Consider the following 97,294-nt stretch of genomic DNA (forward strand, 5'->3'; position numbering starts at 1 on the left):
AGGAAACAAGCTTGATTTGATCATTAAATGACCGCAGGCTGTAGACATGAGCTTTCAGCAAATTGGGCCAGCAATGCGCCCCCACGACACGCAAGTGGCCTTTGATAAGCGTGAACTGCAGACCATCCTGTCGCTTTATGGCCGGATGGTGGCCGCCGGAGAATGGCGGGACTATGGCATATCCAACCTACGGGAACTGGCGGTTTTTTCGGTGTTTGAACGGACCGCAGAAAACCCGCTGTACCGGATCGAAAAACGTCCCAAGCTGCGCAATCGGCAGGGGCAGTATTCGGTGGTGGGCATGGATGGGCAGATCCTGAAACGCGGTCAGGATCTGCGCGCCGTATTGCAGGTTCTGGAGCGCAAGTTGATCCGGGCCGTCAAGTAATCGCGCACCCGCCCCCAAGTTGGCGAGATGCCTATGGCGCGGGGCGACGGTGTGCGGTGACTGGGCCATCGCCCTGTTCGGCGATGCGGGCAATGGCTGCATCAATCTCTTCAAAGGCGACCGCCATGTGATGCACATTGGCGTGGATCAATCGGTCCGCGTCGACGACCAGTGCCACGTGCCCTTTCCAGAACAGCAGATCTCCGCGGCGATAGCCATCATTTGGCAGATAAGCCTGCCGGACCTCGGCCTCCTGCTGGTCGCTGTCACCGGGGCAGGGTCGCCCGCAGGCGAGATAAGCGGCCTGAACCAGCCCGGAACAATCAATCCCCCAGCGAGAGTTTCCGCCCCACAGGTAAGGCGTGCCCAGAAACTGCTGCGCCACATCCACGGGATCCGAAGCCAGGTCATCCAGGCGGCGTAGATGTTGCATGGGGATAAAGCCGAGGTTGGTCTTGGCAAAGCGACCTGCAATCTCCTGCACCGTTACCCGACTGCCAAAGCTCAACGCGAGGCAATCGGGGGATTTGAAATTGGCCTCCTGATAGGCATGGCTGGCAGGTGCGTTGACCCAATGGGTTGCGGTGTCCGGCACTTGGGCGATCTGCGTCGCGGACAGGTAGCCGACATAGCCATCCTTGTCTGCTTGAACAAAGCACCAGCCCGCCCTGGTTTCATAAAGCGTGACGGTATCGCCCAGCAGCAATTGACGGTCCCTTGGCCCATTGGGGCGGCGCAGTAGATCCGCAACCGGAACGCTGACCTGTGCAGGGGTCCCCGTCACCAGCGGGCGATCCTGTGCGTGATCCGCCAGATGCTCGGCGGCAACGCGGCCATTCATCGGTGTGCGTCGGGCGTCAAAAGTGGTCATGATTCCAACGACAACATATCGGGAAGGCTTGCAAATAGGGCGCGAACACCCTGGCTTACCCCACCTTTGGACAGGCCTGCTTTGGCGCTGGGCGACCAGCCGTAGATGTCAAAATGCATGTACCGCGTGTCGCCTGCAAACCTGCGCAGGAACAAGGCCGCGGTGATGGAACCCGCAAAACCGCCCGCAGGGGCATTGTCCAAATCAGCAATCTGCGGCTCGATCATCGTCTCATACGGGGTGTGAAAGGGCATCCGCCAAACCGGGTCTGCCTGGCTGGGGGCCGCTGCCGCAAGGGCCTGCGCATCGGCGTCATGATCCGTGTAAAAGGGGGCCAGATCCGGACCCACCGCCACCCGCGCCGCGCCGGTCAGTGTCGCCATTGAGATCAGCAGATCGGGAGCGTCTTCCTGCGCCCAGGCCAAGGCATCGGCCAGAACCAGACGCCCTTCGGCATCGGTATTGTTGATTTCGACGGTTTTGCCATCGCGCGCGGTCAGAACGTCGCCAGGACGGAAGGCCCCGCCCGAAACCGCATTTTCCACGGCTGGGATCAAAACCCGCAGCTGAATCGGAAGATCCGCGTCCAAGATCAGTTGGGTCAGCCCCAGCACGTTGGCAGAGCCGCCCATGTCCTTTTTCATCAACCCCATGCTGGCGCCGGGTTTGAGGTTCAGACCGCCGGTGTCAAAACAGACCCCTTTGCCAACCAGTGTCAGTTTGGGGCCAGTGGTGCCTTTGCGCAGTTCAATCAGGCGCGGGGCGCTGGCGGCGGCGCGCCCGACCGCGTGGATCATCGGGAAGTTCTGCGTCAGAAGGTCGTCGCCGGTGATGACAGAGACCGCGCCGCCGTGGCGGGCCGCCAAATCACGGGTGGCATCCTCCAGCTCTTGGGGTCCCATGTCGGCGGCGGGCGTGTTGATCAGATCGCGGGTCAGCTGCTCTGCCTGCGCCAGTGCCTGGACCGCGCTTGCGTCCACATTGGCAGGTGCCACCAGGCGGGCTGTGTTGCCCGAGGTGGCTTTGTACGTGTCAAAGGCATAGCCCGTTAATAGCCAGCCAAGCGCCTCACGTGCGGCGCTGTCATCGGGCAGGCCTTCGACAATACGGTAGTCGCCTTTGGGCAGTTTGGCTGCAGCTTCGGCCAATGGGAAGCGTTTGCGCGCGCGTTTTGCGACGCTGCCATAGCCTAGCAGCGCCCGTTCCGGCGTACCATCGGCAGCGGGCACCAACAGAGCCTGGCCCAATGCGCCGGAAAACCCATTGGACCGCGCCCAGTTTTGAACCGGGGCGGCTTGCTGTTCGAGCCAGCTGTCACAAATGTCCTGATCAACCACAAAAAGAGGAACGGCTGAAGGCGAGTCCTCGACAAAGGCGAGTGTCATATATTGGCTCCGGTCTGGGCGAAATTTATCAGGTCAGAGTAACCTGACTGTTTCGCACCGCAAGTGCCCCCTGTGACAAATTGCGGTTTCCGGTTGCCTGCATGCCTTGTGTTTGCGGCGTGATCCTAGATGCTTAGATCATGTTGGTCCCAGATCGCAGTGAGTGAACGTTCGCCTACGCGGATCAGACGGAACAGCGTTGCCGCAACCGCTGGCTGGTCTTCGGCATCAATCGCCAAAGTCACGTCGCGTGCGATATTGGACATCGCAGTCATGCCAATCTGATCTGAGATCGCAATCAAGGACCGCGCGCTTTTTCGTAAATTTGTCACATCCTTATGACGCCAAAGACGCTCGCAATGCGTCAGACGCACCGCCAGTTCTTCGATTGCTCGGCAAACGACGTCTTCTGCGCCACGCTCCCCGAGTTCTGTGTAAAGGTCCGACAACTTGTCGGGATCTAGGCGCACCGTTTCTGTGTGCACAACAGTGAGAATATTAGCCACCACTTTTACCCCAAAAATATGTGCCCCCACGGCACACAGGACAATTTGGGCCTTAACGGTTTTCAAAAGGTTTCTTTAGCGGATCGAAATATCTCGAATTTGCTAACAAATCAGGCTATCACGCTCGGCAGTCATCATCACAGGGACCGCGCACATGCAATTTGCCAAACCTCTCCCGAGCTATCTGGTCACGCGTTATCATGGTTGGAAAGCAACAACATATGATGCAAACCAAGGTTGGTATCGTCGGCTGGCCACCGAAGGTCAGCGTCCGCGCGCCATGGTAATATCCTGCTGTGACAGTCGCGTGCATGTGACGTCCATTTTCGGCGCCGATCAGGGCGAATTCTTCATACATCGCAATATTGCCAATCTGGTGCCGCCTTTTGCGCCGGATGGGGATCACCATGGTACCTCGGCTGCAGTGGAATATGCGGTGACCGCGCTGAAGGTGTCGCATCTGATTGTATTGGGTCATTCCCAATGCGGCGGGGTGCAGGGCTGTATCGACATGTGCAAGGGCAACGCCCCGCATCTGGAAGAGAAGACCAGCTTTGTCGGGCGTTGGATGGATATCCTGAAGCCAAAGTTTGAAGGTGTCGCCGATATCGAGGACGCCGATGAACAGGCCCGCCAGTTCGAGCGTCAGGCCGTTGTCGCCTCGCTCGAGAACCTGATGACCTTTCCGTTTGTGCAGAGCGCGGTCAATGCGGGTGAGCTGAGCCTGCACGGTTTGTGGACCGATATCGGGGCAGGCGGGTTGGAAAGCTACGATCCGAACGCGAACGGCTTTGGCCCAGTTTGATCCCGAATTTCGTCATAGGGCGCGCGCGTCTGGTGCGGGCTGCGTTACGACAGGGTTCGCGCCGCCTCGGTATATCCGCCAGCAGCGCCATCGACAAAATGGATGTGATCATCGCTAAAGGCTGATGGCACGATACAGGTCAGCACGGCCTCTTCCTGTTCATGCCAGCCAAACCGGATCAACCCATCTGTGCGGGCCGCTTTGAGCCGTTCCAACAGACGATCACGAATGTCTGGACTGCAATCGAGCGTCATTTTCAGCCCGTCGTCGAATTTCCGATAATCCGCGTTGCGCGACAGGATGCGTCTGTAGTGTTCGGGATCAAACCCGCGCACCTTGAGCCGGAAGTTAAAGATCACCCAGGCCATCACCGTGCGCAGCGCCAGGGCACACGAGGCAACCAGCGTCGGGGTCTCGCGTCTCAGCAGGCGGGCTTCGGCGCGAAATCCTGCGGTTGGGAAACCCAGATCCGGCCCTGTTTCGGGCACCGGATGCCCATTGCGCGCCAGCTCACCCGACATCGCAAGCACTTCATCGGCGATCATGGCGAAATCCTGATGGCGGGTGTGATCGCGGGGCAGGATCAACAACGACAAGATCACGCCGTTTCTGGATTTCATATTGTTCCAGCGACACGACAGCCCCGTTAGATCCGGCGGCTCGGCTTCCACGGCGGCGGGTACTTCAAATCCGCCCTGTTTCATCTGCTGTTCCGCCCAGGCCAGGCCGCCGCCGTTGAACATAGCGTAATCCGCATCGGGGCCCACCGCATAACGGGCGACCGAGACGTCAAACCCTTCGTCGCGGATCCATTTGACCGGCAGCATTGCGGCCCTGAGGGTGATGGAAAACTCTCGGTCGACCCAGGCGCGCAGCCGGGCCAGCGTCGCGCGGGCCTCCTGTTCAAAGGCGCGCGGCACCGCAAATGACGCGCCATCACCGGCAAACACATAGGGAAAGGCCTGTTGCGACAGCGTGTTGATCATGGCCGTGATCACCGCCGCGCTGACCATGTTCACCGTACGATATTGTCCTTCCGCGATCAGACCGCTGCTGTCGACAATATCGGTACATCCCACCACCCAGTCCTCGGGCAAAGACACAAAACATTCGGGCCGCGCAAGCAAATCAAAGTCATTCACACGGGGCAGCTCTTCATAAAAACGACTGTCGGGTTGCGCCATGATTTGGGGGACCCTTTTTCAATTACATACCTACAGACTTAGCCCTGCTGGAGGACAAGGCCAATGGTTGCTTTTGTCACGCACGGAAGATGGCTTGTTATTGCAGGAATCGCACTATTTGCGCGGATGGAAATCCAGCGGCACCTTTCGCCATATTGTTTGGTACGATTTGCGAAATTCGGTACAATATTGTGTCATCTTTGACCTAGCGAACAGGTTGCTGCTCTTTAATTGTTCCGGTTTTCCCTTTAAGACAGCGGCGCCGGCCATGGGGCCGCATATATCTGGAGAAACAAAATGGGTTATCGCGTCGTTATCGTTGGCGCCACAGGCAATGTGGGCCGCGAAATGTTGAACATTCTGGCAGAGCGCCAGTTCCCGGTGGATGAGATTGCAGTTCTGGCGAGCCGTAAGTCTTTGGGCACCGAAGTCACATTTGGCGAGACGACCCTGAAGACCCAGGATCTGGCGATCTTTGATTTCGCGGGCTGGGACATGGCGCTGTTTGCTGTGGGCTCTGCCGCAACCAAAGATTTCGCGCCCAAAGCGGCTGCGGCCGGTTGCGTTGTTATCGATAACTCGTCGCTGTACCGCTACGATCCCGCGATCCCGCTGATCGTGCCGGAAGTGAACCCCGAGGCGATCCACGACTATAAGAACAAGAACATCATCGCCAACCCGAACTGCTCAACCGCGCAGATGGTTGTGGCGCTGAAGCCGATCCATGACCGCGCCAAGATCAAACGCGTTGTTGTCTCCACCTACCAATCCGTATCCGGTGGCGGCAAAGACGCGATGGAAGAGCTGTGGGAGCAGACCAAAGCGGTCTACAACCCGACCAAAGACGTGCCGCCGACCAAATTCACCAAAGAGATCGCGTTCAACGTGATCCCGCATATCGATGTGTTCCTGGACGATGGCTCCACCAAGGAAGAGTGGAAAATGGTCGCCGAGACCAAGAAGATCATCGACAAATCGATCAAAGTCACCGCGACCTGCGTGCGCGTGCCGGTGTTTGTTGGCCACTCTGAATCAGTGAACATCGAGACCGAGGATTTCCTGGACGAAGACGAAGCCCGCGACATCCTGCGCGAAGCGCCCGGTCTGATGGTGATCGATAAGCGCGAAGACGGTGGCTATGTCACACCCAAGGAATGTGTGGGCGATTTTGCGACCTTTATCAGCCGCCTGCGTCAGGACCCAACGGTTGAAAACGGCCTGAACCTGTGGTGCGTCAGCGACAACTTGCGCAAAGGTGCGGCGCTGAATGCGGTACAAATCGCTGAACTGCTGGGACGCGAAGTTCTGAAAAAAGGCTGATCGCCCTAATAGGGCCAGCACATCCGACCAAAAGAATAGGGGGTGCTTCGAAAGAGGCGCCCTTTTGTCTTTTGCGAGACTGTGCGCGGGCGACGGTTTCTTCCACTTTGGATCACAAGTTTACAGTGGTTCAATTTAAAGGAAGAAATTCATGCTCAGCGCTCATGCAGATGTCACAGATGTTCTCGCGATACCGGAACCAATGATGCAAAGCGCGTGGGCCAGTGCCCGGACGAGCAAGCGCCTTGATACTGAGTTGGCGATGCAGTTGCGGATCATCCTGGGCGGAGAATTCCGCCGCGCAAAGAACTGGAACGCCCTGCGTCGCGCCCTCAGAGGCAAGGGTTTCAGTCTTAAGGTAGAGCAGGGTCAGCTGCGGTTGATTGACAGCATAAGTCGCGTTGATATCTGCTCTACCGGTTTTCTGGGCTTCCCGCTGAGCCAGCTGGAACAGGATTTTGGCGCGCCCGTGGACAGTGTGAAATGGCACAATTGGTTGATCGGTTAGGGGATCAGCAAGCGTCGGGTCAATTGGTTTAGTGGGGCACGGTTTTTCCGCGCCGCAATCGGCCCACCACCCCTTTGGGGAAGAAATAGACGCTGATCACAAACAGCAGACCCAACCACAACAGCCAGCGATCGGCCGTCAGGAAATTGGGCATTACCGGGATACCTTCGACAAGGCTTGCCGCGCTTTCCATAAAGGTCTGCAGATAGTTTTGCGCCAGCACAAAGACCGCAGCGCCAATGATCGCGCCGTAAAGCGTTCCCATGCCGCCAATGACCACCATCAACAGTACGTTCAGCATGATTTCCATCGATAGGGTTGTGTCGGGCCCGACATAGCGCAGCCAGACAGCATAAAGCGCCCCGGCGAACGCGGCTGCAATCGCCGACATGCAAGAGGCCGCAACCCGGTAATAGATGACCGGAAATCCAATGGCTTCGGCGCGGAACTCGTTTTCCCGAATGGCGTTCAGCACTCTGCCAAAGGGGGAGTTTACAAAGCGCAGCAGGGCGAGAAACAGGAGCACGCAACAGAAGAAGACCAGGTAATAGGCCAGCAGTTTTCCGTTCAACCGGACGCCAAACAGCCGCCCATCCAACGTCTCGGTCCCGAACTTGAACGCAGGTCCAAGCGAGCGGGGCAGTTTGAACGTCAGCCCGTCTTCCCCCCCTGTGATCGAAGAGAGTTGGCTGAACAATACGGCTACGGCAGAGGCCACCGCCAAGGTGATCATGGCAAAGAATATCGCCCGCACCCGCAGGGAAAACAGACCCACAAGCAGCGCGACAACCGCCGCAGCCAACGCACCGCCCAATGTCCCCAAACCCATCGCAAGATAGCTGCGATCGATATGGATCAGCCCAAAGGCAAGCCCATATGCGCCAAGCCCAAAGAACATCGTATGGGCAAAGCTGACAATCCCGGTGTAGCCGATCAACAGATCATAGCTCGCCACCAGAACCACAAAGATGCAGATGCGTGCGGCCGTATCCACCGTGCGCACGCCCGGAAACAGAAACGGCGCCAGGGCCAGGCACAGAACGATCCCAATCAACAGCACTGTCAAAGCGCGGGATCGGGGCAGGTCATCAGATAGGAGGGTGCGGATCATTTGGCTTTTACCACCGGGATCATGCCCATCGGGCGCCACATCAGAATCGCGACCATCAGCCCGATATTGGACAACAGCGCGAATTTAGGGGCCAAAAAGGCGACGTAGTTCTGCATCAAACCCACAAGAAGCGCGCCGATAAAGCAGCCTTCGACCGAGCCGAGCCCGCCGATGATCACCACGATAAAGATCAAGATCAGGGCCTGGTTGCCCATATGGGCGGTGATCACCTCTTGGTACATGCCCCAGACCGCGCCGCCAAATCCAGCAAGTGCGCTGCCTGCGACGAAAACGCCAACAAAAACAAGGCGTAGACGATAGCCAAGCGCCATCACCATTTCGCGGTCTTCAACCCCTGCGCGCACGATCAACCCGATCTTGGTCCGGCGCAAAACCCAACGCATCAGCGCAAATACCGCAAGTCCCAATGAGACGACAAGCACGCGGAATTTTTCAACCGTCGCCCCCAGAATCTCGGTCGATCCTTTTAGCATTTCAGGGCGCGAAAAATAGATCTCCTCAGGGCCCCAAAAGACGATGATCAGCTGTTCCGCAACGATCAGCCCGCCCATGGTCACCAGGATTTGGTTCAGGTGGCTGCCATAGACCGGACGCACGATGAGCCGTTCAAACCCCCATCCCACCGCAGCACAGACCGCCATCGCCGCACATATGGACAACAGCACGGCGGCAATGTTTTGCCACAACACCGGGCTTTCGGAAAAGGCACCCAGTTGCAGCAGCACCGTCACCCCGACAAAGGCACCCAGCGACACAAAGGCACCATGCCCAAAGTTGATCACGTCCATCAGGCCAAAGACCAGTGTCAGCCCCGTGGACATGATAAAATACATCATCCCCATGGCGAGGCCCGACAGGGTCAGCGTCATCCAGCTGGAGGGGATACCAATCGCCAGATAACCGGCGCAAATCAAAAAGATCACCATGCAGAGCGGGGTGAAGGGGACAATCAGCTCTGACACCGTGCGGCGCACCATCGTTGGGGTATGTTCGGGGGCAGCGGTCATCGGCGCGCGCTTTCTGGTGTCAGGCGGGGCAGTTCAATTTCCAGCAAGACTCAATCCCATCAGTTTTTGTTGCAGCTCATCGCTTTCGGACAGGCGCGACATGGCGCCGGACCAAATGACGTGGCCGTCGTCCATCACATCGGCAAAATCACCCAGCGCCTTGGCCACGGCAAAGTTCTGTTCCACCAGAAAAATAGCCGCGCCTTGACGTTTCAGGTCAGCCAAAGCCCGCGCCATGGTGGAGACGATGGCGGGCGCCAGCCCTTTGGTGGGTTCATCGATCAGGTAAAGCTTGCGCTCTTCGATCATCGCGCGCGCAATCGACAACATCTGTTTCTGGCCTCCGGAGAGGTTTCCGGCCGGGGCGAACCAAAAGGTCTTGAGCGCGGGAAAGACCGAAAAAATCCAATCCAGCCGCGCACTGTTGATGGGGCCGGACACTGCCGCAAGGCGCATGTTTTCTTCGACGGTGAGGTCCGCAAAAACCCCCATCTGTTCCGGAACATAGCCAATTCCGGCGCGGGCAATCTCGGCCGTGGGCATCCGGGTGATGTCCATCCCGTCGTAGCGGATGAACCCTTCCCGCGCGCGCCAATGTCCTATGATGGACCGCAAGGTTGTCGTTTTTCCCACGCCGTTGCGCCCCAACAACATGGTCACGGTGCTGCGTGGCACGTGCAGGTCAACGCCGCGTAGAATGTGATATTGGCCGATGTCGGTATAGACACCATCCAGTTCCAGAATCGGTTCAGACTGCATCCAACACCCCTTCCAATCCGCGCCCGATATAGGCTTCTTGGACGATGTCAGAGTTCATCACGTCCTCTGGTGCGCCATCCGCAGCCAACGCCCCGTTGTGCAAAACGATGATCCGATCCGCCAGGGCGCGGATCACCTCCATCTTGTGTTCGACCAGTAATATCGTGCGGTCCGTGCGCTGTTTAAGCTGGGCGATCAGCTCAAGCACAACCGGCGCTTCGTCCATGCTCATCCCCGCTGTGGGTTCGTCGAACATGTAGACCAGCGGGTCCAACGTCATCAGCATCGCAACTTCAAGCTTGCGCTGATCCCCATGCGACAATTCCGAGACGGTCTGCTTGCGCTGGTCGGCCAGTTGAACCTGCTCCAACGCGCGTTCAGCGATGGCAATCAACCCTTTGTGGCGGCTGGCCATGGACCAGATGCAGGCTGGGCGCGCAGATTTGGACTGCGCAACAAGGCGCAGATTTTCCATGACCGTCAGATCGGGAAACAGGTTCGTCAGCTGAAACGCACGCCCAATGCCCGCGCGGGTGCGGGAGGCCACCGACATACGGCTGATATCGTGACCGTCCAGATAAACCCGTCCGGTGCTTGCGTTGACCTGACCTGAAATCAGGTCGAAATAGGTGGTCTTGCCCGCGCCGTTTGGCCCAATAATTGCCGTCAGGGACCCGGCTTGAAACGCGCAGCTAACAGCGTTGACTGCCACATGACCGCCAAAGCGGGCCGTCAGATCCTGTGTTTTGAGCAAAGCTGATGACATGAGGTCCATATCTCCTGAGCATAGTTCACGGAATGTGAAGACGTGAAAAATCGTCCGCAAAAAGAGACGGGTCCAGGACTTCAAGAGCGTCCTGGACCCGCTAAAATATGCGCCACGTGGGTTAGTCGTTGCGCACGGGGACAGGAAGTTCGTCGATGGGGAGTTCGCGGACCAGTGTGGGAATGGCCCATTCGACGCCGTCTTGGACGTCGAGTTTAAAGTGGTACATCGACTGCATGGCTTGGTGGTCTTGGGCGCGGAATTTCATGGTGCCCTTTGGGCTTTGCCATTCCATACCTTCCATTGTCGTGATCAGGTCTTCGCTGTCGGTGGAGCCAGCTTTTCTGATCGCTTCAACGGCGGCAATGCCCGCTGCCATGCCTCCTGCCGTAAAGAAATCCGGTGGGCCGTCAAACCGTTCAAAATGCGTTTTGACCAGCCAGTCGTTCACCGGATTATCGGGGAGTTCGTAGTAATAATATGTGCCGCCTTCCATGCCTTTGAAGTCTTTGAACCCTTTGAGGGCGGCCAGAATATTGCCAACGCCGGCGAATTCTATGCCAAAACGTTGGGGGTTCATTGCGTTGATCTTGGCCCAGGGGTTACCGCTGCCGGCCCACAGGATGAACAGGCGTTTTTCACCCTCTAACCCTTTCATGGCGTTAAAAATCCGCTCAGCCGCCGCGGTGAAATCGGCCGTGTCGGTGGGGACAAACTCTTCGTGGGTGATCTGGTGGCCTTGTGTTTCCAGCGCTTCGCGGAAGGCTTCAATCCCGTCACGTCCAAAGGCATAGTCTTGCGCCAGGGTGGCAATTTGGACGTTGTCTCCGGCCAGCGCGACAGCGCTTGCAACCGCGTCTTGTGATGAGTTGCGGGAGGTGCGGAACACATATCGGTTCCAGTTTTCGCCAGTGATTGAATCCGCCACAGCGGGCTCTACAATCAGAACCTTCTCATATTCCTCTGCAACCGGCAGCATGGCCAGCGCCACGCCCGAGCTGACAGGGCCAATGGCAATGTCCACTTCGTCGTCGCCATAGGCTTCTTCCAACAAAGCACGGCCGTTTTCGGGTTTTAATTGGGTGTCTTTCTCCAGCACAATGATGGGTTCGCCCAAGACCTGCATGGTGCCGCCGGTTGCGTATTCTATGCCCAGCATCAACCCGTCATGGGACTGTTTGGCGTAGGCTTCGAACGGCCCCGTCTTGCCATAGATATGTGCGATCTTGATCTCCGCAGCTGCACTAGTAGTGAGCGAAATCAGCGCTAAGCTACTGGCAAATATACGATATTTCATTACTTCCTCCCTGAGGGGTTTGAAATCATAGGTTGAACCCCTCTGCCCGTATACAATTTAGGCTAAATGCCGCGGGAATTGAGGGTCAATTCCGCGTAAATACGTAAAGCTGACGAATTGGGACTGCGTTCAAACGGATTTGAACTCGTGCAGATCGCTGCTGAGGGACAGATTTTAATTTGATTTTTACGGAAAAAAAGAAATCAAAAATCGAGATAAAGCGCCGCAAGCCGTTGCAAAGGCTCGTCAGAAATCAAGAATTTCGAATTTGGTTTGCCTTTAGCGAATAACACGGTGATAATCCCACATGCCGCGTCGTTTACCTCGTACATCCCGAACCTTGCCCATTGCGCTGTTGCGTGCCCGTGAATCTGTTATGGGGCCCGTCAGAACACTTCTCAGCGAAACTGGTGTAACTGAGCAACAGTGGCGTGTCCTGCGCGTCGTCGAAGAGAACGGGGCCATCGATCCAACCCAGATCGCCGAACAGACCTGTCTGCTGCTGCCGAGCCTCACGCGGATTTTGCAAAAGCTCGAAGAGAAGTCCTATATCGCCCGCGAGCGCGATACCGAGGACCGGCGCCGTCAGTTGATTTCTGTCACCGATAAAGGACGGGCATTGATTGCCGCGAATATTGAATCAGCTCTGGCCTTGGCAGAGCAAATTCGCAGCAAGCTGGGGTCCGAGCGTTATGATCTTTTGCTGGATCTGCTGAACGAGTTACACGAAGGCGAGCCACCGCAGCACGGCGCCTGATCCTACGAGCAGTGCGCCGTATCAGTCGGGCAGGCGCAAAAAGATCTGCAAATCCGCAACATTTGTCCCGGTGCCGCCGGTGATCACCAGAGATTTTGCAACCGACAGCGCGGTGTAGCTGTCGTTATTGTCCAACAGCGCCTGCGGGTCATAGCCAACCTTGGAAATCGCCTCCCAGGTCTGGGCATTGACGATCCCGCCGGCGGCATCTGTTGGTCCATCGCGCCCATCGGTGCCTGCGGAGAGGAACAACCACTCCCCGGTCAGCATATCGGTGCCCATTTGGGCCACCCGCAGGGCGAGCTCTTGGTTGCGTCCGCCACGCCCGTCACCGTGGATTTGCACCGTGGTCTCTCCACCCCACAAAAGCGCAATGGGGCGTCGTGAGGGCGCGGATTGTGCCGCATCAATGATCTGACGCGCGGCGTCGCGCACATCGCCGACCAACGCGTTGGATATGATCTGGGTGTCCCATTCCTTGGCCGCGAGGGTGGCAACCGCGTCCAGGCTAAAGCGATTGGACCCGATCAGCGTGTTGCGCGCGCTGGGACGTCGGGCGCTGCCACCGGGTTGGGACAGGTGATCCCGTACGGAGGGAGGCACATCATCCCAAAGACCGGCATTGTCCAACACATCGCGGGCCGCCCCCCGATCCGAGATGGCTGCGACGGTTGGCCCCGACGCAATGGCGCGCAGGTCATCGCCGATCACATCTGACAGGATATAGGCAAACACAGGTGCCGGCGCGGCCTGACGTAACAAGCCGCCTCCTTTGAGGTTCGACAGCTGTTGGCGCACCAGGTTCATCTGGTTGATATCGAGCCCAGCACCCAGAAGGAGTTGGTTCACGCGGGCCTTGTCGTCCAGGCTGATGCCCTCACTGGGGGCTACCGCCAGGGCGGACCCGCCGCCAGAAATCAGCGCAATGACGCGATCCTTGGCACGGGCCTTTTCCACAAAATCCAAAATCGCCTTGCCAGCCGCAGCGCTGCCTTGATCCGGTACCGGGTGGCTGCCGATCATGACGGTTGCGCCCTCGACCTCAGCGGCGTTTTCGCCATTGGTGACCATCAGCGCGGCACAGGTGTCGGTCACATGTGCCAAGGCTTCGCGCATCATCGGGATCGCGGCTTTGCCAATGGAGACAATATAGTACTGACCGCCCTCGGGCAGGTCCGGCAGGGGTTCCAGCATCAACTGCTGGCGCAGCGCGCGCGCCGGGTCGGCCCGGTCAACACCAGCTTGGAACAGGTGCAAGGCGATTTCTTGCAGGTCTTTCATAAGCGCCCCTTGTTGGCTTGTGCGCGGCTAGTCATGTGCACCGGTTGCGTGGCGTTGCGATCTGCGCGGGCCGTCTTTGGTGATCATGTCAAAGGACAATGTATGGTCCTGATATGTCATCTTATGCCGCAGCATCTGCTGTGTCAGTCGGAAAAGGTCGCTTTGGTAATCGAGATCGCCTGCCACGTTCACCATTTCACCCGCGGCTGCCTGATCAAACAGCAATGGCGGCAGATCGGCGGCAAATTGCACCAAGGTAAACCGCGCGTCCCGCAGGATCGCGAGGCAGGAATTCGCCGTAGTGGTGCCCAGGGCCTGTTGTATTGCTGTTGGAGTGATCGGGTCGCCGAAATCCAGTTCTGAAAAGGAATATTGCCGCCAATCGCTGGGCTGTTCGCCGCGCAGCAAGGGCATCAACGACCGTCCATCCACCGAATTCGGGATCTCCTGTCCAACCCAGTCGAGAATGGTTGGCATCAGATCGATCGATTCCGTGAGGGCGGACACATGCGCCCCGGCTTGCGCTGCGTTGTTGGGCATCCGGATCATCAAGGGCGTGTGATAGGCAGAGTCATAGACGGATTGTTTGCCCCAGGCATGGCGGTCGCCCAGCATCTCTCCGTGATCGGCGCTGAGCACGATTAGCGTGTCATCATATTGGCCGCTGTCGCGCAGATACGCCATAATCCGCCCGATGTGATGGTCCACCTCGCTGGCCAGTCCCAGATAGATCGCGCGCAGGGTCTGGATGTTTTCCTCGCTCGGCTCCAGGTCCGGGAAGCCTTCGACAAAGCTTGCGATATCGGCATTGGGGGCTGCACAAAACGGATGCACTGCAGCCTCATCCGCGGGTGTTGGAAGGGCCTGTGGCGGCAGCAACGTGGCCGGATCATACATCCGGTTATAGGGCGTCGGCGCAACCAATGGGGGGTGCGGGCGAATATAGGTCAGATGGGCGAACCAGCTTTGCCCCTCGTAGCCGCGCATACGCTCGAGAAATTGGTCGGTCAGAAACGCGGTGTCGCTGTCCTCAGCCGCATAAATGGCCGGGTCATTCGGTTTGGGCGCGCCACCACCCGGCGCAACGGGACGGTAGAGATCCCAGTAGTTGTCAAAGTGATAGCCCCGTTTGCGCAGATGCGCCCGCCAGGGAAACGACTCCTCAAGCCGCATTTCCAGCACTTCGTGGAAATCGGGCAGGTGGTACTCATAGCTTTGCACTCGCGGATCATTGGGGTGTGAGATGCGCGGATCGTTGGAGGTGTCGGTGTAGCCAAACAGCATCGGCAAATAGCCGGCTTTGCGCATTTCACCCGCGATATTGGGAATGTCGTGACGCAGGGGCGTGCCGTTGCGCACAGCGCGATGGTTCATCGCGTATTGCCCGGTCAGGATCGACGCACGCGAGGGCCCGCAGGGGTTCACCACCGTGAAATTGCGGGTGAAGCTGACCGCATCGCGTTGAAACGCGCGTAGATTTGGCAACTTCACATGATCCGCCAAGGCGCCAAAAACCGCGTCTGCACGCAGTTGGTCGATCAGGACAAACAGAATGTTGCGAGGGCGTGGCATATGGGCTCCTGCAGGTGGCTCGGCCTCAGCTATGCATGTTTTTGGAAATAGGTGAACCCGTTGATTTCAAAGGGCCCACTGAATTTTCACATGCGGCATTCCGGGCTTAAACGAGCCTCACCGGGCAGCCGTCCCATGTGGCCTGATCTGGCAGACGATTGGTGATGAAGTGGTCCGCTGTGTGAAAGTCATAGACCCGGTGGCGGGCCCGGTTTTGCCATTTGCTGTCATCGGCCAACAACAGATGCTGGCGCGCGGCACGACGGATGGTGTTGCTGACATCCGCGTCGAATTGTTTGTAGTCCAAAACGCCGTGATCCGGGTCCAGCGCACCGCAGCTGACGATGCCAAAATCGGCCACAAAACGTCGGTAGCCGTCCAATGTGCCGGGGCCCACCAGATCGCGGTCTTCGGCGCGTAGTTGCCCGCCGACCAGATGCACCTCGTTGTGATCCACGCCGCACATCAGGCTGGCCACTTCAAGGTTGTTGGTCACCAGCGTGATGTCCGGCGTCTGCATCAACGCCTCGGCTGTGTATTGCACGGTTGTGCCGATCCCCAACAGAACGGTCGAACCCGGCGGGACCATCGCGGCGGCGGCAGCGGAAATGGCGCGTTTTGGGGCCTCGTTCAGGATGGAACGGGCACGAAAGTTCAGATTGACCGGATTGGCAGGCGGGGCGACACCGCCATGAACACGACGGGCCAGACCCTGATCACACAGCGCGTTGGTATCGCGGCGAATGGTCTGGGTGGCCACACCGTATAGGTCGGCCAGTTCATTGATCGATTGCTGGCCGGTCTCGCGCAGCCGTTCAACGATTTCGCGTTGCCTGACGTTTAATTCGCTCATGGCTAGCCTTGTATGGCAATGGCGCAGATGAGGCTAGATGGTCGGGACAATCCAGTCCGGAATGATGCCGCTTTGTGTGATAAAGGGGCCAACATCCAGCCCGGCAAACAGCCCGTGATCGGTGACCAGAACACTGCCCCAGCCCCGCGATTGCGCGCCCAAAATATCCGTGTGCAGCGTGTCTCCCACCATGGCGACACGGGCCGGTGCGATGCCGCTCAGGCGGCGCTCGACCTCGTCATAGACAGACGGGAAGGGTTTGCCGTGAAACTCTGCCGCACAGCCCAGCTTGTCCTGCAGATCCTGGGCATAAAATCCCGGCTCCAGTGACAGACCATCTTCGCGCGGGGCCACCAGATCGGGATTGGCCACCACAATCGGGCGCGGGTTCTGTTTGAGGCTGCTGCACAACAGATCGTGGCGCTTTGCGGTCCATCCGGCGGTGGACAACAGCAAGAAACCAGCCGCGTTGCGATAGGCGTCTGGCTGATCCTCTAACACCAAGGATTTGACCGACAGCTCATCCGTTTGAAACCCATCCGGCGCCATGACGCCCCAGGTGCCTTTGGTTGTCATCTGCTGCTCGCAGACCTCACGGCTTGAGACGATCTCAGCCGGGGAGAAATCAAAACCGAGGCGTTTGAACTTGGCGTCCGTCTGCAGACGGGTGAAACTGGCGGCATTGGTCAGAACGATGACCTGTTTGCCCGCGTCCCGTAGGGCATCGATGCGCTGTCGTGCACCTGGAACAGGCTGGTCGCCGACGTTCAAAACCCCGTAAGCATCAAAAACAAACGCATCAAAAAGTGCGCTGACTTCGGCGAGGGAGGCGACCTTTTGCGCGGCCCCCGGCGCGCCAGCATTCGGCAGGCGCGGGCGAATGGCCTCGTATCGCGCAAAGGCCTGTGCCGGGGTCATCTGCGCGAACATTATTTAAACCTTGTCTGCTTTAAGGGAGACGGCGGCCCTGGGGTTGTCAGTGATGACCCCATCGACGCCACGGTCCAATTCAGTGCGCAGCGCGTCGGTGCCGTTCACGGTCCAGGTCATGACCTGGAGACCCAAAGACTGTGCAAGCATCAGGTGTTCGGGCGTGAGGTCCTTGTAAAACGGGCTCCAGACTTGTGCACCCCGGTCGACCAGTTGCGGCAACATCTGTTCGGGATCATGCGAGACACCATCCAGCCAGGGGGATCCCGCATACAGAGAGCCATCGCCGTGGTGGTTGCGACCACAGCTGAGGTGCGAGCGGCGCCAGTTCGGGCACACCCGCGCTGCCGCGCTCAGGATCTGCCAGTTGAAGGAATGGATATAGCTTTGGTCAAACACGCCATGGCGCGCCACCACGGCTGCAACCGCGTCGACAAAGGCATCCGGGCTGGGGCCATGTTCCGCATCGGGTTCATGTTTCAGCTCGACCAGAACCTGCACCGGGCGTTCATAGGCGGCGACCTGCGCCAGAACCGCGTCCAAGCTCGGAACCGGGGTAAAGCCAAGCGGCGTCTGGTCCGGGTGTTTGGCCGCATGCCGCCCGTCCGGATGGCAGGCCCCGATGTCAAAACCCTGCAGCTCCGCCAGTGACAGCGCCGCAACCTCGGGCCCGTCACCCGCCAGCCAGGTCCCGTCGGCCCCTTTGGTGGTATCGGGTGCCAATCGCGGATTATGGGTCACCACGGGTACGCCGTCACGGGTCAGCAGCACGTCCAGTTCAATACCGTCCGCGCCCGCATCCATTGTGTGCTGAAACCCGGCCAGCGTGTTTTCAGGCAGCACCGCAGGCGCGCCGCGGTGGCCAAAGATCAAAGGTGTAGACATCAGACCATCAATTTAAACGTTCGCCGCTCACACTGTCAAAAAGATGCAGGTGATCGGCATTTGCCCCCAGCGACAGGATCTCTCCGGCTTCTGGAGCGTGAATGCCTGTCAAGCGCAGGGCGAGCGGGTTTTCAACCCCTTTTTGGTAGCCATGGACAACTGTATCCGCGCCAAGCTGTTCGACAAAATCAACCGTCAGCTGGAATTGCGCGGTTTCTGATGAATAGGCTTCCAGATGTTCGGGGCGCACGCCGACGTCGACTTTGGTGCCCACAGCGGCGTTTACAGCCAAGGGCAGACGCAAGGCAGAGCCATCCGCCAGCGTGACCGAGGCCTGATCTTCACCCAAAGTGCCATGGACGATGTTCATCGCGGGGCTGCCAATGAAATCCGCCACAAACCGGGAGGCGGGGCGCAGATACAGATCCATCGGCGTGCCGATCTGTTCGATCTGTCCGGCGCTCATGATGATGATCCGATCCGCCAGGCTCATGGCTTCGACCTGATCGTGGGTCACATAAACAAAGGTGGCTTCCAGACGTTTGTGCAAGGCCTTCAACTCGGCGCGCAACTGGGTGCGCAGCTTAGCGTCCAGATTGGAGAGGGGTTCGTCAAACAGGAACACTTTGGGGTGGCGCACAATGGCGCGACCCATGGCAACGCGCTGGCGCTGACCGCCGGACAATTGACCGGGCTTGCGCTCCAGAAACTCTTCCAGACGCAGGGTGCGCGCGGCTTCTTCGATGCGGGTCGCGATCTCACTTTTGGCCATGCGCTGGTTCTTCAACCCATAGGCCATGTTTTGACGCACGCTCATATGCGGATAAAGCGCGTAGTTCTGGAACACCATCGCGATATCGCGGCGCGCCGGGTCCACATCGTTTACCACCGCATCGTCGATCAGAATGTTGCCGTCGGTGACGTCTTCAAGACCTGCGATCATCCGCAAAAGGGTCGATTTTCCGCAGCCCGATGGGCCCACCAGCACGATAAACTCGCCATCGTGGATCTGGAAATCGGCGCCCTGCACGGCCTTGTAGCCATTGGGGTAGGTCTTGCGAACGGTGTCCAGGGTGACATTTGCCATAACCTTGGTTCCTTATTTATCAGATTCCGTCAGGCCCTTGACGAACCAGCTTTGGAAGAAAATCACGATTGCAACTGGCGGCGTCATGGCGATGATCGCCAAAGCCATGGCCAGGCCATAGTCGGGGATATTGGCGCCGATCCAGACCTGCATGATCTGTTTGATGCCGCGCACCAGGGTGAACATCGACTCGTCCGTCGTCATCAGCGTCGGCCACAGATATTGGTTCCAGCCAAAGACAAACATGATGATGAACATCGCCGCGATCATCGTCTGGCTCAGTGGCACCAGAATATCGATGAAGAATTTGAACGGACCCGCGCCATCAATCCGCGCCGCTTCCAACAGCTCTTCGGGGACCGAGCGGAAGAATTGCCGGAAATAGAAGGTCCCCGTGGCCGAAGCGATCAGCGGGATGATCAGACCGGGGTAGCTGTTGAGCATGCCCAAGGATTGCACCACCTCATAGGACGGCAGGATGCGCACCTCGAGTGGCAGCAGAAGCGTGGTGAAAATTACCCAGAACGCAACGGTACCAAAACGGAAGCGGAAGTAGACAATCGCATAGGCCGCCATCATCGAGATGACGATCTTGCCCACCGCAAAACCAAAGCCGAGGATCAGCGAATTCATCAACATCCGCGCGCCATCGACGGTTTTGGTAAACCCGCCCTTTTCAAACAGCGCTTGTTGGTAGTTTTCTACCAGCTGGTCGCCAAACAGGAACTGGATGCCCTCTTTGTGGATGGTCACATTGTCATAGCTTGAGGTGGTCAACACCATCAGAACCGGCAACAGCATCAACAGCGAGCCGGTAATCAGGATCGCATGATCGCCAATCAGCCGCCATTTGATTTGCCGCCTGGGCCGGGTGGTTTGCGGCACCATCGTGGTCTGTACATCAGTCATTGGGCCACACCTCAGCTGTAATGAACGCGGCGTTCCATGAAACGGAACTGAAACACGGTTAGGATTAGAACAAGCACCATCAAGATCACTGATTGGGCCGACGATCCGCCCAGATCATTGCCACGGAACCCGTCCAGGAACACTTTGTAAACCAGGGTGATCGGGTTGTTGCCGGGCTCGCCCTTCAACACGATGTCGATGACGCCAAAGGTGTCAAATAGCGCATAAGTGATATTGATGATCAGCAGGAAAAACGCGGTGGGTGCCAGCAGCGGGAAGGTGATGGAAAAGAACCGGCTGACCGACGAGGGGTCATCAATGATCGCCGCTTCGCGCACGCTGCGGGGGATGGATTGCAGACCAGCCAGGAAGAAGATGAAATTGATCGGAACCTGTTTCCAGACCGAGATCACAATCATCGCGGTGGCCGTGTCCCAATAGTTCACACCCAAGCGCAGGTCCCAGCCAAAGAACTCAGCCAAATGCGTCAGCGGGCCAAGGCTTTGATCAAAAAGCAAGATCCCCATCAAGCCGGCAACAGGTGGCGCGACCGCATAGACCCACATCAAAAAGATCCGATAGGATTTGGCACCGCGGATAACCGCATCCGCTTTGGCCGCCAACAGCAGGGCCAGCGACAGCGAAAAGAAGGCAACCAAGCCTGTGAACACCAACGTGAAACGGGCGATATTGCCGTATTCCGACCCGGTGACCGCATTGTGGTAATTTTCAAAACCAACATAGGTGGAGCTAAATCCAAACGGATCTTCGAGGTAGAATGACGACCGGATCGCCTCGGCCGCAGGCCAGTAAAAGAAGATCAGGATAATCGACAGCTGTGGCACCAACAACAGGTACGGAAACAGCGGCCTTGAGAATTGCACGCGCTTCATTGGGGGAGGCTCCGGATGCGGCGGCTTTGCGGGATGAGGCAAAGGGTCGTGAAAAGAAAAGACGACGCGCCATTTCTGGCGCGCCGCGTGGGGGTGGGGCTTAAATTAGCCCTGGGTCTTAGCGAAACGAGCCAGCAGTTTGTTGGATTCGTCCTCGATAGTCTGGAACGCGTCTTCTACAGAAGCTTCACCAGACAGGATCTTGCCGTATTCACGGTTCATCACGTCACGCACCTGAACATAGAAGCCCATGCGATACCCTTTGGTGTTCTCACCGGCAGGCAGGGTCAGCTGCTGGATGCCAACTTCGGCAGCAGGCGTGCGGTCATAGTGACCGTCTTCTTTTGCCAGGTCGTATGCAGCGTTGGTGATTGGCACATAACCGGTTTCTTTGTGCCATGTGTACTGAACCTCAGCAGAGGTCAGGAAGCGGAAGAATTCAGCAGACGCTTTGTTTTCTTCGGCAGATTTGCCAGCCATTGCAAACAGCGCCGCGCCACCGATGAAGGTGTTGGTGGGCTCGGTTGTTACACCTTCCCAATAAGGCAGGTAGGTCGCAGAGAAGGGGAACTCAGCAGTTTCTGACAGGCCGCCAAAAGAACCGGAAGACCCCAGCCACATTGCAACTTCGCCTTGCTCGAACGGGGTTTGGTTGTCGCCCCAACCGGTGCCGTAGTAGCCAAACAGACCATCATCGATCCAGCCCTTCAGCGCGGTGAAGTGACCTTTGATTGCGTCGTTGTTCACCAGGATCTTGGTTTCCGCATCGCCATAGCCGTTTTCGTTTGTCGCAAACGGCAGGTTATGGCGAGACATGAAGTTCTCGGTAAAGATCCATGGCAGGTGCGATTGCGCCATTGGAGTGTAACCGGCTTCTTTCAACGCAGGCGCAGTCACAGACTGGAACTCTTCCCAGGTCTTTGGTGCGGAAACGCCAGCTTTTTTCAGGGCGTCTTCGTTGTAGTACAGGATCGGAGTGGACGAGTTGAACGGCATGCCGACCATTTTGCCCGCAGCATCCGCATAGAAGTAGCGCACACCAGAGATATAGTCGTTTGCGTCAAACGCGATACCGTTGTCGGTCAGCAGGTCCTGAGCCGGAATAACAGCGCCTTTTGCACCGATGATGGTTGCGGCGCCGGCGTCAAATACTTGGATGATGTCGGGCTGCTCGCCTGCGCGGAACGCAGCGATACCTGCGGTCAGGGTCTCTTCGTAGTTACCCTTGTAAACTGGAACCAGGGTGTAGTCGTCTTGGGACGCGTTAAAGTCGGTCGCGATTTCGTTCACGACCTCGCCCAGACGGCCGCCCATGGCGTGCCAGAATTCGATTTCGGTCTTGTCAGCAAAAGCTGCGGTACCGGCGAAAGCAAAGACGGAGGCCGTCAATACGGACTTCAGATTCATTTCTATCTCCTTGACCTGTCTGGGCATCGCGCCGCAGTGGTCCCCTGTGACAGTGGTTCGGGTGATCAAGTCACCGCTAGTCTGGGCCATATTTGACGTCTGTAACGTTCATATGAAGCTTTTATGCATTCACTTCGACATTTATGAATCAAAAAACACATGCGGGTAGACTTTGGTCTGTTGTTTCGGAGGGTTAACGACCGCGTGAACGTGACACGCAAACGTTGTGGCCTCAGATAGAGTGTGACAAGAGACCGACTTTGCGTAGGTTGGGTGAACAAAGAGTCTTGTTCAGGGAGGAAAGAGGGTTGGTCATGAAAGCAGTACAAGGACAAGAGGCAGGGCCACAATGTCAGGTGCAATCTCTCGTAACTTGGCTGGTTGATCAGGGCCTCAAAGGCGCCAGCCAAGAAGACGTCCTGCAGGGCTATTGCGACCGTTTGGTCCAGATCGGCGTGCCGCTGTGGCGGTTCTTCCTGGGTCAGCGCGCCTTTCATCCGAAGTTCGGCAATATCGGCTTCAACTGGATGGCCGACGAAGGTGTGACGTCGCAGGTCTTTGAATACAGCGAAACCCCGTCCGAGGATTGGCTGCAAAGCCCGCTTTATGCCATGCTCGAACGCGGGTTGAGCGAGCTGCGGTTTGATCTGGTCAGCGACACCGCCTACCAAGATTTCCCACTGCTGGTCAGCCTCAAGGAGCGCGGTGTCACAGATTACATCGGCGCGGGCCTGCTGTTCACTGGGGATGCGTTCTCGATCGAAAGCAACGCCAGCAACGAAGGGGTTCTGCTCAGCTGGTCGACCAACAGCCCGGCCGGGTTTTCCGATCCCGATCTGGAAGCCATTCGGGCCAGCCTGCCGCATTTGGGCCTCGCGCTCAAATCCTCGGCCAACCGGCGCATGGCTAGTGATCTGCTCAAAGTCTATTTGGGCCGTGATGCCGGACGTCGGGTTCTGTCCGGTGAAATCCGGCGCGGCTCTTCGCGCGAAATCAACGCAGTGATCTGCCTGTTTGACCTGCGCGGATTTACCAGCCTTGCCGAACAAATCCCCGGTGCGGATTTGATCGAAATGCTGAACGACTACTTTGGTCTGGCAGTTGGCGCGATCCAGTCCAAAGGCGGCAATATCTTGAAATTCATGGGCGACGGCATTCTGGCGATCTTTGATCTGGGGAACCTGGAGGAAGACGCGCTTGCAGCGTTGGATGCCGCCCAAGAGCTTGGGATCGCAATTGGAGCGCGCAATCTGGAACGCGCAGCAAGCGGCTTGCCGACCACGGAATTCACCCTCGCGCTTCACGCAGGTCCGCTGCTGTATGGCAATATCGGTGCCGAAAACCGGTTGGATTTCACGGTGATCGGCCCCGCCGTCAACCTGGCCGCGCGGATCTCGGACATACATGTCTTGGTCGAACGCAATATTATCGTCTCAGAAGATGTGCAGCGCGCGGCGGCCGGGTCGCCGCATGATCTGGTCTCTCTGGGCCGCTACATGCTGCGCGGCGTGTCGGAACCGGTGGAGCTGTTCACCATCTACTCACAGGAATAGGGCCGCATCACCGGCGGTCTTGGCCTATTTCTTGGAGGTATGGGCCTTCCACAGGTCTGGACGACGTTCCTGGGTGATCTTTTCGCTCATCTCGCGGCGCCATTTTTCCACGTTGCCGTGGTGGCCGGACATCAGCACCTCGGGGATCGCGCGGCCCATCCATTCAGCGGGGCGGGTGTATTGTGGGTGTTCCAGAAGGCCAGAAGAAAAGCTCTCCTCCTCGGTTGAAGCCTGATTGCCTAACACGCCGGGGATCAGGCGCACGGTGGCGTCGATCAGCGCTTGCGCCGCGAGTTCGCCACCGGTCATGACAAAATCACCCAGCGAGACTTCCATGATGCCGTAGTGTTCCAGCACCCGTTCATCGACGCCCTCAAATCGGCCACACAGAAGGGTGACACCATCACAGCGTGCCAGATTCTGCATCATCTGCTGGTCCATGCGCCGCCCCCGTGGCGACAGATAGATCAGCGGCCAGTTGCGGCTGGTGCCGGCCATTGTGTGTTCAATTGCGTTGCCCAACACATCGGGGCGCAACACCATGCCCGCGCCGCCACCGGCCGGCGTGTCGTCCACGTTGCGGTGTTTGCCAACGCCAAATTCCCGCAGGTCGGTGGTTTCCAGCTGCCATAAACCTTGTTGCAAAGCTTTGCCCGTCAGGCTTTCGCCCAGCACACCGGGAAAGGCGGTTGGGAACAGGGTCATCACCTTGGCCTTCCATACGCCCACAAGGTCCGGCGTGGATGTTATCAGCTCACGCGGTTTCAAGGTCGGGCGAATGGCCTTGCGGCCGTGGGATTTATTTGGTGCTGTCATGCAGTGGTGTTTAATTCAAACAGCCGCGCGCGCAACAGAAAGCTTGAGATTTGGCAGCAAGGCACGTCACTGAAGATGCGGAACATAGGACCAGACAGCCATATGCAACGCGATGAAACACAGGCGCGGACCGAAGACCTGTGGGGAGAAATTGCACCAGATCTCGGAATGTCTGGTTTAGAGCCCCGTTTCCGCAGAATGAAGGTGAACTGCAGATATGTAGATCGGCGATGTGTTCTGGCGGTTTCTTTGTCCGACGGGACCGAATTGGTGTTACGTGCGGATTTTGGTGAAGACCGAATTGATCGGTTCCAGAGAATTGTGAACCGGCATCGTGCGGCTGCGCAGGGGGTCGAAGCTGTTGCCGGAGTCAATGTGCCCAAAATCATCTGGCAGCACCCAACCCGCCACTTCACCGTGATGGAGTTTGCCCCAGGTGAAACCGCGTTTCGTGAGCTGGATCTGTCTGATTTTGGTTTGGCAAACCGCGCGCAAACCTTGCAACGGATTGGTCAAGCGGTTGCAGAACTACACGCATGTTCAAAGACGGAACAACGAGAATTCTGGCCGAAACACAACTTGAACCGGGTTGCAGACCGGGCGCGGGACGTTCGCTCCGGAGTCTTGGGTATGCGAAAAAAAGCGAAGTTTCTGGGCCTATGCGCTTATCTGCATCGCGCAGGACGACGCGCGCGTGGTGTTTCTTTTGCGGGGGCGATCGAACATGGCGACTTGCATTTGCGGAACATATTGATGACAGAGGATACGGTCTCTTTCATTGATTTTGCCAATGATAGAAACGCGGTGCCTCAAAATGATATCGCGAACCTTTGGTTGGCAAATTGCCCTGATCACCTTGCACAAGCGGGGCAGAAAGTCGGATATGGGCAGGTTGCTGAGGCAGACTGGGCTGCGTTCTTTAGCGGATATGGGCAGGATTTTCGGCTGGACCCGGTTTTTCAATTCTGTTTTGCGATGCGCCTGTTCAGTGTCTGGCGGAGGCTTCCAGCGCCGATGGATCCGGTCGATCCACGCGCACAGGCAATGATCAATGGCGTCGTCTCAGTTTTCAACTGGCTGATAGAGAACGAGCCGGACTGATTACAGCACGCCTTCCGGGGGATCTGCAACAATGCGGCCTTTCTCCAGATCAACGGTCGGGACCGCAGCCAGGGTGAAGGGCAGCAGGACGGTGCCTTTTAGATTGGGGCCATGAAGCTCCAACAGGTCGCTGGCGCCGTGGTTTTGCACGGATTTAACCGTGCCCAACAGGGTGCCGCCGGTGTCATAGACCTCAAGCCCCATCAGATCGGCGTGGTAGTATTCGTCGTCCGGCAGTTTGGGCATACGGTCGCGGGGGATGAACAGGCGCAGACCCTTGATGGCATCGGCTTGTTCCTTGGTCTCAACCCCGCTCAGATGACCGGAAAACCCATTTTTGATCGGGCGCGACAACGTCAGCGTATAGGACTGGCTGCCGTCTTCATTGGTCAGAGGCGAATACTCCGCGATCTCTTCCGGCACCGCGCAAAAGCTTTTGAGGCGGATTTCACCGCGTACGCCATAAGATCCGGCAACGGCTCCTACACAGATCAGATCGCTCATGTTGTCATTTCCCGACGCAATATCCCGCAGCGCCCCATTGGCCGCCGTTCTGGGCACATAATTCACGCTGGTGATAACGTTCAAACAGGATCCCTGCAAGAAAGGTTACCCCCAACAGGATGGCCAGTCGGATCAGACGAAAAATGATCATCGCGTCTCAACTGGAACTGTGCCGCGCCGGTCTTCCCAGCCGACCTGCTGCAATTCCGGCGTGTCAGAGTATCGCTCGGGATAGCCGACGCAGAAATACCCGATGAGTTTCCATTGTGGTGGCACATCCAGATCGCGGTTCATTTGCGCGGGATCCAGGATCGACACCCAGCCCAGGCCCAACCCTTCGGCGCGCAGACCCAGCCAAAACAGCATGATAGCTGCAACCACGGAATAGCGCCGCATCTCGGGCATGGTGGCGGCACCCAGGCCGCTGCCCTGTTCGGTGCCATCGTCGCAATAGATCGCGATCTGCTCCGGCGCGTCCCGCATCCCCGACAGTTTGAGCGAGGCATAGGTTTCGGATTTATCACCGCTGTAGCCAGCAAGCGCATCTGCGTTTGCGGCCTCGAAATTCTTGAGCGCAGCAGCGCGCGCGCTGTCGCTTTTGACGCGAATGACGCGCCAGGGCTCGCTGAGCCCGACAGAAGGGGCCAGCTGAATCAGATCGAGGCAGCGCATAAACGCTGCCTCGTCAATTGCATCTCGCTTAAAGCGCCGCACATCGCGCCGAAGCTGCATCAGCAGCTCCAGCTGTCTGCGGAAGTCGTCCGTGAATCCAGTCCCCTCCCGCAGATCCATGCGCTTACTCCGCGGTTGCTTCTTCGGGGGCTTCAGCTGCTTCTGCGGCCTTGGCTGCTTTTTCTTCTGCGCGCTCTTGAGCTTTCTTGCCAGGAACGGCTTTCTCGGGGTTGTTGCGCTCTTTCTTGGCGACAACACCGGCAGCTTCCAGGAAGCGGGCAACACGGTCGGACGGCTGTGCGCCTTGGTCCATCCAGTATTTTACGCGGTCCAGGTCCAGCTTTACGCGCTCTTCGCTGTCTTTCGGCAGCAGGGGGTTGTAGGTGCCCAGCTTCTCGATGAAGCGGCCGTCACGTGGCATGCGGCTGTCCGCAGCAACAACACGGTAGAAGGGGCGTTTTTTCGAGCCACCACGGGCCAGACGGATCTTCATTGCCATTGTTCAATTCTCCTTTGATGGCGTGTCAGGGATGTGATCCCTGTTATTCCTGGTGTTTTTGGTGATGCTGAATGACTTCAGCGATAATGAAGTTGAGAAACTTCTTGGCGAATTCGGGGTCCAGGTTGGCCCGTTTTGCCAGATCTTCGAGCCGCGCAATCTGGCGTTCCTCGCGAGAGGGGTCAGAGGGCGGCAGGCCGTGTTTAGCTTTCAGCTTGCCCACGGCCTGTGTGTGTTTGAACCGCTCACCCAGCGTGTAGACCAAAATGGCGTCCAGGCGGTCGATGCTTTCACGGTGGTCTTTGAGGATATCCGCTGCGCGGGTCACATCATTAGTCAAGGGCCCATCCTTTTGGCTTGAACAGCGGGTCAGCGTAATGGCTGATCTCCATTTCGATCCCATGTGCCAGCTGGCTGTCGGCCAGATCGGCGGGGCTGGGGTGACGGTAGACGGCATCATTGCAATCAACTGTTGCGGCTGCGTGATCTTTGGCGGCACCCAGATGTTCCACAAGGCGGATCGAATCCAGGTTCTTGGGGTCAATGTAGCTGACCGTCGTTGCCCAACCTAGGGTTTTGTAAAAGTAATCCCGTGTCGCATTGGTTGCTACAGGATCCGGAGCGGCTTCGGTGGTTGAGCCGCGCAAGGTCAGGCGCTGGGTTTCGAGGGTTGAGATCGCGGTTGTCATGCGGCGCCTCCCTCAGGCGTGTTTTCCAACGGGTGACGCCAGATCTGGCAGGGTTTGCCAAAAAACACGCGGTCGCATTCATGGGTTGCGCCAAGGCGTTCGGCCAAGGCAGCAGAGCGGGCGTTGTGGGGACGGATGTAGGAAATCACCCCGTCCAATTTATACTCCTGCGCTCCAAAGGCTCGTGCGGCGCGGGCCGCCTCAAAAGCATATCCTTTGCCCTCGGCTGTGGCATAGACATGCCAGCCCAGTTCTGGCTCGTCCCAGCCCTCGTGATAGATGAAACCCACACGTCCCAGTGGGGCGTCGGTTTTCTTTTCCGCAACCAGCCACATGCCATAACCGCGCATCATCCAATGGCCCAGGCTGCTGCAAAAGCCGCGCCAGGCCTCACTCCGGTTCTGTGGCCCGCCAACAAATGCGGCCCGGTCCGATGCCATGAACTCCGCATGTGCCTCGAAATCCTTTTCGCGCGGGGCGCGCAGGACCAGACGTTGGGTTTCCAGTTCCGGGATCGGCAGGGTGAAAAACGCGCTCATGCGGCACCTCCTGCGATCAAACTGTCCCGGCTCGGATGGCGATAGATCAAGGCGGGTTTGCCCGAAGGTGTGGACCAGTCGTCCTGCTCAAGCGTCGCGCCAAGGCGTTCGGCCAACCGGATAGACCGTGTGTTTTGCGGTGCGATCACACTGATAAGCGGGTCCCAGCCAAGGGTGTTATAGGCATAGTCGCGTGCGGCGCTTGCGGCGTTGAATGCAATGCCCTTGCCCTCAAACCCTGCAAAGGCACGCCAGCCAAGCTCGACCTGCAGCCAGCCTTCGGGGTTCCAGAACCCAGTTTGCCCTGCGATGCGTCGGCTTGCCTTGTCGACCACAGTAAACATGCCATAGCCGCGCAGCACCCAATGCCCGGTCTCGCAGGCAAAGCTGCGCCAAGCGGCTGGGTGATCCAGCGGGCCCCCGGTCATATGGCTGCGGTCACTGTTCATAAAATCGGCGTAAGCGTCGAAATCGTTGGCCTCGGGCGCGCGCAGCAGCAGCGTGTCGGTTTCGATCACCGGATATGAAAGCTGGGAGAGGCTCATGCGTAGGCCTCCACCGAACCGTCGGTCTGGGGAATATGGCGATAGACCAGATCTTCGGGGTCTTCGCCGTGTTCCTTGGTGTCCAAAACTCCACCAAGGCGTTTGGCCAGGGCGATAGAACGCGCATTTTGGGGATCGATGTAGGAGACCAGCGTTTGCAGGCCACGGGTTTCAAAGCCCCAGTCGCGTGCGGCGGATGCGGCCTCATAGGCGTAGCCTTGGCCTTCGTAGGCGGGGAATACAATCCAGCCCAGTTCAACCTCGGGAAAGCGCGGTGGTTTGTTGATGCCGACCTGACCGATCAGCGTGTCGGTTTCGCGCAGCTCAACCGCCCAGGAGCCATAGCCCAGCCATTCCCAGCTGATGGTCTCTGCCGCGATCCAGCGCCACAGTTCATCATGGGAAATCGGCCCACCCATATAGCGTGCCCAATCGCTGGCAAACAGATCCACCATCGGCGTGATATCCTCACACCGGTGATGGCGCAGTCGCAGGCGCTGGGTTTCTATGGTGGGCGCTTGGGTCACTTATTTTTTCTTCCCAAATCCGGACAGACCGCCGGGCAGGCCCATACCGCCGCCAAGACCGGGCAGACCGCCGGGCAGGCCGCCTTTGCCACCGATCGCTTTGGCAGCTGCTTCCAGCGCTTTGGGGTCCATTTGCGAGGGGTCCATGCCAGCCATATCGGGCATGCCACCTTTGCCGCCCAGCATGCCTTTCATGGCCTGCTTCAGCATCTTGCCTTTGCCCATTTTGGACATTTTCTTCATCACGTCGGACATCTGGCGATGCATCTTCAACAGCTTGTTCAGCTCTGAGACTTCCATGCCGGCACCGGCCGCGATGCGTTTCTTGCGGCTGGCTTGCAGCAACGCGGGATTGGCGCGCTCTTTCTTGGTCATAGATTGCACAAGGGCGATCTGGCGTTTGATGACTTTGTCGTCCATGCCGGATTCTTCGACCTGTTTGGCCATTTTACCCATGCCTGGCATCATCTGCATCATGCCCTGCATGCCGCCCATCTGCTGCATCTGTTCAAGCTGCATGCGCAGGTCGTTCATATTGAACTGACCCTTCATCATGCGCTTCATCATCTTTTCGGCTTTTTCAGCCTCGATGGTTTCCTGGGCCTTTTCAACCAAGGCAACAATGTCGCCCATGCCGAGGATCCGGCCGGCGATCCGGTCAGGCTCGAAGGTTTCAATGGCGTCCATCTTCTCGCCCAGACCGACAAAGCGGATCGGCTTGCCGGTGACCGCGCGCATCGACAGCGCCGCACCACCGCGCCCGTCGCCGTCCATCCGGGTGAGGACCACGCCCGAGATGCCAACCTTGGCGTCGAACTCTTCGGCGACCTCAACCGCGACCTGACCGGTCAGCCCATCGACCACCAGCAGGGTCTCGCGGGGTTCAACCGCGTTGCGGACCTGTTCGACCTCATCCATCAGGACTTCGTCGATGTGCAAACGGCCGGCCGTGTCGAGCATATAGACGTCGTAACCGCCCAGCATCGCCTGTTGTTTGGCGCGTTTGGCGATGTCGACGGGTTTTTGTCCCTGAACGATTGGCAGCGTATCAACGCCGACTTGTTTGCCGAGAACCGCCAGCTGGTCCATCGCTGCCGGGCGATAGATGTCGAGGGAGGCCATCAAGACCTTTTTGCCCTCTTTCTCTTTCAGACGTTTGGCCAGCTTACCGGTGGTGGTCGTCTTACCAGAACCTTGCAGACCAACCATCAGGATCGGCGCAGGCGGGTTGTCGATTTTCAGAACGCCGGGATCAACGTCACCATGCAGGGTGTCGACCAGCGCGTCGTGCACGATCTTGACGACCTGTTGGCCGGGGGTGACGGATTTGGTCACAGCCTGGCCAGTGGCCTGGTCCTGCACCTTTTTGATAAATTCGCGCGCAACCGGCAGCGAGACGTCGGCTTCCAAGAGCGCCACGCGCACTTCGCGCAATGCGGTTTTGACGTCTTCCTCGGACAGGGCGCCTTGCTTGGTCAGCCGGTCGAAGACGCCGGATAGGCGTTCGGATAGATTTTCAAACATGCCCGCGGACTCCTTTGCCGGTTATCGGTTGTGCCCCTAGATGTAAGGAGCGGATGATCCATACGCAATCGCTCAGACGTGTGTCGCCACAACGTAAGGGCGATCCATGCACAAGCGCCCCCACGGGCGTAACACGCTGGTGGAGGGCGATCCCTGGCAAAGGCCGGGGACCGGAAGACTCAGAGACTTCCGGATGGTTGACCGGGCGATACGCGCTTTGCCCTAGAGAGTCAACATATCCGAGCCGATTGCCTGCCTGCGCTTGGCTTGCTGAGGCTTGAGAGTAGGTTTAAACATGCGACCGGTTCTATCGCAAATACATTTTAGGTTCTGCCTGTACGCAGTTGTATCAGTGATTGCATCGCTGGGGGTGTCTACACTTTTGGACGCTCTTACTGCCCTTTAGCGTGATACTTTTTTGAATTGAAAGTTAAACCGATGAATAAATTTTGGACCTCAGTCAAATTGCTTTTGCTGAGTTTGGGTGCGCCTTTGGTCTTGGCGGGAGGGATGATCCTTCTGTCACTCTTGCTGCAATATCTAGGTATGGAGACTGTTGGGGTCCCGTTCCTGCTCGGTTTTCCGATTGTGGCAACGGCGCTTATCCTGAGATTTCGCCCCAAAGGTCGTGGTCGTGGGGTTCTGCGGGCTATTGCCTTTTTGTGTGGCGTATGGGCGTTGGCGCTTGTCGGTGCGTTTGTGTTTGGTCTGGAAGGATTGATCTGTATTGCAATGGCGGTCGGACCTATTCTGTTGGGGACCACTTTTGGCGGGCTCATTTACATCGTGTACTTGCGGCTTCAGGAGGCCAAGAAAAACGGGGCAAAGCTTGTCGTTGTCATGCCTCTATTGGCTTTGGTGGTGTTGGATGGCGGCCTGAAGAACACGGAGGCTAGGGTTCACTCAATCTCAAATGAGATCGTTATTGAGGCCCCGCCAGAGGTTGTATTCGCGATGGTGAAAACTATTCCCGACATCCGGCCCGAGGAAGTGCCCACACGGTTTTCGCACCTGTTAGGCGTGCCCAAGCCGACCGAGGCTCGCTGGGTCGGTGGTCCAGACGGCGTGGTGCGGCATTCCCATTGGGGGCCGGAGGTACATTTTCAGGAACGCATTGTTGACGTGGTCGAAAACCACGAAATTGCCTGGGAGTTTGAGTTTCCGGAAGGCTGGGTGTCTGAACGGATCGAAGACCCGCATGTGCGTGTTGGGGGGGAGTATTTTGATGTGCTGTCAGGTGGCTATGTTCTGCAAGACCTGGGCCAGCAGACCCGTCTGACACTGACCACCCGCACCTGGGATGGGTCGAGACTGGGGTTTTACGCCAAATTCTGGCATCATTTCTTCATCGAAGATTTCCACGAGGTGGTGCTGGAACTGGTCAAGGCACGGGTCGAGGCGCTGTAGCTGTTGCCAAGGCGACCGGTGGCGCTGCGCCACGGTCAGGCTTGACGAGGTTGGGGGGTGTTGGCGTAACATAATACAGCGCCATGGGTGACGGAGAGATCCGTCGTGGCATCCTGTGGCCGGGGCAGAAGACCCTGCAGGCATATCGTAGACGCATCCGCGCTTTTCCCTATCGGGCTGGGAATGAGCAAAGGAGCCAAGCATTATGCGCGTATTAACTGTATTGGGCCCGTCACAGGCGGGCAAATCGACCTTGGTCAGGGCAATGGCCGGGCTGGACGCAGGGGCCGGTCAAAAACATGAGGCTGCGGGTGTTGTCACCTTGCAGCCTTTTTCATTTATGGACGAGGATTGGGGCGCACTCGAGGTCACGGGCGGTGCCGAAAACCTGGCGCAAGCGGGACCGGCCCTTGCGGCCAGCGATGCGGCGGTTGTCTGTGTGCCCGCCGATGCCGAGGCGGCCGTTCTGAGCGCGCCCTATTTGCGCAAAGTCGAAGAAGCCGGGTTGCCGGTGTTTCTGTTTATCAATCGGATAGATCAGGCACGGGGCCGTGTTGCTGAGATTCTGGCCGCTTTGCAGACCTATTGCGCCCATCATCTGGTGCTGCGGCAGATCCCTTTGCGCCAAGAGGGGCACGTTGTAGGGGCTGTTGATCTGATTTCGGAACGAGCCTGGGCCTATCGGACGGGGAAACCTTCGTCATTGGTAGAACTGCCAGAGGCGATGAGATCGCGCGAGAGTGAGGCGCGCGCCGAATTGTTGGAGGCGCTGGCAGATTTTGATGACGCCCTGTTGGAGGAGCTGATCGAGGATCAAGAGATCCTGCCCAAGGAAATTTACGATGTCGCCACTCGCACGCTGCAACATTCCGATCTGATCCCGGCCTTTTTGGGGGCCGCGCAACATTGCAACGGCGTGATGCGCCTGATGAAATCACTGCGCCACGAAGCGCCTCCGGTGGAACAGGCGCTTGCCCGGATTTCACCCGGTGGTCGGGTTGTGGCGGTGGGCTGCACAGGCGAGCTGGTCAAACATCTGGGCAAATCCGTGCTGTTGCGGGCGATGAACGCCGATTGCTGCAGCGGTAATGAGGTGGCAGGCGCGGCCTTGGGCGGGCTTACGATGGTGTCTAAATCGGGCAACGGCAGCCTTCAGATGGGCGACCTGGGGCGGGTGGTGAAATCCGATCACCTACGGCTGGGGCAAGTTTATCTCAAAGACGGAGCGCGGGCCTTGCCCGACTGGGCGCAGCCTCGACCCGCAACCTATCGCCGCCTGATCACCCCGACGCATCAACGTGACGAAACCCGCCTGTCCACCGCCTTGGACCGGATGGTTGAGGTGGATCCCGCCATGAAGGTCACCCAGGATGAGTCTACGGGCCACGCACTGTTGAACCTGCAAGGGCCCCAGCATCTGCGCCGTGTGATGGAGACGCTAAAGGGCGAATTCGGTGTCGAGGTTGAGGCCGCGCAGGTGCCGCCGGCCCTGCGGGAGACCATCACCAAACCGGTTCAAATCCACCACAGGCATCGCAAACAATCCGGCGGCGCTGGGCAGTTTGCTGATGTGGTGCTGGAGATTGCGCCGCAATCGCGCAGTGGCGGCGTGTCCTTTGCGGAATGTGTCAAAGGCGGTGCTGTGCCCAAGAACTATATCCCTTCGGTCGAACAGGGCGCGCGCGAAGCCCTGCAACAGGGTCTGAACGGGTATCCAATTGTCGATGTGGCGATCACGCTTAAGGATGGGAAGCACCATTCGGTCGACAGTTCGGACTATGCGTTCCGCACGGCCGGGAAAAACGCGGTGCGTGAGGCGTTGAAAGAGGCGGGCTTGGTCCTGTTGCAGCCCATCGTCAAAGTGGCGATCCATGTGCCATCGGTGTTCTCGGGCAATCTGGTGCCGATGGTCAGCGGTATGAAAGGGCAGATCCTGGGGTTTGAGGCCGAACAGAACGCCGCCGGATGGGATCTGTTTGAAACGCTGCTGCCGATGGCCGCAGAGGATGAGCTGTGTCACGCATTGGCCAGCGCCACCCGGGGCACCGCCTGGTTTCAAAGCGGCTTTGACCATTACGAGGAGGCGCGGCGCGCGGATTTCATCACCTGATGGCGCAGGGGCTTGTCAAAAAGAGAGGGCGGGCGTAGTGGCAAAAGTCTGAACAAGACGAAAGCCCGCTGATCATGGATGCCTCATCGCTTTATCAGGACAGCCTGCCCATCACATCCGATGCGTTTCTGGCGCAGCTGGACGCATGGGATATTCCCTATGCTCTGCACACCCATGTGCCGCTGCGCACTGTGGAGGATGCAAAATCGATCGAAGCCGCATTGACGGTTGCGGGGGAAAAGGCGTTTCGAATCAAAAACCTGTATCTGCGGGACCGCAAGAAACGCAATCATCTGGTGACGTTGGAACAGGACCGAGACATCGACCTAAAGGCGCTGGCGGTTCAGCTGGGATTGAGCAACCTGTCCTTTGGCTCGCCTGAGCGTTTGATGCAGCATTTGGGTATTCGCCCCGGTGCCGTCAGCCCGCTGGCCATGGTCAACGGTGTCCAGCACGAGGTCACATTTTATATGGATCGCGCTGCCCAAGAGGTGGACGTCATCTATATGCATCCGCTGGTCAATGATCGCACGGTTGCCATGGCGCGCGCTGATCTGATGCGGTGGTTTGACCAAATCGGCTGTTTAGTGATCTGGATCTAAAACACAAGGCGCGGGCCGATGCGCATGCGCGACCGTTGCGGCACGGGAATAACTGCCTATATTCTCAACGGTAAAATGTAATTTGATGAGCGTGTTGCGGAGAGTATCATGGAAAATTGGGATGAGGTTCGCACCGCCTATCAGGTTGCGCGCATGGGCACGGTGAGCGGTGCCGCAGAGGTTCTGGGCGTGCATCATGCCACGGTCATCCGTCATATCGATGCGATTGAGGCCCGGCTTGGCGTGAAGCTGTTTCAGCGCCATGCTCGCGGATATACGCCAACCGAATCCGGACAGGATCTGTTGCGGGTGGCCCAGACTACGGATGACCAGTTCAACCAGCTTGTCGGACGTCTCAAGGGGCAGGGCGATGATGTTTCGGGCGAATTGGTTGTCACCTCAGTCGAGAGCATGTCGGGCCAATTGGTGCCCATCCTTAACCGGTTTCAAGAGCAGCATCAGGGGTTGATCATTCGCTTTCTGACCGGCTCGCGCTTGTTTCGTTTGGAATACGGTGAAGCCCATGTGGCCATTCGGGCGGGCTCTGTACCGGATCAACCTGACAATGTGGTGCAGCCGTTTCGGACCCAGCAGTTCGCGCTTTATGCGCATCGCGACTATCTGGCGGCCAACGGGCCGTTCAACGGGTTCGAGGACATGGTCAACCATCGCTTTGTGGTGGATGATGACGATGTGCCAAAGGCCCCGTTCTCCAGATGGATGCGCAATCACGCGCCGGACGGGACAGCGCTGTTTCGGGTGAGTCATATGAATTCCATGGTGCACGCGGTGCTGGCCGGAGCCGGGATCGGGTTTGTGGCATGTTGGGAGGCGCAGATGCATCCGGACTTGGTGCAGGTTGTCGCACCTATGGATGAATGGCAGGCGCCTTTGTGGATCGTGACCCATGTGGATCTGCATCGCACCTCCAAAGTTCAAAGTTTCCTGACCTTCCTAAAAGCCGAGGCCAAAGCGTGGGTCTGACCCGCAGCGAGTGGCAGGGCCATGGTGCAATGCTGTTGTTCTCGGCGCTGGTGGGAGGCTCGTTCTCGCTAGGTGCGCAGGTTGCAGGTGAAATCGCACCGGCTGCGTTGAATGCGCTGCGCTTTGCGATTGCGGCGGCGGTTGTTGGCAGCGTTGTGGCCGCGACAACCGGTCTGAAGCGTGCAAACTTTTGCGCGCCCTGGCGATTTGTGATGATGGGCACTATCTTTGGCGGATACTTCCTGCTGATGTTTCATGGGCTGCGATATGCGACCTCGGTCAGTACTGCGGCTGTTTACACGCTGACCCCGATCATGGCGGCTGGGTTCGGCTGGCTGTTGTTGCGCCAGATCACCACCAAACGCATGGCACTGGCACTGGCCATCGGGGCGTTGGGCGCAATGATCGTAATCTTTCGTGCCGATTGGCAGGCCTTTATGCGGCTGGAGATCGGCAAGGGTGAGGTGATCTATTTCTTTGGCTGCGTCGCGCATGCGGTCTACACCCCGTTGGTCCGACGGCTCAATCGCGGCGAGCCGGCCGGCAGTTTCACCTTTGGCATGTTGATTGCCGGAACGGTGGTGCTGACGCTCTTTGGCTGGCGCGATATCGTGGCAACCGATTGGGGCGCTTTGCGGCCGTTGGTGTGGATCACGATTGCCTATCTGGCGGTGTTTGCCAGCGCGGCGACCTTTGTCCTGTTGCAATTTGCCACCCTGCGTCTGCCCTCGGCCAAGGTCATGGCCTATAACTATCTTGTGCCAAGCTGGGTGATCCTGTGGGATCTGGGTGTCGGGTTTTCGCTGCCCAATGGTCTGGTGTTTTTGGGGCCGGTTCTGTCGATCTTGGCGCTGACGTTACTGTTGCGCGGCGATGGGCATAATGCGTTTGACACAAAGGCCGATGTATAAGGGCTCCAAACAGACATCGGATCCTGTGATGATTGAACTGACCTACCGCTTTGCGATCTCCAAAGATGCGCGTTTTGTGACGCCTATGGGCATGACAACGCCGCATGTCTCTGTGCTTGGCTTTGATATCGAGGGCGCGCGCGTCAGCGGTGTTGCAGCGCCCAACTGCGCCCAGATGCTGGCGTTTGGCGTGCCCGAAGCTAGTGAGATCGCCCTTCGTGTGCAATTCGCCCCCGAAGGTCCCGGTTATCCCGAGCAGATGTTCCACCCCACCGACAGCCGCTACACACGCAGCGCGGCGGCTCTGGCTGGCGAAACCCGCAGCATTGCCGAGGCCGCAGGCGGTGGCGCCGCAGGGTTGCAGGCGATTGTGAACCATGTGGCGGGATTGTTCGAATATGGCCATCCCGAAGAGCGGTTCTATGATGGACAAGACGAGCTGCCCCAATTGTGTAGCCTGGCCCAAGGGTCTTGCGTCGATATCAATGCCTATCTGATCGCGGCCCTGCGTGCGGCGGGATATGAGGCGGGTTATATCTACGGTGTTTTTGTCCCCGAAGAAAAACAAACCTGGGCCGAAGATGGCCATTGTTGGGTTGTGACTCGCCACTATGGTGTCTGTCAGGAATGGGATATCGCGCATTTCCTGAAAATGGGCATGCGTGATATTCGCCCCGGTCTGAACCCAAAACCGGGCGTGCGTCTGCCGATGGCGCATTCCATGGGGTGGACCGTGCCTGCGTTGGGGATCCGTGATTTTAAACTGATGGGTTTGCCACTGCTTTTGACCGAAGACGGCGTGCTGGATTTTCCGGATATGACATTGTCGTTGACCGGATATCAGGACTTGGCGGCCCAGACCTGAAGCGCAAATCTAACCCGGTGTTGCGTCCTCGGACGGGGCGTCGCTGAGTTCGCGTTCGAGAAAGCGTTCAAAATCGTCAAGGTTCACGGGTTCGAACTGGCCAAACCCTTGCATCCAGACAGACGCCGCGCGCAGGGCATCGGGTTGCAGTTTGCACCATTTGACCCGCCCGCGTTTTTCCTGCGCGATCAGACCGGCGCGTGTTAAAATGGTCAGATGCTTGGAAATGGCGGCAAGCGACATCTCAAACGGGTCGGCCACATCAGTGACCGCCATATCATCTTCGAGCAGCATATTCAGGATCTCACGGCGTGTGGGATCGGCGAGGGCCGCAAAGACTGTGTCGAGGGTGTTGCTCATGACGATCATACCTAAACCGCAAGCTTCGGATCGACAATCCCGGTTAAAGGGCGAATAAGCGACAGGCACGACAGAAGGAGCCAGTCGGTATGGCATTGCAGCATTGGTTGATCATTATCCTGTTGGGCATCGGATGGGGCATGTCCTTTATGTTCAATGCCATCCTATTGCAGGAAGTCGGCCCATTTGTGGTGGCCGCAGGGCGGGTCGCCTTTGGCGCGTTGGGATGCTGGGCCTATCTGCTGCTGCGCGGGGTCAAAGGACAGCTGCCGTATCGCACCGCATTGGCGTTGATGGCCTTTGGCGGTCTGGCCTATTCGGCGCCATTTACCTTTTATGCCCTGGGGCAGCAGCATATCGCCAGTGGCGTTGCGGGCATTATCAACGCGACCACGCCTGCGCTGGCCGTGGTGGTGGCGCATTTCTGGCCCGGCGGCGAACGCGCGACCTGGCTAAAATCTGTCGGCGTTTTGTGCGGCCTGTCGGGGATTGCAGTTCTGTCACTGCCGCTGTTGCGCTCGGGCGAAGGATCGGCGGTCTGGGCGGTGATGATCACCCTATGTGCGCCGGTGTGTTATGCCTTTTCTGTCAATGTCGCACGCCAGTTTCGCGCCATTGAACCGGTTGTCTTGGTCTCATGGGCGCTAACCGGCGCGACCCTGTGCCAGATCCCGGTGACCCTACTGTTTGACGAGGTGCCGACGGGGTTGAGCCTGCAGGCCCTGGCGGCGTTTGCGGCGATTGGCTTTGTGCTGACCTCTGCGGCCTTTATCATCTTTTACTGGGTGTTGCCCAAAGTGGGGCCCACCAATATCACCCTGCCAACCATGATTGCGCCGGCCTCTGCCTTGTTCTTTGGCGCTTGGGCCTTGGGCGAACAGCTGACGCGGGCACATGGCGTCGGCCTTGCGGTGATCTTGGTTGGCCTGTTGCTGATCGACGGGCGTCTGTTCAAGTCACTGGCCGCACGAGCCTGAACAGGGGTCTGAAAACTAAGATCAACCATTTGGTTGAATATAGCATTTGAACGCTGTCATAGGGTCTGACCGCCCAAGGGCGGCGTTTTCGATTTTTAGATTTCCTTTAAGTGTCTGAAAGTAAATGACATAATGTGCGACCTTTTGCTGTGTCTGGGTCGTTGACTCTTGAACCTTCACCCCTTAGCAACCATTGCAGAATTCGCGTGAGGATGGTGCCCGTGATTGACGACGACCAAAAGCAGCGCTTGGCGCAGCTTGAGGCGCGGTTGAGCGAGGTGCGTAAGGCCCAGGAGCCCAAGCCGCGCACGGAGGAACATTATACGATGGCCAATCAGGCTTGGCGTATGGTGACGGAATTAGTGGCCGGTTTGGTGATCGGCCTTGGCATCGGGTATGGGCTGGATAGCCTGTTCGGGACGATCCCGATCTTTCTGGTGACATTTACATTGCTGGGCCTTGTCGCGGGCATACGGGTCATGATCCGCAGCGCGAACGAGATCCAGGAGACGAAACTGGCCGAAGAGGCCGACGAAAAAGAGACGCAAGACCGGGATTGATCCCTCGGCGACAGGAGACACGGGACGATGGGCAAGATTTTCTTTTATGTGGCGCTCGCTGCAGTCGTACTTTCGGGGCTTCTCTTTGCTCCCGAAGAGGCCGGCCTGGCAATTCACCCGGTTGACCAGTTTGAGGTCAAATCCCTGTTCGGTGGTGGCCACGTTGGTATGATGACCCCGACAAACGTCACCCTGTGGATGGTTGTTGCGATCGTCGCGATCTTTGCTCTGCTGGTTCTTGGCTCTTCGGGCCGTGCGATTGTCCCGTCGCGCGCTCAGTCGGTTGCTGAACTGGCTTATGGCTTTATCTACAAGATGGTCGAAGATGTGGCTGGCAAAGACGCCGTCAAGTTCTTCCCTTATATCATGACCCTGTTCATGTTCATCGTGACTGCCAACTTCCTTGGCTTGATCCCGATGTCCTTTACCACCACCTCGCATTTTGCCGTCACCGGCGTTCTGGCGATCCTGGTGTTCGTGACCGTGACCCTGATCGGGTTTGTTATGCACGGTGCCAAGTTCCTGGCACTGTTCTGGGTCTCCTCTGCGCCTCTGCCGCTGCGTCCGGTTCTGGCCTTGATCGAGGTGATCTCCTACTTCGTGCGCCCCGTCAGCCTCTGCATTCGTCTGGCTGGTAACATCATGGCGGGCCACGCTGTTCTGAAAGTTTTTGCGGGGTTTGCCGCAGGTCTGGGACTGTTCTCCTTCCTGCCGATCTTCGCCATCAGCGCCTTCTATGCGCTCGAAGTTCTCGTGGCCTTCATTCAGGCTTACGTATTCACCATTCTGACCTGCGTGTATCTGAAAGACGCGCTGCATCCGTCGCACTAAGGCACGGCTGCACAGGTCTGAACTCTAAATCCGCAACTTCCAATCGTAAGGAGAATTCACAATGGAAGGCGAACTCGCACACATCGGCGCTGGTCTGGCTGGCATGGGTACTGGTATTGCTGCACTGGGTGTTGGCAACGTTGCTGCTAACTTCTTGGCAGGCGCACTGCGCAACCCCTCTGCGGCTGCTTCGCAAACCGCAACTCTGTTCATCGGTATCGCATTTGCAGAAGCTCTGGGCATCTTCTCGTTCCTGGTTGCTCTGCTGCTGATGTTCGCCGTCTAAGAACCTTCGGAACCTTTTTCCTTACGGCCGGGCGGGGTGGTTTGCCCATACCGCCCGGTGTAACGGCAAGTTCCTTAGGAGGACGACATGGCATCAAACTCGCATGACGCAGGTCACGGTGCTGCAGACGCAGCCCACCACGCAGCAGATGCTGCGCATGGTTCGGGCGGTATGCCGCAACTGGACTTCTCGACCTATGGAAACCAGATCTTCTGGCTCCTGGTCACTCTTGTCGTGATCTACTTCATCCTGTCGCGCATTGCGCTGCCCCGTATCGCTGCGGTGCTGGCGGAGCGTCAGGGAACCATTACGAATGACTTGGCTGCGGCCGAGGATCTGAAAGCCAAGGCTGTTGCGGCGGAAGACGCCTACAATAAAGCACTGGCCGAAGCGCGTGGCGAAGCGCAGCGTATTGCTGCTGACGCACGTGCCGCCATTCAGGCGGACCTGGACGAAGCCATCGCAAAGGCAGACGCCGATATCGCAGCAAAAGCTGCGGAAGCAGAAAAAGCCCTCGCCGAGATCAAAGCAGGCGCTTTGGAAGCTGTACAAGTTGTTGCAGCCGACACCGCAGCCGAGCTGGTTTCTGCCCTTGGTGGCAAGGCGGACGCAAAAGTAATCGCAGCTTCGGTTGCTGACCGGATGAAAGGATAGGGACATGCGCACAGTTATCGCTCTTGCCCTGACCCTGGGTGCTGCTAGCCCGGCTTTGGCCGCATCTGGTGGCAAATTTCTGGCAATGGACAACACAGACTTTGTTGTTCTGCTGGCGTTCCTGCTGTTTGTTGGCATTCTGCTTTATGTCAAAGTGCCTGGCCTTTTGGGCAAGCAACTTGACGATCGTGCCGAAGGTATCCGCAAGGAGCTGGACGAAGCACGTGCTCTGCGTGAAGAAGCACAGACCATTCTGGCCTCTTACGAGCGCAAGCAAAAGGAAGTCAGCGAACAAGCTGATCGGATCGTTGCAAGCGCCCGCGAAGAAGCCACTGCGGCGGCTGAACAAGCCAAAGCGGATCTGAAAGTCTCGATCGAACGTCGCCTTGCTGCGGCCCAAGATCAGATTGCTTCTGCAGAAGCGTCCGCGATCAAGGAAGTGCGCGACCAGGCAATCGACGTTGCCGTAAACGTTGCGGATGACGTGATCTCTAAACAGCTGTCTGCCGCTGAGGCAAACAAGCTGATTGATGCGGCCATCGCTGACGTCGATAGCAAGCTGCACTAAACCAGCTTCACATAAGTAATTGATGAAACCCGGCCTTTGCGCCGGGTTTTTCTTTTTTGCTGTTTTGTGAATTTTTTGTGAAACCTGTGGTTGTTAACCGGAGGATAGCGGCTGATCTGTTAAGAAGTGGATCGACATCAACCAAGCGGTTTGGCCGAAATGCTGGATTCACTCTCCATTCGCGATCACATGAAAACCGAGACCACGCAGGCGGGTCCGGTTATTTCGGTGCGCGGGTTGGGGCTGACGTTTGGCCGCACGGATGTTTTGCAAGATGTCAGCTTCGACCTCGTTCAGGGAGAGGTGACGTGCCTGTTGGGTGCATTTGGCAGCGGTAAATCGATGTTGTTGCGTTGCCTGAACCGCACGGCCGAAGAGCTGCCAAGGGCCAAGCAGACTGGGACTGTGTTCCTGCGGGATCGCGACGTGATGGATCCGACGTGGGATCTGCCGCTGATCCGACGCACGGTTGCGTTGATCCCTGAGGTCCATAATCCGTTTCCCATGTCCACCTGGGACAACCTCGCCTATGTGCTGCGCCTACATCGATTGGCCAAGGCTAAAGCCGATCAGGAACCCCTGATCGAAGCCGCGCTGCGGCGTGTAGGGATCTGGGACGACGTGAAGGACCGATTGCACCACGCCCCAGTCCACCGGATGGAGCCGATGATGCAGCGGTTGATCTGCATTGCCCGCGCGCTGATGTTGGAGCCACAGATCTTGCTGCTGGATGAACCGTCTTCAGGCACCGATTGTATCGATCTGCATCGCCTTGATGCGCTATTGGCGGATCTTAAACGGGATATGTCTGTGGTCCTCAGCACGCCATCGTTGAAGGTCGCCGCGAATGTCTCGGACCGTGCGGCGCATTTGGATGGTGGAAGGGTGTTGGAGCTGGATGCGACCGAGTTGGTTTTGACCAATGCGCAAAACCCGACCACCAAAGCATTTGTCGAGGCACATTGCTGAGCTTCAACGCTGTTCGGTCTCTTTCTCGAGCTTCTGGCGCGCAATTTCCGCATTGCGTTGCGCACGCTGGTGTTCGCGCAGGCAGATCTCGACAAAGTCCAGATGGGCCTCGACGGCATAGCGTGCTCCGTCTCCATCGCGAGCCTGAATGGCGACGTTTATCGCTTTGTGTTGATCCAGCAAGGCCTCGCGCGTGGTATTGCCCTGGAACATGATACGGCGGTTGTAGAACACGCCTTGGTGCAGCAATTCGAGCATCGACCGCATCACATGCAGCATCACCACGTTGTGGCTGGCGTCCATGATGGCCGAATGAAACTGCGCGTCCAGCTTTGCCGCTTCTTCCGACGACGCAGGATCGCCGGCGGCTTCCATCCGGTCATAGATGGTTTGAATGATGCGCAGGTCTTCGTCCGATCCCAATCGCGCTGCGCGTTCGGCTGCGTGCCCTTCGATATCACGGCGAAACGACAGGTAATCAAACACCGCCTCGTCATGGCGGGCAAACAGATCCACCAAAGCGGGGGAAAACGCAGACCCCAGCACATCGGCGACATAGACGCCGGACCCTGCCTTGGCGCTCAACAATCCGCGGTCCTGCAATTCCGACAAAGCATCCCGCAGCGAGGGGCGGGACACGCCCAACCGGTCCGCAAGGTCACGCTCTGACGGCAACCGGTCACCGGGCACCAACACGCCGCGCAGGATCAAGAGCTCGATTTGGCGAACAACAGCAACAGAAAGCTTGGCAGCAGTGACTTTTTGGAAGGGCATGGACGTCCCGTGATTTGTTCTATGTGGTCAAATCATTTGACCACATAGGGTGCGCAGCCTCAAGCAGATGGATTGAATATGGTAGGTCAGTAATGTTGACTTAATGGCGCGAATCCCATAGGCATGCCGTAGCAAAGCGAAAGGTTTCACATGGATTTCCGACATAATTTTTCTTCTCGCAGTGAAAAAATGAAAGCTTCGGAAATTCGCGAGCTTTTGAAACTGCTCAATCGCCCCGGAGTCATTTCTTTTGCGGGTGGTATTCCCGACCCTGCCTTGTTTCCCAACGACGCCTTGGCCACCGCGGGCGAGGGCGCATTGTCCGGGCCTGCCGCCGCGATGGCTCTGCAGTATTCCGTCAGCGAAGGCTATCTGCCGCTGCGCGAGTGGATTGTGGGGCATATGGCGCGCTTGGGCGTGACCTGCGACGTGGAGAACGTGCTGATCACCTCTGGATCGCAGCAGGCGTTGGATTACATCGGCAAACTGTTCCTGTCGCCGGGCGACACTGCGTTGGTGCAATGGCCGACATACCTCGGTGCACTGGGGGCGTTTAATGCCTATGAGCCGCGTTTTGATCGGCTGCACCCACAGGACAATCGCAGCGTAAAAGACATCATAGCCGCGGCCCAAGCCGAGGGAAGTCAGGTGAAGTTTGCCTATGTCACGCCCGAGTTTGCCAATCCAACCGGTGTGACCCTGACGCGTGAAGAGCGGTTGAACATTCTGCATCGCGCGGCAGATCTGGGTGCAATGGTCATTGAAGACGCCGCCTATCAGGGTTTGCGGTATGATGGTGACAGCATTCCACCAATCTTGGCGCTGGAACAAGAACAACAGGAGGATATGGACAAATGTCGGACCCTCTATTGCGGCACGTTCTCCAAAACCCTGTCGCCGGGTCTGCGGGTTGGCTGGGTGGTTGGCGCGCGGTCGGTGGTTGACCAGATGGTGCTGATCAAACAAGCCTCGGACCTGCATTCTTCCACGTTAAACCAGATGATGGTCACTGAGGTGGTCACCCAGGATTTTGACGCCCACATTGAACGGTTGGTGGCCAGCTATGGTGCGCGCCGGGATGAGATGTTGAAGGCGCTGGATCAGGAGATGCCCGAGGGTGTGGAGTGGAGCCATCCCGAAGGCGGCATGTTCATCTGGCTCACCCTGCCCGAACAGTTGGACGGTGCCGAGGTGTTGAAATGGGCTCTTGATCACTTGAACGTGGCCTTTGTGCCGGGGCAGGCGTTCTTTGCCGATGGCAGCGGGTCCAACACGATCCGGCTCAGTTTTTCCTGTGCATCTGCCGAGCAGACGCAGGTGGGGATCAAACGTCTGGGCCAGGCAATCCGCCATTTCCTGTAGGGTTCCGTTCAACCGGCGGTTTTCTGACCTTGGCGTGCGACTGTCATTGCAGCGCTGATCAATCCGCGCTAGATGGCAGCGCTCAGCCTTTGGAAATGAGGTTGAGATCAAAATGCACGCGTAATCGCGTGAGTTATCCACAAGATATAGGGTCGCGAACCCGATTTCAGCCTTTATATGGGGTGCTGCCACGTTGACAGCCCAGCCTCAATTCGCTGAAATCACCAGTGAGTGTTGGCGAGAGAGGTCACTTTGCGCTTTTCCAAGCTTCGGTTGAACGGTTTCAAAAGCTTTGTTGATCCAACGGATCTGATCATTTCGGATGGTCTCACGGGGGTTGTCGGGCCAAATGGCTGCGGCAAGTCCAATCTGTTGGAAGCCCTGCGGTGGGTGATGGGGGAAACCCGGCCCAAGGCGATGCGCGGTGCGGGCATGGAAGATGTGATCTTTGCCGGGGCCAGCGCACGACCCGCCCGGAATTTTGCCGAAGTCAGCCTGTTGATCGACAACAGCGAACGCTTGGCGCCGTCCGGGTTCAACGATGCCGATCAATTGGACATCGTGCGCCGGATCACCCGCGATGTTGGCAGCGCGTTTAAATCCAATGGCAAAGACACCCGCGCGCGCGATGTGCAGATGTTGTTTGCCGATGCCTCTACCGGTGCACATTCGCCGTCTTTGGTGCGTCAGGGGCAGATTTCTGAGCTGATCAACGCCAAACCCAAGGCGCGCCGACGTATTCTGGAAGAGGCTGCCGGTATCTCAGGCCTCTATCAGCGCCGCCACGAAGCTGAGTTGAAGCTGAAGAGCACCGAACAGAACCTGTTGCGGGTGGATGATGTGATTGAACAGCTGGCCGGTCAGCTGGGGCAATTGGCCCGCCAGGCCCGCCAGGCGCAACGTTATCGCAGTATTGGTGAGACGCTGCGCCACGCCGAAGGAGCCTTGTTGTATCGTCGTTGGCGCGAGGCTGATGAGGCCCGCCTGACGTCCGAGGAAACGCTGCGTATTCGTGTGACCCAAGCCGCAAAAGGCGAGGCATTGGCGCGCGCTGCGGCGGAAAAACGCGTTCAGGCCGACGGCAAACTGCCGCCCTTGCGCGAAGAAGAAGCCATCGCAACCGCGATTTTGCAGCGGTTTGTGGTGCAGCGCGATGCTCTGTCCGACCAGGACGCCCAGGCCCGCCAGACGATTGAGACGCTGAACAACCGTATTCGCCAGTTGGGCGCGGATATCGATCGCGAAAGCGGGTTGAACCGTGACGCGGGTGAGACGATCGAGCGTTTGGAATGGGAGCAGCGCGAGCTGGAGAAGGCCGGTGATGGTCAGGATGACCGCCTGTCCGAGGCCGCCGAGCTGACCCGCAATGCAACCACCGTCTTGCAGCGCCGCGAAGACCATCTGGCGCAAGTCACCGAAGATGTTGCGCGTCTGGCAGCGCGTCACCAATCAGCGCGCCGTCTGGTCGAAGATTGCAAACGCGCCGCCGAACGCGCCACCAGCGAAGGTGCGACCGCACGTGGTGCCATGGATGCTGCGCGTGCGCATTTGCAGCAGGCACACGACCTGCGTGACGCTGCCATTGACGCGGAAGAAGAAGCGCGCGCTGCAGCGGAAGATGCCGAAGAGGCCTTGGCCGCCGCTGACGAGCTGCGCACCGAGACACAAGCCCGCGAATCTGAGGCCCGGTCCCAGAAATCTGAGGCGGATGGCGAATTGGGGGCCTTGCGCTCGGAAGCGGTGGCGCTGGCCAAATTGGTGGAACGCGACACCGCAGAGGGCGGGCAGGTTCTGGATGATCTGCGTGTGGCTCCGGGATATGAAAAAGCGCTGGGGGCGGCCTTGGCGGATGATCTGCGCGCGCCCTTGGCGGATGTGGATGGCCCTTCTGGTTGGCTGGCCTTGCCTGGCTATGACCGCGAGGCGGATTTGCCCGAGGGGGTGAAACCCTTGGCATTGTTTGTGTCCGGGCCCGATGCGCTGTCCCGCCGGATGACCCAGATTGGGGTTGTTGATGCGGATTTGGCCGCGCAATTGCAGGCGCGTTTGCGTCCCGGACAACGTCTGGTCACCGTCGAAGGTGATCTGTGGCGTTGGGATGGCTATCGCGCCTGGGCCGAAGATGCGCCAAGTGCGGCTGCGCTGCGCCTGGAGCAGATGAACCGGTTGGAAGCGTTGAAGCAAGACGTGGAACATGCCGAGGCGCGCGCTGCGGGTCTATCAGCCGCGCATGAGACATTGATGCGCAAATTGACCGAGGTGACCGCAGCGGATCAGGCGGCCCGACAAGCCCGTCGTGTGTCGGATCAGCGTGTCGCAGATGCCGCCCGCGCGCTGAGCAAGGCCGAGGCCGAGTGCAACCTGTCAGATGCCAAGCTGGAGACGCTGACCGTTGCGCTGGCCCGTCATACCGAAGATGCGGAAGCCGCCACCGAACGGCTGGCCGAGGCGCAGGACGCGGTTGAAGACCTTGGCGATCTGGAAGCCGCGCGTGTCGCGGTTGAAGATATCAAACACAGCGTCGAGGCCGCGCGGATCACGATGATCAGCCACCGCTCTGCCCATGATGAGCTGCGCCGCGATGGCGAAGCGCGGGTGCGGCGCAAGCAGGAAGTTATCAAAGAGCTGTCGGGCTGGAAACACCGTCTGGAAACCGCCGAACGCCGGATTTCGGAACTGGTGCAACGCCGCGACGCCAGCCAGGACGAGCTGGAAGAGGCGATGGCGAAACCCGCCGAAATCGAAGAGACCCGCGATGAGCTGAATGCCTCGATCGAGGATGCCGAGGCGCGTAAATCAGCCGCCACCGAGACTTTGATCACCGCCGAAGCGTCCCTGCGCGAAGCCTCGCAGCATGAGAAAGAGGCCGAACGCCTTGCCTCGGACGCGCGGGAAGAACGGGCCCGTGCCGAAGCGTTGACAGACAGCGCGCGCGAGGCGGTTCAAGCCGCAGCAGGACGTATCATCGAAGAGCAGCAGGTGACACCCCAGGCGTTGTTGGAGCGTCTGGGCGTCAGTCTGGAAGAGATCGAAGACGTTGATGTGCTGGAAACCCAAGTTGGCCAGTTGAAACGACAGCGGGACTCGCTCGGAGCGGTGAACCTGCGCGCCGAGGAAGACGCCCGCGAGATCCAGGAAGAACACGACCATCTGGTGTCGGAAAAACGCGATCTGGAAGAGGCGGTGAAAACCCTGCGTGCGGGGATTTCCAGCCTCAACCGGGAAGGGCGTGAACGTTTGTTGACGGCCTTTGAACAGGTCAACAGCAGCTTTACATCGCTGTTTCAGCATCTGTTTGGCGGTGGTGAGGCCAATCTGGTGATGGTCGAAAGCGATGATCCGCTGGACGCCGGTTTGGAAATCATGTGCCAGCCACCGGGCAAAAAACTGTCGACCCTGTCGTTGCTGTCGGGCGGTGAGCAAACGCTAACCGCGCTGGCGCTGATCTTTGCGGTGTTCTTGTCGAATCCAGCGCCGATCTGTGTCCTGGATGAGGTCGATGCGCCGCTGGATGACGCCAATGTCACCCGATTTTGCGATCTGTTGGATGAGATGTGCCGCCAGACCGACACGCGGTTCTTGATCATCACTCACCATGCAGTGACCATGGCGCGGATGGACCGCCTGTTCGGGGTCACCATGCAGGAAAAAGGTGTCAGCCAGCTGGTGTCAGTGGATCTGAAAAAAGCCGAGGCGATGGTCGCCTAAATATTGTCACTTTAGGCTCCTAAGGCGTTAAGCTGTATTTGGGGCTAAATGGGAGGCTATTTCATGAATTTCATTGCTAAAACTTTGGGGGCGATCTGCCTGAGCACCGGACTGATTGCCGGAGCCGTCAGCGCACAAGAGAGCAATATCACAGCGTTGACGCCGGGCAGCCTGTCGACGTTTCTGGACGGCGAAGAGATCGCATATGAACAGTCAGTGGACGACGTTGGCGATCCCAAATTTGACGTCGACTATTACGGTATTGAATTTTCGGTGTTTTATTATGGATGCCGGGACAACGTTGACTGCGACTCAATCCAGTTCTTTTCAGGCTATGATGTGAACGGTGGCATTCGCTTGTCCAAAATCAACAGCTGGAACAAAGACAACCGCAACGCGCGGGCCTATATCTCTGACAATGGATCGGTATGGGTGGAACAAGACGTGTTCTTGGGGCAGCACGGCCTGCACCCGGATGACTTTGCCAAGGCAATTGGCGTTTGGACCGGCGTTCAGAAAGAGTTCGAAACCTACATCGGATGGTGAGCCGGCGCGTCACATCAACGTGACGCCTGTTTCAAAGCTTTGTGCTTAAGGTGGCCTTATGAAACATCTTTTGCTCCTGCTTTGTGTTGCGCTTCCGGTTTCCGCGTCTGCCGCCGATTGGTCGCTGCGCGCCACGGATCGCCCGTTTTCAGCCGAGGAATTGGCGGATCTCCCCGGGCGGTCCTTGGTCTTTTTTGATGATGGGGAGACGATCTATGGGGCGGATGGTGCCTATTCCTATACCTATTCCACTGCGAACGGCGGTGGGACGGCGTGGGGAACCTATCAGATCGCAGAGGACGGCAGCATCTGTGTGGAGTTTGCCAGCGGCGCGATGCGCTGTGACGTTCTGGTCCACAGCGGTGAACGGGTGATTTTGATCACCGAAAAAGGCGAGCGGTTCCCGATCCGCTGACCTTTGCCTAAAGGCGGTTCAATAATGCGGGCGTTGGCCATGCATCGGCCGGCAGACCAAGACGGCGTTGTTCAGCCTGCACGGCGGACCGGGTTTTGGCGCCCAGAATGCCGTCGACCTTACCCACGTCATAGCCCCGTGCCTGCAGGCGATTTTGCAGGTCTTTCATCTGCGCTCCGGAAAGCCCGGTGTCAGGACTGCGCGGATCATAAACCGGTGCGCCGTTCAGGCGGGTGGCAAAATAAGCGGCCGTCAGAACATAGGTAAAGCTTTGGTTCCATTCGAAATAGACGTCGAAATTGGGGTAGGCGAGGAACGCTGGCCCCTTGTGCCCCTGCGGCAGAATGAGGGCCGCGTTCATGTCGTCAAACGGCAGATCTCCGGACCGTGCCATTACGCCCAATTCGCGCCATTGCGTGAGCGTGCGTTTTTTTGCAATGCCCGTCTGTGACAGGTCCAGATCGCTGGGAATGGTCACTTCCTGAAGCCAGGGTTGATCAGGCTGCCAGCCCAGTTCTGACAGCATTTTACCTGCAGACATCAGCGCATCGGGGGCCGAGTTCTTCAGATCCACGTGCCCGTCACCATCCGCATCCACACCGTTTTCGATGATGTCACGCGGTAGCATTTGCACCATGCCAATTTCCCCGGCCCAGGCACCGGTTGTTCTGTTGGGGTCAAAATCCCCATGGGCAAACAGTTCAAGCGCGGCAAAAACCTGCGGGCGGAACAGCTCTGGCCGACGGCAATCATGTGCCAGCGTCACCAGCGCGTTGCGGGTGTTGAAATCGCCTTGGAACGCGCCGTAGTCGGTCTCAAAAGCCCAAAACGCCAGCAGGACATTGCGATCAATGCCATATGTGGTCTCAACCCGGCGGAAGATACTGTCGAATTTCTCGGACATGGCTTTGCCACGGTCCAGCCGGTTTTGCGAAATCAGGCGGCGCGAAAACTCGATAAAGGGTTTTTGGAATACCCCTTGCGCGCGGTCGGCGTTGAGGACTTTTGGATCCTGGCGCACCCCGTGAAAGAACGCGTTTACGTCCTTCTGTTCGAACCCGGCGCTGATCGCCTCGTTCTTGAGGCTGAGAACAAAGTTGGAGAATCCACCGCCACATTGGGCCGCCACAGTCAGCGGGGCCAGGGTGAGAGCGAGGGTCAGTGGCAATACGCGCATAACAGCAGTCCAAGTTAGGTCTTGGCCCACTTTCTGCTAGAAGAGCTGGGCCAAAGCAACTGTAACCAGCAGGAATATCCCCCAAACTTGCCACAAGACGGTTATTGTTCGTGAGATATCGGGCGCGTTGAGGTCTTTGCGTCCTTTGGGGTGAACCCATGCAAATTCCTGCAGCTTTCCGTCGTAGGAGCGTGGCCCTGCCAAGGCGCAGCCCACCACACGCGCCATCGCTGCCTCGGGCCAGCCCGCATTGGGGGAGCGGTGACGACCGGCGTCCTGCGCGATTTCGGGGAGGGTGTTCAGGCACCAACCGGTCAGAGCAATGAGGGCAGCGGTCAAACGGGCAGGGATCAGGTTCAACAGATCGTCCAGCCGGGCCGCCGCCCAGCCAAATTCCAGATACCGGTCATTGCGATAGCCGATCATACTGTCGGCCGTATTGACCATCTTGTAGATCAAAATGCCCGGAACGCCGGCGACCAGAAACCAGAAGGCAGGGGCGATCACCCCGTCCGAGAAGTTCTCGGCGCCGCTTTCGATGGCAGAGCGCGCGACTTGGCTTTCGGTCATCTGCTTGGTGTCGCGGCTGACAATCATCGCCACGGCGTCGCGCCCGGATTGCAGATCGGTTTGCAGCCCCGTAGCCACGGCCCGCACGTGATCGACCAGCGAGCGTTGCGCCAACAAGATTGCGGCCACCAGAACCGAAGGGACAGGCCCGAGCAGGCTGATGCCAATACCAAGGGCCGCACCAACCGCAACAAGGGTGAGAGTGGCCGCTGCGCCTTTGCCCCGTTTGTGGGAACCCTGGTTCAACCGATTGTCGAGCAAACCCACCAATCGTCCCATCAGAACCGCAGGATGGGGCAGGCGGGACCACAGCCATTTGGGCTCACCCAGAGCCGCATCCAGCAGCAATGCCGGGATCAGCAGCAAGGCGGTGATCACAGCGCGGCCTCAAGCCGGTCCCATCCATCGCTGGGTGGTAATCCCAGACGCAGATAGGTGTCCGAATAGGGGAAAATACGGCTCCAGATGTGGTGTTCCGCCAGCCGGTTCTGCCATGCGGCCGCATTGTCGACCTCATACAGGCGGAATAGGTCGGTGCCACCAACCAGTATTGCGTCCTTTGCCTGGACCATCGCATCCATCCGGGTGCTGTCTGTTTTGAGCCGGTCGCGGGTTTGGTCGGCCCATGCGGGATCCGACAGTGCCCGCGCGCCGATGCGCAGAGCGGGGCCTGACACGGCCCAAGGGCCTTGGACATCTGACAGGCGGCGGATCAAGGCGGGGTCACCAATCGCAAAGCCAAGACGCAGGCCGGCAAGGCCCCAGAACTTGCCAAAGCTTTTGAGGATAATGGTACCCGAGCGCGCGGCTTCGGCCATCAATGACTGATCCGGGCAGACATCGCAGAAGCTTTCATCAATGACCGTCAGCGGTGCGGTGATCTCTTCCCGGTGCCACATCCGGCCATCCGGATTGTTGGGGTGCACCATGACTTGGGCGTCGGCGCCGGCAGTGTCAGACACCTGCCAGCCGTGATTGCGAAACCCGGCGGCGTGTTCGTTGTAGGTCGGTGTGGTGATCTGAACCCGCCCTGCCGATGCCAACGACGGAATGGCCGCGATCAACGCCGATGCGCCGGGGGCTGGAAGCACCATTGCCCCGTCCGGGACGTTCCAGAACTGCCGCGCCGCGGCAACCAAGGTGTCGAGCTCAGCCAGATCGGGAAGTGCGGCCCAATCCGTCGGTGACAACTCCCCCACCGGGTAGGGCTGCGGGTTGATCCCGGTGGACAGGTCAATCCAATCCGCCCGCTGGCCGCCAAAACGGGCCACCGCCGCAGAGAGGTTTCCGCCATGATCACGTGGTGCGTCTTGATCCTTGCCAGCCATGTCGACCCTTGTGCTTTGCCACCGTGTTTAGCGTTGGCGGTATGCCGGAGCTGATAGGCTTACACAAGAAACTTCGCGCGGGTGTGGCATTTCACGCCATCTCATCGCGCCCGTGCGGCAGGTCCCAGTCGAGCACCGGGTTGATCGGCAAAATGCGATTCGGGTTAATGGTGTCGTGGCTGTAGTGGTAATGGCGCACGATATGGTCGAAATTCACGGTCTGCGCGACGCCGGGCCATTGGAACAGCTCCCGCGTATAGGCCCAGAGGTTGGGATAGTCGATCAACCGCTTTTTGTTGCATTTGAAATGCAGGTGATAGACCGGATCAAAGCGCACCAATGTGGTGAAGAGACGCCAATCGGCCTCGGTGATGCGATTGCCCATCAGGTAGCGGTGGTTTGACAGCAGATCTTCCAACCAATCGAGCGTCTCAAACAGTGGCGTGACCGCGGCGTCATAGGCAGCTTGGGTGGTGGCAAAACCGCTTTTGTAGACACCGTTGTTGACCGTGTCGTAGATCCGCGCGTTCACCGCCTCGATCGGTTCGCGCATGTCTTCGGGCCAGAAGTCCAGCGTATTGCCGGTGATGTCATCAAAAGCTGCGTTGAACATGCGAATGATTTCAGAGCTTTCGTTGGACACGATGGTGTTCTGCGCCTTGTCCCACAGGATCGGCACGGTCACACGCCCGCTGTAGTTCGGGTCCGCTGCAGTATATATTTGATGCGCAAAATCCTTGCCCAGCAAAGTGTCGCCGGTGGCACCATGGTCGTCCTGTGCAAATGTCCACCCTGTGTCGAGCATATCGGGATGCACTGCAGAAACCGTAATATGTGGCGCAAGATCTTTCAGCTCGCGACAGACCAACGTGCGGTGGGCCCAAGGGCAGGCGTATGAGACATAAAGATGGTAGCGACCGCTTTCTGCTTTGAACCCGGCTTTGCCCGACGGGCCTGCTCTGCCATCTGCTGTGATCCAGTTGCGAAACTGGGCCGCAGAGCGTTTGAATGCCCCGCCGGTGGATTTGGTATCATACCAAGTGTCGTGCCAGACGCCGTCTACCAAAAGTCCCATGTGCCGTTCCTGTGCCGCTGTGCAATTGTCGGACTTACATCTAGGTGACACAAAGTTGCGCGAAAATGCTATTATGCGCGCAGCCCCTCTGTATTCCTGCACAGGAAAAGGCTTCGGTGGGGACGTGCCGCAAGATTCGGTTTATTCATCAAATTTTATCGAATAACCAAGAAGCTGAACGACACCGTTACGAAAACCAGAAGGTTTACTGGAATGACCACCTATGTTCCCAAATCCGTTCAAGAGGCCATGGACGCCGCCCGTCTTGATGGGTTTCGCAAGAAAAGCCGTCTGCGGGTTCAGGTCAAAGATCAGTATTACCCCGTGCTCCGCCTATGGGATGACGGGTTTTCTGTTGAAACAGAGACTGTTCCGCAGCTGCGCGGGTTGGTGGATCTGTTTGATGGGGCGCGCCAGTTGTCGCAGTGCCTGATTGTCGCCTCCGAAGAGGAAGCAGGCGAGGTTCGTTATGAGTTCAAGCGGTCCACCGCTGCGGCTGACCGGGCACCGTTGGATTTTTACCAGGCGCCGGATGCGCCGGTTGGGTTGATCGAATCACAAAGCGATTGATGACACGATCGGCCCCACCACTGGGCGGGGCCGACATTCGATCACTGAAGATCGCCAAAGGCGGCTTTTAGTCGGGCGCAGGCTTCTTCGACGCGACTGCGTGGGGTTGCTAGGTTGAACCTCAAGAAATTTTCTCCGCCGGTGCCGAAGCTGGTGCCGTAATTGGCAGCGATCTTGGCCCCTTGTTCGACACGTTCGGTGAACTCTGCGCGCTCCATCCCGGTGTCGGTGAAATCGACCCAGGCGAGATAGGTGGACTGCAAATTCATCGAGGACAGGCCAGGGATTTCGGCCATTGCTGCGTCAAACACCTGCCGGTTGCCATCCAGATAGGCGAGCTGCGCATCGGCCCAGGCCGCGCCTTCGGGAGAATAGGCGGTGGTGGTGGCGTATTGGCCCAAAGAATTCGATGCCAGCGATAGGGCCAGCATACGTGCTTTGAACCGTGCCCGCAGATCGGGATCGGGGATGATGACCTGACCGGTGTGCAGACCGGCGATATTGAACGTCTTGGACGGGGCCGACAGCACCATCAAGCGGTCGATCACGTCCGGTGTCGCAACTGGCATTGGAATGTGCCTGTGACCGTCAAACACCAGATCCTGATGGATCTCATCCGATAGCAGCATCAGATTGTGCCGTTTGGCAAAATCCGCCACACCGCGCAGCTCTTCCTGGGTCCAGACCCGACCGCCGGGATTGTGGGGCGAACACAGGATGAGCATTGATTCTTTGCCGGTCATTTGCGCGTCATAGGCGTCAAAATCCAGCGTGTAGAGACCATCGGAATTGACCATCTCGCATTCCACCACCTCGCGGCCCGCATTGCGGATCACCTTGGCAAAGGCGTGGTAGACCGGGGCAAATACAACCACACCGTCGCCGGGCTGGGTAAATGTATCCAGACACATGCCGACGCCGTTGACCAAACCTGTGGTGGTAAAGATGCTGTCGGTGTCCAGATCCCATCCGTGGCGGGTTTTCATCCACCATTGGATCGCGTCGCGGTAAGGGGCTTCGGCGTCAATATAGCCGAGAATCCCCTCGTTCACCGCCTCATGCAGACGATCTGCAATGACGTCGGCAATTTTGAAATCACTATCGGCAACCCACATGGACAGGCCATCTTCTTTGGGTACGCCGTAAATCGTCTCCATCTCGTCCCATTTGACGCTAAATGTGCCGTGACGGTCTACCAGCTCATCAAAATTCATGTGCTGCTCCTAAAAAATTATGTTTTGCGACGCTATCGCCTTTGATCACAGGTGCAAGGGGCGTTGCGAGCCTTGGTACAATCGCATAAATGGCTTGGGTATGAAGCGCCCAATTTTGATCCATCCTGATCCCCGCCTGAAAAAGGTCTGCGCCCCGGTTGCCGATATCTCGGACGAGCTGCGCAAGCTGGCCGATGATATGTTAGAAACCATGTATGACGCGCCGGGCGTTGGTCTGGCCGCGCCCCAGATCGGCGTGCTGGATCGGCTGATCGTTCTGGACTGCGTCAAAGAAGAGGGCGAGGCTCCGCGCCCGCTGCAGATGTTCAACCCGCGTGTGATCGCGGCGTCGGACGAAGAGAACGTCTATGAGGAAGGGTGCTTGTCCATTCCTGACCAATACGCCGATGTGACCCGCCCCAAAGTGGTGGATGTCGAATGGCTGGACCGCGACGGTAATCTGCAGACGGATACGTTTGATGGGCTATGGGCAACCTGTGTCCAGCATGAGATCGACCATCTCGAAGGCAAGCTGTTCATAGATTATCTGAAACCGATAAAAAGGCAGATGATCACCCGCAAAATGCAGAAATTCAAAAAAGAGCGTGCGCGCCAGAAGGACGGTTGATCATGGCTGTGAAACCCTGCCTGCCCTGGCCTGACAAACGCCTGCGCACACCTGCCGTTGACGTAAGCGAGATCACCGATGAGGTGCGCACCGTCTGGAACGACCTGATCGACACGATGGAAGCCATGCCCGGTGTTGGCATGGGCGCGAACCAGATCGGTGTGCTGCTGCGCCTCGCCGTGGTGGATGGTTCCACCGAACGGGGCAAGGCGGTTCGGCTGGCCAATCCCGAGATCCTGCATAAATCGGTCGAGCTGCGCGAACACGATGAGGCCAGCCCGAACCTGCCTGGCGTCTCGGCCAAGATCAAACGCCCCCGCGCCGTCACCGTGAAATTCATGGATGAAACGGGTGCCTGGGTCGAAAAGGACTTTGTTGGCATCGAAGCCACCAGCGTGCAGCACCAGATCGATCATCTGAACGGCAAGATGTATTTTGACCACCTGTCCAAAATGAAACGCGACATGCTGATCAAGAAAGCCAAGAAACACAGCACTGGTGGGGTGAACTGATGCGGGTCGTCTTTATGGGCACGCCGGAGTTTTCGGTTCCGGTTCTGGATGCGCTGGTGGCGGCTGGTCACGATATTGCCGCCGTCTATTGCCAGCCCCCTCGGCCTGCTGGCCGCGGCAAGAAAGACCGCCCGACACCCGTTCACGCCCGCGCCGCGGCTTTGGGGCTGGAGGTGCGCCACCCGGTGTCCCTGAAAGGTGAGGCCGAGCAGACAGAATTCGCAGCGCTCAAGGCAGATGTTGCAGTGGTCGTGGCCTATGGGCTGATCCTGCCGCAGGCGGTTTTGGACGCGCCCACACAGGGCTGCCTCAATATTCACGCAAGCCTGTTGCCGCGCTGGCGGGGGGCCGCGCCCATTCACCGCGCCATCATGGCAGGCGACGCCGAGACCGGCATTTGCATCATGCAGATGGAAGCCGGGCTGGACACCGGGCCGGTTTTGCTGCGCCAAAGCACTGTGATTGGCGACGATGAAACCACCGCAGGCTTGCATGATCGCCTGTCTGACATGGGCGCTGGGCTGATTGTTACGGCACTGGATGGGCTATCCGATCTCACGCCTGAGCCGCAGCCGCAGGACGGCGTCACCTACGCGCATAAGATCGACAAATCCGAGGCGCAGATCGACTGGACATCGCCCGCCGCAGAGGTGGATCGCAAAATTCGTGGCCTGTCACCTTTTCCTGGTGCCTGGTGCGAGGTTGAGGGGCAGCGGGTGAAGCTGTTGGCCTCAAAGCTTGCCACAAACACGGGTCCTTCGGGACAAGTCTTGGATGACGCGCTGACTGTTGCGTGTGGCGAAGGGGCGGTTGAACTTATCCGCTTGCAACGCGCAGGCAAAGGCGCGCAGGATCGTGACGTGTTCTTGCGTGGCTTTCCGATCGCCAAGGGCACGCAGCTTTAATCCGCGAGAGGGGTCCACATGTTTCTGGCTTTGTTTGGCACCGTCGTGATTGCGGGGATCATTGGTTATGCGTCGGAACGCACCGGCTGGACCAGCAACGGTGTGATCCCGTCGATCATCATCTGCGTTGGTGGAGCCTTTCTGTTTTACTTTGTGCGGATCATGTTTGGCATCGGGTTTTCCGCGCCGGGCTGGAATGCAATTGCGTCCGCCATTGGGGCCTTGATCATTGTGCCAACCCATTGGCGCAGCAGGTAGGAGAGTGTGATGTCCATCGTATTCCTGATCATCATTGGTGCCGCTGCCGGGTTTCTGGCCACGCGCTTCATGAAGATTGAGGCCGATTTGATCACTACCGTTGTTGTCGGCATGGCCGGCGCGCTGGTGGGCGGCTTCCTGTTGCGCGGTATCCTAAGCGTGCTGGGCCTTTTGTCCGGGCTGGTGGGCGCGGTTCTGGGCGCTATGGCGCTGATCTGGCTGTGGCAGACCTACGGCCCCAAAAAGTGATCTAACTGCGCGGCGGGCGGCTTTTGTAGACGGGTAGGTGCCAGCCAAAGGCGATGGAACCGGCCCGCAGCACCCATGTTACGCCCGCGCAGATCAGCAATCCGCGGGTCAGATCGCTGCCCATGTTCAATGCAACCAATGTCGACATCGCACCGGCCATGGCGCAGGACATGTACAACTCACCCTGTCGCAGGACCAAGGGCACCTCGTTACAGACAACATCGCGCATCAACCCGCCAAGCGATCCCGTGGCCATCCCCATCAAGACCACAATGACCGCGTGTTGGCCGGTTTCAACGGCGGCGGCAACCCCGGCGGGAACCGCAACGGCCAGCGCAAAACTGTCGAGCCATACCAGCCATTTCATCCGACTTTCCACAAGATGCGCGGTAAAGAAAATCACAACGGCCGCGCCGACGGCCCAAAGTATAAAGCCGGGATTTTCGATCCAGAACACCGGGTGGCGGTCCAACAGCAGGTCGCGAACCGTGCCACCGCCGACGGCGGTCAGACAGGCGACAAAGGCAAAACCCACAATGTCCAACTGCGCCCGACTGGCCACCAGCGCACCGGTGAGGGCAAAAACCACAACCGATGCAGGGTCCAGAATGGTGAGCGGGGTCATTGCGATCCTTTGAACTATTTCTTGAACGGCGCCATGCCTGCACGGGCCAATTCATCGGCGCGTTCGTTTTCGGGATGGCCGGCGTGGCCTTTGACCCATTCCCAGGTGACTGTATGGCGCGCTTGGGCAGCGTCAAGGCGTTGCCACAGTTCGACGTTTTTCACCGGCTTCTTGGCAGATGTTTTCCAGCCGTTCTTCTTCCAGCCAAAAATCCAGCCAGTGACGCCGTTTTTTACATAAGCGCTGTCGGTGACCACGGTGATTGTCGACGGGCGCGCTAGACTTTCCAGCGCGCTGATGGCGGCCATCAGCTCCATCTGGTTGTTGGTGGTGAGCGCTTCGCCGCCTTGCAGCTCGCGTTCCTTGATAACGGTCTCCCCGTCCATGGCGCGCAACAACGCACCCCATCCACCTGGCCCGGGATTTCCCGAGCATGCTCCGTCGGTATATGCGTATAGATCTGCCATAAAGGCGGAGTGCCAGTGAGGGCGATCCAGGTCAAGCCCGTTCCAAGGCAAGCCGTCCCGCAAGCAGGGCAAAGATCCCGGCGATGCTGCGGTTGAGCCAGCGCATCGCGCGGTCGTTGGCCAGAAACAGGTCGCGGGCCTGGGCGGCAAAGATCCCGTAGAGCACAAAAATCACAAATGTTAAGACCATGAAGGTGGCGCCCAGCATGAGCATCTCAACCGTGGCGGTGCCTGGGCTGCCGGACAGGAACGGCGGCAGAAGTGCGAGGAAGAAGAGGGAGAGTTTTGGGTTCAACACATTGATCAGCGCGGCGCGCCGTCCGATTTCCCACCCGCTGCTGGCGTTGCGTTCGGCGCGCGGTGCCAGTGGTCCGCCCTCTTTCACCGCCAGAACCGCGAGGTAGAGAAGATAGGCAACGCCGAGCCATTTTATCACGGAAAACAACAGCGCCGAACTGTGCAGAACAGCGGCCAGACCAAAAATTGCAACAAAGAGATGGGGGAGGATGCCGATTGTGCAGCCAAACGCCGCCCAGATCGCGGCACGCGCCCCTTGTCCGAGGCCAATGGCCAGCGTGTAAATCACCCCGGTGCCAGGGGCGAGTACCACGACCAATGCGGTCAAAAGAAACTGTGTTGAAACCATGATCCAAACCCTTAAGCCCGCGCGTGATATCCACCCCATAACATGGGCGCTGCAGGTCTGTTTGTCATCAGGCTAAGGCTAGGTCAGGGCGGGCGAGATCTGGCCAGGCTAGGGCAGGGGCTTAGGCGGTTTGGCGCAGCACTCGGGGGACTTTGAATTCGACCCGCTCAATGGCGGTTTCAACCTGTTCCACGGTCACGTCATATCGGGCGCGGAAGGCGTCGATAACCTCGTTCACCAATAATTCCGGAGCTGATGCGCCCGCGGTGATAGCGACAGAACGGATCCCGTCCAATGCGCGCCAGTCGATATTGTCGGCCCGTTGCACCAATTGCGCGTAGTTGCAGCCGTTCTTGGCGCCTACTTCGACCAACCGGCGTGAGTTTGATGAGTTTGGCGCGCCAACGACCAGCAGCGCGTCTGCCTTGGGCGCGACCGCCTTGACGGCTTCCTGGCGGTTGGTGGTGGCGTAGCAAATGTCTTCTTTGTGGGGGCCGATGATCGCCGGGAAGCGGCGTTGTAAGGCCGCTACGATGTCTTTGGTGTCATCGACCGAAAGGGTGGTCTGGGTCACAAAGGCGAGGCTGTCCGGGTTGCGCACATCAACGGTTGCAACGTCATCCACGGTTTCCACCAACAAGACCTCACCATCGGGCAATTGTCCCATTGTGCCCACCGTTTCAGGATGGCCTTTGTGGCCGATCATAATGATTTGCAGACCGTTTTCCGCGTGGCGCTCGGCCTCGATGTGCACTTTTGACACCAAGGGGCAGGTCGCATCCACATAGACCATCTTGCGTGTTTCAGCTGCTGCGGGGACGGATTTGGGCACGCCGTGGGCGGAAAAGATCACCGGGCGGTCATTGGGGCATTCGTCCAGCTCTTCGACAAAAACCGCGCCTTTGTCGCGCAAGCCATCGACCACAAATTTGTTGTGCACGATCTCATGGCGCACATAGACCGGAGCGCCCCATTTCTCGAGCGCCATTTCAACGATCTTGATCGCGCGGTCCACACCGGCGCAAAAACCGCGTGGTGCTGCAAGATAAAGGGTCAGGGCTGGCTTGGTCATGGACGTCTCCTTACTGGGCCAGAGGTAAGGGTTTCCCCATGCGGCGTCCAGTCCAGGCGGATGACAAAAGAAAAGGGGGCACATGCCCCCTGCTTCCATTAGCTTTCGAAGTCTTCGACGACTTACTGACCGGTTGCGACCGACAGCGGCGCTTCTTCGCCCGGCATTTCACGTGGTGGGCGGCCAATGACGTCCTTCAGCTCCTCAAGCTCGATGAAATTATCGGCCTGACGACGCAATTCGTCGGAAATCATCGGAGGCTGGCTGCGAATGGTTGATACAACCGAGACGCGGACCCCTTGACGTTGGAGGCTGGCAATAAGCGGGCGAAAATCCCCATCGCCCGAAAACAGCACAATATGATCAACGCGCGGAGCCAATTCCATTGCGTCAACCGTTAGCTCGATGTCCATATTGCCTTTGACTTTCCGACGCCCCATGCTGTCGGTGTATTCTTTGGCAGGTTTGGTCACCATGGTGAAACCGTTGTAATGCAACCAGTCTACAAGAGGACGAATAGGCGAATATTCATCGTTCTCCAGCAGGGCAGTATAATAAAACGCCCGCAAGAGTTTTCCGCGGCGCATAAATTCTTGCCGAAGAAGCTTGTAGTCGATATCGAAACCCAGCGCTTTTGCGGCGGCGTACAAATTCGAACCGTCTATGAACAGCGCAAGCCGTTCGTCCTTGTAAAACATTAACTTGTCCTTCCGGTATAGCCCGCACGCCGTTTGTTATATGAGTGAGTGGAAATCGACTTTGCGGGACGGGTACGTATAAATTAGATTTTTTACGCGCTGCCGCAAGTGTATCATCTTTGTGAAGTAGGGTCAAAAATGACAAAAGTAGCACCCAAAGCACTCATCGCGCTTGGTGGTAATCTACCCTTTGGAGAATTGGCTCCGGAAGAGACACTTTTCCGTGCAATTGATGCCTTGGATCGCGCGGGTTTAAAACCACTATCGACGTCGCGATTCTTCACAACTCCGTGTTTTCCAAAAGGGGCGGGCCCGGATTACGTAAATGCAGCGCTGGTCACGGAAACCGAGCTTTCACCGCAAGATGTTTTGGCGATCCTGCATGAGGTCGAAGCCGCGTTTTCTCGTACCCGAGATCAGCGGTGGGGCATGCGTACCTTGGATTTGGATCTATTGGCGTTGGATGATCAGATCCTGCCAGACATGACCGTATATACGCGTTGGCTAAATTTACCGCAAAAAGAGCAAGTCGCCACCGCGCCTGAACAATTGATCCTACCGCATCCGCGCATTCAGGACCGTGGCTTTGTCTTGATTCCTTTATGTGATGTCGCGCCCGACTGGATGCATCCGGCGCTGAACTTAACGGTTCGACAGATGGCAGATCGCCTCTCTCCTGAAGAAATCCGCGAGATTGTCCCGATTTAACAGGCGATCGCACGCTTCGGCGCTTGTCAAGGGACTTCATAGGGATTACATGGTTCAACTCTGGATCCATTTGCATTGGAGAGTCGCCTATGGCCCGCGTGACGGTTGAAGACTGCGTCGATAAAGTTCCCAACCGCTTTGAGCTGGTGATGCTTGCTGCCCATCGGGCGCGCGAGATTTCCGCCGGTGCCGCACTGACTGTGGACCGTGATAACGACAAGAACCCGGTCGTTTCGCTGCGGGAAATTGCAGAAGAAACGCAAAGCACCGATTCTCTGCGTGAACGGATGATCGAAAGCAACCAGACTCAGATCGAAGTCGATGAGCCGGAAGAAGATTCCATGGCGCTGCTGATGGGGTCGGACACCGACAAGCCCGAAGCGGATGACATGTCCGAAGAAAAACTGCTGCGCGCATTGATGGAGGCCCAGGGTCAGGGCTGATCCGGGCGCCACGCCAAACGAAGATTGCGGACCACCTATGATTTCTGCCGAACGTCTGATCGAGCTGGTCCGCACCTACAACCCCAAGACAAACGCCGACAAGATCGCTGCGGCGTTTGAATTTGGCAAGCAGATGCATGACGGGCAATTCCGTCACTCTGGCGAGCCCTATTTTACCCACCCCGTTGCCGTTGCCGCCATCCTGACCGAACAGCGTCTGGATGATGCCACGATCATTACGGCCATCCTTCACGACACAATCGAAGATACCAAAGCCTCTTATGAGGAAGTGTCCGATTTGTTCGGCGAAGAGGTGGCCAAGCTGGTGGATGGCGTCACCAAGCTGACGAACCTTCAGCTGTCCAGCCGCGAGACCAAACAGGCCGAAAACTTCCGCAAGCTGTTCATGGCGATGTCCAAGGATCTGCGGGTAATCCTGGTGAAACTGGCCGACCGTTTGCACAATATGCGCACGATCAAGGCGATGCGCCCTGAGAAACAGGCACAGAAAGCCCGCGAAACCATGGACATCTATGCGCCGTTAGCCGGCCGTATGGGCATGCAGTGGATGCGCGAAGAGCTCGAGGATCTGGCGTTCCGGGTTCTGAACCCCGAAGGGCGCCAGTCGATCATCCGCCGCTTTATCACCCTGCAGCGGGAAACTGGCGATGTGATCCACCGGATCACTGGCGATATGCGCACCGAGCTGGACAAGGCCGAAATCGAGGCCGAAGTCTTTGGTCGCGCCAAGAAACCCTATTCCATCTGGCGCAAGATGCAGGCCAAGGACCAAGGGTTCTCGCGCCTCTCTGACATCTATGGCTTCCGGGTCATCACGAAATCCGAAGAAGACGCCTATCGCGCACTTGGGGCCATCCATCAACGGTGGCGTGCGGTGCCGGGACGGTTCAAGGACTACATCAGCCAGCCGAAATCGAACGGCTATCGCTCGATCCATACCACCGTGTCGGGCCGGGATGGCAAACGCGTTGAGGTGCAGATCCGAACCCGCCAGATGCATGATGTGGCCGAGTCTGGTGTGGCCGCGCATTGGTCCTATCGCGATGGGGTCCGGGCCGAGAACCCGTTTGCGGTCGATCCCGCGAAATGGATTGCATCGCTCACCGAACAGTTTGACGCCGAGGAGGACCACGACGAGTTCCTCGAAGCCGTAAAGCTGGAGATGTATTCCGACCAGGTGTTCTGTTTCACCCCCAAAGGTGACGTTATCAAATTGCCCAAAGGGGCGACGCCGATCGATTTCGCCTATGCGATCCACACGCGGATTGGTCACGCCTGTGTAGGGGCCAAGGTCGACGCGATCAGGGTGCCTTTGTGGACGCGGCTGCGCAACGGTCAGTCGGTTGAGGTGATCACCGCCGAAGGCCAGACCCCGCAGGTCAGCTGGTTGGAGATTGCGACAACCGGCAAGGCACGGACCGCTATTCGCCGGTCGCTGCGCGAAGCTGATCGCGAACGGTTTGTGAAGCTTGGCCATGAATTGGCGCGCTCTGCTTTTGAACACGTGCAAAAGAAAGCCACCGACAAGGCGCTGGAAACCGCCGCGCGCGCCCTGCGGGTCAGTGGCCCGGATGAGCTGTTGGCGCAGCTTGGATCGGCGGAAATCACCACACATGATGTTGTGCAGGCCGTCTATCCGGAGCTGTCCACCAACGACGGTGATGAGATCTCGCCGCGCCGTGCCGTCATTGGTCTGGAACCGGGCCAAAGCTTTGAACGTGCGCCGTGCTGTCAGCCGCTGCCGGGTGAGCGTATTATCGGCATCACCTACCGCGGGCGCGGCGTTGTGGTCCATTCCGCCGATTGTGATACATTGAGTGAGTTTGAGGACCAGCCCGAACGCTGGGTCGATGTGAACTGGCACAGCGGCACGCACCCGGCGGCTTATGCGACCACTTTGGAACTCACTATTGGTAACGATGCAGGCGTTTTGGGTCGGATCTGCACATTGATAGGTGAAAAGAAGGCCAATATTTCCGATCTCGAATTCATTGATCGGAAACCTGACTTTTACAAGCTTATGGTCAATGTAGAATTCCGGGATGTAGAACAGCTGCATTCCGTCATGTTGACTTTGGAAGCTGAAAGCGACGTCGCTGCCGTCGCCCGGTATCGGGCGACACCCGAGAAACCGGGTTGGAAGGGATAACGCTCTACGCGGGAACTGGGAAGGAATGCGCGTTGGTATTCAAGCGCCGAGATAGGCGGCCGCTGCTTCGGATCATCGCCGACTTTCTCTGGCCGCGTGGCGGGTGGGGACGCGCTTTTCTATACGTAAAACACAGGATCCGGCGTCTGCCAGATTCCCCAGAGCGTATTGCGCGCGGGGTTGGCGTAGGTGTGTTCACAACCTTTACCCCCTTTTACGGCATGCATTTTGTTGTGGCCGCTATGATGGCGCGTCTGTTGAACGGCAATCTCCTTGCTGCCCTTAGCGGTACGTTTTTTGGCAACCCGTTGACCTATGTGCCAATTGGTGTGATCTCTTTGCAGCTGGGTCATTGGATCCTGGGAGAAGATTTCGTCGAAAACGTCGATGATTCCCTGGTGTCAAAATTCTTTGGTGCCGGGAAAGATCTCAAAAACAACCTGATCGCTTTGTTCACTGACAATAACGCCGATTGGACCGGTCTGATCCGGTTTTTTGATGAGGTGTTTTACCCCTATCTACTGGGTGGGCTATTGCCGGGGATCATCGCGGGCACCGTCTGTTACATGCTCAGCCTGCCGGTTGTGCGCGCCTATCAGCATCGTCGCCGTGCCAAAATCAAAGCCAAATTTGATGCGATCAAACGCGCCGCGGACATCAGCGAGGCAGAGCTTGCAGCGTTGGAGGTCAAACATCCCCAGCCGCCGTTTGATGAAGACGATGCGCCCGAGCCTCTACGCAAAGCAAACTGATCTTTCAGTTTAAACTTGGCGCGTCCTGTCAGATTGTATCGTTTTGCCGGTCGCTACTTGCCCTTATCGGCGTGAACGCTAATCTCCGCGCAAATGCTTCATCAAAGGACTGATGTGATGGCGGAAAACCAATTGCGTCTGGGTGTAAATATCGACCACGTGGCCACTGTACGCAACGCGCGCGGGGGGGCAGTGCCGGACCCGGTCCGCGCGGCCCTTTTGGCGCAAGAGGCGGGCGCGGATGGAATCACTGCGCATCTGCGCGAAGATCGCCGCCACATCATGGACGCCGACATCGAGGCCCTGATGGACCAGCTGAAGGTTCCGCTGAACTTTGAGATGGCCGCGACCGACGAAATGCAGGCCATCGCGCTGCGCCATAAACCACATGCCGTCTGCATCGTTCCGGAAAAGCGCGAAGAGCGCACCACCGAAGGCGGTCTGGAAGTGGCGCGTGAGGAAAACAAGCTGGCCCATTTCATCGCACCGTTGCGCGATGCGGGCTGCCGGGTGTCGATCTTTATTGCCGCTGACCAAAAACAGATCGAAGCCGCCCATCGCATCGGTGCTGAGGTGATCGAGCTGCACACAGGCGCCTATTGCGACGCCCATGCCGAAGGGGATTTCGAAACCCGCGACCGTGAACTGGTGGCGCTGCGCGAAATGTCGACCTTTGCCCATTCCTTGGGGTTGGAGGTGCATGCGGGCCATGGTCTGACCTATGAAACCGTAAAACCCGTGGCGGCATTCCCCGAAGTGCGGGAGCTGAACATCGGACACTTCCTGATTGGCGAGGCGATTTTTGCAGGGCTCACACCCGCCATCGAACAGATGCGCCGCCTGATGAATGAAGCCCGCGCAGGAGAGCTTTGATGGATCTGAAACGGTACGCGCTGAATTTCATTCTGACCGCCCTTGCGCTGATGGTTGTGAACTACGCTCTTTTGACGTTTGCAGATGTGGACATCGGCAATGCAGGCATGGGTCTGATCCCGATCTTCCTTGCTGCGATGCTGGAAGGGCAAAGATATGCGCGTGAACACGGCGATGTGCCCGAAAGCCGCGCGATGTGGCAGTTTTCTAAACAAGCCGCGATGGTGGTTGTCGCCATTAATATGGTGCTTGTTGCCGCGCTCAGCTTTGTGTTGCCGGATCTGCGATACCTGATGACCCAATCCTGGGGACCGGGTGTTTTGCTGTGCGTTATCCTTGTTGTTGGGGTGATCAGCTTCCTGCTGACCCGCCAGTTCCTAGGCATGGGCGCGCGCACAACGCTCAAGGCCGAAGCCAAAAAGCGCAAGAAACAGTGATGGCGGGGCGCCCCCCATGATCCTTGGCATCGGCACAGATCTCGCCAATATCGAACGGATCCAAGGCACGCTGGATCGCTTTGGGGATCGGTTTAAAAACCGGGTCTTCACCGAAGTTGAACAGGGTAAAGCCGAGCGTCGCCATGACGTTGCGGGAACCTACGCAAAACGCTGGGCAGCCAAGGAAGCCTGCTCCAAAGCGCTTGGTACTGGCCTGCGGATGGGGATCGCCTGGAAAGACATGGCGGTCTCTAACTTGGACACCGGTCAGCCGGTTATGGCCGTCACCGGCTGGGCTAGGGAACGGCTGGATCAGATGACGCCACCGGGCCATTGTGCGATTATTCATGTGACACTGACGGATGATCACCCTTGGGCGCAGGCCTTTGTGGTGATCGAGGCGCGACCATTAAACCCAGATCATTTGTCGCACAGCGCTTGACTCGCGCCACGGGTCTGCGCATGTAGCCACGGACTTTCTATTTAGAACTTGGAGAGCCTTATGGCCGCCAAAGCAAAGACCCAAAATCCTATTGTTGAGACGATTAAGACCGTTGTGTACGCTTTGCTGATCGCGGGTGTGTTTCGCACCTTGTTCTTTCAGCCGTTCTGGATTCCTTCGGGGTCTATGAAGCAAACGCTTCTGATTGGCGATTTCCTTTTCGTGAACAAAATGGCCTATGGCTATTCCTATGCGTCCTGTCCATCGGTGCGCCTGGCGCGTTTTGGTGTGAATATCGATGCCAAGGATATCTGTGGCTTCATCGACGGTGACAACACCCGGATCATGGGCGGTGAGCCTGAGCGCGGCGATGTTGTGGTTTTCCGCCATCCTGTGCACGGCGCAGATTTCATCAAACGTCTGGTTGGTCTGCCCGGTGACACGATCCAAGTCAAAGATGGCGTGCTGCATATCAATGGCGATGCGGTCAAACTGGAAGACGACGGGCTGTTTTCCGAAATCTATGATGCGCAAGGTCCACAACGGTCCGCGCCACGCTGTGAGAACGCACCAGTTGGCCGCGGTGGCACGTGCACCAAATCCCGCCAGCTGGAAACCTTCCCCGGTGGAACGCCGCATGCGATCTTGAACATTGGCAACCAGCCGATGGACCACACCGGCATCTATCAAGTCCCCGAAGGGCATTTCTTCTTCATGGGTGACAACCGCGACAACTCCACCGATAGCCGCCTGCCGCAATCTGCGGGTGGTGCTGGATTTGTGCCCTATGAAAATCTCATCGGTCGTGCTGATCGCATCATGTTCTCTTCTGCGGGACGTTCGATGTTGTTCTTCTGGACCTGGCGCAGCGACCGTTTCTTGAAGGCGGTCGAGTGAGATTATCGAGGGAACTCCGCGCGTTTGAACAGCGCATCGGGTACAAGTTTGAAAACCCGGAACTGCTGATGCGGGCGGTGACGCATGCCTCGATGTCTTCGCCCACGCGCGAAGACAATCAACGGCTCGAGTTCCTGGGCGACCGGGTGCTGGGGCTGGTGATGTCCACCGCGCTGCTTGATGCGGATAAAGAGGCCACCGAAGGTCAGCTTGCGCCGCGTTTCAATGCATTGGTGCGTAAAGAAGCTTGCGCAGAGGTTGCGCGCGAAATCGATCTTGGCAGTGTCCTGAAACTGGGCCGCTCTGAGATGATGTCTGGTGGCCGCCGCAAACAGGCGCTGCTGGGCGATGGGATGGAAGCGGTGATTGCCGCCGTCTATAAAGACACCGGTTTCGAAGCCGCACAGACGTTAATCCTGCGGCTTTGGGGCACACGGATCTTCACGGTCGAAGAAGACGCGCGCGACCCCAAGACGGCGTTGCAGGAATGGGCCCAGGCGCGCGGTCAAAAACCACCTAGCTATACCGAGGTGTCGCGCACCGGCCCCGACCATGCGCCAGTGTTCTCCATCGCAGTGCATCTGGACGATGGCCGCACGGCCAAGGCACAGGCAGGGTCCAAACGTCTTGCCGAACAGGCCGCAGCCAAGGTTCTGCTGGCTGAGGTCGAAGGATCTGACGACAGCTAAGCCTTTGACCTTAGGTCACGCGCAGACGCAAAACCTAGCTTCTGTGCCCCACTCTAACGTCTCCATGACCTGTGTCCCTCCTCCACAGGCCCCCCCGGTCAGCGACGATGCACCCCAACCCGCGACACTGGCACCACCAGCCAAAAGAAAACCACGCCGTTTCATCCAGCGTCCCCGCAATTGCCAAATCAAACCTGCGCCGTGATCATTGTATGCCCACTTGTCACCGCCTGCTCAGTCGGTGACTATGGCACACGGGGTCGCAGGCCCATTTGGGACAGTAAATTGTCCTCTGGTCCCGCACAGCGATCTCTAGTATGGCTGCAGCGTTTCACACAGGATCGACACCATCATGACCAAACGCGCGGGCTTTGTTGCCCTGATTGGCGAACCAAATGCCGGGAAATCTACGCTCACCAACCTGATGGTGGGGGCAAAGGTCTCGATTGTGACGCATAAGGTGCAGACCACCCGCGCCCGTATTCGCGGCGTCGCGCTGGAAGGTGAGGCGCAGCTGGTCTTTGTCGACACCCCCGGCCTGTTCAAACCCCGCCGCCGCCTGGACCGCGCCATGGTTGCCGCCGCCTGGGGTGGAGCTGCCGATGCGGATGTCGTGGTCTTGATGATCGAGGCCCACCGCGGCATATCCGAAGGTGTGGAGCGGATCTTGGAAGGTCTGCAAGAGGTCGGCCAGGGCCGCACCGTTGCGCTTGCCATCAACAAGATCGACAAAGTCGAAGCCCCCGTTTTGTTGTCGCTGACCAAGGATCTGAACGAGCGCTACGACTTTGCGGAAACCTTTATGATCTCGGCCGAACGCGGCCACGGCGTTGACGCGCTGCGCACATGGCTGGCCGGGCAATTGCCCGAAGGCCCCTGGCTCTACCCCGAAGACCAGATCGCCGATCTGCCAATGCGGATGATCGCTGCAGAAATGACCCGCGAAAAACTGACACTGCGCCTGCATCAGGAATTGCCCTACCAGCTGACGGTTGAAACTGAAAATTGGGAAGAGCGCAAGGATGGCTCGGCCAAGGTCGACCAAGTGATCTATGTGGTCCGCGATGGGCACAAGGGTATTGTCCTCGGCAAACGCGGTGAGACGATCAAGGCGATCAGCCAGGCAGCCCGCGCCGAATTGGAAGAATTCATGGGCCGCAAGATCCATCTGTTCCTGCAAATCAAAGTGCGCCCGAACTGGCTGGAAGATTCCGAGCGTTACTCCGAAATGGGGCTCGATTTCAAAGACGGCAATTGACGAAAGCGCCACCGGCCTTTCATCTTTTTCAAAATACTTCCGCCGGAGGCTCCCGCACTTTCCCCCAAAAACGGCGTTTGTGATACCAGACCAAAGGATGCCACATGGCCCGTCTTACCGCTGAATTCTGGGTGCAGGCCTATCTGGCGCGCCTGCGGTTTCAGGACATCCCGGCCTTTGTCACCGCACATGGGGACAACACGGCCGGTGCGGTTCTGGTCAAACTCAATACATTGGACGGGCAGGCGCAGGCCTTTCACCGGACTTACGATTTGATGAGCGGCAATCGCACATGGGATCAACTGGCAAAAGGTGATGAGCCGGACGTGGACGCCTCCATTCGCCGCCAACAAGCGTTTGATCCCGACCTCTGGGTGATTGAGGTCGAGGACCGCCAGGGCCGTCATCTGCTGGACGAACCGGGGTTGGAGTAATCTATGGAGTGGCGTGATCAGGGCATTTTGCTGAACCTGCGCCGTCACGGGGAAACATCCGTCATCATTGATGTCTTCACCCGCACACACGGGCGTCACGCGGGCATTGTCCGCGGAGGCGCCGGGCGCAGGCTGGGGCCTATTTTGCAACCCGGTGCCCAATTGGATCTGACCTGGCGGGCACGGCTGCCGGATCAACTGGGCGGCTATACGGTCGAACCTTTGCGGTCCCGCACATATACCGCGATTTCCGACCGGGTTGCTTTGGCTGGGCTCAATACGGTCTGCGCGTTGTTGACCTTTTGCCTGCCAGAACGCGAAGCCCATGCAGGTCTCTATGAAAACACCGAATTTCTGCTGGATCTGCTCGAACACCCCGAGGTCTGGCCGTTGGCCTATGTCAAATGGGAGATGCAGATGCTCGAGGAAATGGGCTTTGCCCTCGACCTCAGCGCATGTGCGGTCACCGGCGCAACCCAAGAGCTGATCTATGTTTCCCCCAAGACCGGGCGCGCGGTGTCACGCGCGGGGGCGGGGGAATGGGCGGACCGGCTGCTGCCCTTGCCGCCCGTGTTGCGCGGGGTGGGGGATGGCAATCCAGAAGAGATCAAACAGGCACTGCATACCACCGGACATTTCCTGCAAAACCATCTTGCTCCAAGCCTCGGCAACCGCCCGATGCCCGAAGCGCGCAGCCGTTTTTTGAACGCGCTTAACCGTCGGACCTGAACAACATCTCACGCCCCGCGCCCGTGCGCAGGATCATGACGTTTCCGGAAATTTCCGATTGCGTCATCGCTTGCAACAGCGTCAGAAACATCTGCTCCTGGGCAAGTTCACTGCAGGCACGTTTGGTCGCGGCAATCGGCGATAGGGTGAACCAGGGATAGGGGGCCGTATTCTGCGCACTGAACCGATTGCAGGGTGCTGATCCGGACACTTGCCCGTCTTCGCCAAAGTGCAGGGTCAGGGATGCGCCGGGATCTGTCCCATCAACCTCAGCCAACACCCAGGTCCCCTGTCCCGCGCTATAGGCTGCAACCGTCTCATCTCCCCGACACGCTCCGAGGGTGAGGGCGGCGATCAGCAAGGGCAGTAACACTCTCATGGCTTGGTCCTGTTGCCCTGAATGACAGCGGCAAGCCGCTTGCCAATGGCGCGACTGCCTTTGATGGATGGGTGAATACGGTCCAGCGCGTGAAAGCTCAGATCATCTTCTGGCACAAGATCGGCCATCGAGACAAAGTAGATGCCCGCGGTCTCGTCGGCCAGTTTGGCAACCCGTGCCTCCAACGTGTTGCCCTCATCGGCGCAGGCCTCAATAGGGGAGCTGCGCCCCGGACTGCGCAAATAGCCGGAGAACGCCACCTGCGCGCCGCTTTCACGCAGGTTCAGCAGCAGGTCGGGGATCGCGCCGGTCGTGCCGTCCGCGCTGATCAGCTTGTCCAGCTTTCGGTCGCACTGATGGCAGCCACAGCCCAGCCACAGATCATTGCCGCCTCCATTCACAACGACCCAATCCCAGGCACCGGCGCGGTATTGTTTGGCGATGTTCAGACCCGCGGCGCCTGAGATGGGCAGCTTGTAGATCATGCGGGCCGCTGTTGTGGCGCGGTTGATCACCGGCTCGCCCAATTCATCCTCGATCACATCCGGCACAGCACGGCCAGAGACCCCGTGCCAGGCCATCATAGAATCCCCAATCACCAAAATACGCGCATCAGGCTGGTGCGCGACGGTCTCCGCACAGGCGGCAAGACCGGTGATAGAAATCAGAAAGATGCCAATAAGACGAGCCATGGCTCTGATTTACCACTTTTGCCGACAAAGGTGCGATCACAACTGCGGGCTGGGCAAAAAAATGCCCGGATCTGCAATGCAGACCGGGCACCAGTTGGGGAGTAATTCTGTGGTTAGGCCAGCAGGCGACGTGCAATCACCTGGGCCTGAATTTCTGCTGCCCCTTCAAAGATATTGAGGATACGGGCATCGCATAGAACACGTGAGATTTTGTATTCCAGCGCAAAACCGTTGCCGCCATGGATCTGCAACCCGTTGTCCGCCGCAGCCCAGGCCACCCGTGCACCCAACAGCTTGGCCATGCCAGCTTCAAGGTCGCAGCGACGGCCGTGGTCTTTTTCCCAAGCCGAGAAATAAGTGAGCTGGCGCGCCACCATGATCTCTACCGCCATCATCGCGATTTTGGACGAGACACGGGGGAAATTGATCAGGCTTTTGCCAAATTGTTTGCGATCCTCTGCATATTGGAGCGAGATATCCAGCGCAGACTGCGCCACACCAATCGCCCGCGCCGCCGTTTGGATACGGGCGCTTTCAAAGGTCTCCATCAGCTGTTTAAAACCTTTGCCTTCTTCGCCGCCCAGCAGGTTTTCACCTTTGACGTGGAAACCGTCAAACCCAAGCTCGTATTCTTTCATACCGCGATAACCCAGCACCTCGATCTCACCACCGGTCATGCCGGGCGTGGGGAAGGGATCTTCGTCGGTGCCGGGCGTTTTTTCCGCCAGGAACATCGACAGACCTTTGTGATTGTCGGTGTCCGGATTGGTGCGCGCCAAAAGGGTCATCACATGGGTGCGGGCCGCATGGGTTATCCAGGTCTTGTTGCCGGTCACCTCATAATCACCATCGGCGTTTTTCACCGCACGTGTGCGCAGGCTCCCCAGGTCAGACCCGGTGTTCGGCTCGGTAAAGACTGCCGTGGGCAGGATCTCGGCACTGGCCAGACGCGGCAGCCAGTTTTCCTTCTGTGCGTCGGTGCCACCGGCCAGGATCAGCTCGGCCGCGATTTCAGACCGGGTGCCCAGTGAGCCGACGCCGATATAGCCACGTGACAGCTCTTCTGAAACCACGCACATGGAAGCTTTGGACAGGCCCAGGCCGCCAAATTCTTCGGGGATCGTCAGCCCAAAGACACCCATCTCACCCAGCTCTTCGATGACCTCAATCGGGATCAGTTCATCCTTCAGGTGCCAGTCATGGGCAAAGGGTTCGACCTTTTCCTGCGCATAGCGACGGAATTGCTCGCGGATCATCTCCAGCTCGTCTTCCAGACCGGAGGCGCCGAACATGATCGCGGCTTGGCCCTGTTCCTGGATCAGTTCAACCAATAGGCTGCGCGCCGCTGTGGAATTGCCGGATTGGATCAAGGTCTGAACCTCAGCCGTTTGCAACGCGGCCATTGCCGATACGTCCAGGCCCAGATCCTGCAGGCGGATAGTCTCACCCTGGTTCATCTGGATGCCGCCGGTGATCTGCGCCAGATATTCGCCAAAGGCGACCTGGTGCAGCAGCTGTTCCATCTCACCCAGCTTGCCGTCGTCTTTTAGCGTTTCTGCCCACCGCTGCATCTGACGCAGCGCAAAGACATAGGTTGCAAGCCACGACAAGCCATGCGCGGCATACTGGTTCTCTTCAACCAACTTCCCCGACACGCGGCCATCTGCGGTCACCTGCGATTTCACAGTTTCGGTTGCAGCGTCCAACAAGGTGTCCAACGGCGCAATGGCGGCTCCGGTCAGGCGAAGCAAGTCCGGCAGAATAGTCGGGGTCATGACAATGTCCTGTCCATCGTGGGGCATGAATCAGTTCCTTTCTCGGCTGGCCTTCTACGTAAGTCATTTTGCAGGTGCAGCGCAACAAAAATACACAAAAACCATCCGTTTGGTTTTAAAATTACCCTAACGTTTTGCCCGTGCAGCAGGATTTGAATGTGGTAGAGAAGGCTTTATGGACATGTTTTTCTCTTTCATTTCACCGGCCCACCTGGCGATTGCCTTTGCGGTGGCGCTGGTTGCAGGCACCGTAAAAGGCATGGTGGGCTTTGCGCTGCCGATGATCCTGATTTCGGGTCTCAGCTCCTTCATTTCGCCGGATCTCGCGCTGGCGGGACTGATTTTCCCGACATTGATCACCAATGGGATGCAAGCGATGCGCCAGGGTCGTGCGGCCGCGCTCGATTCGATCAAGCGATTCCGGGTGTTCCTGTTGGTGGGGCTGTGCTTCCTTCTGATCAGCGCGCAGATGGTGCGTGTTCTGCCGCATCATATCTTGCTGTTGATCATCGGCGTGCCGGTTATGACCTTTGCGCTGATGCAGATCGCGGGGCGTAACATCGTGCTCAGTTCCGCCAATCGCAGGGTCGAAGCCTCGGTCGCGGCCTTTGCCGGTCTTATCGGGGGCGTTTCGGGGGTCTGGGGGCCGCCGACCGTGGCCTATCTGACAGCATTAGGCACCGAAAAGACCGAACAGATGCGGGTGCAGGGGGTAATCTATGGTCTTGGTGCGATTGCATTATTATTCGCCCATATCGGATCGGGCGTTGTGCGCGCCGAGACGGCGCCGTTCTCGGTTGCCATGATCCTTCCGGCGGTGATTGGCATGTGGTTTGGTGGCAAAATACAGGACCGCATCGATCAGGCGGTTTTCAAAAAAGCGACGCTGTGGGTCTTGTTGATTGCATCGGCAAACCTGATCCGGCGCGCGGTCATGGGGTTCTAAGGAGATTGAGATGGTGATGGAGTGGGATCGTCTGTTGAACGCGGGCTGCTTGTGTCGACCTGAGTATGAACACAAGGCTGAGCGGCCGTTTTACCAACAGGATTACGATCGGATCCTGTTCTCGGAACCCTTCCGCCGTCTGGCGCAAAAGACCCAAGTGCATCCGCTCTATGACAATGACCACGTGCACCACCGCATGATCCACTCGATGGAGACATCCAGCGTTGGACGGTCCCTCGGCATGGAAGTGGGTCAACGACTGGTGGATCTGGGACGTCTGCGCGAGGGCCAGCAGTACCAGATGGCCGGCGTTGTTCAGGCGGCTTGTCTGGTGCATGACATCGGCAATCCACCTTTTGGCCACTCTGGTGAGGAAAGCATTGGAGAATGGTTTTCCAAGCAATTCCAATCGGGTACCGGTTTGGCAGGCGGCATTCCAACCGAGCATCGCGCGGAGTTTGCAGCCTTTGAGGGCAACGCCCAGGGGTTTCGGATCGTGTCCCGTCTGGAACATGCGCAGCGCGCGGGCGGCATGCGGTTGAGCTACGCGACGATTGGTGCCTTTGCCAAATACCCCTGCACAGCCGAGGCCAAGGCGGCCAGCACCGAGAGCTATGTCGGGCTCAAGAAATTTGGGGTGTTTCACGGGGAACAGGCGCTTTTTGCTGAGGCGGTTGAGGCTTTGGGCCTGCCACAAGAAGGCACCGGGGACACCCGCTGGTGGCGACGTCACCCGCTGGCGTTCCTGGTCGAGGCCTCGGACGACATCTGCTACCGCATCCTAGATATCGAGGACGCGGCAACCGTCGGCGATCTGGACCGCGATACCGTCACGGATCTGCTGGAACAGATCACTGGCAAACCAAACGACCCAGGCGCGTCTGAGATGAGCGTCAAGGACCGGGTGGGCATGTTGCGGGCCATTGCGATCGGCTCCTCGATTCAGGCCGCGGTTGAGGCGTTCATGGAGAACTACGACGCCATCATGCTGGGTGAGTTTAACGACGGTCTTATGGAGGTGTCGGCCAAAGCGGATGCCTTCAAACAGCTCAAAGATCTGTCAAACGCCCGTATCTTTGTCGCGCGTCGCAAGACCGAGCTGGAAGTGCTGGGGCGTCAGGTGCTGCACAATGTCTTGGATCATTTCCATGACCTGTTCGTGGACTTGCGGGCCTGCAACTGGGATCAGGCGCGCTTCCTGCAAGAACATGGCTATTGGGCCAAGCTGATCCGGGCGGTGGATCTGGATCTGCGGGGTGTGGTGGATGACTATTCGGCGGCCCATGCGTTGGGGGATTTTGCGTCCGGCATGACCGACCGTTATGCCGTACACGTGCGGGATATGATTACGGGCGCCCATAGGGGTTGAACGCCTTTCCGCTTTCCCTAAAACGCAAAAACCCCGGCACAACGACCGGGGTTTTTCCTCTGTTGACGCGCGACCTTAGCCGATCGCAGAGGCTTTTACGTCTTCGTCGATGTAGGGCAGGTACTGTTCAAAGTTGTCCGAGAACATCTGAACCAGCTTTGCGGCCTGCGTATCATAGGCGTCTTTGTCCCCCCATGTGCGGCGCGGATCCAGTAGAACCTCGGCAACACCTGGCACGGTCACAGGAACCTCAAACCCGAAATTCGGATCCTTGCGGAATTCTGCCTCAGCCAGTGAACCATCAAGCGCGGCGGTCAGCAGACCACGGGTCGCTTTGATAGGCATCCGCGACCCGGTGCCATAGGCACCGCCGGTCCAGCCGGTGTTCACCAACCAGCAGGTTGCGCCATGCTCGGCGATCTTCTCGCGCAGCAGGTTGCCATAGGCTTCTGGGCGACGCGGCATAAACGGCGCGCCAAAACAGGTTGAGAATGTGGGCTCGGGCTCGGTCACACCACGTTCGGTTCCGGCCACTTTGGAGGTGAAGCCAGACAGGAAGTGGTACATCGCCTGCGCAGGGGTCAGACGTGCGATCGGAGGCAGAACACCAAAGGCATCACATGTCAGCATGATGATGTTCTTGGGGTGGCCGCCACGCGCGGTTGCCGACGCGTTGGAGATATAGTGCAGCGGGTAGGCGCAGCGCATATTGGCGGTCAGGCTGTCGTCGTTAAAGTCCAGCTCTTTGGTGTCCTCGTCAAAGACCATGTTTTCAATCACGGTGCCAAATTTCGAGGTGGTCGCAAAGATTTCAGGCTCTGCTTCGGCGTTCAGGTTGATGGTCTTGGCGTAGCAGCCGCCCTCAAAGTTGAACGTGCCATTGTCGGCCCAGCCATGTTCGTCATCACCGATTAGAACGCGATCCGGGTCGGCAGACAGGGTGGTTTTGCCGGTGCCGGACAGGCCAAAGAACACAGCCGTGTCGACCGGGTTGCCCTTGGCGTGGTTGGCAGAGCAGTGCATCGGCATGATGCCTTTTTCCGGCAGCAGGTAGTTCAGCAGGGTGAAGACAGATTTCTTGTTCTCACCTGCGTATTCGGTGCCACCGATCAGGATCAGCTTCTTGTCAAAGTTCATTGCGATCACGGTTTCGGACCGGCAATTGTGCTTGGCTGGATCAGCCTGGAAGCTGGGGCTGTTGATGACTGTGAAGTCCGCCAAGAAGCCATCCAGATCTTCGCGATCCGGGCGGCGCAGCAGGTGGCGGATGAACAGGTTGTGCCACGCAAGCTCGGTCACCATACGCACATTGATCGCATGCGCCGGGTCAGAGCCGCCTACCAGATCCTGAACAAAGAAGTCTTTGCCCTTGATGTGTTCCAGCATATCGATGTGCAGCGCATCGAACCCTTCGGGGCTCATTGCGGCATTGTTTTCCCACCAGATGCTGTCGGCAACGCTGTCGGTTTTGACGACATGTTTGTCTTTCGGAGAGCGGCCGGTGAACTTGCCGGTGGTGACGAGAAACGCGCCGCCATTGCCCAGGGTGCCTTCGCCGCGCTTGATCGCTTCTTCGATCAATGCGGGTTCCATCAGGTTATAATAGACATTTCCAAGACCCTCGATGCCTTGATCTTCGAGGCGGAACTGCAGGTTTACCCGGCCGTATGTCATGTGTGTGTCTCCTGTAGCGGCGAACGGCACGGATGAACTTTCCGTGCATTGGGGCTGAAATCGTTTGGAAACGGGTTCCAGTGCGGGAGGTCTTAACACGATGTTTTTCGATAAGAATAGCGTAGTTTCACGCCGTTAGCGCCACCGGAAAAACATTTAGCGCAACCATACGAGCTTTAACGCAAACAATGATCCAGATAGGAAATTTTGCGCACGCGTGCGAAACAGTTTGTAAGGCGTTTGTGCACCACACTGTGTCAAAGAATTGCCCGATTCGTTAATGGGGATTGATTCGAGGCCCCAGAAAAGCGAAGAAGGATAAAAAAACCAAATAACGAGCAGATTAGGGGTAAACCCAGATGTCAAAGATTGCACTGGTCGATGACGACAGAAATATTCTCACTTCGGTAGCCATGACGCTGGAAGCCGAAGGGTTCGAGGTCGAGACCTATAATGACGGCCAAGCCGCTCTTGATGCGTTCGACAAGAAACTGCCCGATATGGCAGTGTTGGACATCAAGATGCCGCGCATGGACGGTATGGACCTGTTGCAGCGCTTGCGACAGAAAACCCAGATGCCTGTGATTTTCCTCACCTCCAAGGATGATGAAATTGATGAGGTTCTGGGCCTACGTATGGGCGCTGACGACTACGTCAAAAAACCATTCTCACAGCGGTTGCTGGTGGAACGGATCCGGTCGCTCTTGCGTCGTCAAGAGGCGGTGAGCGGTGAAACCGTGGCAACCACACCAGAAACCAAAGTGATGGAACGTGGCAACCTGCGGATGGATCCGTTGCGTCACGCCGTTGCCTGGAAAGGGGACGATGTCTCTTTGACGGTCACGGAATTCCTGCTGTTGCAGGCGCTGGCCCAACGGCCCGGTTTTGTGAAAAGCCGCGACCAGCTGATGGATGTGGCCTATGATGACCAGGTCTATGTGGATGACCGAACCATCGACAGCCACATCAAGCGTTTGCGCAAAAAAATGCGCAGCGTCGATTCAGATTTTTCTGCAATCGAAACGCTGTATGGAATCGGTTATCGTTACAACGAAGAATAAGACCCAGCCATTTGGGTCTTTGGGAGGCGTGAGCCCATGCGGGATACCGGGGTAAGCCAGGATCAGCAGACTGCTGACGTTGTGCTAGGGGATGATTGGATCGCCCCGGCCACTTCAGTTGAGCGTGAGTTGCAGGCAAAGCGCGCACGGCGGGGGTTCTTTTCGCTGCGCGGCTCCCCTCTGACGCGCAAGATCATCACCTTCAACTTGATTGCGATCACCCTGTTGGTGGCCGGTGTTCTCTATCTGAATGCTTCCCGCAAAAGCCTTGTCTATCAAAGCGCGGTGACCCTGGTGTCCGAAGCGTCGCTGGTGGCGGATGTTTTCGAGGCGCAGATCCCCGGCAGTGGCTCCGTCAATCTGGCGACCTCGGACGGTATTGATGCCGCTGACACATTGTCCCAAATCGACCTGCGCGAAGGGGTCGATGTGCTGGTCTTTGACGCGCAGGGCGGATTGGTGACCCAGGCGCAGGGCGACAGCCCGTTGAAAGCGCTGGTCAAACAGGACGCAGGCGCTGGCAATACGGTTATTTCCGACGCATTGGCCAAGGTGTGGGGTGTTGTAGGCGGCCTGTTTGGTGGCAACGATGTTGTGCCGCGTGACGCGTTGGAAGTCCAAATCGCCGAGCTTGTGCAGACCTCCATCGGCACCGGACAAGTCAGTCAAGCCATTCTGGAACCCCCCGCTGGCACGGTCTTTTCCGCCGTGGCCCCCATTCACAAGGGCGACCAGCTGTTTGGCGCCGTCGCGCTTGCCACGCCAACCGGTGAAATCGACCGATTGGACCGAGCCGCGCGCGAACAGGTTTTGCAGCTCTTTGTCGTGGCGCTTTTGGTGTCCGTTGGTTTGAGCCTGGTGTTGGCCTCCACCATTGCCAATCCGCTGGCTGATTTGGCCGAGGCGGCCGAAATTGGCCGCGAGCGCGGATCGCGCAAAGCAAAACCCAGCCGGATCCGCATCCCCGATCTGTCGGGACGCCCTGATGAAATCGGACGCCTCAGCCGTGCGCTGCGTGGCATGGTCAAAGCACTCTACACACGTATCGACAGCAACGAACAATTTGCGGCAGACGTCGCCCATGAGATCAAGAACCCGCTGGCGAGCCTGCAATCTGCGGTCGGCACCCTGCGGATGGTCAAGCGCGACGATCAGCGTCAGAAACTGATGGATGTGATCGAACATGACGTGCGCCGCCTGGACCGTCTTGTCAGTGATATCTCCAACGCCTCGCGTCTGGATGCCGAGCTGGTCAAGGAAGAAGAGGAAGAGTTCAATCTCCTCAACATGCTGGGCAATTTGAACCAATATCTGGGTGAAGATGCGCGCAACAAGGGGATCGACTATATCACCGATCTGCCGCCCAACCCGATCACGTTGCAGGGGCTAGAGGCGCGATTGGCACAGGTCTTTGTCAATTTGATCACCAACGCGATTTCCTTTTGCGAGGAAGGCGATGCAATCCGGGTCTGGGCACGTCGCCGCGACAATCGTGTGTTGATCGTGGTCGAAGACACCGGTCCCGGCATCCCCGAACAGGCGCTGACCAAAGTCTTCAAACGCTTCTATTCGCAGCGCCCAGTGGAACATTTCGGCAATAACTCTGGCCTGGGTCTAGCGATTTCAAAGCAAATCATTGAGGCACACGGCGGTGTCATCTGGGCCGAAAACATTCGCCCAACCGAAGCTGACGCAACCTCTGAACCGCTTGGAGCCCGCTTCGTCGTCGGACTTCCCGTCTAGGGAGACGACGCGGTGTTATTGTGCCTGCATGGAACCTGCGTTGCCTTTGATGGCCGCGCGCTGTTGCTTGTGGGTCCATCCGGCAGTGGAAAATCGTCACTGGCGCTGCAGCTCATGGCCTTTGGCGCCGATCTGGTGTCCGACGATCAAACGCAGCTTATGCGTGACGGTGATGGCGTGGTCGCCACAGCTCCGTCTGCAATTTCCGGCTTGATCGAGGCGCGCGAAGTTGGTCTCCTGCGGGCGAATGTCTGCGAAAAGGCAACGCTTTGCGCTATCGTAAAAATGGATGCGATAGAGGGCGCGCGTTTGCCACGAAAACGTTATATGGACATCCTGTCGGTGGCCGTTCCGGTCCTTCACAAAAGCGAAGGTCCCCATTTCGCCGCTGCCTTGCTGCAATACCTCAAAGGCGGAGCATTGGATCCAGATGACCACCCGTGAACAAGCGCACTTGAAAATCGTATTGGTCACCGGCCCATCGGGCGCGGGGCGGACAACTGCGATCAACGTGCTGGAAGACCTTGGTTATGAGGCGATCGACAATCTGCCGTTCAGCCTTTTGCCCGGTTTGGTCGAAAGCGCGCCAGGGGATCGGCCGGTTGCCTTGGGGTTGGACAGCCGAAACCGCGACTTTTCTCCGTCTGCCTTGCTCGATGCCATCAACCTGATCGCGCAGCGGCAGGATGTCGAGCTGAGCGTTCTGTATCTGGATGCCCGCGCCGAGGTTCTGTTGCGCCGGTTTTCCGAGACCCGTCGCCGCCACCCGATGGCGCCTGCAGAATCCCCCGAAGTGGGCGTACGACGAGAACTGGGCTTGATGGTGCAGATCCGCGACCGGGCCGATATTTTGCTCGATACCTCCGAGATGAACGTCCATCAGGCGCGCGCGGAAATCGAAAACTTCTTTGCCCCCAAAGGGCGCGCGCTGGCCGTCTCTATCCAGAGCTTTTCTTACAAACGCGGTGTGCCTTATGCCAGCGATCTGGTGTTTGATTGCCGGTTTTTGAACAACCCCTATTGGGTGCCGGAATTGCGCGCGCTCAATGGGCGGGATCAGCCCGTGCAGGACCATGTCCGCGGCGATCCCCGTTATCAGGGGTTCTTTGATCGAGTGCTGGATATGACCCGTTTTCTGCTACCGGCCTACCGGGATGAGGGAAAGTCCCACCTTTCGATCGCCTTTGGCTGTACCGGCGGGCAACATCGTTCCGTTACATTGGCGGAAACTCTCGCGAAGGCCCTTGCGGAAGACGCGCCGCAGGTGTCAATTAGACATCGCGAGCTGCAAGGCTAGCGGAACTGAATGAGGCCGATTTGATCGGAATAGTAATCGTAGCCCATGGTGGCTTGGCACAGGAATACCGAGCTGCGGTCGAACATGTTGTTGGACCGTTGCCTTCGTTGTCGACCGTTGCAATCGGCCCAGAAGACGACCGTGGCGCCAAGCAGGATGAGATTTGCGCAGCCGCCGACAAGGTTGATTCTGGCGGCGGCGTTGTTGTGGTCACCGATCTTTTTGGCGGCTCCCCTTCGAATCTGTCGCTGCGGGCCTGTCAGCCATCCAACCGGCGCATCCTGTATGGGGCCAATTTGCCGATGCTGATTAAATTGGCAAAATCTCGCGACCTCCCGGTTTCGGACGCTGTGCGTCAGGCGATGGAGGCCGGGCGCAAATACATTAATAGTCAGAATATAACCCCAGAAGGGGAACAGGCGCAGTAGATGGTTCAAAAAACGCTCGAAATCGTAAACGAAAAGGGTCTGCATGCCCGTGCGTCAGCCAAGCTGGTTGAAGTTGTAGAAGGCTTTGACGCCAGCGCAGAAGTGTCTAAAGATGGCATGTCGGCGTCCGGTGATAGCATTATGGGGCTTTTGATGTTGGCAGCCTCCAAAGGAACGACTATTGACGTCGAAACTTCGGGCCCTGATGCATCGCCCCTTGCTGAAGCATTGGCGGCCTTGGTCGCTGATAAATTCGGTGAAGGCTTCTGAGACACCGGGACCGGCGGCAGTAGACGGGACGACGAAATTGGCGGATACCGCGCACGATAGTAACAGCAGGTCATCAGCACCTGCCGAGGCCAGCACCACCGGCGAGGTTTATGACCGTCGCACTCTGACCTATGCAAATTCCTTTGACGACCGTTGGACGTCGCTGGCCATAAAAACCATGGAATGGTTGACCGGCAAGCTAAAGATCCTGCGGATGGTCAAAAAGTTCGAGCAGCAAAACGCGCTGTATCGTGGTCAACGGTTTTGGCGTGGCGCCTTGAACGTCATGGGGATCGAATTGACGACCCCCGATGAGCAGATCCAAAAGATCCCGACCGAAGGTCCCGTGGTTGTGGTGGCAAACCACCCGCATGGCATGGTCGATGGTATGATTTTTGCCGATCTTATTGGGCGCGTGCGCGAAGATTACCGCATTCTGACCCGCTCGGTTCTGACGGGGTTGGACGAGGCTGCGACCTCTTTCATGATCCCGGTGCCATTCCCGCATGACCCCGACGCACAGCGCAAGATGGTCGACATGCGTGCAAAAGCCATGGCGCATTTAAAGGCCGGCGGGGTTGTTGCCCTGTTCCCATCGGGTGTTGTCAGCTCGTCTGAAACCTGGTTCGGGCCTGCGATTGAACAGGAATGGAACGTCTTTACCGCGCAGATGATCCGCCGTTCTGGCGCGCGTGTTGTGCCGATGTTCTTTCCCGGCTCCAATTCACGCGCCTATCAAATTGCATGCAGTGTCTCGCCGATTCTGCGGCAGGGTCTCTTGCTGCATGAAATCGTGCGGTCCTGTAACAAGCCACAAGCGCCGGTTGTTGGTGATCCGCTGACCGATGAAGAGATGGAGACGCTGCACAGCGATCCACGCGGTTTTATGGCATGGCTGCGCAAGCACACGCTGGCGCTTCGCTCCAAGTAACTGTTTAACGACTGTCCAAATTACGCAAAAGGCGACCTGCAGATCTGGCCAGCCCTTTACGTTAAATGATGTAATGTTTCCGTGGCCTGGCCAATGTTGGCCAGCCTTACCCATGATCACACAAAATCTGGCGGTTTTTCAGGGGATTTAATTGAACAAGCGCTCGAATATATATATTCGACAGATACCAATCGCCGCTTGCCGCGATCTTCTCATGGGATCGATATAAATTTTTGCCGGAACCCTCAGTGCGGGCTCTTTATGGTTCCCCCGAACCCTTTTGATAAAAGAGGGAAAAGTCTAGCAAAGTCGAACCGAACATTCCATATGGAAGGGTAAACGGTCCAAAGGCTGAGAAGGACTTTATCTGTGGCGCTTGTGGGCGGGACTCCATCATTAAAATAATCGAGCGATTGTTCAGGAGTATCGGCGTCTGCGAAGCAGGTTTTCCGAAGCCTTCCCCAAGGATACTTGCCAACCCTAAAGGTGCGAGAACTACGGCGAGCTTCGAGAAGATAATCCTACCCTTTACCGCAAGTCGGGAAGAACCGCGAAGGGTGCCCAGTGATGGGAGTGCAAGGCCTGCTTGGGAACTCACTCTGTTGGATCAAGCATTCGACGACAGAAACACAGTCATGCCAATAGGGATATCCTTTGGATTCTCACAAACGGAACGCCGATATCGAAAATCTGCGATTTCACGGAACTCTCCGCGCGACATCTACGCGAAGATCGATTTCATCAATGAGAAAATCGTAGACTTTACCGCGAGGCGTGAGAAGATGTTTGCATGCGTCGATTGGCAGTCTGTTGGCAGACGGTGTCATCAGACTCGCAAACCTTACACCTCAACTGGCCGAACAAGTAAACTCGCGCCGAGATTGCTGTTCAACACCTGTGCACAGCTCTCTGCAACAGCGTATTTATCATGGCGGCACATCTTTCGCTCGATCCGGAAGTTCATCTGCCCAAACTTGAGGCTGGGATGGCTAATAATGGCGACTTTGATCTCCCTCGTGCATTTCGAGATCAGGCGCGCGTCTGGTCTCAATCTGAGTTCACAGAATACATCAACAAGATCACCCAAGGCGTCACCATTCATACATAGGAGGGGCTTGATGTCGACGAAGACCTGCAACTCCCCGCAAGTGTGCAGCTACTGCGTCAAGACATACTGCAAGCGTCTCACGCGTTCTATATTCGAAAGTGCCTGGGCAAGGGCAACGAGCGGTATGTCTTTGTGCTCGAAGGAGAATCGGGCCTGGCGTTGTCTTTCGTTTCAGCTTTTGCTACCGCGATCAGGGATGGGCGCACGGATGTGATCGTGGTTGCATTCGATAAGCATAAATCCAACGATCAACGGAACATACTTGTGGCGGAGGGCAAGGCAGAGCTTGAACAGGCTGCACGCCAATCAGGGTCTCTTTGGAATATGATCCCTACCAAATTTGCAAATGCCATCATCAACAAAGAAACTGAAGAACTTATTCGAGATCTCCCTCCCGGCGGCCCCTTCGAATGGCCTTTTCACACAAAGGCAGAGCCTCTTCGACGCATTCGGATTCCAACTGATCGCCCAGGGATGGCAATCGACCGTAGGGCGCGACTGATGCGGTTGGCGACTTTGCGCATTCCACAAGGTGAGAGGCAATATCAGGTTCGCAGCCCGCCCCGGCCACACGCCCAGCAACAATGGTCGGTCCTGGGATCTCTACAATCCAGAGACCATGTGGAAGATCATCGAAATCTATCGCTTCACACATAACTGGATGGGGACTCATATGACCAAAGAGATCTCAGCGATGAAGCCGAGGCTGGCCAGAGGTAAGATTTACGCAAAAGACCTTTTCGGGTAGTTATTCAAGCTTGATCTGCTGTATGTAACCAGATCACCGGATGGACTTGAATGGTGATGCAATCGCCGTTTTGTATGATCGTCGTCGCAACTCTGTGCGTTTCTGGAACAAGAGATTCGATTTCTTGAAGAACTTCTGACGTCATTAGATTTCGCCGACCGCCTTCTACGCCTGAGAAAAGGTCATCAAACTCCTCACGAATGTCTTCTGCTGTAGTCGTAGCGTGGCCAGGATTATCTTTGGCGGACGGAACGAGCCACTTGCTCAAAGGGGTTCGGTTTGTCTTCCAAAGTATGCGCCCAAATCACCAGGCAGTCTTAGGCTCACCATTTTTTCGATCGCCCTTGCGCCACCATATATTTTCGGAGAAATGCGTTCGATTGTTTCGAGAACCTCCGATGTCATAAGGTCTCTTTTTACGCCCCCAACACCAGGGAAGACGGCGTCTAACTCTTGAAAAATGTCTTCAGTTGAGATCCTCGGGTAGCCAAATGCTTCTCGTGCTATTCTCTTCATGACTGCAAGGGCGACGTCTCCGAAAGGGTTGGACATTTTAATTCTCCTGTATGTTTGACAGGATACTGGTCTTTGCTCCGGAATATAGAAACGCCGCTCCCAGAAAAGGACTGAGAGCGGCTGCATCATTTAACGTAACTGGCTGGCAGATCTGGACGCCGCCTTGTTTCTATTGGGTCGCTTGAGGTGTTACCGGGTCGCAACCGGTGCCTCGCCACGATAGTCATAAAACCCACGCTGAGATTTTCGACCCAGCCACCCGGCCTCGACATATTTGGTCAATAGCGGGCAGGGGCGGTATTTGGTGTCCGCCAGCCCATCATGCAGAACATTCATGATCGCCAGACAGGTGTCCAATCCGATGAAATCCGCCAGCTCCAGCGGCCCCATCGGATGGTTCGCGCCCAGCTTCATCGATTGGTCAATCGACTCCACGTTTCCAACGCCCTCATACAGTGTATAAACCGCCTCGTTGATCATCGGCATCAAGATGCGGTTGACGATAAACGCGGGGAAATCCTCGGCGCAGGCGGCGGTCTTGTCCAAGCGTTCCACCACGGTTTTACACGCGGCAAAGGTCTCCTCATCGGTGGCAATGCCGCGGATCAGCTCCACCAGCTGCATGATTGGAACCGGGTTCATAAAGTGGAAGCCCATAAACCGTTCCGGACGGTCTGTCCGGCTTGCCAGACGGGTGATCGAGATCGACGAGGTATTTGAGGTCAGAATCGTTTCCGGCTTGAGATGCGGCAACAAATCCTCAAAGATCGCCTGTTTGACGGCCTCCCGCTCGGTCGCGGCCTCAATCACCAGATCTGTTTGCCCAACGTCCGGCAATGCCAAGGAGACGCGAATGCGTTTTATAGCACCATCCATTTCAACCTGGGTGATCTTGTCCCGGCTCACCTGCCGGTTCAAATTCTTGGTGATCTGGCTGATCGCGGCGTCCAGAGCCTGCTGGTTTACGTCATTCAAAACAACGTCATAGCCCGCGAGCGCCATAACATGTGCGATGCCGTTACCCATTTGGCCTGCGCCAATCACACCAACGGATTGAATGTCCATGCTCACTGCCTTTCTGATTTTCTGAACTGTAATAGTATCTGCGGTATGGCGGTCCGCCAAGGGTGATCCTATGAGTTTTTACACAAATGCAACCCTTAGCAAATTTGCAATTCTTCTCCACCAAGGTGAGATTGGGTGAACATTGGTGGGTAAGATGAGCTACGCTTCGGGAAATGCGTCGCAAACAGACGTGGAACTTTGCAGATATGGTACGTCCAAGCTTCCTGTGCGGGGGCCAGAACGTCCGTTAAATCAACCGTATTTGGCCTTCTTGGGGAGCACCGAAGTCTACGGCCGATTTATTGACACTCCGTTTCCAGAAGATGTAGAGGCGCAACTTGGCATGCCCTGCGTCAATATCGCGGCGGTCAATGGCGGGTTGGACAGCTATTTCTTTGATCCCACCCTGCGCGACATGGCGGCGGGCGCCGATGTGACTGTGCTGCAGGTGATGGGCGCGCAGAATATGTCCAACGACTTCTACAAGGTCCATCCGCGGCGCAATGATCGGTTCCTGACCGCCCATCCGCAGCTGTTGGCGCACTATCCCGACGTCGACTTTACCGAGTTCCATTTCAACCGCCATCTACTGAGCCGTCTGGAAGACATGGATCCCGCCCGCTACGCGGTCTTGCGCGATCACCTGCAATCCACCTGGGTGGCGCGTATGCAGGAGATGATCGATGGGTTTGACGGTGAAATTGTTCTGCTTTGGCTGCGTTACAACCTGAACCTTGGCAACGGTTTTGCCCAGGAACCGGTGTTGGTGAATGATGTCATGATCCAGAACCTGCGCCCCCTCGTGACGGATGTCATCGAGCTGGACGTGGCAACAGCGGGCGAGGCGGATGACATCAAAGGCATGCTGGTTGAGCAAACGCAATTGCAGACCGCGCAGCTTATGATCGGTCCACGGGAACAGCATCGCATTGCCTGCTCGGTGGCGGAACGTCTGCAAGACGTCCTGTAGCCGCCATCGCGCCGGTGCAGTCCCAATAGCCAATAAAAAAGCCCGCTAAAAAAGCGGGCCTTTTCTTTTTAGATGTCAAAACGCTTAGCCGAGCTTTTCGGTCAGCTCAGGCACCGCTTCAAAGAGGTCAGCCACCAGACCAAAGTCCGCAACCTGGAAGATCGGTGCTTCTTCGTCTTTGTTGATCGCAACGATGATTTTGGAGTCTTTCATACCGGCCAAGTGCTGGATTGCACCGGAGATTCCAACGGCCACATACAGATCGGGTGCAACCACTTTACCGGTCTGGCCAACCTGCCAGTCGTTCGGAGCAAAGCCCGAGTCAACCGCAGCACGGGATGCGCCAACAGCCGCGCCCAGTTTGTCCGCCAGCTTCTCGATCAGGGCAAAGTCTTCTTCGGAACCAACACCACGACCACCGGAAACAACAACACCGGCAGAGGTAAGCTCAGGACGGTCGCTTTCCGCAACTTTGTCCTCAACCCACTCGGACAGGGCAGGGTTATCTGCCGCACCGATGGTTTCAACGGCTGCAGATCCACCTTCTCCAGCTGCGTCAAATGTCGAGGTCCGGAAGGTGATGACCTTCTTGGCGTCGGCAGATTTGATAACCTGCAGCGCGTTACCGGCATAGATCGGACGCTCAAATGTGTCCGCGTCGACAACTGCGGTGACATCCGACAGAACCATTACGTCCAACAGGGCTGCAACGCGTGGCAGGATGTTTTTGGCATCCGTGGTCGCAGGCGCCACAATGTGGGTGTAATCCGATGCAAGGCCCGCGATCAGTGCCGCAGTGGGTTCCGCCAGGCGGTGACCCAGTGAGGCATCTTCGGCCACCAGAACTTTGGCAACGCCATCGATTTTGGCAGCGGCTTCACCCGCAGCTGCGGCAGAGGCACCAGCGGCCAGAACGACGATGTCGCCCAAGTCTTTTGCAGCGGTGACAGCTTTGGCAGTTGCATCAAGCGCCAGCGCGCCATCGGTGACTTCGGCAAGGAGAAGAACAGACATTAGACAGCTCCCGCTTCTTTAAGTTTCACAACCAGCTCGTCCACGGACGCAACCTTGATACCAGCGGCGCGGGTTTCCGGCTCTTTGGTTTCCACAACGGTCAGGCGCGGGGTGACATCAACGCCGAATTCAGCGGCTGTCTTTTCGTCCAGCGGCTTTTTCTTGGCTTTCATGATGTTGGGCAGCGAGGCATAACGCGGCTCGTTCAGGCGCAGGTCCACGGTCACGATGGCAGGCATCTTGACGCTGATGGTCTGCAGGCCGCCGTCAACTTCGCGGGTGACTTTGGCAGTGTCGCCTTCCACATCCAGATCGGATGCAAATGTCGCTTGCGACCAACCCAGCAGGGCAGACAGCATCTGGCCAGTGGCGTTCATGTCATTATCGATCGCCTGTTTGCCAGCCAAAACCAGTCCGGGCTGCTCTTCTTCGACGATTTTTGCCATGATCTTGGCAACTGTCAGCGGCTCGATGTCTTGGTGAACATCATCCGCGGCAATGACCAGGATTGCGCGGTCTGCGCCCATGGCCAATGCGGTGCGCAGGGTTTCCTGCGATTGTTTGACGCCGATTGAAACGGCGACAACTTCGTCCGCTTTACCGGCTTCCTTCAGACGGATCGCCTCTTCGACGGCAATCTCGTCAAAGGGGTTCATCGACATCTTTACGTTGGCGAGATCGACACCGGTTCCGTCCGCTTTGACGCGAACTTTCACGTTATAATCAATCACGCGTTTGACAGGTACGAGGACCTTCATGGGCGTTATCTCCTTCACAAATGGCCAGCCGCCGGACGGGGACAGCCGCTATGCTCTCGCAGCGTTGATAGCCGTTGCGCAAAGCGATCAACAGGGCAAAATCGTCACGTTTCGTCCCATGGACGTCGCGTCTACACTTTTTCAGAAGAAAAACCCTATATAAATAGCACATTTGGCGTGAAAATTGCGACGGATCGGTGGAGTAATAAAATTACCAACGCGGCTCATTTTTAGCAACTGTCGGCAACGATTTTGTTTCGCAAATTGCTGCAATGCGACGTTTGCGGCCAGTTGCCGGGGAGAATCAACGGTTTGCGCCGGGCACCCACAAGACGTCATCAGCGCCGTTATTATTGGCCACACGTGCCGCCACAAAGAACCAGTCCGACAGGCGGTTCAAATAAGTGATCGCGACTGGGTTGATCGTCTCAACCGTTGCCAGATCCGTGGCAAGACGTTCGCCACGGCGCGCCACCGTGCGGCACACATGCAGATGCGCAGACAGCGCTGAGCCACCCGGCAGAACAAAGCTGCGCAACGGCGCAAGGTCTGCGTTCATCGCGTCAATTTCTGCTTCCAGACGTTCAACCTGCGCCTGCGCCATCCGCAGCGGGGGGTAATCCGCGTCTGCGTCCTTTTCCATATCGGGTCGGCACAGGTCCGCGCCAAGGTCGAACAAATCGTTCTGAATACGCGCCAAGGCATCGTCCACATCGCCGCTCGCCGACAAGCGCGCCACCCCGACAAAGGAGTTCAGCTCATCCGAGGTGCCATAGGCATTCACCCGCGCCGAATGTTTCGCCACGCGCTCCCCATTGCCAAGCGCCGTGTCACCTTTGTCACCGGTACGTGTGTAGATCTTGTTCAGAACGACCATCTGTTACCCTATTTGTCTGCGCAGATACATAAAGCCCAACAGCGCCGCGATTGCCACGAATTGGCAAATAAGGCGCAGGCGCATCAGCTTGTTGGCATTGTTCTTGTGGAATTTCCCACCCATACCAAAACTGCCGATCCCAATAACCAGTGCGACAACAGTCGCTCCGATCCCGAGAACACCCAGAATATAAAGCAGATTGGTCATGTCGGGCCCCTTTTTGGCTATGTCGGCGGTTCTCTAACGTGTTTGAACCGCTTTGGCGAGTTTTTGCCTTAGCGCAGGCCCATCAATATGCGGTCAAGGGCGCGTGTTCCCAATATCCGTTTCAGCCGCCCGGCAATATGGGTTGGCGTTGTGACATAGTAGCGCGCACGGGGGCGGCGCGCCTCGCAGGCGTGGGCCAGTTTCTCGGTCACCGCACGGGCGGGCAGCTCAAACCGATCTGGTCCATCGCTGTGATAGAGCCGTTTCAGCAGGGATTTTTCATACAGGTTACGTAGGGCCGAATTTTCCCAATCCACAAAGCGTTCGAAATGTGGGATCGCGTTCTGCCGGATCTTGGACGTCACCGGTCCGGGCTGGATCAGCGACAGGTGAATATTGGTATCTGCCAGCTCAACCCGTAACGTATCGGTCAGGCCTTCGAGGGCAAATTTGGTCGCCACATAAGCGCCGCGCCAGGGAAAGCCGACAAAGCCCAGGATCGACGAATTGTGGATGATACGGCCGTGCCCTTGTGCGCGCATCACAGGGATCACCGCGCGGGTCAATGTGTGCCAGCCAAAGAAGTTTGCTTCAAAAATCGCGCGCAGCCCGTCCGTGGGCAGATCTTCCACCGCGCCGGGCAGGCCGTGAGCACCGTTGTTGAACAAAACGTCCAAGGTGCCGCCGGTCTCGTTCAGCACCATCTCAAGGCCGGCATGGATGGTGGCCTCATCGGTGTAATCAATACGGGGGCTGAAAAACCCCTCGGCCCGCATCCGGTCACAGTCGCGTTGCTGGCGACAGGATGCAAAAACCGTCCAGCCTCGGTCACGCATTCCGCGCGCAGCATCCAGTCCGATGCCCGAAGAGCATCCGGTAATCAGCAATGTTTTTGCCATGAGGCAACCCTTTGAAATGGTTCCTTGCGGAACTTATGGGGCTTTCTTGGTCAACAGGGAAGCGGCAATCCAACCCACCCGATTGCTGTTGTCGACTTTCAGTCGCAGCCAGCCCGCGCCGTTGTCTTCCAGCACGATGACCTTGTCGTTTGCCAACAGTCGGGTCAGGACCGAATAATTGGTGCCCGGACCCTGGCGCATATTCACGCGAGAGGCGCGCACATAGCGCACGTCAGGTCCCTGTGGTTCCGGGATCGCAACGGTTTCCACAATGGGGGCAACGGGTTGGGTGGTGATCGCCGACAGCCCACCTTCGAGGGAGACCAGTTGCAAACCACCGGTTGGGATGCGCCCATCAAAGGCGGTATCCGTGCCCAGCGCACCACCGATCTGCGCCAATTGCTCCCGCGCGATGCTCCGGCGCAGGGCCGGATCGGCGACGGGGCGTTCCACATCAGCGACTGGAACAACCTCTTTTGGGTTTGACGTCGGCGCAGTCGAAGCAGATGCCAGCGTCACAGCGGGTGCATCGACCTTGGCTGCGGGTGTTTCTGCGACGATTTCAGGGCGTTCAGGCGGGGCAAAATCCGCACCCCCGCTCAATTCATAAAAGGTCCACCCCAGACCCAAAAAAGACGCAACAACGAAGCGCGAAGACATGGCGCTTTCTCCCCCAATACATAAAAGACAGCAGCGCGCGGTCACTCCTGCACCGCGCTGACCAGCCTTCCCCACGAATCGACGGCTGATAATGTTCATTTAATCATATTTTTACTGATTCTCGCAGGGGAGAACTGCAGGAATACTCCCCCATGGTTGGAAACAAACTATTGCTGCAGTGGCAAAATCCCTCTCTCAGGGTAGGAAAACCTGTGGACGAAATTCATGACCGCTTTACCCTGCGGAGGTGGGGCAGTATCACTTTTCCATGACCGACCTGGTAGATGACCCCGACATGCCGCCCTCCCCAGAAGAGGGAGAGATCCTTGAACCTCTACGCCGCGCCATTGGGGAGCGGTATCTGACCTATGCGCTCAGTACCATTATGCACCGCGCTTTGCCGGATGCTCGCGATGGTCTGAAGCCGGTGCACCGACGTATCCTGTATGCGATGAATCGCCTGCGGCTGTCGTCTGCGGGTGGGTTCCTGAAATCCGCCAAGATCTCGGGCGACACGATGGGGGATTTCCACCCTCACGGGGACGCCGCGATCTATGACGCGATGGCGCGTCTGGCGCAGGATTTCAACGTGCGCTACCCGCTGGTCGACGGGCAGGGAAACTTTGGCAATATTGACGGCGATAACCCGGCGGCCTCGCGCTACACCGAAGCGCGGATGACCTTTGTCGCCGAGGCGATGCTGGAAGGGTTGAGCGAAGACGCTGTTGATTTCCGCGACAACTATGATGGCCGCCTGACCGAACCTGCGGTTTTGCCAGCGACGTTCCCCAATATTCTGGCCAACGGGTCGTCGGGGATCGCCGTGGGCATGGCGACCAATATTCCGCCCCATAACATCGCCGAACTGGTCGACGCCTGTATCCACCTGATCAAAACGCCAAATGCCCAGGACGACACGCTGTTGAACTATGTGCCGGGGCCGGATTTCCCCACCGGTGGCGTGATTGTCGAGCCGCGCGAAAACATCGCCAAGGCCTATAGCACCGGACGCGGGTCCTTCCGCCTGCGGTCGACATATGAGGTCGAAGACCTCGGTCGTGGACAATGGCAGATCGTTGTGACCGAAATCCCGTATCAGGTGCAGAAATCCAAGCTGATCGAAAAAATCGCCGAGCTGATCCAGACGAAAAAAGTCCCGATCCTTGCCGATATTCGCGATGAGTCCGCCGAAGACATCCGCGTCGTTCTGGAACCCAAGTCCAAGAACGTGGACTCGGATGTTCTGATGAACATGATGTTCCGCAACTCTGACCTTGAGACGCGGTTCAGCCTGAACATGAACGTGCTGATTGATGGTGTCACGCCCAAGGTCTGCTCGATGAAGGAAGTGCTGCGCGCCTTCCTGGATCACCGCCGCGACGTGCTGCAACGCCGGACGCGCCACCGGGTGGAAAAGATCGACCACCGGTTGGAAGTCCTCGAAGGCTTTATCATCGCCTTCCTCAACCTCGACCGGGTGATCGACATCATCCGCTATGACGAAGACCCCAAGGCCGCGCTGATGCGTGAGGATTGGAGCATCGATCATGCGCGCACCTTTGATGAGGCGGATTATGTCACCCCTGCTCAAGGCGTCGGTGAGCTGACCGAGGTGCAGGCCGAGGCGATCCTCAATATGCGCCTGCGCTCCTTGCGCAAGCTGGAAGAGATCGAGCTGACGCGGGAACGCGATGCCCTGCGCGAAGAACGGGCAGGTCTGTTGGAGCTTTTGGAGTCCGAGGACATCCAATGGAGCCGCATCACCGAACAGCTGCGTGAAACCAAAAAGAAATTCGGCAAGGACTTTGCAGGCGGCGCCCGTCGCACCCGCTTTGCCGAAGCCGCCGAAGTCGAAGACGTGCCGTTGGAGGCGATGATCGAGCGGGAGCCGATTACTGTGGTCTGCTCGCAAATGGGCTGGATCCGCGCCATGACCGGCCACATCGATCTGAACCGCGAGCTGAAATTCAAGGACGGGGACGGGCCACGCTTTGTCTTCCACGCCGAGACGACCGATCGTTTGTTGGTGTTTGGATCAAACGGGCGTTTCTATACGCTGTCCGCAGCCAATCTGCCCGGCGGACGCGGCATGGGTGAACCCGTGCGCTTGATGGTCGATCTGCCAAACGAGGTGGAGATTGTTGACCTGCTGATCCACGATCCCGAAGGCAAGCTGCTGGTGGCGTCTGACGCAGGCAACGGATTTATCTGCGCCGAAAAAGACATCGTGGCCCAAACGCGCAGCGGCAAACAGGTGTTGAACGTCAAAGATGATGATCGGGCCAAGATGTGTATCCCGGTGTCGGGCGACCACGTGGCGGTTGTCTCAGAAAACGGCAAATTCCTGGTCTTTGCGGTCGAGGAAATGCCCGAGCTGAACCGCGGCAAAGGCGTGCGCTTGCAAAAGTACAATATGGCCCGCGGCAAACAGGGCGCCTTGGAGTTGGACGGTGGTCTGTCAGATATCACCACCTTCAATTGGGAAGAGGGGCTGAGCTGGGAAATGGGCGGCGGCAAGACCCGTCATGAAACGGATCTGACCGAATGGCTTGGTAAACGCGCCAGCGTCGGCAAACGCCCACCCTATGGCTTCCCACGCAACTACAAGTTCAAATAAGCCTCGATAATATGTGACCCGCGCGCCACCCGGTGCGCGGGTTTTTGCAACGCTTGCTTTGCGCTTTAGCGCGGAAGGCGTTACCCCTTTCGCGAAATGTGATGGATACAGGACAGGTTATGGCCCGTTTGCTCTCTCTTTTTATGGCTCTGGCGTTGCTTGGGGCGTGTGGTGCGACACAGGTGGATGAGGCGCCCGAAGATCTGGGCGCGTTCAAGGCCCGTGTGCTGCATGTGTTCACCGACAAAGCACTGCAATGGCCCCTGTCGCGTGACGCCGACGCCAGCGAATGGACCGAACCGATGAAGCGGGCGCTCAACGCACGCCTGGGGCGCTATCAGGGCAGTCAGGAATTTGACGTCGCGGTCACTTTGGAAGGTTTCATGCTGGCCCCTGGTGGCGTGCCGATCCTGTTCTCTCCCAAGAGCGTCGCAGTGGTGAATGTCTTTGTTTATGACGTCAGCGGTGCGGTGTTCCTGGCGGAAAAAATTCAGATGGAAATCTTTGAAGACACCACTGGCGAAAGCGCCCTGTTGGGCTCCGGTCACAGCCGCAGCAAACAGGAACAGATCGACGGTCTGGCGCTGAACATTGCCGACAAGATCGAAGAATTCATCGCCAAAAAACATGCCGATGAAGGCTGGTTTGCCCCAAAACTGGCAGAGCCTCAGGCTGCTGATCCGGCATCAGACGCGGGCTAGTAGGGCTCAGGTGCAGGAAGCGACTTGATTTTTGTGCGAGAATCCAATACGCCGCGCGCGCAGAGGAAACCGGGTCGCAGATGACCCCCCAAGATTCAAAAGGGCGCCAAGAGAATGGCTAAGGAAAAGTTTGAGCGTAATAAACCGCACGTCAACATCGGCACCATTGGCCACGTTGACCACGGTAAAACCACGCTGACCGCAGCGATCACCAAATACTTTGGTGACTTCAAAGCCTACGACCAGATCGACGGCGCACCCGAAGAAAAAGCCCGCGGCATCACCATCTCCACCGCGCACGTGGAATATGAGACCGAAGCCCGTCACTACGCCCACGTTGACTGCCCCGGCCACGCTGACTATGTGAAAAACATGATCACGGGCGCGGCGCAGATGGACGGCG

Annotated in this window: 110 protein-coding genes and 1 pseudogene; 57 read left to right on the plus strand and 54 right to left on the minus strand. The window is 57.7% G+C overall.

Annotation, left to right across the window (positions count from 1 at the left end):
- The first annotated feature begins 46 nt into the window (after positions 1 to 46).
- Positions 47 to 388: a DUF2794 domain-containing protein gene (locus KMP13_RS05250; RefSeq protein ID WP_215264505.1), complete on the plus strand. Its 342-nt coding sequence runs from the start codon at positions 47 to 49 to the stop codon at positions 386 to 388.
- Between the two features lie 31 nt (positions 389 to 419).
- Here KMP13_RS05250 and KMP13_RS05255 read toward each other — a convergent pair whose 3' ends face one another.
- The 3 genes from KMP13_RS05255 to KMP13_RS05265 form a co-directional block, all read right to left on the minus strand.
- Positions 420 to 1,259 carry a C40 family peptidase gene (locus KMP13_RS05255; protein ID WP_215264506.1) on the minus strand — a complete coding sequence of 280 codons (840 nt, stop codon included), beginning with the start codon at positions 1,257 to 1,259 and terminating at the stop codon, positions 420 to 422.
- Positions 1,256 to 2,644: a leucyl aminopeptidase family protein gene (locus KMP13_RS05260; RefSeq protein ID WP_215264507.1), complete on the minus strand. Its 1,389-nt coding sequence runs from the start codon at positions 2,642 to 2,644 to the stop codon at positions 1,256 to 1,258. The genes KMP13_RS05255 and KMP13_RS05260 overlap by 4 nt, the downstream gene beginning before the upstream one ends.
- 125 nt (positions 2,645 to 2,769) lie before the next feature.
- Positions 2,770 to 3,150 carry a hypothetical protein gene (locus tag KMP13_RS05265; protein ID WP_353055683.1) on the minus strand — a complete coding sequence of 127 codons (381 nt, stop codon included), beginning with the start codon at positions 3,148 to 3,150 and terminating at the stop codon, positions 2,770 to 2,772.
- Between the two features lie 154 nt (positions 3,151 to 3,304).
- On the opposite strand from KMP13_RS05265, the gene KMP13_RS05270 reads away from it, so the two are divergent.
- Complete coding sequence (locus tag KMP13_RS05270; protein WP_215264508.1) at positions 3,305 to 3,955, plus strand: carbonic anhydrase; 651 nt, start codon at positions 3,305 to 3,307, stop codon at positions 3,953 to 3,955.
- 44 nt (positions 3,956 to 3,999) lie between these two features.
- On the opposite strand, the gene KMP13_RS05275 is transcribed toward KMP13_RS05270, so the two are convergent.
- Positions 4,000 to 5,139, minus strand: coding sequence for a DUF3095 domain-containing protein (locus KMP13_RS05275; protein WP_215264509.1), 1,140 nt, complete (start codon positions 5,137 to 5,139; stop codon positions 4,000 to 4,002).
- A 297-nt stretch (positions 5,140 to 5,436) separates the two neighbouring features.
- Between KMP13_RS05275 and KMP13_RS05280 the strand changes: the two genes are divergently transcribed.
- Both KMP13_RS05280 and KMP13_RS05285 read left to right on the plus strand, forming a co-directional pair.
- Positions 5,437 to 6,459 carry an aspartate-semialdehyde dehydrogenase gene (locus KMP13_RS05280; RefSeq protein ID WP_215264510.1) on the plus strand — a complete coding sequence of 341 codons (1,023 nt, stop codon included), beginning with the start codon at positions 5,437 to 5,439 and terminating at the stop codon, positions 6,457 to 6,459.
- A gap of 151 nt (positions 6,460 to 6,610) precedes the next feature.
- The gene (locus tag KMP13_RS05285) at positions 6,611 to 6,967 is read left to right on the plus strand and encodes a hypothetical protein (protein WP_251363685.1); all 357 of its coding nucleotides are present in this window, start codon (positions 6,611 to 6,613) and stop codon (positions 6,965 to 6,967) included.
- Between the two features lie 28 nt (positions 6,968 to 6,995).
- Here the strand turns inward: KMP13_RS05285 and KMP13_RS05290 are convergent, their stop codons facing one another.
- The 5 genes from KMP13_RS05290 to KMP13_RS05310 all read right to left on the minus strand — a co-directional run bounded on the left by KMP13_RS05290 (position 6,996) and on the right by KMP13_RS05310 (position 11,928).
- A complete protein-coding gene (locus KMP13_RS05290; RefSeq protein WP_215264511.1) occupies positions 6,996 to 8,078 on the minus strand; it encodes a branched-chain amino acid ABC transporter permease in 1,083 nt (360 codons plus the stop codon).
- Entirely contained in the window at positions 8,075 to 9,106 is a 1,032-nt protein-coding gene (locus tag KMP13_RS05295) for a branched-chain amino acid ABC transporter permease (RefSeq protein ID WP_215264512.1), read from the minus strand. The genes KMP13_RS05290 and KMP13_RS05295 overlap by 4 nt, the downstream gene beginning before the upstream one ends.
- A gap of 33 nt (positions 9,107 to 9,139) precedes the next feature.
- Positions 9,140 to 9,865, minus strand: coding sequence for an ABC transporter ATP-binding protein (locus tag KMP13_RS05300; RefSeq protein ID WP_215264513.1), 726 nt, complete (start codon positions 9,863 to 9,865; stop codon positions 9,140 to 9,142).
- Positions 9,855 to 10,631: an ABC transporter ATP-binding protein gene (locus tag KMP13_RS05305; protein WP_215264514.1), complete on the minus strand. Its 777-nt coding sequence runs from the start codon at positions 10,629 to 10,631 to the stop codon at positions 9,855 to 9,857. Before KMP13_RS05305 ends, KMP13_RS05300 begins: the two co-directional genes overlap by 11 nt.
- A 121-nt stretch (positions 10,632 to 10,752) precedes the next feature.
- The gene (locus tag KMP13_RS05310) at positions 10,753 to 11,928 is read right to left on the minus strand and encodes a substrate-binding domain-containing protein (protein WP_215264515.1); all 1,176 of its coding nucleotides are present in this window, start codon (positions 11,926 to 11,928) and stop codon (positions 10,753 to 10,755) included.
- Positions 11,929 to 12,235: 307 nt separating this feature from the next.
- On the opposite strand from KMP13_RS05310, the gene hpaR reads away from it, so the two are divergent.
- Positions 12,236 to 12,685, plus strand: coding sequence for a homoprotocatechuate degradation operon regulator HpaR (gene hpaR / locus KMP13_RS05315; protein WP_215264516.1), 450 nt, complete (start codon positions 12,236 to 12,238; stop codon positions 12,683 to 12,685).
- A gap of 21 nt (positions 12,686 to 12,706) precedes the next feature.
- Here the strand turns inward: hpaR and KMP13_RS05320 are convergent, their stop codons facing one another.
- The 9 genes from KMP13_RS05320 to KMP13_RS05360 all read right to left on the minus strand — a co-directional run bounded on the left by KMP13_RS05320 (position 12,707) and on the right by KMP13_RS05360 (position 22,502).
- Complete coding sequence (locus KMP13_RS05320; protein WP_215264518.1) at positions 12,707 to 13,966, minus strand: glycerate kinase type-2 family protein; 1,260 nt, start codon at positions 13,964 to 13,966, stop codon at positions 12,707 to 12,709.
- Positions 13,967 to 13,993: 27 nt separating this feature from the next.
- Positions 13,994 to 15,538, minus strand: coding sequence for a sulfatase-like hydrolase/transferase (locus tag KMP13_RS05325; RefSeq protein WP_215264520.1), 1,545 nt, complete (start codon positions 15,536 to 15,538; stop codon positions 13,994 to 13,996).
- A gap of 106 nt (positions 15,539 to 15,644) precedes the next feature.
- A complete protein-coding gene (locus KMP13_RS05330) occupies positions 15,645 to 16,391 on the minus strand; it encodes a DeoR/GlpR family DNA-binding transcription regulator (RefSeq protein WP_215264522.1) in 747 nt (248 codons plus the stop codon).
- Between the two features lie 33 nt (positions 16,392 to 16,424).
- The gene (locus tag KMP13_RS05335) at positions 16,425 to 17,321 is read right to left on the minus strand and encodes an HAD-IIA family hydrolase (RefSeq protein WP_251363686.1); all 897 of its coding nucleotides are present in this window, start codon (positions 17,319 to 17,321) and stop codon (positions 16,425 to 16,427) included.
- Between the two features lie 3 nt (positions 17,322 to 17,324).
- Positions 17,325 to 18,206 carry a glycerophosphodiester phosphodiesterase family protein gene (locus KMP13_RS05340; RefSeq protein WP_215264524.1) on the minus strand — a complete coding sequence of 294 codons (882 nt, stop codon included), beginning with the start codon at positions 18,204 to 18,206 and terminating at the stop codon, positions 17,325 to 17,327.
- Between the two features lie 7 nt (positions 18,207 to 18,213).
- Complete coding sequence (ugpC, locus tag KMP13_RS05345) at positions 18,214 to 19,293, minus strand: sn-glycerol-3-phosphate ABC transporter ATP-binding protein UgpC (RefSeq protein WP_215264525.1); 1,080 nt, start codon at positions 19,291 to 19,293, stop codon at positions 18,214 to 18,216.
- Between the two features lie 12 nt (positions 19,294 to 19,305).
- A complete protein-coding gene (gene ugpE / locus KMP13_RS05350; protein ID WP_215264527.1) occupies positions 19,306 to 20,202 on the minus strand; it encodes a sn-glycerol-3-phosphate ABC transporter permease UgpE in 897 nt (298 codons plus the stop codon).
- Positions 20,203 to 20,213: 11 nt separating this feature from the next.
- Entirely contained in the window at positions 20,214 to 21,095 is an 882-nt protein-coding gene (locus KMP13_RS05355; RefSeq protein ID WP_215264529.1) for an ABC transporter permease subunit, read from the minus strand.
- A gap of 105 nt (positions 21,096 to 21,200) precedes the next feature.
- Positions 21,201 to 22,502 carry an extracellular solute-binding protein gene (locus KMP13_RS05360; protein WP_215264531.1) on the minus strand — a complete coding sequence of 434 codons (1,302 nt, stop codon included), beginning with the start codon at positions 22,500 to 22,502 and terminating at the stop codon, positions 21,201 to 21,203.
- A 314-nt stretch (positions 22,503 to 22,816) separates the two neighbouring features.
- Here KMP13_RS05360 and KMP13_RS05365 point away from each other — a divergent pair, with 314 nt between their 5' ends.
- Entirely contained in the window at positions 22,817 to 24,055 is a 1,239-nt protein-coding gene (locus KMP13_RS05365; protein WP_215264532.1) for an adenylate/guanylate cyclase domain-containing protein, read from the plus strand.
- A gap of 24 nt (positions 24,056 to 24,079) precedes the next feature.
- Here the strand turns inward: KMP13_RS05365 and trmD are convergent, their stop codons facing one another.
- Complete coding sequence (gene trmD, locus KMP13_RS05370) at positions 24,080 to 24,871, minus strand: tRNA (guanosine(37)-N1)-methyltransferase TrmD (RefSeq protein ID WP_215264534.1); 792 nt, start codon at positions 24,869 to 24,871, stop codon at positions 24,080 to 24,082.
- A gap of 249 nt (positions 24,872 to 25,120) precedes the next feature.
- Here trmD and KMP13_RS05375 point away from each other — a divergent pair, with 249 nt between their 5' ends.
- Positions 25,121 to 25,972, plus strand: a complete 852-nt coding sequence (locus tag KMP13_RS05375) for a phosphotransferase (protein WP_215264536.1) — start codon at positions 25,121 to 25,123, stop codon at positions 25,970 to 25,972.
- Here KMP13_RS05375 and rimM read toward each other — a convergent pair whose 3' ends face one another.
- The 10 genes and pseudogenes from rimM to ffh form a co-directional block, all read right to left on the minus strand.
- Positions 25,973 to 26,476: a ribosome maturation factor RimM gene (rimM, locus tag KMP13_RS05380; protein ID WP_215264537.1), complete on the minus strand. Its 504-nt coding sequence runs from the start codon at positions 26,474 to 26,476 to the stop codon at positions 25,973 to 25,975.
- A 4-nt stretch (positions 26,477 to 26,480) separates the two neighbouring features.
- Positions 26,481 to 26,627 carry a hypothetical protein gene (locus KMP13_RS05385; RefSeq protein WP_215264684.1) on the minus strand — a complete coding sequence of 49 codons (147 nt, stop codon included), beginning with the start codon at positions 26,625 to 26,627 and terminating at the stop codon, positions 26,481 to 26,483.
- Positions 26,624 to 27,268: a 5,6-dimethylbenzimidazole synthase gene (bluB, locus tag KMP13_RS05390; protein WP_215264542.1), complete on the minus strand. Its 645-nt coding sequence runs from the start codon at positions 27,266 to 27,268 to the stop codon at positions 26,624 to 26,626. Before bluB ends, KMP13_RS05385 begins: the two co-directional genes overlap by 4 nt.
- A gap of 4 nt (positions 27,269 to 27,272) precedes the next feature.
- Complete coding sequence (gene rpsP / locus KMP13_RS05395; protein ID WP_215264544.1) at positions 27,273 to 27,647, minus strand: 30S ribosomal protein S16; 375 nt, start codon at positions 27,645 to 27,647, stop codon at positions 27,273 to 27,275.
- Positions 27,648 to 27,690: 43 nt separating this feature from the next.
- Positions 27,691 to 27,987, minus strand: a complete 297-nt coding sequence (locus tag KMP13_RS05400; protein ID WP_215264546.1) for a chorismate mutase — start codon at positions 27,985 to 27,987, stop codon at positions 27,691 to 27,693.
- Positions 27,980 to 28,255 (minus strand): annotated as a pseudogene (locus KMP13_RS05405) (GNAT family N-acetyltransferase); the annotation flags it as partial. The gene KMP13_RS05400 and the pseudogene KMP13_RS05405, both read right to left, overlap by 8 nt.
- Positions 28,256 to 28,332: 77 nt before the next feature.
- Complete coding sequence (locus KMP13_RS05410; protein ID WP_215264548.1) at positions 28,333 to 28,875, minus strand: GNAT family N-acetyltransferase; 543 nt, start codon at positions 28,873 to 28,875, stop codon at positions 28,333 to 28,335.
- On the minus strand, positions 28,872 to 29,420 hold the full coding sequence (locus tag KMP13_RS05415) for a GNAT family N-acetyltransferase (RefSeq protein ID WP_215264549.1): 549 nt from the start codon (positions 29,418 to 29,420) through the stop codon (positions 28,872 to 28,874). The genes KMP13_RS05410 and KMP13_RS05415 overlap by 4 nt, the downstream gene beginning before the upstream one ends.
- The gene (locus KMP13_RS05420; RefSeq protein WP_215264551.1) at positions 29,417 to 29,947 is read right to left on the minus strand and encodes a GNAT family N-acetyltransferase; all 531 of its coding nucleotides are present in this window, start codon (positions 29,945 to 29,947) and stop codon (positions 29,417 to 29,419) included. The genes KMP13_RS05415 and KMP13_RS05420 overlap by 4 nt, the downstream gene beginning before the upstream one ends.
- The gene (gene ffh, locus KMP13_RS05425; RefSeq protein WP_215264552.1) at positions 29,948 to 31,471 is read right to left on the minus strand and encodes a signal recognition particle protein; all 1,524 of its coding nucleotides are present in this window, start codon (positions 31,469 to 31,471) and stop codon (positions 29,948 to 29,950) included.
- A gap of 510 nt (positions 31,472 to 31,981) precedes the next feature.
- On the opposite strand from ffh, the gene KMP13_RS05430 reads away from it, so the two are divergent.
- The 6 genes from KMP13_RS05430 (at position 31,982) to KMP13_RS05455 (ending at position 38,350) form a co-directional block, all read left to right on the plus strand.
- Positions 31,982 to 32,878 (plus strand): polyketide cyclase/dehydrase, encoded by an 897-nt coding sequence (locus tag KMP13_RS05430; RefSeq protein ID WP_215264553.1) that lies wholly within the window; start codon positions 31,982 to 31,984, stop codon positions 32,876 to 32,878.
- Positions 32,879 to 33,083: 205 nt separating this feature from the next.
- Positions 33,084 to 34,988 carry an elongation factor G gene (locus KMP13_RS05435; RefSeq protein ID WP_215264554.1) on the plus strand — a complete coding sequence of 635 codons (1,905 nt, stop codon included), beginning with the start codon at positions 33,084 to 33,086 and terminating at the stop codon, positions 34,986 to 34,988.
- Between the two features lie 74 nt (positions 34,989 to 35,062).
- Complete coding sequence (locus KMP13_RS05440; protein ID WP_215264555.1) at positions 35,063 to 35,590, plus strand: prolyl-tRNA synthetase associated domain-containing protein; 528 nt, start codon at positions 35,063 to 35,065, stop codon at positions 35,588 to 35,590.
- A 108-nt stretch (positions 35,591 to 35,698) separates the two neighbouring features.
- Positions 35,699 to 36,574 carry a LysR family transcriptional regulator gene (locus KMP13_RS05445; RefSeq protein WP_215264556.1) on the plus strand — a complete coding sequence of 292 codons (876 nt, stop codon included), beginning with the start codon at positions 35,699 to 35,701 and terminating at the stop codon, positions 36,572 to 36,574.
- A 29-nt stretch (positions 36,575 to 36,603) separates the two neighbouring features.
- On the plus strand, positions 36,604 to 37,485 hold the full coding sequence (locus KMP13_RS05450) for a DMT family transporter (protein ID WP_251363694.1): 882 nt from the start codon (positions 36,604 to 36,606) through the stop codon (positions 37,483 to 37,485).
- 28 nt (positions 37,486 to 37,513) lie between these two features.
- Positions 37,514 to 38,350, plus strand: a complete 837-nt coding sequence (locus KMP13_RS05455) for a transglutaminase-like domain-containing protein (protein ID WP_215264560.1) — start codon at positions 37,514 to 37,516, stop codon at positions 38,348 to 38,350.
- 9 nt (positions 38,351 to 38,359) lie between these two features.
- Here KMP13_RS05455 and KMP13_RS05460 read toward each other — a convergent pair whose 3' ends face one another.
- Positions 38,360 to 38,710, minus strand: a complete 351-nt coding sequence (locus KMP13_RS05460; RefSeq protein WP_215264562.1) for an ArsR/SmtB family transcription factor — start codon at positions 38,708 to 38,710, stop codon at positions 38,360 to 38,362.
- Positions 38,711 to 38,799: 89 nt separating this feature from the next.
- Here KMP13_RS05460 and KMP13_RS05465 point away from each other — a divergent pair, with 89 nt between their 5' ends.
- The 7 genes from KMP13_RS05465 (at position 38,800) to KMP13_RS05495 (ending at position 43,555) form a co-directional block, all read left to right on the plus strand.
- Positions 38,800 to 39,687, plus strand: a complete 888-nt coding sequence (locus KMP13_RS05465) for a DMT family transporter (protein ID WP_215264564.1) — start codon at positions 38,800 to 38,802, stop codon at positions 39,685 to 39,687.
- A gap of 221 nt (positions 39,688 to 39,908) precedes the next feature.
- On the plus strand, positions 39,909 to 40,247 hold the full coding sequence (locus tag KMP13_RS05470; RefSeq protein ID WP_215264566.1) for an AtpZ/AtpI family protein: 339 nt from the start codon (positions 39,909 to 39,911) through the stop codon (positions 40,245 to 40,247).
- Between the two features lie 27 nt (positions 40,248 to 40,274).
- Positions 40,275 to 41,078, plus strand: coding sequence for a F0F1 ATP synthase subunit A (locus tag KMP13_RS05475; protein ID WP_215264568.1), 804 nt, complete (start codon positions 40,275 to 40,277; stop codon positions 41,076 to 41,078).
- A gap of 61 nt (positions 41,079 to 41,139) precedes the next feature.
- Positions 41,140 to 41,364 carry a F0F1 ATP synthase subunit C gene (locus KMP13_RS05480; protein WP_008562443.1) on the plus strand — a complete coding sequence of 75 codons (225 nt, stop codon included), beginning with the start codon at positions 41,140 to 41,142 and terminating at the stop codon, positions 41,362 to 41,364.
- Between the two features lie 87 nt (positions 41,365 to 41,451).
- Positions 41,452 to 42,018 (plus strand): F0F1 ATP synthase subunit B', encoded by a 567-nt coding sequence (locus KMP13_RS05485; RefSeq protein WP_215264569.1) that lies wholly within the window; start codon positions 41,452 to 41,454, stop codon positions 42,016 to 42,018.
- A gap of 4 nt (positions 42,019 to 42,022) precedes the next feature.
- Positions 42,023 to 42,586 (plus strand): F0F1 ATP synthase subunit B, encoded by a 564-nt coding sequence (locus KMP13_RS05490; RefSeq protein WP_215264570.1) that lies wholly within the window; start codon positions 42,023 to 42,025, stop codon positions 42,584 to 42,586.
- A 159-nt stretch (positions 42,587 to 42,745) separates the two neighbouring features.
- Complete coding sequence (locus tag KMP13_RS05495) at positions 42,746 to 43,555, plus strand: phosphate ABC transporter ATP-binding protein (RefSeq protein ID WP_215264571.1); 810 nt, start codon at positions 42,746 to 42,748, stop codon at positions 43,553 to 43,555.
- A 3-nt stretch (positions 43,556 to 43,558) separates the two neighbouring features.
- Here KMP13_RS05495 and KMP13_RS05500 read toward each other — a convergent pair whose 3' ends face one another.
- Positions 43,559 to 44,329 (minus strand): FadR/GntR family transcriptional regulator, encoded by a 771-nt coding sequence (locus tag KMP13_RS05500; RefSeq protein WP_215264573.1) that lies wholly within the window; start codon positions 44,327 to 44,329, stop codon positions 43,559 to 43,561.
- Positions 44,330 to 44,479: 150 nt separating this feature from the next.
- On the opposite strand from KMP13_RS05500, the gene KMP13_RS05505 reads away from it, so the two are divergent.
- From KMP13_RS05505 to KMP13_RS05520, 4 genes are all read left to right on the plus strand, one after another.
- Positions 44,480 to 45,691 carry a PLP-dependent aminotransferase family protein gene (locus tag KMP13_RS05505; protein ID WP_215264574.1) on the plus strand — a complete coding sequence of 404 codons (1,212 nt, stop codon included), beginning with the start codon at positions 44,480 to 44,482 and terminating at the stop codon, positions 45,689 to 45,691.
- 252 nt (positions 45,692 to 45,943) lie between these two features.
- On the plus strand, positions 45,944 to 49,399 hold the full coding sequence (locus tag KMP13_RS05510; RefSeq protein ID WP_215264576.1) for a chromosome segregation SMC family protein: 3,456 nt from the start codon (positions 45,944 to 45,946) through the stop codon (positions 49,397 to 49,399).
- A gap of 63 nt (positions 49,400 to 49,462) precedes the next feature.
- Positions 49,463 to 49,945: a YbjN domain-containing protein gene (locus KMP13_RS05515; RefSeq protein WP_215264578.1), complete on the plus strand. Its 483-nt coding sequence runs from the start codon at positions 49,463 to 49,465 to the stop codon at positions 49,943 to 49,945.
- Between the two features lie 58 nt (positions 49,946 to 50,003).
- Positions 50,004 to 50,360 (plus strand): hypothetical protein, encoded by a 357-nt coding sequence (locus tag KMP13_RS05520; RefSeq protein WP_215264580.1) that lies wholly within the window; start codon positions 50,004 to 50,006, stop codon positions 50,358 to 50,360.
- A gap of 7 nt (positions 50,361 to 50,367) precedes the next feature.
- On the opposite strand, the gene KMP13_RS05525 is transcribed toward KMP13_RS05520, so the two are convergent.
- From KMP13_RS05525 to KMP13_RS05540, 4 genes are all read right to left on the minus strand, one after another.
- Positions 50,368 to 51,537: a lytic murein transglycosylase gene (locus KMP13_RS05525; RefSeq protein ID WP_215264582.1), complete on the minus strand. Its 1,170-nt coding sequence runs from the start codon at positions 51,535 to 51,537 to the stop codon at positions 50,368 to 50,370.
- Positions 51,538 to 51,573: 36 nt separating this feature from the next.
- Positions 51,574 to 52,485, minus strand: a complete 912-nt coding sequence (cbiB, locus tag KMP13_RS05530) for an adenosylcobinamide-phosphate synthase CbiB (RefSeq protein ID WP_215264584.1) — start codon at positions 52,483 to 52,485, stop codon at positions 51,574 to 51,576.
- Positions 52,482 to 53,435: a threonine-phosphate decarboxylase CobD gene (gene cobD, locus KMP13_RS05535; protein WP_215264586.1), complete on the minus strand. Its 954-nt coding sequence runs from the start codon at positions 53,433 to 53,435 to the stop codon at positions 52,482 to 52,484. Before cobD ends, cbiB begins: the two co-directional genes overlap by 4 nt.
- 91 nt (positions 53,436 to 53,526) lie before the next feature.
- Entirely contained in the window at positions 53,527 to 54,510 is a 984-nt protein-coding gene (locus KMP13_RS05540) for a glutathione S-transferase family protein (RefSeq protein WP_215264587.1), read from the minus strand.
- 213 nt (positions 54,511 to 54,723) lie between these two features.
- On the opposite strand from KMP13_RS05540, the gene KMP13_RS05545 reads away from it, so the two are divergent.
- Positions 54,724 to 55,080, plus strand: a complete 357-nt coding sequence (locus KMP13_RS05545) for a hypothetical protein (RefSeq protein WP_215264589.1) — start codon at positions 54,724 to 54,726, stop codon at positions 55,078 to 55,080.
- Between the two features lie 41 nt (positions 55,081 to 55,121).
- Here KMP13_RS05545 and KMP13_RS05550 read toward each other — a convergent pair whose 3' ends face one another.
- Positions 55,122 to 56,294 carry a MalY/PatB family protein gene (locus tag KMP13_RS05550; RefSeq protein ID WP_215264590.1) on the minus strand — a complete coding sequence of 391 codons (1,173 nt, stop codon included), beginning with the start codon at positions 56,292 to 56,294 and terminating at the stop codon, positions 55,122 to 55,124.
- A gap of 100 nt (positions 56,295 to 56,394) precedes the next feature.
- Between KMP13_RS05550 and def (KMP13_RS05555) the strand changes: the two genes are divergently transcribed.
- From def (KMP13_RS05555) to KMP13_RS05575, 5 genes are read left to right on the plus strand one after another with little or no spacing between them, the layout of a single operon-like run.
- The gene (gene def / locus KMP13_RS05555) at positions 56,395 to 56,922 is read left to right on the plus strand and encodes a peptide deformylase (protein ID WP_215264591.1); all 528 of its coding nucleotides are present in this window, start codon (positions 56,395 to 56,397) and stop codon (positions 56,920 to 56,922) included.
- Positions 56,923 to 56,924: 2 nt separating this feature from the next.
- Positions 56,925 to 57,434 carry a peptide deformylase gene (gene def / locus KMP13_RS05560; protein ID WP_215264592.1) on the plus strand — a complete coding sequence of 170 codons (510 nt, stop codon included), beginning with the start codon at positions 56,925 to 56,927 and terminating at the stop codon, positions 57,432 to 57,434.
- Entirely contained in the window at positions 57,434 to 58,339 is a 906-nt protein-coding gene (gene fmt / locus KMP13_RS05565) for a methionyl-tRNA formyltransferase (protein WP_215264593.1), read from the plus strand. Before def (KMP13_RS05560) ends, fmt begins: the two co-directional genes overlap by 1 nt.
- Positions 58,340 to 58,357: 18 nt before the next feature.
- Positions 58,358 to 58,597, plus strand: a complete 240-nt coding sequence (locus tag KMP13_RS05570) for a hypothetical protein (RefSeq protein ID WP_215264594.1) — start codon at positions 58,358 to 58,360, stop codon at positions 58,595 to 58,597.
- A 9-nt stretch (positions 58,598 to 58,606) separates the two neighbouring features.
- Positions 58,607 to 58,846 (plus strand): GlsB/YeaQ/YmgE family stress response membrane protein, encoded by a 240-nt coding sequence (locus KMP13_RS05575; protein WP_215264596.1) that lies wholly within the window; start codon positions 58,607 to 58,609, stop codon positions 58,844 to 58,846.
- A gap of 1 nt (position 58,847) precedes the next feature.
- On the opposite strand, the gene KMP13_RS05580 is transcribed toward KMP13_RS05575, so the two are convergent.
- The 5 genes from KMP13_RS05580 to KMP13_RS05600 all read right to left on the minus strand — a co-directional run bounded on the left by KMP13_RS05580 (position 58,848) and on the right by KMP13_RS05600 (position 62,354).
- Complete coding sequence (locus tag KMP13_RS05580) at positions 58,848 to 59,471, minus strand: trimeric intracellular cation channel family protein (RefSeq protein WP_215264598.1); 624 nt, start codon at positions 59,469 to 59,471, stop codon at positions 58,848 to 58,850.
- 14 nt (positions 59,472 to 59,485) lie between these two features.
- A complete protein-coding gene (gene rnhA / locus KMP13_RS05585) occupies positions 59,486 to 59,938 on the minus strand; it encodes a ribonuclease HI (protein WP_215264600.1) in 453 nt (150 codons plus the stop codon).
- A 31-nt stretch (positions 59,939 to 59,969) separates the two neighbouring features.
- Positions 59,970 to 60,584 (minus strand): LysE family translocator, encoded by a 615-nt coding sequence (locus KMP13_RS05590; RefSeq protein ID WP_215264602.1) that lies wholly within the window; start codon positions 60,582 to 60,584, stop codon positions 59,970 to 59,972.
- Between the two features lie 121 nt (positions 60,585 to 60,705).
- Positions 60,706 to 61,656 (minus strand): 4-hydroxy-3-methylbut-2-enyl diphosphate reductase, encoded by a 951-nt coding sequence (gene ispH, locus KMP13_RS05595; RefSeq protein ID WP_215264603.1) that lies wholly within the window; start codon positions 61,654 to 61,656, stop codon positions 60,706 to 60,708.
- Positions 61,657 to 61,778: 122 nt separating this feature from the next.
- Positions 61,779 to 62,354: an NYN domain-containing protein gene (locus tag KMP13_RS05600; RefSeq protein WP_215264604.1), complete on the minus strand. Its 576-nt coding sequence runs from the start codon at positions 62,352 to 62,354 to the stop codon at positions 61,779 to 61,781.
- A gap of 138 nt (positions 62,355 to 62,492) precedes the next feature.
- Between KMP13_RS05600 and folK the strand changes: the two genes are divergently transcribed.
- From folK to recO, 12 genes are all read left to right on the plus strand, one after another.
- Positions 62,493 to 63,062 (plus strand): 2-amino-4-hydroxy-6-hydroxymethyldihydropteridine diphosphokinase, encoded by a 570-nt coding sequence (gene folK, locus KMP13_RS05605; RefSeq protein ID WP_215264605.1) that lies wholly within the window; start codon positions 62,493 to 62,495, stop codon positions 63,060 to 63,062.
- Positions 63,063 to 63,151: 89 nt separating this feature from the next.
- Positions 63,152 to 63,505: a DNA-directed RNA polymerase subunit omega gene (gene rpoZ / locus KMP13_RS05610; protein WP_215264607.1), complete on the plus strand. Its 354-nt coding sequence runs from the start codon at positions 63,152 to 63,154 to the stop codon at positions 63,503 to 63,505.
- A 37-nt stretch (positions 63,506 to 63,542) separates the two neighbouring features.
- On the plus strand, positions 63,543 to 65,675 hold the full coding sequence (locus KMP13_RS05615; RefSeq protein ID WP_215264609.1) for a RelA/SpoT family protein: 2,133 nt from the start codon (positions 63,543 to 63,545) through the stop codon (positions 65,673 to 65,675).
- 32 nt (positions 65,676 to 65,707) lie between these two features.
- A complete protein-coding gene (locus KMP13_RS05620; protein ID WP_215264611.1) occupies positions 65,708 to 66,427 on the plus strand; it encodes a DUF2062 domain-containing protein in 720 nt (239 codons plus the stop codon).
- 117 nt (positions 66,428 to 66,544) lie between these two features.
- Positions 66,545 to 67,300: a pyridoxine 5'-phosphate synthase gene (locus KMP13_RS05625; protein WP_215264613.1), complete on the plus strand. Its 756-nt coding sequence runs from the start codon at positions 66,545 to 66,547 to the stop codon at positions 67,298 to 67,300.
- Entirely contained in the window at positions 67,300 to 67,737 is a 438-nt protein-coding gene (locus KMP13_RS05630; protein ID WP_215264615.1) for an ABZJ_00895 family protein, read from the plus strand. Before KMP13_RS05625 ends, KMP13_RS05630 begins: the two co-directional genes overlap by 1 nt.
- Positions 67,738 to 67,753: 16 nt before the next feature.
- Positions 67,754 to 68,179 (plus strand): holo-ACP synthase, encoded by a 426-nt coding sequence (acpS, locus tag KMP13_RS05635; protein WP_215264617.1) that lies wholly within the window; start codon positions 67,754 to 67,756, stop codon positions 68,177 to 68,179.
- 60 nt (positions 68,180 to 68,239) lie between these two features.
- Positions 68,240 to 69,076, plus strand: coding sequence for a signal peptidase I (gene lepB / locus KMP13_RS05640; RefSeq protein WP_215264619.1), 837 nt, complete (start codon positions 68,240 to 68,242; stop codon positions 69,074 to 69,076).
- Positions 69,073 to 69,765, plus strand: a complete 693-nt coding sequence (gene rnc / locus KMP13_RS05645) for a ribonuclease III (protein ID WP_215264620.1) — start codon at positions 69,073 to 69,075, stop codon at positions 69,763 to 69,765. The genes lepB and rnc overlap by 4 nt, the downstream gene beginning before the upstream one ends.
- Positions 69,766 to 70,117: 352 nt before the next feature.
- Complete coding sequence (gene era, locus KMP13_RS05650) at positions 70,118 to 71,023, plus strand: GTPase Era (protein ID WP_215264621.1); 906 nt, start codon at positions 70,118 to 70,120, stop codon at positions 71,021 to 71,023.
- Between the two features lie 104 nt (positions 71,024 to 71,127).
- Complete coding sequence (locus KMP13_RS05655) at positions 71,128 to 71,457, plus strand: DUF1491 family protein (RefSeq protein ID WP_215264622.1); 330 nt, start codon at positions 71,128 to 71,130, stop codon at positions 71,455 to 71,457.
- A 3-nt stretch (positions 71,458 to 71,460) separates the two neighbouring features.
- A complete protein-coding gene (gene recO / locus KMP13_RS05660; RefSeq protein WP_215264624.1) occupies positions 71,461 to 72,186 on the plus strand; it encodes a DNA repair protein RecO in 726 nt (241 codons plus the stop codon).
- Here the strand turns inward: recO and KMP13_RS05665 are convergent.
- The 3 genes from KMP13_RS05665 to KMP13_RS05675 form a co-directional block, all read right to left on the minus strand.
- Positions 72,170 to 72,565 carry an META domain-containing protein gene (locus KMP13_RS05665; protein WP_215264626.1) on the minus strand — a complete coding sequence of 132 codons (396 nt, stop codon included), beginning with the start codon at positions 72,563 to 72,565 and terminating at the stop codon, positions 72,170 to 72,172. The genes recO and KMP13_RS05665 overlap by 17 nt on opposite strands.
- Positions 72,562 to 73,257 (minus strand): SGNH/GDSL hydrolase family protein, encoded by a 696-nt coding sequence (locus KMP13_RS05670; protein WP_215264628.1) that lies wholly within the window; start codon positions 73,255 to 73,257, stop codon positions 72,562 to 72,564. Before KMP13_RS05670 ends, KMP13_RS05665 begins: the two co-directional genes overlap by 4 nt.
- Before the next feature lie 113 nt (positions 73,258 to 73,370).
- Positions 73,371 to 75,059, minus strand: a complete 1,689-nt coding sequence (locus KMP13_RS05675) for an acyl-CoA dehydrogenase family protein (RefSeq protein ID WP_215264629.1) — start codon at positions 75,057 to 75,059, stop codon at positions 73,371 to 73,373.
- A 148-nt stretch (positions 75,060 to 75,207) separates the two neighbouring features.
- Between KMP13_RS05675 and KMP13_RS05680 the strand changes: the two genes are divergently transcribed.
- Positions 75,208 to 75,978: a sulfite exporter TauE/SafE family protein gene (locus KMP13_RS05680; protein ID WP_215264631.1), complete on the plus strand. Its 771-nt coding sequence runs from the start codon at positions 75,208 to 75,210 to the stop codon at positions 75,976 to 75,978.
- Between the two features lie 16 nt (positions 75,979 to 75,994).
- Positions 75,995 to 77,347 (plus strand): dGTP triphosphohydrolase, encoded by a 1,353-nt coding sequence (dgt, locus tag KMP13_RS05685; protein ID WP_215264683.1) that lies wholly within the window; start codon positions 75,995 to 75,997, stop codon positions 77,345 to 77,347.
- A 75-nt stretch (positions 77,348 to 77,422) separates the two neighbouring features.
- Here the strand turns inward: dgt and KMP13_RS05690 are convergent, their stop codons facing one another.
- On the minus strand, positions 77,423 to 79,021 hold the full coding sequence (locus KMP13_RS05690; protein ID WP_215264632.1) for a phosphoenolpyruvate carboxykinase: 1,599 nt from the start codon (positions 79,019 to 79,021) through the stop codon (positions 77,423 to 77,425).
- A 359-nt stretch (positions 79,022 to 79,380) separates the two neighbouring features.
- Between KMP13_RS05690 and KMP13_RS05695 the strand changes: the two genes are divergently transcribed.
- The 8 genes from KMP13_RS05695 to KMP13_RS05730 all read left to right on the plus strand — a co-directional run bounded on the left by KMP13_RS05695 (position 79,381) and on the right by KMP13_RS05730 (position 85,859).
- Positions 79,381 to 80,082, plus strand: coding sequence for a response regulator transcription factor (locus tag KMP13_RS05695; RefSeq protein WP_215264634.1), 702 nt, complete (start codon positions 79,381 to 79,383; stop codon positions 80,080 to 80,082).
- A gap of 36 nt (positions 80,083 to 80,118) precedes the next feature.
- A complete protein-coding gene (locus KMP13_RS05700) occupies positions 80,119 to 81,825 on the plus strand; it encodes a sensor histidine kinase (RefSeq protein ID WP_215264636.1) in 1,707 nt (568 codons plus the stop codon).
- Between the two features lie 12 nt (positions 81,826 to 81,837).
- Positions 81,838 to 82,269: an HPr kinase/phosphorylase gene (locus KMP13_RS05705; protein ID WP_215264637.1), complete on the plus strand. Its 432-nt coding sequence runs from the start codon at positions 81,838 to 81,840 to the stop codon at positions 82,267 to 82,269.
- Entirely contained in the window at positions 82,256 to 83,122 is an 867-nt protein-coding gene (gene rapZ, locus KMP13_RS05710; protein WP_215264639.1) for an RNase adapter RapZ, read from the plus strand. Before KMP13_RS05705 ends, rapZ begins: the two co-directional genes overlap by 14 nt.
- A gap of 20 nt (positions 83,123 to 83,142) precedes the next feature.
- Positions 83,143 to 83,550 (plus strand): PTS sugar transporter subunit IIA, encoded by a 408-nt coding sequence (locus KMP13_RS05715; RefSeq protein ID WP_215264641.1) that lies wholly within the window; start codon positions 83,143 to 83,145, stop codon positions 83,548 to 83,550.
- Positions 83,551 to 83,820 (plus strand): HPr family phosphocarrier protein, encoded by a 270-nt coding sequence (locus tag KMP13_RS05720; RefSeq protein ID WP_215264643.1) that lies wholly within the window; start codon positions 83,551 to 83,553, stop codon positions 83,818 to 83,820.
- A 37-nt stretch (positions 83,821 to 83,857) separates the two neighbouring features.
- Positions 83,858 to 84,751 (plus strand): lysophospholipid acyltransferase family protein, encoded by an 894-nt coding sequence (locus KMP13_RS05725; RefSeq protein ID WP_215264645.1) that lies wholly within the window; start codon positions 83,858 to 83,860, stop codon positions 84,749 to 84,751.
- Positions 84,752 to 85,679: 928 nt separating this feature from the next.
- The gene (locus KMP13_RS05730) at positions 85,680 to 85,859 is read left to right on the plus strand and encodes a hypothetical protein (protein WP_215264647.1); all 180 of its coding nucleotides are present in this window, start codon (positions 85,680 to 85,682) and stop codon (positions 85,857 to 85,859) included.
- A 752-nt stretch (positions 85,860 to 86,611) separates the two neighbouring features.
- Here the strand turns inward: KMP13_RS05730 and KMP13_RS05735 are convergent.
- The 3 genes from KMP13_RS05735 to KMP13_RS05745 all read right to left on the minus strand — a co-directional run bounded on the left by KMP13_RS05735 (position 86,612) and on the right by KMP13_RS05745 (position 88,188).
- Positions 86,612 to 86,875, minus strand: coding sequence for a hypothetical protein (locus KMP13_RS05735; RefSeq protein ID WP_215264649.1), 264 nt, complete (start codon positions 86,873 to 86,875; stop codon positions 86,612 to 86,614).
- Positions 86,872 to 87,159 (minus strand): hypothetical protein, encoded by a 288-nt coding sequence (locus KMP13_RS05740; RefSeq protein ID WP_215264650.1) that lies wholly within the window; start codon positions 87,157 to 87,159, stop codon positions 86,872 to 86,874. Before KMP13_RS05740 ends, KMP13_RS05735 begins: the two co-directional genes overlap by 4 nt.
- A 153-nt stretch (positions 87,160 to 87,312) precedes the next feature.
- On the minus strand, positions 87,313 to 88,188 hold the full coding sequence (locus tag KMP13_RS05745; RefSeq protein WP_215264651.1) for a 3-hydroxybutyryl-CoA dehydrogenase: 876 nt from the start codon (positions 88,186 to 88,188) through the stop codon (positions 87,313 to 87,315).
- 154 nt (positions 88,189 to 88,342) lie between these two features.
- Between KMP13_RS05745 and KMP13_RS05750 the strand changes: the two genes are divergently transcribed.
- Positions 88,343 to 89,158 (plus strand): DUF6473 family protein, encoded by an 816-nt coding sequence (locus KMP13_RS05750; RefSeq protein WP_215264653.1) that lies wholly within the window; start codon positions 88,343 to 88,345, stop codon positions 89,156 to 89,158.
- Between the two features lie 84 nt (positions 89,159 to 89,242).
- On the opposite strand, the gene KMP13_RS05755 is transcribed toward KMP13_RS05750, so the two are convergent.
- The gene (locus tag KMP13_RS05755) at positions 89,243 to 90,172 is read right to left on the minus strand and encodes an electron transfer flavoprotein subunit alpha/FixB family protein (RefSeq protein WP_215264655.1); all 930 of its coding nucleotides are present in this window, start codon (positions 90,170 to 90,172) and stop codon (positions 89,243 to 89,245) included.
- Entirely contained in the window at positions 90,172 to 90,930 is a 759-nt protein-coding gene (locus KMP13_RS05760) for an electron transfer flavoprotein subunit beta/FixA family protein (RefSeq protein ID WP_215264657.1), read from the minus strand. The genes KMP13_RS05755 and KMP13_RS05760 overlap by 1 nt, the downstream gene beginning before the upstream one ends.
- Between KMP13_RS05760 and KMP13_RS05765 the strand changes: the two genes are divergently transcribed.
- A complete protein-coding gene (locus KMP13_RS05765; RefSeq protein WP_215264659.1) occupies positions 90,929 to 91,093 on the plus strand; it encodes a hypothetical protein in 165 nt (54 codons plus the stop codon). The two genes, KMP13_RS05760 and KMP13_RS05765, sit on opposite strands and share 2 nt — an antisense overlap.
- A 141-nt stretch (positions 91,094 to 91,234) precedes the next feature.
- Here KMP13_RS05765 and KMP13_RS05770 read toward each other — a convergent pair whose 3' ends face one another.
- From KMP13_RS05770 to KMP13_RS05785, 4 genes are all read right to left on the minus strand, one after another.
- Positions 91,235 to 91,807, minus strand: coding sequence for a cob(I)yrinic acid a,c-diamide adenosyltransferase (locus KMP13_RS05770; protein WP_215264660.1), 573 nt, complete (start codon positions 91,805 to 91,807; stop codon positions 91,235 to 91,237).
- Positions 91,808 to 91,810: 3 nt separating this feature from the next.
- Positions 91,811 to 92,014, minus strand: a complete 204-nt coding sequence (locus KMP13_RS05775; protein WP_215264662.1) for a twin transmembrane helix small protein — start codon at positions 92,012 to 92,014, stop codon at positions 91,811 to 91,813.
- Between the two features lie 68 nt (positions 92,015 to 92,082).
- Entirely contained in the window at positions 92,083 to 92,913 is an 831-nt protein-coding gene (locus tag KMP13_RS05780) for an SDR family NAD(P)-dependent oxidoreductase (RefSeq protein WP_215264663.1), read from the minus strand.
- A gap of 33 nt (positions 92,914 to 92,946) precedes the next feature.
- Positions 92,947 to 93,573 (minus strand): SH3 domain-containing protein, encoded by a 627-nt coding sequence (locus tag KMP13_RS05785; RefSeq protein ID WP_215264664.1) that lies wholly within the window; start codon positions 93,571 to 93,573, stop codon positions 92,947 to 92,949.
- Between the two features lie 268 nt (positions 93,574 to 93,841).
- Here KMP13_RS05785 and parC point away from each other — a divergent pair, with 268 nt between their 5' ends.
- The 3 genes from parC to KMP13_RS05800 all read left to right on the plus strand — a co-directional run.
- Positions 93,842 to 96,190, plus strand: a complete 2,349-nt coding sequence (gene parC, locus KMP13_RS05790; protein ID WP_215264666.1) for a DNA topoisomerase IV subunit A — start codon at positions 93,842 to 93,844, stop codon at positions 96,188 to 96,190.
- A 119-nt stretch (positions 96,191 to 96,309) separates the two neighbouring features.
- On the plus strand, positions 96,310 to 96,891 hold the full coding sequence (locus KMP13_RS05795) for a hypothetical protein (protein ID WP_215264669.1): 582 nt from the start codon (positions 96,310 to 96,312) through the stop codon (positions 96,889 to 96,891).
- A 114-nt stretch (positions 96,892 to 97,005) separates the two neighbouring features.
- On the plus strand, positions 97,006 to 97,294 hold a 289-nt coding region (locus tag KMP13_RS05800; protein WP_251363688.1), incomplete at its 3' end, for a GTP-binding protein.

Source organism: Epibacterium ulvae (assembly GCF_018678075.1).
GTDB lineage: Bacteria > Pseudomonadota > Alphaproteobacteria > Rhodobacterales > Rhodobacteraceae > Epibacterium > Epibacterium ulvae_A.

Bases quoted from the DNA above. Each gene is read 5' to 3' on its own strand.
- KMP13_RS05675 (WP_215264629.1), bottom strand. From the start codon at position 75,059: ATGCCCCACGATGGACAGGACATTGTCATGACCCCGACTATTCTGCCG.
- KMP13_RS05665 (WP_215264626.1), bottom strand. From the start codon at position 72,565: ATGAGAGTGTTACTGCCCTTGCTGATCGCCGCCCTCACCCTCGGAGCG.
- KMP13_RS05795 (WP_215264669.1), top strand. From the start codon at position 96,310: ATGGCCCGTTTGCTCTCTCTTTTTATGGCTCTGGCGTTGCTTGGGGCG.
- KMP13_RS05285 (WP_251363685.1), top strand. From the start codon at position 6,611: ATGCTCAGCGCTCATGCAGATGTCACAGATGTTCTCGCGATACCGGAA.
- KMP13_RS05340 (WP_215264524.1), bottom strand. From the start codon at position 18,206: ATGTCTACACCTTTGATCTTTGGCCACCGCGGCGCGCCTGCGGTGCTG.
- KMP13_RS05305 (WP_215264514.1), bottom strand. From the start codon at position 10,631: ATGTCATCAGCTTTGCTCAAAACACAGGATCTGACGGCCCGCTTTGGC.
- KMP13_RS05500 (WP_215264573.1), bottom strand. From the start codon at position 44,329: ATGCCCTTCCAAAAAGTCACTGCTGCCAAGCTTTCTGTTGCTGTTGTT.
- KMP13_RS05520 (WP_215264580.1), top strand. From the start codon at position 50,004: ATGAAACATCTTTTGCTCCTGCTTTGTGTTGCGCTTCCGGTTTCCGCG.
- KMP13_RS05365 (WP_215264532.1), top strand. From the start codon at position 22,817: ATGAAAGCAGTACAAGGACAAGAGGCAGGGCCACAATGTCAGGTGCAA.
- KMP13_RS05355 (WP_215264529.1), bottom strand. From the start codon at position 21,095: ATGAAGCGCGTGCAATTCTCAAGGCCGCTGTTTCCGTACCTGTTGTTG.
- KMP13_RS05435 (WP_215264554.1), top strand. From the start codon at position 33,084: ATGCGCGTATTAACTGTATTGGGCCCGTCACAGGCGGGCAAATCGACC.
- rnhA (WP_215264600.1), bottom strand. From the start codon at position 59,938: ATGGCAGATCTATACGCATATACCGACGGAGCATGCTCGGGAAATCCC.
- KMP13_RS05525 (WP_215264582.1), bottom strand. From the start codon at position 51,537: ATGCGCGTATTGCCACTGACCCTCGCTCTCACCCTGGCCCCGCTGACT.
- KMP13_RS05720 (WP_215264643.1), top strand. From the start codon at position 83,551: ATGGTTCAAAAAACGCTCGAAATCGTAAACGAAAAGGGTCTGCATGCC.
- KMP13_RS05600 (WP_215264604.1), bottom strand. From the start codon at position 62,354: ATGTTTTACAAGGACGAACGGCTTGCGCTGTTCATAGACGGTTCGAAT.
- KMP13_RS05570 (WP_215264594.1), top strand. From the start codon at position 58,358: ATGTTTCTGGCTTTGTTTGGCACCGTCGTGATTGCGGGGATCATTGGT.
- KMP13_RS05505 (WP_215264574.1), top strand. From the start codon at position 44,480: ATGGATTTCCGACATAATTTTTCTTCTCGCAGTGAAAAAATGAAAGCT.
- rpsP (WP_215264544.1), bottom strand. From the start codon at position 27,647: ATGGCAATGAAGATCCGTCTGGCCCGTGGTGGCTCGAAAAAACGCCCC.
- trmD (WP_215264534.1), bottom strand. From the start codon at position 24,871: ATGACAGCACCAAATAAATCCCACGGCCGCAAGGCCATTCGCCCGACC.
- KMP13_RS05300 (WP_215264513.1), bottom strand. From the start codon at position 9,865: ATGCAGTCTGAACCGATTCTGGAACTGGATGGTGTCTATACCGACATC.
- KMP13_RS05755 (WP_215264655.1), bottom strand. From the start codon at position 90,172: ATGTCTGTTCTTCTCCTTGCCGAAGTCACCGATGGCGCGCTGGCGCTT.
- era (WP_215264621.1), top strand. From the start codon at position 70,118: ATGACCAAACGCGCGGGCTTTGTTGCCCTGATTGGCGAACCAAATGCC.
- rpoZ (WP_215264607.1), top strand. From the start codon at position 63,152: ATGGCCCGCGTGACGGTTGAAGACTGCGTCGATAAAGTTCCCAACCGC.
- KMP13_RS05775 (WP_215264662.1), bottom strand. From the start codon at position 92,014: ATGACCAATCTGCTTTATATTCTGGGTGTTCTCGGGATCGGAGCGACT.
- KMP13_RS05455 (WP_215264560.1), top strand. From the start codon at position 37,514: ATGATTGAACTGACCTACCGCTTTGCGATCTCCAAAGATGCGCGTTTT.
- KMP13_RS05295 (WP_215264512.1), bottom strand. From the start codon at position 9,106: ATGACCGCTGCCCCCGAACATACCCCAACGATGGTGCGCCGCACGGTG.
- KMP13_RS05445 (WP_215264556.1), top strand. From the start codon at position 35,699: ATGGAAAATTGGGATGAGGTTCGCACCGCCTATCAGGTTGCGCGCATG.
- KMP13_RS05250 (WP_215264505.1), top strand. From the start codon at position 47: ATGAGCTTTCAGCAAATTGGGCCAGCAATGCGCCCCCACGACACGCAA.
- KMP13_RS05280 (WP_215264510.1), top strand. From the start codon at position 5,437: ATGGGTTATCGCGTCGTTATCGTTGGCGCCACAGGCAATGTGGGCCGC.
- KMP13_RS05325 (WP_215264520.1), bottom strand. From the start codon at position 15,538: ATGCCACGCCCTCGCAACATTCTGTTTGTCCTGATCGACCAACTGCGT.
- KMP13_RS05785 (WP_215264664.1), bottom strand. From the start codon at position 93,573: ATGTCTTCGCGCTTCGTTGTTGCGTCTTTTTTGGGTCTGGGGTGGACC.
- KMP13_RS05275 (WP_215264509.1), bottom strand. From the start codon at position 5,139: ATGGCGCAACCCGACAGTCGTTTTTATGAAGAGCTGCCCCGTGTGAAT.
- KMP13_RS05480 (WP_008562443.1), top strand. From the start codon at position 41,140: ATGGAAGGCGAACTCGCACACATCGGCGCTGGTCTGGCTGGCATGGGT.
- ispH (WP_215264603.1), bottom strand. From the start codon at position 61,656: ATGACCAAGCCAGCCCTGACCCTTTATCTTGCAGCACCACGCGGTTTT.
- cobD (WP_215264586.1), bottom strand. From the start codon at position 53,435: ATGGCTGGCAAGGATCAAGACGCACCACGTGATCATGGCGGAAACCTC.
- rimM (WP_215264537.1), bottom strand. From the start codon at position 26,476: ATGAGCGATCTGATCTGTGTAGGAGCCGTTGCCGGATCTTATGGCGTA.
- KMP13_RS05260 (WP_215264507.1), bottom strand. From the start codon at position 2,644: ATGACACTCGCCTTTGTCGAGGACTCGCCTTCAGCCGTTCCTCTTTTT.
- KMP13_RS05590 (WP_215264602.1), bottom strand. From the start codon at position 60,584: ATGGTTTCAACACAGTTTCTTTTGACCGCATTGGTCGTGGTACTCGCC.
- KMP13_RS05490 (WP_215264570.1), top strand. From the start codon at position 42,023: ATGCGCACAGTTATCGCTCTTGCCCTGACCCTGGGTGCTGCTAGCCCG.
- KMP13_RS05270 (WP_215264508.1), top strand. From the start codon at position 3,305: ATGCAATTTGCCAAACCTCTCCCGAGCTATCTGGTCACGCGTTATCAT.
- KMP13_RS05450 (WP_251363694.1), top strand. From the start codon at position 36,604: ATGCTGTTGTTCTCGGCGCTGGTGGGAGGCTCGTTCTCGCTAGGTGCG.
- KMP13_RS05545 (WP_215264589.1), top strand. From the start codon at position 54,724: ATGACCACCTATGTTCCCAAATCCGTTCAAGAGGCCATGGACGCCGCC.
- KMP13_RS05255 (WP_215264506.1), bottom strand. From the start codon at position 1,259: ATGACCACTTTTGACGCCCGACGCACACCGATGAATGGCCGCGTTGCC.
- KMP13_RS05540 (WP_215264587.1), bottom strand. From the start codon at position 54,510: ATGGGACTTTTGGTAGACGGCGTCTGGCACGACACTTGGTATGATACC.
- KMP13_RS05495 (WP_215264571.1), top strand. From the start codon at position 42,746: ATGCTGGATTCACTCTCCATTCGCGATCACATGAAAACCGAGACCACG.
- def (WP_215264592.1), top strand. From the start codon at position 56,925: ATGGCTGTGAAACCCTGCCTGCCCTGGCCTGACAAACGCCTGCGCACA.
- KMP13_RS05310 (WP_215264515.1), bottom strand. From the start codon at position 11,928: ATGAAATATCGTATATTTGCCAGTAGCTTAGCGCTGATTTCGCTCACT.
- recO (WP_215264624.1), top strand. From the start codon at position 71,461: ATGGAGTGGCGTGATCAGGGCATTTTGCTGAACCTGCGCCGTCACGGG.
- KMP13_RS05485 (WP_215264569.1), top strand. From the start codon at position 41,452: ATGGCATCAAACTCGCATGACGCAGGTCACGGTGCTGCAGACGCAGCC.
- KMP13_RS05730 (WP_215264647.1), top strand. From the start codon at position 85,680: ATGGCGGCACATCTTTCGCTCGATCCGGAAGTTCATCTGCCCAAACTT.
- folK (WP_215264605.1), top strand. From the start codon at position 62,493: ATGACAAAAGTAGCACCCAAAGCACTCATCGCGCTTGGTGGTAATCTA.
- KMP13_RS05580 (WP_215264598.1), bottom strand. From the start codon at position 59,471: ATGACCCCGCTCACCATTCTGGACCCTGCATCGGTTGTGGTTTTTGCC.
- KMP13_RS05655 (WP_215264622.1), top strand. From the start codon at position 71,128: ATGGCCCGTCTTACCGCTGAATTCTGGGTGCAGGCCTATCTGGCGCGC.
- rapZ (WP_215264639.1), top strand. From the start codon at position 82,256: ATGACCACCCGTGAACAAGCGCACTTGAAAATCGTATTGGTCACCGGC.
- KMP13_RS05740 (WP_215264650.1), bottom strand. From the start codon at position 87,159: ATGTCCAACCCTTTCGGAGACGTCGCCCTTGCAGTCATGAAGAGAATA.
- lepB (WP_215264619.1), top strand. From the start codon at position 68,240: ATGGCCGCCAAAGCAAAGACCCAAAATCCTATTGTTGAGACGATTAAG.
- KMP13_RS05680 (WP_215264631.1), top strand. From the start codon at position 75,208: ATGGACATGTTTTTCTCTTTCATTTCACCGGCCCACCTGGCGATTGCC.
- KMP13_RS05625 (WP_215264613.1), top strand. From the start codon at position 66,545: ATGGCGGAAAACCAATTGCGTCTGGGTGTAAATATCGACCACGTGGCC.
- KMP13_RS05385 (WP_215264684.1), bottom strand. From the start codon at position 26,627: ATGATCATTTTTCGTCTGATCCGACTGGCCATCCTGTTGGGGGTAACC.
- KMP13_RS05290 (WP_215264511.1), bottom strand. From the start codon at position 8,078: ATGATCCGCACCCTCCTATCTGATGACCTGCCCCGATCCCGCGCTTTG.
- fmt (WP_215264593.1), top strand. From the start codon at position 57,434: ATGCGGGTCGTCTTTATGGGCACGCCGGAGTTTTCGGTTCCGGTTCTG.
- acpS (WP_215264617.1), top strand. From the start codon at position 67,754: ATGATCCTTGGCATCGGCACAGATCTCGCCAATATCGAACGGATCCAA.
- KMP13_RS05440 (WP_215264555.1), top strand. From the start codon at position 35,063: ATGGATGCCTCATCGCTTTATCAGGACAGCCTGCCCATCACATCCGAT.
- KMP13_RS05415 (WP_215264549.1), bottom strand. From the start codon at position 29,420: ATGAGCCTCTCCCAGCTTTCATATCCGGTGATCGAAACCGACACGCTG.
- KMP13_RS05320 (WP_215264518.1), bottom strand. From the start codon at position 13,966: ATGAAAGACCTGCAAGAAATCGCCTTGCACCTGTTCCAAGCTGGTGTT.
- ugpE (WP_215264527.1), bottom strand. From the start codon at position 20,202: ATGACTGATGTACAGACCACGATGGTGCCGCAAACCACCCGGCCCAGG.
- KMP13_RS05410 (WP_215264548.1), bottom strand. From the start codon at position 28,875: ATGAGCGCGTTTTTCACCCTGCCGATCCCGGAACTGGAAACCCAACGT.
- ffh (WP_215264552.1), bottom strand. From the start codon at position 31,471: ATGTTTGAAAATCTATCCGAACGCCTATCCGGCGTCTTCGACCGGCTG.
- ugpC (WP_215264525.1), bottom strand. From the start codon at position 19,293: ATGGCAAATGTCACCCTGGACACCGTTCGCAAGACCTACCCCAATGGC.
- def (WP_215264591.1), top strand. From the start codon at position 56,395: ATGAAGCGCCCAATTTTGATCCATCCTGATCCCCGCCTGAAAAAGGTC.
- KMP13_RS05630 (WP_215264615.1), top strand. From the start codon at position 67,300: ATGGATCTGAAACGGTACGCGCTGAATTTCATTCTGACCGCCCTTGCG.
- dgt (WP_215264683.1), top strand. From the start codon at position 75,995: ATGGAGTGGGATCGTCTGTTGAACGCGGGCTGCTTGTGTCGACCTGAG.
- hpaR (WP_215264516.1), top strand. From the start codon at position 12,236: ATGCCGCGTCGTTTACCTCGTACATCCCGAACCTTGCCCATTGCGCTG.
- KMP13_RS05430 (WP_215264553.1), top strand. From the start codon at position 31,982: ATGATCCTTCTGTCACTCTTGCTGCAATATCTAGGTATGGAGACTGTT.
- KMP13_RS05460 (WP_215264562.1), bottom strand. From the start codon at position 38,710: ATGAGCAACACCCTCGACACAGTCTTTGCGGCCCTCGCCGATCCCACA.
- KMP13_RS05695 (WP_215264634.1), top strand. From the start codon at position 79,381: ATGTCAAAGATTGCACTGGTCGATGACGACAGAAATATTCTCACTTCG.
- KMP13_RS05360 (WP_215264531.1), bottom strand. From the start codon at position 22,502: ATGAATCTGAAGTCCGTATTGACGGCCTCCGTCTTTGCTTTCGCCGGT.
- KMP13_RS05780 (WP_215264663.1), bottom strand. From the start codon at position 92,913: ATGGCAAAAACATTGCTGATTACCGGATGCTCTTCGGGCATCGGACTG.
- KMP13_RS05615 (WP_215264609.1), top strand. From the start codon at position 63,543: ATGATTTCTGCCGAACGTCTGATCGAGCTGGTCCGCACCTACAACCCC.
- KMP13_RS05750 (WP_215264653.1), top strand. From the start codon at position 88,343: ATGAGCTACGCTTCGGGAAATGCGTCGCAAACAGACGTGGAACTTTGC.
- parC (WP_215264666.1), top strand. From the start codon at position 93,842: ATGACCGACCTGGTAGATGACCCCGACATGCCGCCCTCCCCAGAAGAG.
- KMP13_RS05550 (WP_215264590.1), bottom strand. From the start codon at position 56,294: ATGAATTTTGATGAGCTGGTAGACCGTCACGGCACATTTAGCGTCAAA.
- KMP13_RS05745 (WP_215264651.1), bottom strand. From the start codon at position 88,188: ATGGACATTCAATCCGTTGGTGTGATTGGCGCAGGCCAAATGGGTAAC.
- KMP13_RS05760 (WP_215264657.1), bottom strand. From the start codon at position 90,930: ATGAAGGTCCTCGTACCTGTCAAACGCGTGATTGATTATAACGTGAAA.
- KMP13_RS05515 (WP_215264578.1), top strand. From the start codon at position 49,463: ATGAATTTCATTGCTAAAACTTTGGGGGCGATCTGCCTGAGCACCGGA.
- KMP13_RS05700 (WP_215264636.1), top strand. From the start codon at position 80,119: ATGCGGGATACCGGGGTAAGCCAGGATCAGCAGACTGCTGACGTTGTG.
- KMP13_RS05670 (WP_215264628.1), bottom strand. From the start codon at position 73,257: ATGGCTCGTCTTATTGGCATCTTTCTGATTTCTATCACCGGTCTTGCC.
- bluB (WP_215264542.1), bottom strand. From the start codon at position 27,268: ATGGATCTGCGGGAGGGGACTGGATTCACGGACGACTTCCGCAGACAG.
- KMP13_RS05475 (WP_215264568.1), top strand. From the start codon at position 40,275: ATGGGCAAGATTTTCTTTTATGTGGCGCTCGCTGCAGTCGTACTTTCG.
- KMP13_RS05770 (WP_215264660.1), bottom strand. From the start codon at position 91,807: ATGGTCGTTCTGAACAAGATCTACACACGTACCGGTGACAAAGGTGAC.
- KMP13_RS05690 (WP_215264632.1), bottom strand. From the start codon at position 79,021: ATGACATACGGCCGGGTAAACCTGCAGTTCCGCCTCGAAGATCAAGGC.
- KMP13_RS05335 (WP_251363686.1), bottom strand. From the start codon at position 17,321: ATGTTCGCGCAGATGACCCCGGCACAGGCCTTTGCGCGATACGAGGCC.
- KMP13_RS05575 (WP_215264596.1), top strand. From the start codon at position 58,607: ATGTCCATCGTATTCCTGATCATCATTGGTGCCGCTGCCGGGTTTCTG.
- KMP13_RS05330 (WP_215264522.1), bottom strand. From the start codon at position 16,391: ATGAGCGAATTAAACGTCAGGCAACGCGAAATCGTTGAACGGCTGCGC.
- KMP13_RS05465 (WP_215264564.1), top strand. From the start codon at position 38,800: ATGGCATTGCAGCATTGGTTGATCATTATCCTGTTGGGCATCGGATGG.
- KMP13_RS05765 (WP_215264659.1), top strand. From the start codon at position 90,929: ATGGGCGTTATCTCCTTCACAAATGGCCAGCCGCCGGACGGGGACAGC.